This is a genomic window from Azospirillum picis, assembly GCF_017876115.1.
Taxonomy (GTDB): domain Bacteria; phylum Pseudomonadota; class Alphaproteobacteria; order Azospirillales; family Azospirillaceae; genus Azospirillum; species Azospirillum picis.
This window is the reverse complement of record NZ_JAGINO010000001.1, coordinates 113,540-226,723: the sequence shown is the minus strand read 5'-3', so window position 1 is coordinate 226,723 and position 113,184 is coordinate 113,540. Positions and strand designations below refer to the sequence as shown.

Sequence of the window (113,184 nt, the reverse complement as noted above, 5' to 3'; positions counted from 1 at the left end):
AGGGCCGGCCCATGCCCGATCCGCTCCTGACCGCCCTCCCTGACCGCCCAGCCCCCTGACTGCCAGAGACCCGCGTCATGGGCCGTGGCAGGCGGCGGCGGCCGACCTCAGCCCGAGCTGGCTGCGCTCGTCGAGACGGTTGGCGGCGATGGCGTCCCACAGCCCGCTCCGGTCCAGTTCCGCCCGGATACAGTGGCAATTGGCCGTGCAGATCGCCGGCTCCACGCCCGCCTGTTCGCAGCTCGCGATGCACGAGCCGAGGAAATCCCGCACCGCAGGCGGCTGAACCGGCAGGATCTGCGCCGCGGCCCAGGCGACCCCGAACAGCAGCGGCTGGTGCAGCAGGTAGACCGCCAGGCTGTGCCTGCCGGCGAAGGCCAATGCCCGCCCCGCGCGCGTCGCCGTCGCCGCCCCGTCGCCGATTCCGGGCCAGTGCCTGCCGACCGCGATGCCGGCCAGCACGACGCCGATCCAGGGCAGCAGCGGCACGAAGTCGTTGGAGTCCGGCTCGACCGAGACCAGGCCGATCCAGCGCAGCCAGGGGCTGTCGAACAGCGGGAAGGAGAGCGAGAGGCCGGCCAGCAGCGCTCCCGCCGCCACGGCCAGCGTCACCGCCGCCGGCAGGCGGACGAAGGCGAGGCCGATCACGCTGGCCACCGCGATGTGATGCAGCACGCCGAAGAAGATCGGGCTGTCGGGAAACAGGACGTAGGACACCGCCGACACCGCCGCCGCCGCCGCCGACACCCGGCCGAGCCGCCGCAGGAAGCGGCCGCGGTCCAGACCGCCCCTGGCGGCCAGGGCCAGCCCGATCCCCGCCAGCAGCAGGAAGCTCGACAGGATCGTCGTCCGCGCCGCCAGCCAGGCCGGATCCCTCAGCAGGTCGAAGGAGGCGAAGCCGAAATAGGTCGCATCCCAGCTCGCGTGGTAGAGGGCCATCGCGACGAGCGCCAAGCCGCGCGCGATGTCGAGGGCCGGCCGGCGGGCAGTGGGTGCGGCGGAAGCGGGGGCGGAGGCATGGAGGGGGGAGGAATGGAGGGGGGAGGGCATCATCGGGACCGGTCGGGCAGGATGTCGGGCAGGATGTCGGTTGGATGGCGAACGGGTACGGCACCGCCGGCCCGAACGGCGGCCGGTGTGCGGGACGGGATCAGAGCATGTCCGGTCGCTCGCTGAACAGGCCTTCGCGCCGCCGGGGGCCGGCCGCCCCCGGCGGTGCCGGTTCCAACCCGACCCCGAAGATCCAGCCCTCCTGGCGCCGTGCCGTCTCGCCCAGTCCCGGCGGCGCCCAGGCCGCCGGCCATGCGGCGAGCCGGCGCAGCCCGGCCGCCGAGACCAGCGCGTCGCTGTCATGATCGCTCACGGCGCCGCTCCGCTCCAGCGGCCGCGATCCCAGCCGCCGCAGCGCCTCGTCGAGATCGCCGCCGTCGCGGATCTTGCGTTGCCCGAAGCCGGTCCGCTTCAGGAACAGGCGGGGGTAGATCTCGACCGCCGCGCTCATCCCCGCCGCCGGCTCCTCGAAGGGCCAGACCGCCATCCGGCCGGCAAGCGCCGCGCGGAGGGCGCGCAGCACCCTCATGCCGGCCAGCGCACCCTTGCCCACCTGCTTGGAACCGATCAGCTTGTAAGGGCTCTGCGGGTGGCCCAGCCCGTCGGCGCGGCAGGCCATTTCCGTCGCGCGGTGCGGGTCGTCGTACCAGTCCGGCTGGGGACCGCGGTGCCAGAAGCCGGCGCCGTGCAGGGCGTGGGTGGTGAAGGGGGCGCCGCCGAAGTCCGGCTCGCCGGCGCAGACCTCCTCCACCGCGTCCCATAGCTCGAAGACGGTCGGCGCACGGTCGCGGAGGCTGCGCGCTGCCACCGCAAAAGGCAGGGAAAAGGCGCAGTCGATGCCGACCAGTGCCGGCTGCCGTGCCAATTCCGACCGCAGCCAGTCATGCACGGCGGTCCGCGACCACCAGCCTCCCGGTCCGTCGACCAGCCGCGGCGGCGCGTCGCCCGGCCCGCATTCGGCGACGGCGATCCCGGCATAACGCCTGCCGCGGGCGCCGGACCAGTCGATGGCGATGAAGCGCCGGAAGGCGGACGGGGGCCGGAGCGAGGGTGGGGACGGAATCGGGGATGGGGAGGCGGGCATCGGTCCGGCATCGTGCAGAGGATTTTGAACCTATTGTCCCGGAGGGCGGACGGTTCGTGATAGGAGGAACGGGCCGCCCCCGGTGGAAGGTCCCCGCATGTCCCGATGCCGCGTCCCTGCCAGTCCCGCCGCGATGCGATCTGTCCGTCCCCGTCATCGGGAAAGCGGGCTGCCCGCCGGATGGGACGGTGGAACAGGGCCGCGCGGATGTTTCATCCGGTTTCAAATGTTCCATCCGCGGTGCACGGACGGCGGAAATCCGCCACCCGTCCCGCGGGATCGACCATGTCCGGCCCTGCCGCGCGCCCGCTCAGAGTTCCGCCACCTCGATGACGCCCGGCACCGCCTTCAGGGCGGACCGGCTCTGCGCGGTGATGGTGTAGCTCCCCGGCAGCTCGATCTCGACCTCCTTCAACGGGTCGATCTCGACCAGCACGTTGATGCGGCTCCGCCCGCGCGACAGCCGGTCCAGGGTGGCGCGCAGGGGCTCGATCGGGCCGGGGTCGCGCAGCACCACGCGCAGTCCGGCGCTGACCGAGGCGACGGCCTCCTCAAGCGGCTTGATCTCCTGGCAGGTCAGCCGGACCTCTTCGCCGTTGAGCTGGGCGTCCACCGTCATCAGCACCGGGCGGCCGGGTTCCAGCAGCTCGCGGTTGACCGCCAGGACCTCCGAGAACAGCGTCACCTCGTAGCCGCCGGTGGCGTCGGACAGTTCGACGAAGGCGAAGCGGTTGCCCGACTTCGCGGTCTTCTCCTTCTTCGACACCACGATGCCGGCCATCTTGTAGCGGGTGGAGCCGCCCCGCGCGATCGCCGTCTGCAGTTCGGCCGAGCGCACCACCTTCATCCGCCCCAGCGGGCCGGAATAGGCGTCCAGCGGGTGGGCCGACAGGTAGAAGCCGATGGCGCCGAACTCGTGCTTCAGCTTCTCCAGCGGCTCCCAGTCCTTGACCTTGGGCAGCTCCGGTTCCGGCAGCCCGCCGCCGCCGCCGGCGAACAGGTTGCCGATGCCGCTGTCGCGCTCGGCCGCCTCCGCCTGCGCGTAGCGGATGATGGTCTCCAAGGCGGCATGGACCTGGGCGCGGTTGGGGTTCAGCCCGTCGAAGGCGCCGGCGCAGGCGAGGTTCTCCAACTGCCGCTTGTTGATGGTCTTCAGGTCCAGCCGGCGGGCGAAGTCGAACAGGCTCTTGTAGGGGCCGCTCTTCCGCCGCTCCTCCACCACCGCCTTCATGGCGGGCAGGCCGACGCCCTTGACCGCGGCCAGCGCGTAGCGCACCGCCTTGGTCCCGTCCGGCAGCTCCTCCACCCCGAAGATCGAGTCGGAGCGGTTGATGTCCGGCGTCAGCAGCCGGATGCGCAGCCGCGCCAGCTCCTGGCGGAAGACGTTCAGCTTGTCGGTGTTGCCGAGGTCGAGCGTCATCGACGCCGCCATGAACTCCACCGGGTGGTTCGCCTTCAGATAGGCGGTGTGGTAGGCGACCAGCGCGTAGGCGGCGGCGTGGCTCTTGTTGAAGCCGTAGCCGGCAAACTTCATCACCTGGTCGAAGATCAGGCTGGCCAGCTCCGCCTTCACGCCGCGCTGCTCGGCGCCGTCGCAGAAGATCTTGCGCTGGTTGTCCATCTCCTCCTTGATCTTCTTGCCCATGGCGCGGCGCAGGAGATCGGCGCCGCCCAGCGAGTAGCCGGACAGCACCTGGGCAATCTGCATGACCTGTTCCTGGTAGATCATGATCCCGAAGGTCTCCTTCAGGATGCCTTCCAGGCTGTCATGCATGTAGTCGGGCTTCTCGTCCCCGTTCTTGACCCGGATGTATTTCGGGATGTTGTCCATCGGGCCGGGGCGGTAGAGGGACACCAGCGCGATGATGTCCTCCAGCCGGTTGGGCTTCAGCCGGCGCAGCACGTCGCGCATGCCGGAGCTTTCAAGCTGGAACACCCCGGTCGCCTCGGCGCGGCTGAGAAGCTGGTAGCTCTTCTCGTCGTCCAGCGGGACGGTGGTGAGGTCCGGCTTCCCGTCGATCAGGTCGACCGCCGTCTTCAGCACAGTCAGCGTCTTCAGGCCGAGGAAGTCGAACTTCACCAGGCCGGCCTGTTCGACATATTTCATGTTGAACTGGGTGACCGGCATGTCCGAGCGCGGGTCGCGGTAGAGCGGCACCAGCTCGTCCAGCGGCCGGTCGGCGATCACCACGCCGGCGGCGTGGGTCGAGGCGTGGCGGAACAGCCCCTCCAGCTTCAGCGCGATGTCGATCAGGTGGCGCACGGTGTCGTCGCCGTCGCGGGCCTGGCGCAGCATCTCCTCGCTGTCCAGCGCCTGCTGCAGCGTCACCGGGTTGGCCGGGTTGTTCGGCACCATCTTGCAGATCTTGTCGACCTGCCCGTAGGGCATCTGCAGCACGCGGCCGACGTCGCGCAGCACGGCGCGCGCCTGCAGCTTTCCAAAGGTGATGATCTGGGCGACGCGGTCGTAGCCGTACTTGTTCTGGACGTAGCGGATGACCTCTTCGCGGCGGTCCTGGCAGAAGTCGATGTCGAAGTCGGGCATCGACACGCGTTCGGGGTTCAGGAAGCGCTCGAACAGCAGGCCGAAGCGCAGGGGGTCGAGGTCGGTGATGGTCAGCGCCCAGGCGACGACCGAGCCGGCGCCCGAACCGCGGCCCGGGCCGACCGGAATGTCTTGGGCCTTCGCCCATTTGATGAAGTCCGACACGATCAGGAAGTAGCCGGGGAACTTCATCTTGACGATGACGTCCAGCTCGAACTCCAGCCGCTCGAAATAGGTCTTGCGGGTTTCCTCCCGCTGCTCCGGTGTCATGTCCGGGGTGAAGACGACCTTCTCCAGCCGCATCTCCAGGCCGGCGCGCGACTGGGCGCGCAGCTCGTCGTCCTCGGTGCGGCCGCCCTCGCAGGCAAAGGGCGGCAGGATCGGCTTGATCGGCTTCAGCAGGAAGGAGCAGCGCCGGGCGATCGCCACCGTGTTGTCCACCGCCTCCGGCAGGTCGGCGAACAGCAGCCGCATCTCCTCCGCCGACTTGAAGCGGTGGTCGGGCGTCAGGCGGCGGCGCTCCTCCTGGCTCAGGTAGGCGCCCTCGGCGATGCAGAGCAGCGCGTCGTGCGCCTCGTACATGTCGGCGGTGGCGAAGTGGCAGTCGTTGGTGGCGACCAGCGGCAGGCCGTGGGCGTAGGCGAGGTCGATCAGCGCCGGCTCGATGGCGTTCTCGACCGCGGCGAACTGGCCGCGCCCGCCCTCGTGCCGCTGCAGCTCGACATAGAGCCGGCCGGGGAACAGACCCTTCAGCGTCTCCAGCACCTCCAGCGCCAGATCCTTCTGCCCCTCGTGCAGCAGGCGGCCGAGCGAGCCGCCCGGCCCGCCGGTCAGCGCGATCAGGCCGCCGGAATGGCCCTGCAGCGCGTCGAGCGGGACCTGCGGGCCGGCCAGAGGATCGGAGTCCAGGAAGGCTTTCGACACCAGCTTCATCAGGTTGCGATAGCCCTCCTCGTTCTGGCAGAGCAGGACGATCTGGTCCGGGGTGGCCGCCGCCTTGCCGGGCAGGCCAGGCTTGGACTGGGTGGGGCCGACGCGGGTGATGCCCAGCACCGTGCCGATGATCGGCTGCACGCCGACGTCGGACGCCGCCAGCGCGAACTCCAGCGCGCCGAACAGGTTGCCGCTGTCGGTGACCGCGACGGCCGGCATCTGCTGCTTGGCGCAGAGCTTGACCAGTTCCTTCACCTTGATCGCGCCTTCCGACAGCGAATAGGCGGAATGGACGCGCAGGTGGATGAAGTCGGCGTAGGGCATGGCAACCAGTGGTTAGGGCCAACGGCAGGAAGCCGGGGGCGGGGGGTGGCCCGCCTTCCCGTTCCCGCTTCTAGCACAGCCGGGGCGGTTCCCGCGACGGTCGCGCGGATGCATGCGGACGTGGTATGCAGGGCGCCACGACGAGATCAGGGATGGGGAGGACGCCGCGATGGATCGGCAGCACCTTTTGCCCGTCGCCCTGCACCGGACGGGCGTGCGGATGCCTTCTCGGCACCGGCGGACCGTGCGGGCGGCGACGCCTTTGGCCCTGCTGGCCGGGCTCGCGCTGGCACTCTCCGCCTGCGAAACCGTGCCGCCGCCCCCCGCCGCCCCGCCACCGACGGCCGCCTTGCCCGACGGGCCGGCCAAGCCCTTCGGCACCGGCAAGGGCTGGACCGTCACCATCCACACCCCGCCCGGCGCCAAGCCCTTCTGCGTCGCGGAGCGCGCCGCGGCGGCCGGTCAGCCGCCGGGCGGGGAGACGGGGGCGCCGCGCCTGGCCTTCCGCACCGCGACTGCCGAATCGGGCTTCATCCTCTCGGGCTACACGCCGTCCGACGCCGGGGCCGCCGCCAAGCCGGGGGAGCGCTACGACCTCACCGCCAGCCTCGACCAGGGCTCGCGCCTGACCCTGAGCGCCCGGGCGCTGCCCGACGGCACCCTCTATGTCGCCGTGCCGACCGCGCGCTTCCTCGACGAGATGGGGCCGCTGGCCCGCGGCCACCGGGTCGCCTTCCGCAGCAGCGGATTGGGCGACCTCGGGGTGCTTCTGCTGTCCGGCTCGTCCTGGGCGATCAACGCATCGGACGAATGCCGGATCCTGCATGCGGACCAGTGAGGCGCCAGGGGGGAGGCCGGCGCGCAGGCCAGCCACGCGGCGGGCGCACCCTGCGGCGGATTGACCACCCCGGCGGCGCCCGCTTAGCTTGCGGACCATGCGTGCTTCCCACATCCTGCTCGCCGTGGCGGTCGCCGCCGTCTGGGGCTTCAACTTCGTCGCGATCAAGGTCGGCCTGCGCGATTTCCCGCCGCTGCTCTTCTCCTGCCTGCGCTTCGCACTGGCGGCCTTGCCACTGGCCGTCCTCTGGCGGAAGGGGCCGCCGGTGCCATGGCGCTACGTGATCGGCATCGGCGTGATGCTGGGGGTGGTGAAGTTCCCGCTGCTGTTCCTCGGCATCGACGTCGGCATGCCGGCGGGGCTGGCCTCGCTGGTGCTGCAGGCGCAGGCGTTCTTCACCGCCATCTTCGCCGCCGCCGCGCTGGGCGACCGGCCGGGGCCGCGGCAGGTCGCCGGCATGGCGGTCGCCTTCGCCGGCATCGGGCTGATCGCCACCGAGCTGCCGGCCGGCGAGTCGCTGTTCGGCCTCGGCCTGACGCTTGCCGCCGCCGCCGCCTGGGGCGTGGCCAACATCGTGATGAAGCAGGCCAAGGCGCCCGACCTCTTCAGCCTGATGGTCTGGGTCAGCCTGATCCCGCCGCTGCCCCTGCTGGTCCTGTCGGGCGTGCTGGAAGGGCCGGACCGCATCCTGCACGCCTTCGCCTCCCTGACACCGGTCGGTGTGGCCTCGCTGCTCTACATCGCCGGCGGCGCCACGCTGTTCGGCTTCGCGGCCTGGGGCTTCCTGATGCGCCACCATCCCGCCAGCGTCGTCGCTCCCTTCTCGCTGCTGGTGCCGATCTTCGGGATGAGCTCCAGCGCGCTGCTGCTGGGGGAAACCCTGACGGCCGCCAAGCTGGCGGGCGGCCTTCTGGTTTTCGCGGGGCTGGCGCTGTCGGTCCTGAAGGTCCGGGCGCCGGTGCGGGCACGGGCGTGAGGGTCCTATCAGCCTTGACGGCCTTGACGGAGCGCCCCCGTCCCCGGATCATCGCGGCGGGGCGGGACATCATCGATACGGGCGTGACTTGACTTCCTCGGACAGGACCGTGCGCCCGCAAGGCGCACCGCTGACCTCGTTCCCGGCCCGCTGGCTGGCGCACCTGCGTGCCAGCCGGCCGCTGCGCATCCTGCTGTTCATCGGCACGCTGTGCGTCACCATGCTGCTGGTCGCCACCCTCCACTACATCGGCAGCATGCGGGAGCACGAGCTGGAAGGGGCCGAGCGGGAGCTCTCGACCCTGAACCTGTCGCTGTCCGAGCAGACGGCGCGGGCGATGCAGAGCGTCAACCTGGTGCTCGGGACGATCGTCGAGCAGGTGAGGGCCGAGGGCATCGCCACGCCCGAAGCCTATGTCCAGCGCATGTCCAGCCGCGACACCCACGAGATGCTGCGGGCGCGGACCTCCGGCGTGCCGCAGCTCGACGCCGTGACGATGATCGCCGACGACGGCCGGCTGGTCAATTTCTCGCGCTTCTACCCGATCCCGCAGGTCAACGTCTCCGACCGCGACTATTTCTCCTATCTGCGCGACCACGACACGCCCGAACCCTTCATCAGCGAACCGGTGCGCAACCGCGGAACCGGCACCTGGACCATCTATCTGGCCCGCCGCGTCAGCGGCCCCGGCGGCCGCTTCGTCGGGCTGGTGCTGGGCGCGATCGAGCTGAGCTATTTCGAGGGGCTGTACAAGGCGCTGCAGCCCGACGGCGACGGCAGCATCAGCCTGTGGCGGCGCGACGGCATCCTGCTCGCCCGGCATCCGGCCTTGCCCGGCGTCGGCAGCGCGGTCGGGCAGCGCCGTTTCCTGGACGTGCTGTCGCAGTCCGGCGCCGGGGTGTTCGTCGCACCCGACGGTCTCGATGCCGGTCCGCGGCTGGTGGCGACGCGGGCTCTTTCGGACTATCCGTTGATCGTCAACGTCACGCGCACGATCGATGCGGTGCTGGTGGACTGGCGGATGCAGGCATGGTCGATCGGGTTGGCCGGCGGCGTCGGAACCGCGGCGCTGCTGCTGGCGCTCTGGGCGCTCGCCCGCCAGTTCCGCGCCTACGAGACCGCCACGCAGGCGACCGAGGCCGCCCGCCAAGCCTTGGAGGCGCGGGAGGAGGCCGAGCAGGCCTTGCGCCAGAGCCAGAAGATGGAGGCGATCGGCCAATTGACCGGCGGGGTAGCGCACGACTTCAACAACCTGCTCCAGGCGATCGGCATCAACCTGCATGTGATCGAAAGCAGAAGCTGCGACGAACGCATCGTCGGCCCGGCGCGGCTGGCGCTCCAGGCGGTGGAGCGCGGCGCCACCCTTACCCAGCATCTGCTGGCCTTCTCCCGACGCCAGCAGTTGCGGCCGATGCCGGTGGATGTCGGCGGCCTGGTCGAGCGGATCAGCCGGCTGCTCGGCCGCACGATCGGCCAGATGGTGCGGGTGGAGGTGAAGATCGCGCCCGGCCTGTGGCCGGCGATGATCGATCCGACCCAGTTGGAAATGGCCCTGCTGAACCTGGCGCTGAACGCGCGCGACGCCATGCCGGGCGGCGGCACGCTGCGGATCACCGCCGGCAACCGGGTGGCCGACCCGGAAACCGTGCCCGACCTGGCGCCCGGCGACTATGTGTCGGTGGCGGTCAGCGACACCGGGACCGGCATGCCGACGGAGGTGGCCGCCCGCGCCTTCGAGCCGTTCTTCACCACCAAGGAGGTCGGGCGCGGCACCGGCCTCGGCCTCAGCATGGTGCACGGCCTGGCGACCCAGTCCGGCGGCGGCGTCGCGCTGTCCAGCCGACCGGGAGAGGGCACGACCGTGACGCTCTACCTGCCGCGGGCTGCCGGTCCTGCCGTGGCGGAACCGCCGGCCGCCCAGCCGCCGCCGGCCGCCGAGGCGGCTCCGGCCTTGGGCGCCGGCTGTGCCGTCCTGCTGGTTGACGACGAGGAACTGGTCCGCACGGCCACCGCGGAGTATCTGGCTCAGGCCGGCTTTTCCGTGCGCGAGGTGGCCGATGCCGCGGCGGCGCTCAGCCTGCTGGAGTCCGGCTTCCGGCCGGACGTCATCGTCACCGACCACATGATGCCGGGGATGACCGGCCTTGAGATGGCACGCAAGCTGCGCGCCCGCCAGGACGCGACGCCGATCCTGATGGTCACCGGCTATGCCGAGGATCTGACATCGACGGCGGCGGTGCGCGAGGTCGACATGACGGTCTTGTCCAAGCCGGTCGAGCCGGCGCGGCTGGCCCGGTCGATCCGCGACATGGCCTCGGTTCCGGGCTGACCGCGAGCCGCGCATGGCGCTGCGGTGGAACAGAGGGGGCGTTCCGGCGTTGGAAGGGCAGAACGTCCCCAACGCAAACGGAGCCGCCATGAGCGCCCAGTCGACCATTCGTGATGCCTACGACAGCGTTTTCGAAGGCCATGCCAATCTCGGCATGGGCGAGCGCATCGTCTCCACCGGACTCGGCCTCGCCGTTGCGGCCGGTGGCCTGCGCAAGGGGGCGAGCATCCCCGGTGCCATCATGGGGCTGGTCGGCGCCGCTCTCGTCGCCCGTGGCATGAGCGGCCATTGCCCGGTCAAGGACCGCCTGTCGGGTCATCATCCCGATTCCCTGGGGCACGACTCCTCCGGGCACGGCGAGGGCGTGTCGCAGGGCGTGAGCCAGCGCGGGCTGACGCCGACCTACTGAGACGGCGCCTCATTCCTTTACGGCCGCACTCCGTGCGGCCGGCCGGATTGCGTGGGTAACCCTGATGGCTAGGCATTGAGCGGGCCGGCAACGGAAAGAAGACCGGACGTTGCGTCTGTGCGATCCTGTGCGCCCCGGACGGCGTTCCGGATCCGCAGTCCCGCTCAAGAGGTTCGCCCCATGTGGTTGCCCGCCTTACGGCCCCGCTCTTCCGTCGCAGCGCTGGCGGCTCTGTGCGTCGGCTTGCCGATGCTGTTGCCGCCGCCGGCCCTTGCCCAGAAGGCCCCCTCGACCGCGGGTGCTGCGTCCGTCCGCTACGACATCGGCAACGAGATCTTCCACCCGGTGCTCGGACGGAACGGCATGGTGGCCTCGGAACACCGGCTCGCCACCGAGATCGGGGTCGACATCCTCAAGCGCGGTGGCAATGCCGTCGATGCGGCGGTCGCCGTCGGCTTCGCGCTGGCGGTTGTCCTGCCGAACGCCGGCAATGTCGGCGGCGGCGGCTTCATGATCGTCCACGACGCCAAGAGCGGAAAGGACGTCGCCATCGACTTCCGCGAGATGGCGCCGGCCAAGGCGTTCCGCGACATGTACCTGGACGAGCAGGGCAAGGTGGTGCCCGACCGCTCGCTCTACACCCACCTCGCGGTCGGCATCCCCGGCACCGTCGCCGGTCTCGCCCATGCGCTGGAAAAATACGGGACCATGCCGCTTGCCGACGTCCTGGCACCTGCCATCCGCCTGGCACGCGACGGCCACACCGTCACCCCGCAGCTTGCCGGCCTGCTGGAGGTGGAGCGCGACCACCTCGCAAAGTGGGACGCGACCAAGGCGATCTTCTTCAAGGATGGCCGGCCGCTGACCGCCGGCGAGACGCTGGCCAATCCAGACCTCGCAAATTCGCTGGAAATGATCGCGCAGCAGGGGCCGAAGGCCTTCTACGAGGGGCCGATTGCCGACAGGATCGCCGCGGAGATGGCGCAGCACGGCGGCTACCTGACCAAGGAGGATCTCAAGGCGTACAAGGTGGTCGAGCGCGAGCCGGTCGCCGGCAGCTATCGCGGCTATACGGTGAAGTCGATGCCGCCGCCCAGTTCCGGCGGCACCCACATCATCCAGATGCTGAACATCCTGGAACGCTGGCCGCTGAAGGACTACGGCCCCGACAGCGCCCAGGCCATCCATCTCATGGCCGAGGCGATGAAGCTGGCCTATGCCGACCGCTCCGAATATCTGGGCGATCCGGATTTCACCAAGGTTCCGGTCAAGGGGCTTACGTCGCGCAAATATGCGGACGAGCTCGCCGCCAGGATCGATCCGGAGAAGGCGACGCCGGCGGCCGCCATCAAGCCCGGAAATCCGGCGCCCTACGAGAGCGACCAGACCACGCATTTCTCGGTGGCGGACGCCCAGGGCAACGTGGTCAGCACGACCTACACCCTCAACCTCAATTTCGGCAGCGGCATCGTCGCGGCCGGCACCGGCATCCTGCTGAACAACGAGATGGACGATTTCTCCGCCAAGCCGGGCGTGCCCAACGCCTTCGGCCTGATCGGCGGCGACGCCAACGCCGTCCAGCCGTACAAGCGGCCGCTCAGCTCGATGTCGCCGACCATCGTGTTGAAGGACGGGAAGCCCTGGCTGGTCACCGGCAGCCCCGGCGGCAGCCGCATCATCACCACCACGATGGAGACGGTGGTCGACCACATCGATTTCGGCATGAACCCGGCCGAGGCTGCGGCCCTGCCGCGCGTCCATCACCAGTGGACCCCCGACGAACTGCGGGTGGAGAAGGGGCTGAGCCCCGACACCGTCCGGCTGCTGGAGCGGATGGGGCACAAGGTGTCGGTCAAGGCAACGATGGGGCGCACCCAAACCATCCAGATGACGGATGAGGGCATGTCCGGCTACTCCGATCCCCGCAACCCCGACGGCATGACGATCGGCTATTGAGCGACCGAAGTCGGGGCGGCCGGCACCGGCTGCCCCGGTGCGGGCGCCCCGCATCCCCCTGTACGCCACATTCTCGTGTACAAGGAAAAAACGGCGTGCTTTGGTACCCTGCGATCCGCCATGCCGGATGGACGGGGACGGTCCCCGACGGCTCGGCCGAAAGCCCGTCCCCCGAGCCGACCCCGCCCGTTCGTATAGGACAACGGAACAGTTGGCTTAAGGCGGGCTGGTCGGTTAGCCTTTGCAGGAGTGAACCGGAGCATTTGCCGTGGATAAGGCCTTGGTCGAAAAGAACCGCGAGTGGACCTATCATCGTGAGGGGAGGGAGCCCGTCACCATTCGGGTCGCCGACTTCGAGCGCGAAGGAAAACGCATCGTCGCCTTCCTGGAGCAGACGGACATCGCAAAGACGACCGGATCCTCCCGACCGGCCGTGAACGACTGGCCCCGCATTGCCGAGGCTTATGCGCAGGAGCAGGGTGTCTCGCTTGGGGACATCTACTGGTACGAGCTGCATCCGCGCCGTTTCGCCAACGGCCGCCCCAACGTGTCGGAGTACCGGCCCGGCGTCGGCGAGTGGCGTTTCGAGACCAGCATTCCGCTCGCCCGCGCCATCGTCGAGCAGCTCGGCTTCGATCCGGACAACCTTCCGCTCGATATCTGAAGCGGCGGCGGGGCAGCCCCGCCGCCTCCCCCTGTCTCAGCCCGCGGCGGGCGTGTATACTGTGCTGCGTATGCTCGGCCGGGCGATCGTGCCGGCCTTGCCCGGGAGAGGGATGATGAAGACGGGATTGAGGGCGGTTGTGCTTGGGGCCGTGGCGCTTGCGGCGTCCGCCATGCTCCTCGCGGCTCCGGACGGGGCGCAGGCACGGACGTCGGTGTCGATCGGCGTTGGGGTCGGACCTGTCTTCCCGGCCTACGGCTATTATCATCCCTACCGCTATTATGCTCCCCCGCCGGTGGTTTACGCACCGCCGGCCGTGGTGTATTCGCCGCCGCCGGTCGTCTATGCACCGCCGCCCCCGGTGACCTATGCACCACCAGCGGCCTACGCACCGCCAGCGGCGGCGGTCGTGCCGGCAGACCCCGCCGGTCCGGTCTATCTGTCCCGCAGTGGCCAGCAGTGCCGTGAATACCAGAGCCGTGTGGTCGTCGGTGGCCGGTCGCAGCCGGTCTACGGCACCGCCTGCCTTCAACCGGACGGAAGCTGGCGCATCGTCAACTGACGGGCGCCGCCCGCCGCCGTCATGCCGCCGCTGAAACCGCATAGTCTCAGATCCGTCGACCGAGCCTTGGCATCCCTGACTCCAGGCGCCATTTTCCCGTGCAGGTCGCGGATCGAGCGATCCCGCTTGAAACGTGACTCACACGGAAAACCAAGAGCTTAGTGCCTGTCTGGTGATTCAATAAGCACCAGACAGGCTCTAGGTTCCCATCGGGCAAAGCTGTGCCGGATGATCGGCATGGGTACTGTGGATCGAAAGGATGTCGTCCCAGCGCGACAGGAAGGCGTCGAGCAGGGCGGGGTCGAAATGCAGGCCGCGCTGCTCGATCATGAAGGCCCGCGCCTCTGTCAGCGTCCAGGGCCGCTTGTAGGGCCGCGCGGACGTCAGGGCATCGAAGACGTCGGCGATGGCGACGATGCGGCCGCACAGCGGGATGGCGTTGCCGATCCTTCCGGCGGGATAACCGCTGCCGTCGAATTTCTCGTGGTGGGTGAGCGCGATCTCCGCCGCCATGCGAAGCAACGGGATGTCACTGTCGGCCAGGATCCTGTGGCCGATGGTGGTGTGCCGGCGCATGACCCTCGTTTCCTCCGGCGTCAACTGCCCGGGTTTCAGCAGGATCATGTCGGGGATACCGATCTTGCCGATGTCGTGCATCGGAGCCGCCTTCTGCAGATCATGGGCGAAGTCGTCGCCACAGCCGGCCGCTTCCGCGATAAGGCGCGAATAGAGAGCCATGCGCTCGATATGGGCGCCGGTCTCGGGATCGCGGTATTCGGCGGCGCGCGAGAGCCTGTGGACCAGATCCTCTCCCCGCCGTTGGAGCGCCGCGGTCACACGCTCCACCTCGGCGGCGAGCAGGGCGGCGCGGTCGCGAAGCAGGGTGCGCCCATGCCGCAGGGCCAGCAGGTTGCGCAGGCGGACCTGTACCTCCGGGACGACGATCGGCTTGGTCAGGAAGTCGCTGCACCCGAGATCCAGCGCCCGCATGCGGACATCCGCCGCGGTGTTCGCGGTGACCATCACCACCGGCACCTCGTCCAGCCTCGCGTCGCCGCGGATCCGGCGGAGAAGTTCGATGCCGTCCATGTCCGGCATCATCTGGTCCAGCAGGACGAGGTCGGGCTCGTTCTCCCGCATCCAGTCGATGGCTTTCACCGGACTGGTCATCGTCACCGGATCGGCATCGTCCAGGCGTCGGACAATGGCGGCCATGATGAACAGGTTGGTCTGATCGTCGTCGACGACGAGGACTTTCATTTCAGTCCCCCGGTCCTGCGATACGCGATCAGCCTCCCGGCTTCGGCAAGCAGCGCCGGAAGGTTGAGCGGCTTTTCGAAGGCGGCCTCCGCGCCCAGCAGGCGCGCCATGTTCGGCAGTTCCAGGCGCAGGCGCACGCTGCCGCCCGAAACCGCGATCAGCGGCGGGCGCGACGGCGCGTCCTTCAGCCGCAGGATGACTTCGTATCCATCGGCTTCCGGCATGATGATGTCCGTCACCACCAGATCCACCGGCTCTCCGTGCAGGATGGTCAGGGCGGCGTTGCCGTTCTCGGCCTCCCGCACGCTGTATCCGGCGCGAAGAAAAGCAGTGGCGACCATGCCGCGGAAATCCGGGTCGTCATCCACCAGCAGCACGGAACCGGTGGCGGACACCGGCGTCGCTGCCGGTTTGGCAGGCAGCTCGTAATGGGTCGCTTCCATCGTTGCCGATTCCGTCCTGTGCCGCGGCCGGCAGCATCGCCGGCCAAAGGGGGTAGAGACCTCACAATAGCCGGCAGGGACGGTTGTGGTGTGGGGAGACAGGGATAGCGGTGCCGGGAAAGCGGATAGCTGGGATACTATCCTGCACTGGCGCCGTGGCCCGAGCGGCACCTGATCAGATCGCCGCCGTGCAGTGGTCATGGATGCGCGGGGCTGCCGCCACGAAACCTTAAGATTTCGGCGGTCATAAAGGGTATCCCTGATATTATTGGCGCATCGATCTTGAGGGTGGCGGAGGCGGATGATGAGAATCTTGGTGGCTGACGACCATCCCCTCTTTCGGGATGCGCTCGAACTGTCGGTCCGCCAGGCTTGGCCGGATGCCGATGTCGTCTGTATCGGCTCGTTGGAGGAACTGCCGGTCCTGCGCAACGGCGCAGGACCGGCGGAAACCGTGCCCATCCGTTACGACCTGATCGTGCTCGATTGGCGGATGCCCGGAGCGGAGGATGGTGGTCCGCTCGGCGTGCTCCGCCGCCATGGGATTGAAGGGCCCGTCGCGGTCGTGACCGGAGCCGAGGATGCCGTGACCGCGCTGGAGGTGCTGCGTTGCGGGGCCGAGGCGTTCCTGCCGAAAACCACACCACGCCGCGTCCTGGCGCAGGCCCTGCGGCTGGTGGCGGAGGGCGGCAGCTTCGTGCCGAAGGGCGTGGCGCTCGAACTTATGCAGATGACGGACCTGTCGCTCGACATGGACGAGACGGAGGAGGCCGACGGCCCGCTGCCGGAAGCGGAGGGCGCCTTGTCCTCGCCGCTCACGGAGCGGGAACAGCAGGTGCTGTCGATGCTCGCCACCGGAGCGACAAACAAGGAGATCGGGCGCTCGCTCAGCCTCCAGGAGGTGACGGTCAAGCTGCACACCCGCCGCATCCTGCGCAAGCTGGGCGCACGAAACCGTACAGACGCCGTGCGGCGGGCCCAGAAGGCCGGCCTGCTGTCCCGCAGCGTCGGCGAGGCGTCCGTCTGATCGATGGTTCGGGACGCCGAGGTAGGGTGAGATGCAGGCGGCGGTATAGGGCTGGTCCCAGCAGTCCGCGTTTGTGCGTTCTGCTACAGTCCCGGCCAGCCGCTCGCAGCCTTCGTGCCGTCCACGGGGTGAGCGCAACCGGTTGACTTCCGAGTGCCCGATGAGATTGTCCGAACATCCGCTGACCAAGCCGGGCGTCCAGTCCGCCTCCCCGACCAGTGCAAGGGTGCCGGCCGCGGCATGTCCGGCCTTGCTGGCCGCTGCAGCCGTTGCGGCCATCGGTTCGGTGGCGGTGCTGCTGGTTTCAATGACCCCGCTGCAGACCGCCGTGCCCTGGATCGCGGCCGGAACCGCGGTGGCGGCCGGAACCGTGCTGCTGCTTGTGTTCGCCGGGCGCCGCCCTCGGGAGGCTGGCCGACCCGCGGCCCATTCCCCCGCGCCTTCGGCGATCGACGGGACTCGCGACGGCATGGCCGATGATCCGGTCCCAACGGCAGGCGGCCATGCGGACGGCGAGGACGCCACTCCCCTTGTGCTGCAACGACAGCTCGCGGCGGCGGCGGAGCGATTCCGCACCCAGCAGATCGAGGTGATGGACGACAGGGCCGAACTGGCCGGCGCCATCGTGCATGACATGAACAACGCGCTCGGCGCTGTTGCCGGATATGCCGATTTCCTGACCGCCGACCTGCCACCCGGTTCGCCGCAAGCCGACTATGCCGCGCGTATCCTCACAGCCGTCGATCGTGCCCGGCTCGCGCTGCATCGGCTGATGGCCACAGCCCGCCCGGGTCCCGTGGAACTGCGCACGGAACGCGCGTCGCGGGTGCTCGACATGGCCGCGACGCTCCTGCGCGGCGAGCACGCCGCCGGGGGACTGACCGTCTGCGACGAGGCCGGGGCACCGGACCCGCGTTGCGACGCCGGGCTGCTGGCGCGGACGCTGGCGGGTCTGGCGACGGACGTGGCTGTTGGCGTCGGTGGGGAAGGGCGGCATCTTGTCCTCCGCGCATCCGGAAGGACCGTGCGCGAAGGCTCCACCGCGGTCGAGGGCGACGAGGCGGGGGAGGAGGGGTGGCTGGTCCGTACGCCGCTGATGCCGCCTGCAGGGCTTCATGTCGTCTTCGAACTCCGCATTGACGGGCCGCCGCCGCCGCCAGAGGAGCTGTCCGCCCTCACCGACCCCCTGCTCGCGGCCCGTGCCCGGCATCGTCGGCGCCACGGCAAGCGGTCCGAGGGCGAGTCGTCTCCGGAGACCACTCAGGTCGCTGCCCTCCAGGCCGCGCGGCTTCATGGCGGCGGCTTGATCCTGCGCAGCCATCCGTCGGGCGGCACGCTGGTACAGCTCTATGTTCCTGCCGTCGCGTCCGCCCCGCGCCGCCCATCGGCGCCGCCCGAGCGGTGCGTCGCTCCCACCATCCGGGTGCTGGTGGTCGAGAGCGACCATGGCTGCGGCGACCGCTTCCAGACCGGCCTGGAGCAGCACGGCTGCGAAGTCTCGGTCTGCGACGATCCACGGGATGCGCTGGAGGCCGTCGCCGACGAGCCGGCCTTCTTCGACGCGATCGTCATCGGGCCGGGCTTTGGCCTCTCGGGCGGGGCGGCTTCGGCCGGCCGTGCCCTGGCCACACGGCTGAAGGCGCTTCGATCCGACCTGCCCTGCGTGCTCTATGCAGCCGGGAGCGATGCCGGCCGCCCCCTTCCCCTGTCCAGTTCCGCCGTGCCGGCGGACATCGTTCTGCCGCTGCCGGTCGATTTGCCGCGGCTGGCCCGCGGGGTGGCGGCGCTGGCCGCCGGGCGCAGCGACGGGCAACCGGGCACGGATAGGTCGGGCGCGGGCAGGTCGGGCACTGGCAGGCCGGACGACGACCGGGGGCGGCGGTGATGCTGCGCAGGCTTTCCCAGAACGCCTTCATCGCCGTCATCTGGCTGGTAACGCTGGTGATCGCGGCCGGTCTCTGGCTGGCGGCGCTGATGCTCAGCCGCTACGACGATGCCGAAGCCATGGCGCGGGCGGAGCGCGACAGCGGCATTCTCGCCCGCGTGGTCGCGGAGCAGACGACGCGCACCATCTCGGAAATCGACCAGATCCTGCTGTTCCTGATCGACGATTTCCATGACCATGACGATGCCTGGACCCATGGCGCCTCGGGCCTGCTGCGCGCGGCAGTGGATCGGTCGCACATCCTGGTCCAACTGGCGGTGATCGATGCGTCCGGCGACCTCCTGTTCACCAGCAAGGAGGATGCCCCGCGCCGGGTGCCCCTGTCCGACCGCGAGCATTTCCGTGTCCATGCCGACAATCCCAATGTGGGGCTGTATGTTGGCAAGCCTGTGTTCGGGCGGGCTTCGGGTCGATGGCTCCTGCAGTTGACGCGCCGGATCGAGCGCGCGGACGGCAGCTTCGCCGGGGTGCTGGTCGCCTCGGTCGATCCCTTCTTCTTGAGCCGGACGCTGGAAGGCCTCGACGTCAGCCCGAACGGCGCCGTGACGATCATCGGCACCGACGGCATCCTCCGGGCACGGTCGCAGATGGATGACCGGATCCTCGGCCGCGATCTCGGCGACACGCCGACGCTGTCGTTGGCACGTCGGCAATCGACCGGCTTCCTGCGCAGCCCGAGTCCCATCGACGGGGTCGTCCGGATGAGGTCGTTCCGCAAGCTGTCCGACTATCCGCTGGTCGTTACCGTCTCCTTCGACGAGCAGGCGTTCCTGTCCGACACCCGTCAGAGGCAGCGCTTCTACCTGGTGGGGGCGGCGACCTGCAGCATCGTGCTGTGCGGGCTCGCCCTGCTCGTGACGCGGCAGTCGGCGCGGTTGGCGGCAACCGCCCGCCGGCTCGCCCAGAACGAGGAACGGTTTCGCGACCAGGCCGAAACCGCATCCGACTGGTTCTGGGAGATGGATGCCGACCTGCGTTTTACGCGGCTGACCGGGCCGCTGGTGCCTTATACCGGCGACATGGAGCTTCCGATCGGCCTCCGGCGGGAGGATATCGCTCTGCGCGAGGACGGGGACGGCGAGAAGTGGGAGAAACACCGGCAGGCGATGGAGGAGCGGCAGCCCTTCCGCAACTTCCGCTACCGGATCATGACCGCCACGGGGCTGCGCTACATCAGTGTCAGTGGCCGTCCGGTCTTTGACGAACACGGGGTCTTTCACGGCTACCGCGGTTCCGCCGCCGACATCACCGAGCGGGAGCTGTCGGCCGAACGCCTGATATCGAGCGAGGCCCGCTACCGGGCCATGTTCGAGGCGGTGGGGCAGCCGATCGTCACCGTCGACGAGAACGGAACGGTCGATGCCTTCAACCGGGCGGCCGAAGCGCTCTTCGGCTACCGCGCCAGCGAGGTTGTCGGCGGACCGATGTCCAAGCTCATGCCGGCGGTCGCCGGCACCGACTATGACCGGTTGTTGACCGACTACCGCGAGAGCGACCGGGTGGTTCCTCAGTCGGACGTGCGGGAACTGACCGGCCGCCGCAAGGACGGCAGCGAATTCCCTCTTGAGGTGACCCTGGCCGGCTGGCATGCCGACGGGCGCCGCTTCATCACCGGCGCTCTGCGTGACGTCACCGTCCAGCGTGAGATCGAGGCGAGCCTGCGCCGGGCCAAGGAGGCGGCCGATCAGGCGAACCGGGCCAAGGGAGAGTTCCTGGCGACGATGAGCCACGAGATCCGCACGCCGATGAACGGGGTGCTCGGCGCCCTGGCCCTGGTCGACGGCCCCAACCTTGACGATGAGCAGCGCCAGCTCCTCGATGTCGCCAACCGCTCGGGTCTGGCCCTGCTGCAGATCATCGACGACATCCTCGACCTTTCCAAGCTGGAGGCCGGGAAGGCCGAGGTCGAGCCCGTGGACTTCGAACTGCGCTCCATGCTGCGCGACACCCTCGACATCCTGGAGCCGACGGCAGGCGGGCGCGGGCTGTTCCTGACGAGCGAGGTGGCGCCGACGGTGCCGGAGCGCGTGCGGGCCGACCTGCGCCGGGTCCGCCAGATCCTGGTGAACCTGATCGGCAACGCCCTGAAGTTTACCCATCGCGGCGGCGTGAGCGTGCGCGTTACGATGGACGCGGAGCAGAAGGGGGCCGATTGTTTCGAACTGAGGTTCGAGGTCGCCGACACCGGGATCGGCATTCCGCCGGACGTGCTGCCCACCCTCTTCCGCCGCTTCACGCAGGGCGACAGCTCGACGACGCGCCGGTTCGGCGGCACCGGGCTTGGGTTGGCGATCAGCCGTGAACTGGCGAACCTGATGGGGGGCCGGATCGGCGTGACCAGCACCGAAGGCAAGGGCAGCGCCTTCTGGTTCACCGTGCGCTGCCAGGCCGCTGCGGCTCCGGCCGACGACGTGGCGGCGGCGCCTTGCGCGCCCGGCCCTGTGCCTGCCACCGCCGACCGCCGTGGACAGCCCGCCCGCAGGATTGCCCGCGGGCTGCGCGTCCTGGTCGCCGAGGACAATGAGATCAACCGCGACATCGTCGTAACGATGCTGAACCGGGTGGGTCACCATGTGACGGCGGTTGAGGATGGGCTGCAGGCGGTGCGCAAGGTCGAGGAGGAGTCCTTCGACGTCGTGCTGATGGACGTGCAGATGCCGGTGATGGACGGCGTGACCGCCACCCGGCATATCCGCGCCATGCCGGGCGACGTCGCCCGCCTGCCCATCGTTGCCCTGACCGGCAACGTCATGCCCAACCATCGCGGCGAATATCTCGCCGCGGGCATGGATGGATACCTGACCAAGCCAATCATGTCGGCCACACTGTTCGAGACGCTGGCAAGCGTCACCGGTCCCGCCCGGCAGGCGGGCGGAGCCGGTGACGAAGCCCCCGCACAGCGGCCGGAGCGGCTGGAGCCGCCGGTCCCGGCGACCGGCGCGGAAACGGACTCCGGACCGGACGGCTGGCGTGGCGCGCCGTTGCTGGACCATGACCAGGCGGCGGAATTGCGTGCGGCGATCGGCAACCACGCCTGGGAACAGACGATGGCCGCCTTCGGGCGGACGATGCGCGACGGAATGGCCGCCTTCCGGGATGCCGGAAGCCCGTCGGCCGGGTCCGGGACCCAGCCGCTGGCGCGGATCGCCCATACGCTGAAGGGGACCGCAGCCAATGTCGGGGCGGTCCGGTTGAGCCGTCTGGCCGCGCTGCTGGAGCTGCGCGCGCAATCGTCCGGTGGCCATGGTCTCGACGACGCCTTGTACGAGGCGCTCGAGGATACGGCTGCCGCCACCAGCGACGCCTTGGCCGCCCTGACGCAGCCCGTGCCCGACGGTGTCGGGCACGGGGGAGCGTAGGGTTCGTCGGTCGGGGTTCGTCGGTCGCGGGCGCCTATTTCGCGAAGAGCTGCGACATGTCGGCGAATGCCTTGAACTCGAGGGCGTTGCCGGCGGGATCGAGGAAGAACATCGTCGACTGCTCGCCGACCTGGCCCTTGAAGCGGGTATAGGGCTCGATCACGAACTTGATGCCGGCGGCCTTCAGCTTCCCGGCCAGCGCATCCCAATCCGCCGGCTGCAGCACCACGCCGAAGTGCGGAACCGGCACGTCGTGGCCGTCGACGGGGTTGTGGTGGGCCGGGGCCGCATCGGGATCGCGCGGCTTCAGATGGGCGACGATCTGGTGGCCGAACAGGTCGAAATCGATCCATTCGTCGCTGCTGCGCCCCTCCGGGCAGCCCAGCACGGTGCCGTAGAAATGCCGGGCGGCGGCGAGGTCGTCGACGGGAAAGGCAATGTGGAAGGGCGTCAGCGTCGGCATCGGTGCGGGGACCTTTCAGGGACTTTGGCAGGTGGCTGCGGGTGGCCTCAGCAGACCCGATCGTCCCGGGCTTGACAAACGAGTTCTCAGGCGAAGATTTATGAGTTCAACTCATGGATCGGTTTCCGTCATGCCCGACCGCGTCCTGCCGTCGCTCAACGCCGTCCGCAGCTTCGTCGCGGTCGCTCGCCATCTCAGCTTCACCAAGGCGGCCGACGAGTTGGCGGTGACGCAGGGGGCGGTCAGCCGCATGATGCAGACGCTTCAGGCCGACCTCGGCGTCGAACTGATCCGCCGCGTCGGGCGGGGGGTCGAACTGACGCCGACCGGTGCAGCATTCTATGCCGAGGCGTCGGCGGCGCTGGACCGGATCACCGCTGCGGCGCGTGCGGCCCGCGCGCAGGAGGGTGGGGTGCTGAGGGTCAGTGCGCTGCCCACCCTGACCCAGCGCTGGCTGATTCCCCGATTGAAGCGGTTCCAGGCGGACAATCCCGACATCCTGGTCGAGGTCGGCGTCGGGGAACACCGGGTCGATTTTGCCAAGGAGCGGGTCGACGTCGCCATCCGCTATGGCGCCGACGACTGGCCGGGGGCCGAGGTCGCGACGCTGATGCCCGAGACCATGGGGGTCTTCTGCGCGCCGTCGCTGCTGGAGCAAGGCCCGCCGCTGCGGCATCCGGCCGATCTGGCGCAGCACCGACTGCTGCAGCACACCACCCGCCCGGATTCCTGGCGCGGCTTTCTCGCCGCCTTCGGCCTCCCCCTTCCGGAGGCAGCCCTATCGCTGGCCTTCGAGCATTTCTTCATGATCATCGAGGCGGCATCGGCCGGCATGGGCGTGGCGTTGCTGCCGGTCTTCCTGGTCCAGGATGACGTGACGAGCGGGCGGCTGGTGCAGCCGTTCGCCGAGACGCTGCGCCCGCGCGGCCGCTACCTGATCGCCCATGCGCCGGGCGCGGAGCGGGCACGCCGGGTGCGCCGCTTCAAGGAGTGGCTGCTGGCGGAAGCGGGGTAGGGGCTATCCCGGCGTTCCCGCCGCTCTTGCCGGTCCCCCGAGGATGGCGTCGACCGCGATGCGCAGGTCGGCGGTCACCTGGAAACCGCCATCGACGGGGTGCCGGGGTGGCGAGCCGCCTCCCAGGAGGGATTGACGTTCTCGCCGCCGAACGGCTCGACGCCGGCGAGAAGGATTGCCCGGGTCACGCCGGCCGGTCCTGTTCCCAGTCCGGCCTTCCCAGCCGCATGCCGTGGTTTCCGCGGTAGGCGGCCACCTCCGGCGGCGACCACCCCTCCAGCAGGCCGGGATCGAGACCGTGAATCTCGACGCCCAACGGCCGGCAGACCTCCAGCGGGTCGCGGGCATCCGGTCCCCACAACGGCACGCTGAGGTCGCCGCCGGGGCAGGTCGACAAGGCGCAGAGCAGGTCAATCTCGGCGAAGAACTCCAGGAAGTCGCCCTTCTGGGCCGGGCAGGCCTTCATGAAGTACTTGTCCTCGTCGTTCAGCCCGGTGACCTGGAAGACGTTCAGCACATCGTGCACGTCGAATTCGGTCAGGCCATAGGGAGCGACGGCACGGGTCAGGTTGGAGTGGCAGTGATGGTGGAAGTCTTTCCCCGTCAGCATGCGGTTGACGTAGGGATCGCACCGGGTGCCCAGGAGGTCGTGCACCCTGCCGCCATGCTCGTCGACGCCGTAGTCGGCCAGCGTGTCGTGGGTGATGGTCGCCAGCGGCCTCAGGTAGGGCAGCGTCGACCACAGCCGGTCGAAGGTGCTGACATGGGCCTGCTGGAGTTGCCGCGTGCGCGAGGCCCAGAAGCGTTCGCGGGGATTGTGGCGGTTCCAGATGTTGAGGTCGGCGACCTGCGGCCCCTCGATGGTGACGATGCGGAAGACATGGCCTGCCGGGACGGTCCAGGCGCGGCCGGAGCGGATCGGCACCACGAACTGCTCGACCAGGTGCCGCCCGGCGTTCTCTGTGCCGATGCGCCCGTAGAAGGCGCGGTCGACGTCGAGGGCCGAGCCTTCGGTGGCCCGGTAAGCGGCAGGATAGCTGGGCATCGCGGTCTCCCGGGTGAGCAGTCCGGCCCCCACGCCGGCTGGCCATCGATGATGGCCGGGTTCCGATGCCAGAGGCAACAGCTCTTCGGGCCCCGTCGGATGGCCCTCCAGCTCTTTGGCGGGGCGTTCCGGGGGATGGCCGCGGATTCCTCCGCCAAGGACGGCAAAAGCCGCCCCCCGGCGCGGAGGGGCGGCTTCCATCGGTGGACGGGGAGGGGCGTTGGGTGGCCCGTTCAGGCCGCAGCCGCGAGAACGCGGGTCTGGCGGGCGACCTTTTCGAAGGCACGCTCCTCGATCTGGCGGATACGCTCCCGGCTGACGCCATAGCGGACCGACAGATCCTCGAGCGTCAGCGGGGCATCCGACAGCCGGCGGCTGGTCAGGATGTCACGCTCGCGGTCGTTCAGGACCCCCATCGCCTCATGCAGAAGGGCGCTGCGGCGGCTGGCCTCCCCACGCTCCACCAGCGTGTCCTCGACCGTCGGGCGGTCGTCGGCCAGGAGATCCTGCCATTCCGCGGAATCGCCGTCGGCGGTGAGCGGAGCGTTCAGCGACGCCACCGGACCGGACAGGCGCCGGTTCATGGCGACCACATCCTCCTCGGGCACGGAAAGATCGTTGGCGATGCGGGTGACGCTGTCGGGCTGGAGATCGCCGTTGCCGTACTCGCCGAGCTTCCGCTTCAGGCGGCCGAGGCTGAAGAACAGCTTCTTCTGCGCTGCGGTGGTGCCGATCTTCACGAGGCTCCAGGATCGCAGGATGTAATCCTGGATCGACGCCTTGATCCACCACATCGCGTAGGTGGACAGGCGGAACCCGCGCTCGGGCTCGAACTTCTTCACGGCGGTCATCAGGCCGAGGTTGCCTTCGGCGATCAGGTCGGACAGCGGCAGGCCATAGCCACGGTAGCCGCCGGCGATCTTGACGACGAGGCGAAGATGACTGGTGACCAGCTTCTGCGCCGCTTCGACGTCGCCATGCTCGGTCCAGGCCTTGGCCAGCATGTACTCGTCCTCGGCGCCCAGAACGGGATAGCGATGCGTCTCGTTGATGTAGCGCGACAGCGACTCGCTGGAGTCGGGCGAACGGAGGGCAACAGCGGTGCTCATGTCACATCCTCATGCGAAGCGATATGACGGACGCAGGACCCCCGGATACGGCAGGCCCCGGCCTCTCCGGCGGAGCAGGCCGGGATATAGTACGAAATCGGTGCTGAAAGTCAAGCGTGGCGGCCGGACGCATGGGGGACAGCGCATTCCGACGGAGCCGGATCCGCGGTCGATTGACCTCGCTCAGTGCACCGGGGCGCAGGCCATGGCAGGAAGGGCGGGTCGCCGGGCACAACAGCGAAGGACCTGCAGGCCATGATGTTCGCCGTCGGCACCAAGGATTTCAAGACCATCGCCACCCATGGCGGCCGCACCCGCCGCTTCCTGGTCTACCGGGCGGCAGCCGGCGCCGAGCCCGTCGAGACCGGCCGGATCGAGTTGGGAGAAGGGGAGGTCCTCCACCTGTGCGGCGACGGCCGCCCGCACCCGATCGACGTGGCGCAAGTGGTGATCACCGGCTCCTCGGGTGCCGGCTTCCTCGCCCATATGCGCCGCCGCGGCATAGAGCCGGTGACGACCATGGAGTCGGACCCGGTGCAGGCGATCCGGTACTGGTTCGCCGGCGTGGTCAGGCCGGCGCCCGAGCCCGAGCATCCGCACGAGCACCATGACGGGGATGGGCAGCCCTGACCGGGGGGCGGCCGCCGGCAGGCATGGCCGAGCAGAGCGGCCCGTCAGAGCGGGAAGCTGACGCTCGCGGTGGTGCCGGCGGCATCGCTGTCGGTCGACAGCGTATCGCCGAGCTGTCCGGCCAACGCCTCCGCCAGCATCAGCCCGTCTTCCGCCGTGGCGTCGAATCCGGCGGGCAAGGCACGGCCATTGTCCTCCACCGTCAGGCGGGCGCGGTTGTCCTCCGCCTGCTGGCGCACCGAAACACGGATCCAGCCATCCTCGGGAAAGGCATGGTGCAGGCTGTTGGTCACCAGTTCGGCGATGATGAGGCCGAGCGGCATCGCTTCGTAGAGGCCGATCTGGATCGGGTCGGAGTCCACCGAAACCGGCACGCGCGACAGGGCGCCCGGCGTCCCCTCCCGCACGGCCTCGCACAGGGCGGAGATGTAGCGGCCGAGATCGACATGGGTTCCAGCGCCGCTTTCGTGCAACTGGCGGTAGAGGATCGCCAGCGCCTCGATCCGGACCATGGTCTGTTCGTAGGCGGCACGGGCATCGGGGTCGCGGATCCGGCCGGCCTGGAGCTTCAGCAGGCTGATGACGAGTTGCAGGCTGTTCTTGGCGCGATGCTGGAGCTCGCGCAACTCGGACTCCAGTTCCTGGATGCGCGCGGTCAGCCGGCTTTCCGGAGAGTCGCCGGACACCCCGCTCGACGCGACGGCATCACCCGGCTGGTCCGGGGGTGAATGGGCGGCCTGGAACCGCTGAAGCATCGGCATGGGAACGGACTCGGCTCGATCGTCACGGAAAGGCATTCTCGAAATCACTTGTCAATCTAAGCGCTTGTCCCGCCAGCCCCATCGGTTCTCATGGAGTAACCCGGCGCGCCTAGACGGTCGGCCAGGGGCGATTCCACGAGGCGCGATCGTGGCCGTCTGCTGCGCCGGTGGATCGGGTGCCTGTTCGGGCGGCAAAGCCCGCCGAAAGAAAGGTTGTGCCCGCAGGTTGCACCGGCAAGAGTGGATCGATGAAGACGCGCAAGATGCTCCTCTCTGTTCTGCTGTTGTTCACGCTTTCGGGCGGTTGTGTCGCAGTAATCGGTGCCGCCAGTCCCGGATTTGTCACGGCGACGGCGGTGCCGTTGCACCCGGACCGGCCCGCCAAGACCAGCATAGGGCCGCTTCATTTCCTGGGCGCTCTCGACATCCCCGGGAGTGCTTCCACCGGCGGGGAGCCGCTGGGGGGCTTGTCCGGCCTATGGGTCGATCCGGCCGGCCGGCGCTTCGTCGCCATCGGCGACACCGGGCTGGTGGCGGAAGGTGGGCTGGATCATGACGCCACCGGGCGGCTGACCGGCGTGCATGATGTCCGGACCCGCCCCTTGGCGGTGGAAGAGGGAGCGTCGGCAAGCAAGAGCCGCGTCGATGCCGAGGATCTGACACGCCTTCCGGACGGCGGTTGGCTGGTGACGCTGGAGCGCGATCACCGCATCCTGCGCTATCCCTCCGGCGCGGCGGGTCCGGACGGGATACTCGCCGCGATCCCGCTTCCTCCGCAGGTCGCCGCGCAGGCGCCGCGCAACAGCGGGCTGGAAGCACTCACGCGGCTGCCGGACGGCAGGCTCCTGACGATGGAGGAGGGGCGGGACGACGGCGACCGCAGCCGCCGCGCCTGGGTCACGCGGCCCGGCCTCGCCGACGGGCTGCCGCGGGACCCTGCGGATTGGGGCTCCTTCACCTACCTGGCCGCCCCCCGCTACCGCCCCACCGCCGTTGCGCCGCTGCCGGACGGCGGGGCGGTGGTGCTTGAACGCCGGGTATCGCTGCTGGGCGGCTGGTCGTCGCGCCTCGTGCGGCTGGCACCGGCGCAGATCCAGGCCGGCGCGGTGGCGGAAGGCGAAGAGCTCGGACGGTTGGAGGCGCCGCTGCTCAACGACAACTTCGAAGGCATCGCCACGCGGCCCGGGCCGGACGGCGCGACGCTGATCTACCTGGTTTCCGACAACAACTTCAGCATGCTCCAGCGCACCTATCTGGTGCTGTTCGCCCTTGGCGGGCCGGCCTCCTGACCCATTCCCGGCGGCCTTCCGCGACGGCCTGCAACCAAAGTCGAAGCCTCCTTCCAGGCCCGCAGGTTTGACAGGATGTCCATCCGGCGGCTAGCTAGCGGGACCGGCCGCTTGCGAGGGAAACAATCATGGCTGCGGACGAAAAGGTGGCGGGTGGCGCGGGGGCAGGGCGACCGGGAGCGTCCGGCATCCTGCGGCCGCTGCTGCTGACAGCGCTCGCCATGCTGGCGTTCGCCGCCAACTCCGTCCTGTGCCGTCTCGCCCTGACCCAATCCGCCATCGATCCCGCGAGCTTCACCCTGGTGCGCATCGCCTCCGGTGCCGCCAGCCTGTGGCTGATCGCCCGCGCCACCGGGCATGGTGCACCGGGGTGGGGCGGAGGAAGCTGGGCAGGGGCGGCGGCCCTGCTGGCCTATGCCGCCGCTTTTTCCTTCGCCTATGTCACGATGACAGCCGGGACGGGGGCACTGCTGCTGTTCGGCGCGGTGCAGGCCACCATGGTCCTGGCCGGGCTGAAGCGCGGGGAGCGGCTGGTGCCGATGCAATGGGCCGGCCTGACGCTGGCGCTTGCCGGCCTCGCCCTGCTGCTCGCGCCCGGCCTGTCGGCACCCGACCCGCTGGGGGCGCTGCTGATGGTGGTGGCCGGCGTCGCCTGGGGCGCCTACTCGCTGCTTGGACGGACCAGCCGCGACCATCCCGTCGCCACCACGGCCGGCAACTTCCTGCGCGCGGCACCGGCGGCGGCGGCGCTCGCGCTGCTCGCGGCGGCGGCTGGCGGCTTGACCATAGGGACAGGATTGCGGTGGGACGGCACCGGGCTTCTCTATGCCGTCCTGTCGGGTGCGTTCGCGTCGGGCGCCGGCTATTCCATCTGGTATGCGGCCCTGCCTGCGCTGACGGCCGCGCGTGCCGCTTCGGTCCAGTTGAGCGTCCCGGTCATAACCGCCATGGTGGCGATCCTGGCGCTGGGCGAACCGCTGACATTGTCCCTTCTGGTTTCCTCCGCGGCAGTGCTGGGCGGCATCGGGCTGGTCATCGCCGGCCGCCGGACCGGCGGACGCTAGGCTTTTGACGTTCCGCATGTTTCACGGTTCAAGCGGACCCGGCTGAACCGATCGGACCTCAAGCCCGCGCGATGTCGTTCAGCACGTCCTTGGCCAGGCTGCGGATGTGGCTCTCCATCGCCGCGCGGGCCTTGGCGGGATCGCCGTCCGCCAGGGCGTCGATCACTTCCAGATGCTCCAGGCAGTCGGGGCGGATTCGCGACGGCAGCCCGGACAGCTCGAACAGGCGGGTGGTGACCCGCAGATCGCGGATGATCTGGGCCATCACCTCGTTGCCGGAAGCCTCGGCGATCATCGTGTGCAGCACCTCGTCGGCCGCCCAGTGGTCTTCGAAGCGGACCTGCGGTTCGTCGCGCAACCGCAGCATCTCCGCCTTCATGGCCTGCAGCCGGACCGGGTCGATGCGGGCGGCCGCGGTCGCGATCGCCTCCCCCTCCAGGATCTCGCGCAGCCGCATGCTCTGGAAATACTCCCGGCTGGAAACCTCGCGCACCCGGTATGGCCGGTTGAACTCCTTGCGGATCAGCCCCTCGCTGGCCAGCCGCACCAGCGCCTCGCGCAGCGGCGTGCGGGAGATGCTGAGCGCGGTCGCCAGGCGGTCCTCGACGATGAGCTCGCCGCTGCGCAGCCGCCGGTCGAGGATCATCTCCAGGAGGGTGCGGTAGGCCATGTCCGCCAGGTTGACGCCGCCGGTCGCCTTCGCGGCCTCCTTCCCCTGTCTCGCGCTGTCCATGGTCATGCCGTCCTGCCGAATGCGGTTCTGCCCGGGTAGGGGCCGCCTGCCCGGCGGCGCCCCCACCGGGGGCTGCGGTAAAAGAGCAGAGGAAACCCCGCCCTGCAAAGGGTGTGATGGGTCCATCCACCGAAAGTTGCCACGGCTATGGTCGGCGGGATCGCTCAATGCGCCAGGATCTTCGCAAGGAACTGCTGGGCACGGTCGGAACGCGGCGTGTCGAAGAAATCGTCCTTGGGGCAGTCCTCGATGATGCTCCCATGATCCATGAACAGGACGCGGCTGGCGACGTTGCGCGCGAAGCCCATCTCGTGGGTCACGCAGATCATCGTCATGCCTTCCCGTGCCAGACCGACCATCACGTCGAGCACCTCGTTGATCATCTCCGGGTCGAGGGCGGAGGTTGGTTCGTCGAACAGCATGGCGATCGGATCCATCGCCAGCGCCCGTGCGATGGCGACGCGCTGCTGCTGGCCGCCGGAAAGCTGCCCGGGGAACTTCAGGGCATGGGCAGACAGGCCGACGCGGGCCAGCAGCGCCTCGCCCTTGGCTTCCGCCTCGGCGCGGTCGCGGCCCAGCACCTTGCGCTGCGACAGGGTCAGGTTCTGCATGATGGTCAGGTGGGGGAACAGCTCGAAGTTCTGGAACACCATGCCGACGCGGGCGCGCAGCTTGGTCATGTCGGTGCGCGGGTGCCCGACCTCGGTGCCCTCGATGAGGATGCGGCCGGACTGGAAGGGCTCAAGCCCGTTCACGCACTTGATCAGCGTCGACTTGCCCGAGCCGGAGGGGCCGCAGACGACGACGACCTCGCCCTTCTCGACGGTGGTGGAGCAATCCTTCAGGACCTGGAAGGTCCCGTAGTTCTTGCTGAGATTTTCGATGGCGATCATTCGGGCTCTCCCGGCAATGGTGGGCGGCGGTAAGGGGGCGGGGATAGGGGAAAGCGGCGGTGGTCAGCCGAAGCGGTCGATCAGGAACGGCGTCGGGTCGATGTCGCACTGCCCGTCCAGCATCAGGTCGGCGGTCATGCGCGCCACCACCGGGGCCAGCGTGTAGCCGTTGGAGGTGACCGTGTTGAAGAAGCCGGGAAGCCCCGGCACCGGACCCAGGATCGGGGCGCCGTCGATGTTGATGTTCATGGCGGCCCAGGCGCGCACCACATGCAGGCCGGCCATCTGGGGCAGCACGTGGTTGGCGACCCACAGGTTGCCCTCGATGCTGGACCGGGTGACGCTGTTGAAGCGCCGCGCAGGGTCGAAGGCGGCCGTCCAGGCGCCGCCGATGATCAGCCCGCCGGTCTTCGCCTGCTTCAGGCTGAGATGGCGGTCGGCATGGGCCACCAGTTGCCCGACCAGGGGCGGTGCCGGTTCGGTCACGATCATCTGCAGCGGCGCGCTGTGCACCGGCACGTCGATGCCGACCAGCCGTCCGGTCTCGCGCGACCAGGGGCCGCTGGCATTGACGATGCGCCCGGCACGGATGCGGCAGCGCGATGTCTGCACCGTCCAGCCCGCACCCTGGCGCCCGATGCCGGTGACGTTGACCCCGCGCAGGAAGCGGGCACCCTGGCGCCTCGCCTTCTCCAGCACCGCGTAGGTGGCGCGCAGCGGGTTGATCTTGCCTTCCTGCGGCGCGTACTCGGCGCCGACCAGCCGCTCGGACAGGGCGGGAGCGAGGCGGCGCAGCTCGGAGGCGCCGATGATCTCGTTTTCGATGCCGCGGCTGCGCTCCAGCGCCGCCTTGGCACGCAGGAAGGCCATGCCGGCCTCGCTGTCGGCGACCATCAGGCCGCCGGTGACGCCCATCTCGAAGTCGGCCCCACAGGCGCGTTCCAGTTCGCGCCACAGCGCGACCGAGCGGGGGCCGAGCACCAGCGTGTCGGCGGCGGGACCTCCGCCGGCCTCCGCCTTGGCGCCGAAATCGAAGGACAGAAGCTGGACGTGCAGGCTGCCGGCGTTGGCGCCCGAGGCCTGGAGGTTGGTGTCGTCGCGCTCCACCACCATCACGTCCTGCCCGGCCTGCGACAGGTAGTAGGCGAGGCAGGACCCCACCACGCCGCCGCCGATCACCAGGATGTCGGCCTGCTGGTCGGGCAGGGGCTCCACCTCCAGGGGACGCGCGAGGTTGGGGGTGATGGCGCGCTGATGCCCGCCCCACTCCGGCTTCTCGAAGGCGAAGGCCCCGGCCGGCGCCGGCTTGGCCGGCAGGCGGGGAGCCAGCATCTGCTCGGGAGCCGGCCGGCGACCGGTGGTCTCCGCCAGGAGGCGGCTGGCGGTGGCCGAGCAGTAGCGGCCCTGGCAGCGGCCCATGCCGAGCCGGGTGTTGCGCTTGAGCGCGCCTAGGCTGTCATGGCCGGCGGCGATCTCCGCCCGGATGCGGCCGAAGGTGATCTCCTCGCACCGGCAGAGCAGCGTCTCGTCGGGCACCAGATCCAGGCGCGCCGGCGGCGCGTCGTAGATCGCCCAGAGTGCCGACTGGAAGGCTTCCGCCCGCGCCAGATCTGCGCGGGCGCGGTCCGTTTCGCCGGGATCGGTGTCCGCGAGGCCGAGTTGCGTGGCGGCGGCGATGCCGGACAGCCGGCCGCGCGCCAGCGCGACGCGTGATCCGCCGAGATCGACGCCGTCGCCCACGGCGAAGACGCCGGGCACGCTGGTGGCGCCGTCGACCGCGATCTCGGTGGCGAGATAGCCGAGATGGCGGTCGACGACCCGGTGGGCGCAACCCAGCGCGCGGGCGATCTCGGTCGAGGGGATGAAGCCGTAGCCGAGGCAGAGAGCGTCGGCCTCGACAGTGACGGCGCGGGCCATGTCGGGAACGCCGTCGGCGCCCAGCGGCGCGTGGCTCAACCTCTCCAGCCGGCCATCGCCCCGGGCGGCGACCACCACATGCCCCCACAGCACCGGCACGCCGGCACGGCGCAGCCGCAGCAGGTAGCCGGCCCCCGCGCCGACGAGGTCGGGCGCCAGGCGCATGGCCTCCAGCATCCGCCGCCAGCGCCGCGGGGAGGGGCGGGGGGCGCTTTCCAGGACGGCGGCCACCTCGACGCCGGACGCCACCAATTCGTTGGCGAGCTGCAGGTTCAGCGGCCCGTTGCCGGCGACGACCACCCGGCGGCCGGGCGTGACGCGATAGGCGCGTGCCAGCGTCTGCGCCGCCCCGGTGGTCATCACGCCGGGCAGGGTCCAGCCGTCGAAGGGGGCCGGCCGCTCGTAGGCCCCGGCGGCGAGGACCAGCCGCTTCGGCCGGAACACCACCTCGCGCCCGCCGACCACCGCAACCACCTCGTCCGGGGCATGGGCGCCCCACACCGTCACCTCCTGCAGGAGGACGACGCCGGCCCGCCGCGCGGCCTCCACCAGCGTGGCGCCGTCGCGGAACTGGCGGTCGGTCGGCCGGTCGGCGCTGTGCGACGGGGCGAGCGGCTTGAAATACTGTCCGCCGCTCTGCGGGCGTTCGTCCAGCACCACGACGTCCGCGCCGCGCCTCGCCGCCGCCTCCGCCGCCGCGAGGCCCGCCGGCCCGGCGCCGATCACCAGCAGGTCGACCGTGCGTTCCTCCGGACCGGTCGCGTCGGGCAGCGGCACCAGCGGCATCAAGGGATCCTCGGCGGTGCCGGCCGGCACCTGCGAACGGATGCGCTGGCCGTCCGCAACCTTGGTCAGGCAGGCGCGCTGGTTCGCCCGCCCGTCCACCGTCACCAGGCATTCGAAACAGGCGCCCATCCCGCAATACAGCCCGCGCCGCCCGCCGTCGCGGGTGTGGCGGTAGGCGGCGACGCCATGGGCCGCCAGGGCGGCGGCGATGGTCTCGCCGGCATGGGCGGTGATCCGCCGGCCGTCATAGTCGATGTCGATGGCGGGGCCGACGCGGCGGACGCGGGGATGGTCGAGACGCATGGGAAGGCGGCTTTCCGGAGGCGGTTCCAACGATGTGCAGCGGTGCGGCAAAATGCACTGGATCTCTGTATACAGATAGTATACGAGTAGTATTTAGGCAAGATCAAAAAATAGGCAGGAGCTTCGGCATCCCATGACCTCCCCCTCCTCCCCGGCCTCCCGCCCCACGGCGCGGGCGGCGTTCCGCGGCACCTTCACCGTGCTCATCACCCCCTTCACCGCCGACGGTGCCGCCGTGGACGTCCCGGCGCTCCGGCGGCTGGTGAACTGGCAGATCGAGCAGGGAATCCACGGCCTCATCCCGCTCGGCAGCACCGGCGAGTTCCTGTCGATGACTCCGGAGGAGCGGGAGCAGGTGATCGAGATCTGCGTGCAGGAGGCGGCCGGCCGCGTGCCGGTGCTGATCGGCACCGGCGCGGAATGGACCCGCGACGCCGTGGATCTGGCCCGTCAGGCCGAACGCATGGGCGCCGACGGGGTGATGGTCATCCCGCCCTATTACAGCTCCCCGACGCCGGACGAGCTGTTCGAGCATTACCGCCGCATCGGCGAGGCGATCTCCCTGCCGGTGATGATCTACAACAACCCGGCGACCGCGAACGTCGACCTGACGCCGCCGATCGTCTCCCGCCTCAGCGAGATCGACAACGTCCTCTACATCAAGGAATCGACGCTCGAGGTGACGCGGGTCCGCGACATCATCGAGTTGTGCGGCGACCGCATGACGGTGTTCGCCGGCATCCTCGGCTACGAGTCCTTCTGGCTCGGCGCCCAGGGCTGGGTGGCCGTCTGCTCCAACCTGATCCCGCGCGACTCCGCCCGTCTCTTCGAACTGGTGGCCGATCACGGCGACCGCGAGCAGGCGCTGGCCCTCTACCGCAGGATCCTGCCGATCGTCCGCTGGGTCGGCGGCCACCGCTACGTCGCGGCGTCCAAGTCCGGGCTGGGGCTGATGGGCCTGCCGGTCGGCGCCCCGCGCGCGCCGCGCCTGCCGCTGCCCGCCGCCGACCTGGAGGGGCTGCGCGCCGACATGACGGCCCTCGGCCTGATTGGCTCGCTGGCCGCCGACGCCTAACGCCTACGCCTGACCATCGACGCCCGGGCGCCGGATCGCCCCGAACCAGAGAGGGACCATGATGACCATCCGCACGCTGCTGATCGCCGCCGGCCTCACGCTGACCGCCCTGCCGGCGCTTGCCGACACCTGCAAGCCCCTGGTGGGCGACGCCGAGCTGGTCAAGCCCGGCACCCTGGTGATGTCGACCAACCCGACGCTGCCGCCGATGCAGTTCGTCGACAGCAGCGGTGCGCTGAAGGGCATGCGCATCACGCTCGGCGAGGAGATCGCCAAGCGGCTGTGCCTGAAGCCGGAATATGTCCGCATCGAGTTCTCGGCGATGATCCCCGGCCTGCAGGGCGGCCGTTGGGACATGATCAACACCGGCATCTTCTGGAGCGAGGAGCGCGCCAAGATGATGCCGATGATCAACTATGAGTCCCAGGCGATCAGCGTCGCGGTCACCAAGGGCAACCCGCTCAACATCACCAAGCCGGAGGATCTGGCCGGCCGCACCGTGGGCGTGGAACTCGGCGGCTTCGAGGAGCGCAAACTGCGCGAACTCGACAAATCGCTGGTCGCCAAGGGCCTGAAGGCGATCGACATCAAGACCTTCGACAACTTCGCCACCGCCTTCCAGGCGCTGCGCGCCGGGCAGACCGAGGCGTCGGTGTCGATCGACCCGACCGGTGCCGAATATGCCAAGCGCGGCGATTTCGACCGCGCGCTGCACGGCCTGTTCCCCACCCCGGTGGCGCTGGCGATGAAGAGCAAGGTCCTGGCCGACGCCGTCGTCGGCGTGCTGAACGACATGCAGAAGGACGGCTCCTACCGCAAGCTGATGGAAGAGTACGGCCTGCTGGCGAACGAGGGCGCCTTCAAGGTGAACGGCCCCACCCAGCAGTGACGGGAGCGCGACGCGGGCGGCGGTCCCGGGCGCGTCCCGGCGCCGCCGCCCGCGCTGCAACACCGGAAAGAAACGGAAAGGTGACGGGATGAGCGGCGGCTGGAACTGGCAAGGCTTCTTCGAGTATCTCTTCAACGGCTACCTGCTCCAGGGAGCCTTGACCACCCTGTGGCTGACGCTGGCCGGCATCGCCGGCGGCCTCGTCGTCGGCTGCCTGCTGGCCCTGCTGCGGCTGTCGCCCTACCGCTGGGTGGCAATGCTCGCCAAGGGATACATCTGGGTGTTCCGCGGCACGCCGCTGCTGGTCCAGCTCATCATCATCTACACCGGCCTGCCGCAGGTCGGCATCAAGCTGACCGTCACCCAATCGGCTCTCATCGGGCTGATCCTGAACGAGGCGGCCTATCTGGCTGAGATCATCCGCGGCGGCATCCTCGGCGTCTCGCAGGGGCAGGGCAATGCCGGGCGGGCGCTCGGCCTGAACCCGGCGCAGGTGATGGTCTACATCGTGCTGCCCCAGGCCACCCGCATCATCATCCCGGCGCTCGGCAACAGCGTGAACGGCCTGCTGAAGACGACCTCGGTGACCTCGGTCATCTCGATGGAGGAACTGCTGCGCAGCACCCAACTGCTGATCCAGGAGCGCTTCATGGTGCTGGAGCTGTTCACCGTCGCCGCGATCTACTACCTGCTGATGACCTCGCTGTGGGACATCGTGCAGCGACGGATCGAGCGGCACTTCGGCCGGGCCTATCGCCCGCTTGCGCTGGCCGACGGCAAGTAGCCGGCGATGCGCCCGACGCGGCCCCCGCCGCCCGCTTCCCCGCCACCCGCTGCCCAGCCGTCCGCTGCCAAGGCGCCCAACCTGGCCGACCGCACCTACGAGCACCTGCGCGAGCTGATCCTCAGCCGCGAGATCCCCGGCGGCGCCGAGATCCCGGAGGGCCGCCTGGCCGAGCGGCTGCAGCTTTCGCGCACCCCGGTGCGCGAGGCGCTGGTGCGCCTGGTCGGCGAGCGGTTGCTGGAACGCACCGGCGACCGCGCCTACCGCGTCCGCATCGTCACCGCCCGCGAGTTCTTCGACTGCATGCAGATGCGTGAGCTGCTGGAGTGCCACGCCATCGAGGCGGCGGTGCCCAGGATCGCCGACGCCCAGTTGGCCGAACTGCGCGAGGGCCTGCGGGCCCTGGACGACGGTGCCGGCGACGAGCTGCAGCACTGGCAATACGACAACCGCTTCCACAGCGCCTTCGCCCGTGCCGCCGGCAACGAGGCGCTGGAGGAGACCGTCACCCGCATGCGCGTGGTCGCCCGGCTGTTCCGCATCTCCGGCCGCCATCACCGCAAGCAGGAGGTCGACGGCGAGCATCTGGCGATCCTCGATGCGGCGGAGCGGCGCGACCCCGCCGCGGCGCGCGCCGCGATGCTGGCCCACCTGCGCGCCCTCCAGGACGACGTCCGCCGCGCCATCGTCGCCGACGCCAACCCGGCCGGCTACTTCCTCTGACCCTTCCCCCGTCGACGGATCCGTCCGGCGACGCCTCTCTGGACCAAGGGAGACCTTCATGCCCCAGTTCGACACCGTGATCCGCAACGGCACGCTCGCCACCGCATCGGATGTCTTCGCCGCCGACCTCGGCATCACCGGCGGGCGCATCGCCGCCATCGGTGCCGGCCTGGGGTCGGGCGAGCGCGAGATCGACGCCACCGGCCGGCTGGTCCTGCCGGGCGGCGTCGACGCCCACTGCCATCTCGACCAGCCCAGCGGGGACGGATCGCTCTGCGCCGACGACTTCGAGAGCGGCACGCGCGCCGCCGCCTTCGGCGGCACCACCACCGTCATCCCCTTCGCAGCCCAGTTCCGAGGCCAGCCCTTGCGCGACGCGGTCGCCGACTATCACCGGCGGGCCGACGGCAAGGCGCTGATCGACTATGCCTTCCACCTGATCATCAGCGACCCGACCCCGCAGCTCACCGGCCAGGACCTCCCGGCGCTGATCCGCGACGGCTACACGTCGTTCAAGATCTACATGACCTACGACGACATGAAGCTGAACGACCGGCAGGTGCTGGAGCTTCTCGACGTCGGCCGGCGCGAGGGGGCCATGGCGATGATCCATGCCGAGAACGCCGACTTCATCGGCTGGCTGACCGACCGGCTGCTCGCCGCCGGCCACACCCAGCCGCGCTACCATGCCGAGTCCAGGCCGATGCTGGTGGAGCGCGAGGCGACCCACCGCGCCATCGCGATGGCGGAGCTGGCGGACGTGCCGATCCTGATCGTCCACGTCTCCGGCCGCGAGGCGATCGAGCAGATCCATTGGGCCCAGGGGCGCGGCATGCGCATCTACGGCGAGACCTGCCCGCAATACATGGTGCTGACCGAGCACGACCTGCACGCGCACGGCTTCGAGGGCGCCAAGTGCATCTGCAGCCCGCCGCCGCGCGACGAGGCCAACCAAGCGGCGGTGTGGGACGCGCTCGCGGGCGGGATCTTCCACATCGTGTCGTCCGACCACGCTCCGTTCCGCTACCAGGATCCGCGGGGCAAGATGCTGCACGGCCCGGACACTCCCTTCAACTGGGTGCCCAACGGCGTGCCCGGCATCGAGACCCGGCTGCCCATCCTGTTCTCGGAAGGCGTGAAGAAGGGCCGCATCGGGCTGCAGCGCTTCGTGGAGCTGACCTCGACCAATCCGGCCAAGATGTACGGGCTCCACCCGCGCAAGGGCAGCCTCGCCATCGGCGCCGATGCCGACATCGTGATCTACGATCCCGACCGGCGGGTGACCATCACCAACGGCATGCTGCACCACAATGTCGACTACACCCCCTACGAAGGGCTGGAGGTGACCGGCTGGCCGGAAACCGTGCTGTCGCGCGGCGATCTGGTGATCGACCGCGGCACCTGCGTCGCCGCGGCCGGCCGGGGCAGCTTCCTGCGCTGCGATCCCCCGGAACTGGCCAAGCCCAGGCCCGCCATCGCCTGATATCCAGCCATCCCGTCCGGACACCCACATCCAGGCGCCTGCTCCACGGCGCCGGCCGGGCAAGGACCCGAGCCGAGACACAGGATCACATCATGGACAGACTGACCATCACCGCCGGCCCCTTCACCTTCGGCGCCCGGTTCGAGACGTCGGCGGCACCGAGGACCTGCGCGGCGTTCCGCGCCCTGCTGCCCTACAGCTCGAAGATCATCCACGTCCGCTGGAGCGGCGAGGGCGTCTGGATCCCGCTCGACAAGACGGATTTCGGCCTCGACTACGAGAATGCCACCAGCCATCCGGCGCCGGGGCACATCATCCTCTATCCCGGCGGCATCAGCGAGACCGAGATCCTGCTGGCCTATGGCGGTGTCGATTTCTCCAGCAAGGTCGGGCAGCTCGCCGGCAACCACTTCATCACCATCACCGAAGGTCTGGAGGCGCTGCCCGAACTCGGCCGGCTGACCCTGTGGGAAGGCGCGCAGCCGATCCGCTTCTCGGTCGGATAGGATCGCCGCGGCGGCAGGCCCGGGTGATCGTTTCAAGCGATGCCGCTCGAAACGATCACATCCTAGAGGCGGACGGTCGACGCGGAGAAGCGTTGTGCGGTGGAGTGGTCGACGGCGTTCAGCGCCGCCGCCGCTCCCAGCGCGATCAGCACCGCGGCGGCGAACCCGAGCATCATGGCCTTCATCTTTTCACTCCCGGCTGTCCATCCCGTCCCATCCTGCGGCATAAGACCAAAGCGGCAGGGACGACGCAACCGGGCTGTGCCCCGAAACCGCGCACCGTCATATCTGGTCCGGATCGACGATCGTCAGGCTGATCACGTCGGAGTCGATCAGCACCTTTCCCGCATGCTCGAAATTCACGGTGATGCGGTTGCGGACGGCCGACTGCACCTGTCCGAGGCCCCAGTCAGGCTGGCCGGGGTGGCGTACCCAGGCGCCAGGCACCAGCGAATCGTCCATGTTCCGTCCCACCCGTCACGCTGTTGTTCATAGGAAATGCGACCGCCTGTGCGGCGGCGCCCGGAAAGTATAGAGTCACCGGCAGCCCGCCGTCGCCGTTCCTCTTTCCGGAGATCGTCTCGTGACCGATACCCCGCCCATCGCCGTCGACATCCGTGTGCTGGAGCTGCTGGCGTCCAAGCTCTGCCACGACCTGGTCAGCCCGGTCGGCGCCATCCGCAACGGGCTGGAGCTGATCGAGGAGATGCAGGACGACGAGGACGGCGCGGGGAGCGCCATCAGCGGCTTCCTCGGCGAGGCGGTGAAGCTGATCGATCATTCCTCCGGCCAGGCCGACCGGCGGCTGCGGGTGTTCCGTCTCGCCTACGGCCTGGCAGGCCGCGACCAGAAGGGGTTCGGCGATGCCCGCGCGGCCGCGAGCGGCTGGGTGGAGGGCGGGCGGACACGGCTGGATTGGCCGGCCGGCGTGCCGCACGACATGACCGCCCAGCGCCGCGGCGTGGTGAAGCTGCTGCTGAACCTGATCCTGCTGGCCGACGAGGCACTGACCCATGGGGGACTCGTCTCCGTCGCCGCGGAGGGCGGGGAGGAGAGCGGCCGCGTGATCGTGACCGCCGCCGGCCGCCCCGGCACCCTGAACCCGGAGGCCGCCGCGGCGCTGGCCGGCACCGCCACCGCGGACGCCCTGACGCCGCGCACCATCCACGCCTATCTCGCCGGTCGGCTGGCGGAGAGCGACGGCTTCCGCATATCGGTCGCGACGGAAAGCAGCGAAAGGCTGGTCTTCACCGCACAGTGGTGATGGCCGGACCGGAGCGGCGCCTCACAACTGCTTGAAGATTTGCGGCTCCACCACGACCTGCTCGACCCCTCCGGTGGTCTGGTGGGACGTGGTGCGCAGGGTCACGGCCAGATTGTGCCTTGCGGCTTCCGCCAGCGCGAGATTGAGGCGCTCGACGGCCTCGCGCACGGAATGGGCGAGTTCTGTGTCGGTCATCTGTCCTCCTGTGACAACGTTGCTTCCCGGTTCGCGGGCCGGCATTGCGCATCCCCCCTATCGGAAGAGGTAAGGTTCTCTTAATCAGTGTTTGACAGGCTCCCGGCTTACCTGGACTGGAACGCGGACGGCCGATTTCAACGCCGTCCGATCGAGCAGCAGGCCGGCGCGGACCATTAACATTGGGCCTGGGGAATGCGACATGGATGATCTGCTTTCCGAATTTCTGACGGAGACCAACGAAAACCTCTCGGTGCTCGATGTCGAGCTGGTGCGGTTGGAGCAGAATCCCAACAATCCGGAACTGCTGTCGAACATCTTCCGGCTCGTTCATACGATCAAGGGCACTTGCGGCTTCCTCGGCCTGCCCCGCCTGGAAAAGGTGGCGCACGCATCCGAGAACGTGCTGGGCAAGTTCCGCGACGGCGAACTGACGATCAACCCGGAAGCGGTGTCGCTGATCCTGCAGGCGCTGGACACCATCAAGAGCCTTCTGGCCGTCCTCGAGGCGACGGAAGCCGAGCCTCCCGGCGACGACCTGCCGCTGATCGAGCGGCTGAACCTGTGCGCCGAAGGCAAGCTGGGCAACGCCCCGGCAACGGTGGCGGCTGCGGCCCCGCCGCCGCCACCGCCGCCCGCACCCGCGGCGCCCGCCGCCGAGAACCGGCCGATGTCGCTGGAGGAGCTGGAGGCGATCTGGAACTCCACCCCCGGACCGAACGACGTGCCCGCCACCCCGGCGGCACCCGCCGGAACGGCCGTGGCCACCCGCGCGCCTGAGCCGCCCGAAGAGCCGGCGCCGTCGCATGATCTCGTCCTGTCGGACGCCGAGCCTGCGGCCGCCAAGATGCCCGCCCCGGTGGCGCCGGTCGCCGCCGCCGGCGGCGCAGGCGGCACCGACGCCGGGGCCGAGGCCGCGACCAAGGAGTCGGCGGTCGCCGCGCAGACCATCCGCGTCAACGTCGACCTGCTCGAAAACCTGATGACCATGGTGTCGGAGCTGGTGCTGACCCGCAACCAGCTTCTCCAGATCCTGCGGTCGCAGAAGGAGAGCGAGTTCGCAGCGCCGCTGCAGCGCCTGAACCATGTCACGTCGGAACTGCAGGAAGGCGTCATGAAGACGCGCATGCAGCCGATCGGCAACGCCTGGGCCAAGCTGCCGCGCCTGGTGCGCGACCTGGCGCATGAACTGAACAAGAAGATCGACCTCCAGATGCTCGGCGCCGACACCGAGCTGGACCGCCAGGTGCTGGAGCTGATCAAGGACCCGCTGACCCACATGGTGCGCAACAGCGCCGACCATGGCCTGGAGATCCCGGCGGAGCGCCTGAAGGCCGGCAAGACGGAAACCGGCCGCATCACGCTGAACGCCTATCACGAGGGCGGCCACATCATCATCGAGATCCAGGACGACGGCAAGGGACTTGCCATCGACCGGATCAAGCAGAAGGCGATCCAGAACGGGATGGCGTCGGAGATCGAGCTGGCCTCGATGACCGACCAGCAGATCATCCAGTTCATCATGAAGCCCGGCTTCTCGACCGCCGCCAAGGTCACCAACGTGTCGGGCCGCGGCGTCGGCATGGACGTGGTGAAGACCAACATCGAGAAGATCGGCGGCACGATCGAGATCAAGTCGGCCCAGGGCAAGGGCTCGACCTTCGTCATCAAGATCCCGCTGACGCTGGCCATCGTCTCCGCCCTGATCGTCGAGTGTGCCGGCGAGCGCTTCGCCATCCCGCAGATCAGCGTGGTGGAACTGGTGCGCGCCGCCGCCGACAGCGAGCACACCATCGAGCGCCTGAAGGGCACGCCGGTCCTGCGCCTGCGCAACCGCCTGCTGCCGCTGGTGTCGCTGCAGGAGCTGCTGCGGCTGGACGACAACGAGGGTGCCAAGAAGCCGGAGGACGAGACCTTCATCGTCGTCACCCAGGTCGGCACCTACACCTTCGGCATCATGGTCGACCGCGTGTTCGACACCGAGGAAATCGTGGTGAAGCCGGTGGCGCCGATCCTGCGCCACATCGAGATGTTCTCGGGCAACACCATCCTCGGCGACGGCTCGGTCATCATGATCCTCGACCCCAATGGCATCGCGTCGGCCACCGGCGAGATGGCGATGGGCGAGGCGGCCGGCAAGGAGACCACCGCGGTCCAGACCCAGCGCCAGGAGGACAAGATGGCGCTCCTGCTGTTCCGTGCCGGCGAGGGCGCGCCCAAGGCGGTGCCGCTGTCGCTGGTCGCCCGCCTGGAGGATGTCGACCTCGCGACGGTGGAGCTGTCGAACGGCCTGCCGGTCGTCCAGTACCGCGGCAAGCTGATGCCGCTGGTGCCGATCGACCCGCACTTCTCGCTGGCCAACGAAGGCCGCCAGCCGGTGCTGGTCTTCGCCGACGGCGACCGGTCGATGGGCCTGATCGTCGACGAGATCGTCGACATCGTGGAGGAGAAGCTGAACGTCCAGCTCGCCGCGGAGCGTCCCGGCCTGATGGGGTCCGCCATCATCGCCGGCAAGGCGACGGAGGTGATCGACGCCGGCTTCTTCCTGACCCAGGCCTACAAGGACTGGTTCGGCTCCTCCGCCCAGGAAGGCTTCGAGGAGGAGAAGCTGCAGCGCGTGCTGCTGGTCGACGACAGCCCGTTCTTCCGCAACCTGCTGACGCCGCTGCTGTCGGTCGCCGGCTACGACGTGACGGCGGTGGAGAATGCCGGTGACGCGCTGGCGCTCTGCGAGGCGGGCGAGGACTTCGACGTCATCGTGTCGGACATCGAGATGCCGGGCATGAGCGGCTTCGACTTCGCCGAGGCGGTGCGCCACGGCAGCCGCTGGCAGCGCATCCCGATGGTGGCGCTCTCCAGCCACGCCAGCGCCCGTGACCTCGACCGCGGCAGGATCGCCGGTTTCAACGACTATGTTGCCAAGTTCGACCGTGACGCGCTGCTCTTCGCCCTGCAGCAGACGCTGACCGACCAGAAAGGTGCCGCATGAGCAACGCCAACCTGCCGTCCACCGTCCGCAAGTCGAAGGGCGACGACATCGTCGTCTCGGCCAACCTGGACTACGTGACCATGACGATCGCCGACCAGATGTTCGGCATCCCGGTTCTCCAGGTGCAGGACGTGCTCGGGCATCAGCGGATCACCCGCATCCCGCTCGCCCCGCCGGAAGTGGCCGGATCGCTGAACCTGCGCGGGCGCATCGTCACCGCCATCGACGTCCGCCTGCGGCTCGGGCTTCCCGGCAGGCCGAAGGACAAGCCGGGCATGTCGATCGTCGTCGACCTGCGCGGCGAGCTGTACAGCCTGATGGTCGACTCGGTGGGCGAGGTCCTGAGCCTCACCAAGGAGGACTTCGAGCGCAATCCGGCGACCCTGGACCCGCGCTGGCGTGAGGTATCCACCGGAATTTACAGGCTGAACGGCCAGTTGATGGTTGTGCTGGACGTGCCGCGTCTGCTCAACTTCACGACCATCGAGACGGCCTGACGGTCCGCGGCGCCTGCGGGCGCCGCGATCCCCGGCCGGTCCCGCCGACGAACTGATGACCGAGGCCCTGCCGCAATGAAATCCTGCCTGGTGGTCGACGACAGCCGCGTGGTCCGCAAGGTCGCGCGCAAGATCCTGGAAGAGCTGAACTTCGCCTGCTCCGAGGCCGAGGACGGCAAGCAGGCGATGGAAGCCTGCGCGGCGCAGATGCCCGACGCCATCCTGCTGGACTGGAACATGCCGGTGATGACCGGTATCGAGTTCCTGCGCCGGCTGCGCAAGATGAGCGGCGGCGAGACGCCCAAGGTCGTGTTCTGCACCACCGAGAACGATCTCGCCCACATCCAGGAGGCGCTGTCGGCCGGGGCCAACGAGTACATCATGAAACCCTTCGACAGCGACATCATCCAGACCAAGTTCGCGCAGGTCGGGCTGCTGTGATGCTCGGCCGCCGGGCGCGGCATGCGGTCACCGGATGATCGGGCGCGGCGGCCGGACCATCGCTCCGGCACCCTGCCGGCGATGCCACCCGACCGCGTTGAACTTGTCGAGTTGAAAGGCGACTTGCCGTTATGTCGGACAGTTTTGGCAGAGGCCCCCTCACCACCGCGCGACCGGCCAACCCGGATCCCGTACGGGTCATGGTGGTGGACGACTCCGCCGTCATCCGCGGCCTTCTGACCCGTGCGCTGGAAGGGGACGCCGACATCCGTGTCGTCACCTCGGTTGGCGACGGCCAGATGGCGGTCAACTCCCTGCAGCGAAACTCCATCGACGTCATCGTCCTCGACATCGAGATGCCGGTGATGGACGGGTTGACGGCCATCCCCAAGCTGCTGGCGGTGGCGCCGCAGGTGAAGATCATCATGGCCTCGACGCTGACGCTGCGCGGGGCCGACGTCTCCATCCGCTGCCTGTCCGCCGGCGCCGCCGATTACATCCCCAAGCCGACCTCCACCCGCGAGATCGGCGGGGCGGAGGATTTCAAGCGCGAACTGGTGGCGAAGGTCAAGGCGCTGGGCGCCGCCGCAAGGCGCGCCGGGTCGCGCACCCGCGGCGAGATCCGGCCGCTGGTCCCGGCCGCTCCCTTGAGCTTCAAGCGCGAGGTCGGGCCGATCGTCACGCGGCCGGCGGCCGGGGCGATCGCGGTGAGGCCGGACGTCATCGCCATCGGCAGTTCCACCGGCGGTCCGCAGGCGCTGTTCGAGGTGCTGTCGCACATGAAGGCCGGCGTCAGCCAGCCGATCCTGATCACCCAGCATATGCCGGCGACCTTCACGACCATCCTGGCCGAGCACATCACCCGCCAGTGCGGGATCGACGCGCGCGAGGCCAAGGACGGCGAGCCGATCGTGCAGAACCGCTGCTACATCGCTCCCGGCGACTTCCACATGCTGGTGGCGCAGCGCGCCGGCACGAACGTCATCGCGCTGAGCAAGGATCCGCCGGAGAACTTCTGCCGGCCGGCGGTCGACCCGATGATGCGGTCGATCCTCAAGGCTTATGGCGGCCGCAAGATCCTGGCCTGCATCCTGACCGGCATGGGGCAGGACGGGTTGAAGGGCTGCACCGACGTGGTCAACAGCGGCGGCACGCTGATCGCGCAGGACGAAGCGTCCAGCGTCGTCTGGGGCATGCCGGGCGCGGTGGCGCAGGCCGGCATCTGCAACGCCATTCTGCCGCTCAAGGAAATCGGTCCCCACATCCGCAAGCTCGCGACGAGGGCAGCATGAGAGTCGAAGATTTCGACATGTTCTCCACGCTGCTCAAGCAGCGTTCCGGCCTGGTCCTGACCCGGGACAAGGCCTACCTGCTCGAATCCCGGCTGATGCCGGTGGCGCGCAAGTGGAACATGAAAGGGCTGGAGGAGCTCGCCACCACCGTCCGCACCCGCAAGGACGAGGCGCTCCTGCGCGACATCACGGAGGCGATGACGACCAACGAGTCGTCCTTCTTCCGGGACCAGAAGCCGTTCGACCAGTTCCGCCAACTCGTCCTGCCACGCCTGATGGAGGCGCGGGCCACCAAGCGGTCCTTGCGCATCTGGTCGGCCGCCTGCTCCTCGGGGCAGGAAGCCTATTCGCTGTCGATGATCCTGAACGACGAGGCGGCCAGGCTGGCCGGCTGGCGGATCGAGATCGTCGGCACCGACATCTCGGCGGAAATGGTGGAGAGGGCGAAGTCGGGCGTCTACACCCAGTTCGAAGTGCAGCGCGGCCTGCCAATCACCATGCTGGTGAAGCACTTCAAGCAGAACGGCGACAAGTGGCAGATCAACCCGCAGCTCCGCCAGATGGTGTCGTTCCGTGAGTGGAACCTGCTGGGCGACCTGTCGGCCCTGGGGCAGTTCGACATCGTCTTCTGCCGCAACGTGCTCATCTATTTCGACCAGCCGACCAAGGCCAAGGTGCTGGAATCGATCTCCCGCCAGATGCCGCAGGATGGCGTGCTCTATCTGGGCGGTGCCGAGACCGTGCTGGGCATCACCGAACGGTTCAAGCCGGTGGAGGGCCAACGCGGTCTCTACAGCCTGGGCGGCTTTTCCGCCGCCGGCGCCAAGGTGGCGTAAGGGGACACCCGCCGCCGGCTTGACACCCGATCAGGTCGACGGGGTGATCGACTTGATCGGTCCGCGCGGGTTGCCGGACATTTCGGCAATCTTGCGGTCCTGCTCCTCGATGAAGCTGCGGATCGAGTTGTCGCGGTCGAACTGGTCGATGTCGGCGGTCGGCACCTTGCGGTTCGAGGTCCGCGCGCCATCCTGGTAGATCACGTCGAACAGCGCGTAGCCGTTGTCGACGGGTTGCTTCTTTTGACGGGCCATGGCCTGTCCTCCTGCTCAATCGTCAGCGGAAACGTCAGCTCTTGCCGTTTCCGCTTGCGGGGTCGGTATCGGGTTGCGGTTCCATGGACTGCTCGTCCTGGGACTGCTCGTCCTGGAGTTCGCCCCCCTCCTGGTCGGTGGTACGGCGGGCGGCCGACAGCTCTTCACGGCGCTGAAGCTTTTCCTGCTTCTTCTGTTCCTTGGCCCGATTGCGCTCGGCCCGCTGCTGGTTGTAGTTGGGTTTGAACGCCATGCCGGCTCTCCTCTGGAACGGGTGTCTCTTGCCTCAAACCGTCCGGGCAACACGGAAAAAGGGCATCGGTTTCCCGATGCCCCTTTGCGCTGCGGTTGGACGACCAGACGGATCAGACCGCCTTCAGGTTTTCCGCCGAAGTCTTGCCACGCTTGGGATCGCGCTGCTCGTCATAGGAAATCTTCTGGCCGTCGACGAGGCTGCGCAGACCGGCGCGCTCCACCGCGGAGATGTGAACGAACACGTCGGGGCCGCCGTTGTCCGGCTGAATGAAGCCGTAGCCCTTGGTGGAATTGAACCATTTGACGGTACCGACAGACATGGCGGTCTCCCAAAACACGAAAGGGCGCTACACCACCGGTGCAGCGCATCAGACTGGACGTGGGATCGGCTAACCCCGGGAATGGGCGCGGTTGCGCGAATAAGGGGGGAAGCGAAGGGGCGACGAACGCCCCGCAGTCCGAAGCAGAATGACTGGACATAAGTGGGGAGTAATAGGGCGGCCGTCAAGCGCGGCGAGACCTCTCGTCTGCATGGGCGCGCAAGGAGGCCGAAGCGCGGGATCCGGGCTGCTGCTCGCGGCAGCTCATCGGGCATGCAACCTCGGGCTATGCCGGGATGTCCGCGGGACCTCCGTGCAGACACCTTGACGCAGGGTCACTCCCATGGCGGGAGTCGTCAACACTTGCGGCAAATGGTGGCTTTGCCTTGGCGGACCTTATGCTACCTGTAAGAGGGCGGACAGTCCGCGTCACGACCCTTTCCCTCGTGTTCCGGCCCGGGTCGGGAAGCCGCAGCCGACTGGGAAATCGCCGGCCATCCATATCCTCCTCTCGCCGAACAGGAGCCGTATTCCGATGGGTATGCTATCCACGACCGCCTGCGCCATGATGGCCGCCGCCGTCTCGGTCGCCATGACCACCCCGGCGTCGGCCCAATCGGCGCCCGATCTACAGGGATATGCCGCGGCACGCTTCGTGCCCTATGCCGACTCCGGCACCGAGCCGAAGCCCTTCACCGGTCCGGCCAGGCTGTCTTTCCTGGTTCGGATGCCCGGCGGCGGCTCCCCCGGCCGGTTCACCATGACCATGGATACGGGCTCGACCGGAGTGGTGATCTCGGCGGCCGACCTGCCCGGTTATTCCCGGGAGGTCGCCGCCCAATACAAACAGGGCTGGGAATTCCTGTCCAGCAGCAGCCGGCTGTGGATCGGCCGCTGGAGCCCGCACGAGATGGTCTTCCTCGACCCCGCGGGAAACCAGCTCGCCACCGCCAATGTGCCGGTTCTGGCCGTCGAAACCGAGTATCATTGCCCCGGCTGGAACGAAACGCTCGATGAGCCGACCTGCACCGATCCCAGACCCACACCCGAGATGCCCACCGGCGTCGCCCAGATGCCCAAGGGCATCGCCTATCTCGGCGTGGGATTCGGGCGGGAGCATGATGGCCAGTCGCAGGGCAATCCCGACAAGAATCCCCTGTTGAATTTGGTCGCCGTGGACAGCAGGCCGGTCCAGGCCAGCAGCGTCCGATCCGGCTATGTCATCACCCGCGACGGCGTGCATGTGGGGTTGACCCAGGCCAACAGCCAAGGCTTCGCCTGGACCAAGCTCCAGGGTCGCAGCCTGGACGCCAGCGGCAAGGCCGCATCGAACGATCCGCGTGATTGGGCACAGGCCGGCATGGCGGTTTCGGTCAATGGTCAGGCTGCCCAATCCGGTCCGTTGCTGATCGACACGGGCATCGAGCAGATGTACCTGACGGTGTCCGACCCGTCGCAGCTTCCGACCAAGCCGGTGCCGAACCCCAGCCTGCCGGGGCAGACGGCGACCGGCTTGGTGCCCGGCGCCCGGGTGACGGTCTCGTTCCCCGACGCGGTCGCCCCGGTGGCGCAGTATGGCTTCACGGTGGGCGACAACGCCGACCAGACGGCCCCGAGCGTGGTCCTGGTCACGTCCGGCGCCACCCCCGCCTTCGTCAACACCGGCCGGCACCTGCTGCGCGGCTACGACGTGGCGTTCGATGCGGATGGCGGATGGCTGGGACTCCGCAAGTCCACCCCCTGATCTCGCGGGCACATCCTGCCCGGTAAAATCCTGAGGATGTGAATTCCCGCCCGGACCGCGCGCCGCCGTCATGCAACGCGGCGCGCCATCCTCAGGAATGGCGCGTCAGCCGGTGGTGGCCTGCTGAAGCCGCGGCGGCGGCGGAGCGGCGGCCACCATTTCCTCCTGCGGGTCACGCAGCACATAGCCGCGGCCCCAGACCGTCTCGATGTAGTTCTCGCCCTGGGTGGCGGCGGCCAGCTTCTTGCGCAGCTTGCAGACGAAGACGTCGATGATCTTCAGTTCCGGCTCGTCCATGCCGCCATAGAGATGGTTCAGGAACATCTCCTTGGTCAGCGTCGTGCCCTTGCGAAGGCTCAACAGCTCCAGGATGCCGTATTCCTTGCCGGTCAGGTGAAGGGGCGACTGGTCGACCTCGACGGTGCGGGTGTCAAGGTTAACGGTGAGGCGGCCGGTGCGGATGACGCTGTCGGAATGGCCTTTGGACCGGCGTACGATGGCCTGGATGCGGGCGATGAGTTCGCGCTTGTCGAAGGGCTTGGTCAGGTAGTCGTCGGCGCCGAAGCCGAGCCCCTTGATCTTGTTGTCCATCTCGGTCAGACCCGAGAGGATCAGGATCGGGGTTGTCACGCGGGCGGCGCGCAGGCGGCGCAGCACTTCGTACCCGTCGATGTCCGGCAACATCAAATCCAGAATAATGATATCGTAGTCGTAGAGCTTGCCGATCTCCAGCCCGTCTTCACCCAGGTCAGTAGAATCGACGATGAAGCCTTCCGTGTTCAGCATCAGCTCGATGCTTTTGGCGACGGAGGAGTCGTCTTCAACCAGCAGAACCCTCATGGCGATATCCCGACGTTTGATGGCGCGCTTTCGCTACCGGACCTTCGAAAGGGGGTCCGGTCCTTCATGACCGGTTACTCCCATCTCGTTTACACAAGTTAACAGACGATTCAGCTTAACGCCAGTGCCAAGCGCTTACACAACGTTAATCCTTCCATCAGAAGATGCGATCATGGTGGTTAACGGCGCCTCCGTCCACTGCATTACCACTTAATAGGAACGTCTCCCGTCTTGGGAACGTCGATGAAGGGCTCATGCCGCTCGATTTCGACCAGTTGATCCGTGACATCGACTCCATTCCCGACTCCAGCCGCTTCGGCCGTGTGACGGCGGTGTCCGGGTTGATGGTCGAGGTCGGCGGGATCGAAAAGGAGCTGTCCGTCGGCGGCCGTTGCGTGGTGGAGACGCGCGACCGCCGGACCGTGCCTTGCGAAGTGGTGGGGTTCCGCCAGGGCAGGGCGCTCGCCATGCCGTTCGGGGCGCTGGACGGGGTCGGACTGGGATGCCGCGCGCTGGTCGCCGGGGACCAGCCGGCGATCTACCCGACCGACGCGTGGCTCGGCCGCGTGGTCAACGCGCTGGGCCAGCCGGTCGACGGCAAGGGGCCGCTTCCCAAGGGGCCGCGGGGAACGCCGATCCGCAACAGCCCGCCCAACGCCCATGCCCGCGCCCGCGTCGGCCAGAAGCTCGACCTCGGCATCCGTGCCATCAACGCCTTCCTGACCTGCTGCCTGGGCCAGCGCATGGGCATCTTCGCGGGCTCCGGCGTCGGCAAGTCGTCGGTGATGTCGATGCTGGCCCGTTTTTCCGCCGCCGAGATAGCGGTGATCGGCCTGATCGGCGAGCGCGGGCGCGAGCTGCAGGAATTCATCACCGAGGATCTCGGCGAGGAAGGATTGTCCCGAAGCATCGTCGTCTGCGCCACCTCCGACGAGGCGCCATTGATGCGCCGGCAGGCTGCCTACCTGACCCTGGCGGTCGCCGAGCATTTCCGCGACGAGGGCCGCAACGTGCTGTGCATGATGGACAGCGTCACCCGTTTCGCCATGGCGCAGCGCGAGATCGGCCTGTCGGCCGGCGAGCCGCCGACCACCAAGGGCTACCCGCCGACCGTCTTCGCCGAGCTGCCGCGCCTGCTGGAGCGTGCCGGCCCCGGGCTGGTCGGGTCGGGCAGCATCACCGGCCTGTTCACCGTCCTGGTGGACGGCGACGACCACAACGAGCCGATCGCCGATGCCGTCCGCGGCATCCTGGACGGCCACATCGTGCTGGAACGGCAGATCGGCGAGCGCGGGCGCTATCCGGCGATCAACATCCTGCGCAGCGTGTCGCGCACCATGCCGGGCTGCAACAGCGCCAACGAGAACGAGCTGGTCGGCCACGCCCGGCGGCTGCTGTCCTCCTACGACAACATGGCCGAAATGATCCGGCTGGGCGCCTATCGCCGAGGATCGGACCCGCAGGTCGACGAGGCGATCCACTTCCAGCCGGCACTGGAGGCCTTCCTCAAGCAAGGCAAGCGGGAATCCACAGATCTGGAGAGCAGCTACGCCATGCTCGCTGAAATCTTTGGGGTGCAGTGGCCGCAATGAGCCTCAAGACGATCATCCGCTTGCAAAAGCTGCAACTGGACGAGAAGCGCCGGGTTCTGGCGGAACTCCACACGCTCGCCGACCGGCTGCGCAACGAGATCGAGAAGGTCAAGCAGGAGCTGGCGCAGGAGCAGGCGACGGTCCGCGACGACTTCTCGGTTTCCTTCACCTATTCCAACTATGCCCAGGCCGCCATGGAGCGCGGCCGGCGGCTTGGCCAGTCGCTGGGGCAGGTCGAGGCGCAGATCAGCATCGCCACCGACGAGATGGCGGAAGCCTTCCAGGAGCTGAAGCGGTTCGAACTGGCGGAGGAGGAGCGGCTGAAGCGCGAACGCGACAAGCAGAAGCGCAAGGACGCCGCCATGCTCGACGAAACGGCGCTTGTCGGCTTCCGCCGGCGCCAGGCGGAAGAAGAGGCGGCCGGCGGGTAAACGCGGCGACCGGGAAGCCGCCCGGCTGCGGCTCACACCTGCATCGACACGAGGCCGCCCGGCGACCCGCTGAAGCGCCCGCCTGTTGCCGGTGGCGCAAAGGCACCCGACGATGCGGGCGCGCCGCTGCTCCCGGCCGGTCCGGGATGGGCGGCATTGCCGGAGGATGCCGTGGCCGATCCGGACACTGCCGATCCGGACGCACCGTTCCCGACCGCTCCGGGCTCCGGGCTGCCCGCCGTCCGGCTGCCGCCCTTCGGCGCTCCGCTTGTGCGATCCCCTTCCGCCGCGGCGTGACCATCCTGCGCCAACCGGCTGGCGGCGCGGCGATACTCCTCGACGACGCGCTGGGACGGGATCTGGTCCTGGGTTTCACCGGTGTCGAAGTCGCGGAAGTAGAGCACCGCCACCCGTGCGCCCTGATCGTAGCGCAGGAAGGGGCTGATATAGCCTGGACCGCCGGATCGCGCCTCCCCATCCGCGGATGGCGCCCCGTCCGCGACCGCCGCGGCAGCCTGACCGACGGCATCCGCGGGAGCGGGCACGGCGGCGCCGGGCTCCGCCATCTGGGAACCCGTTGGCCGCAAAGCCGCCGTGGTGGAAACGCCACTGATCTCCATCGGTGCCTCCTGCCCCTCCGGCCGCCTCTCCGGCTGCCTGTCTGGCCACTCGACGGCGGCGGCCGGAACAGGCCGTCGCCCCTGTTTTCTTCTCCCCGCCGTTTCGCCTGTCAGGCCCGCCGGTGTGGTTCGTTCGCTATCGGTGTCCGGCTGCGCCGTCAGACGGTGATGTTCAGCCTCTGTCCGCGCGTCGGCGTGGTGTTGCCGCCGGCTGTGCCCTGGGTCGGCGCCTGCGCGTCCTGCTGCCGCCGGGCGCGCTCCGCCTCGTCGTCCTGCGCCGCCTCGACCGGCGACGTGGACCGCTGCGCGGCCTCCGGGCCGTTGCTGAGCGGGGTGGTGTAGGGCTGTGGCTGGTAGTAGCCGCCAACTCCGCCGATGCCGCTGACGCCCATGATGGTTCCTCCGGTCGCTGACGCGACGCCTCTCGGGGAAGCCGGCGAACAACCTGCAGGCCGTGCAAACGGGGACCGGCTTCACTTCCCCGAGTAGGCAAATTTTGCCCGATCCAAAGGGGTAGCGCCAGCAAAATCGACTCCGGAAAGAGCGATCCGTTAAAAACTCCATAATTCCTGCGACAGCCGCCGGCGCGGCTACAACTTTTTCTCGATGGCTTCCCCGGACCCGACAACCATCGGAGCGGCCTGTCCGCCGACGTCCGCGGGCGACTCCGTGCTGCGCCACAGCGCGGCCTCGACCGCCAACGTCCAGAAGCCTTCCGCCGCCTTACTCTGGCGCGCCCGCGGGCGGACCAGCCGGATCTGCACCGGGACGTTCCACTCCTCGCCACCCGCCGCCACCAGCGCACCGCGGGCGAGGTCCTCGGCAATCAGGCTTTCCGGCAGCCAGGCGACCCCGCGGCCGTCGCGCGCCAGCGTGCGCAGCACCGCCGCCAGATGGGACGTGAAGACGGTATCGAGCATCGCCGACGGCGGTTGTGCCGCCCGGACCGCCTCAAGGATGCGCCCCATCCCGGATTCGCGGCTGTAGGACAGGTGCGGCAGCGGCGCTCCCTCCTCGCCCGGCAGGGCATGGCGGGGACGTCCGCCGGCGTCCGCCGCCGCGACCGCCAGCAGCCTGTCGCCTCCCACCACCACCGAGCGGAAGGACTCCGCCTCCAGGCGTCCGGCTGCGGCCGGATGGGCATGGCACAGCAGGAATTGCGCCTGACCCGCCAGCATCAGCCGCTCGCAAGCCTCCATGCTGTCCGACGACAGCGTGATCGCGCCCAGCCGGGACCGGGATTCCAGCGCCCGCAGCCAGGAGGGGAAGAAGGTCAGCGACAGGGCGTGGGTGGCGGCGAAGCGCAAGGTGACCGCTTCGGACTGGGCGGCCAGCCGCGCCTCCTCCCGCCCCTGCAGCAGGCGTCGCACGGTCTCGTCGGCGAAGGGGCGGAAGCGGCGGCCGGCCTCGGTAAGGGTCACCGGCTGGCCGCTGCGGTCGAACAGCGGGGTGCCGGCCCAATCCTCCAGCGCGCGGATGCGGCGGCTGAAGGCCGGCTGGGTCAGATGGCGCGCATCGGCGGCGCGGGAAAAGTTGCCGCTGTCCACCAGTGCCAGGAAATCGTCGAGCCAGGAGAGTTCCATCGCCCAATCTTCACGAAAAGCCGGACCGGCCGTTCCCCCGCCCCTATGCCGAACCCGCATGATGCGTTCCAGCCTTGGCATTGGCCCGGCGGCCCGCACCATCCCTACAGTGGCGCCACGAAACGCGCCACCACGCCGCAAGAGGAGCCGCCATGCGCATCGTCGAGATCCGCGAGCAGACCGCCGGCATCAAGTCGGACATCGCCAACGCCTTCATCGACTTCAGCCAGATGACCTGCAGCGTCGTCGCGGTCGTCACCGACGTGGTGCGCGACGGCAGGCCGGTGATCGGCTACGGCTTCAACTCCAACGGCCGCTATGCCGCCGGCGGGCTGCTGCGCGAGCGCTTCATCCCCCGCCTGATGAGCGCGCCGTCCGACAGCCTGCTCGACGACACGGGCGAGAATCTCGACCCCTTCCGCATCTGGGCCCGGCTGATGACCAACGAGAAGCCCGGCGGCCATGGCGAACGGTCGGTCGCCGTCGGCACCATCGACATGGCGGTGTGGGACGCCGTGGCGAAGATCGCCGGCGTGCCGCTCTACCGGCTGCTGGCCGACCGCTACCGCGGCGGCGTCGCCGACGACAGCGTGTGGGTCTATGCCGCCGGCGGCTACTATTATCCCGGCAAGGACCTGAAGGCGCTCCAGGACGAGATGCGCAGCTACCGCGACCGCGGCTACAAGGTCGTCAAGATGAAGATCGGCGGCGCGCCCCTGGAGGAGGATCTCCGCCGCATCGACGCGGTGCTGGAGATCGTCGGTTCCGGCGGGAACCTGTGCGTCGACGCCAACGGCCGCTTCGATCTCGACACCGCCATCGCCTATGCCGAGGCGCTGAAGCCCTACGGGCTGTTCTGGTACGAGGAGGCCGGCGACCCGCTGGATTATGCCTTGCAGGCGGAACTGGCAACCCACTATGACCGGCCGATGGCGACCGGCGAGAACCTGTTCTCCCACCAGGACGCCCGCAACCTCGTCCGCCATGGCGGCATGCGGGCCGACCGCGACTGGCTGCAGTTCGACTGCGCGCTGAGCTATGGGCTGGTCGAGTACATGCGCACGCTGGACATGCTGACGCAGAACGGCTGGTCGAGCCGCCGGGTGGTGCCGCATGGCGGGCACCAGATGTCGCTGAACATCGCCGCCGGCCTGCACCTGGGCGGCAACGAGTCCTACCCCGACGTCTTCAAGCCCTTCTGCGGCTTCGCCGACGGCATCGCCGTCGAGGACGGCCGGGTGCGCCTTCCGGACCTGCCCGGCGTCGGCTTCGAGGCCAAGTCGGAGCTGTTCGCGACCATGAGCGGCCTGTTGGAAACCCGATAGCCGAACTCTGGTACTGCACCATGGTAAAGTGCCCGGCCCTGTTCCTTTGGGAGACCGTGCTGCGGGCCATTGACCGAGCGCCTGACTGTGGCAAGCTATCCGTGGTCGCAACATTTCAGAAAGGAGGTGATCCAATGTCTCATGGAGCCAGTCCGGTTGTCGCCGCATTGTTCGGTCTCGCCGCTCTCCTGATGGCGGGGATCGCCAACGCGGATTGTTCGTCCTCGCACAGTGCGAGCGCGTCGCCGCCGCCGGCCACCGATACCATCGGTTCGGCCGGAACACCGGCACCGACCAGCACGCGCGGCGGGTGATCGGCGCGCGACCGGAAAAGCCCATGCATCGGGCCGCTCCTCACGGGGCGGCCCGATTTGCGTCGACCGGCCGCCTCCAACCTTCAAGACGCCGGTTCGGTTGCAGGCGGGTCTTGCCGGAAAATATAAAGATACCGGATGTTTGTTGCGTTCCCATCATCCGGAATTCCCCTATATTGAAATTTCCGTCATTGCCTCACTACCATCGCGCGTGGAACCCCGATATGGGTTCGGGGCGTGTTGGGAGAGGCGCGATGAAGCATTCGACCGGTCATCACCATGGCTGCTGCCAGGGCGAGCACGGTTCGCGGCGTGGGTTCCTGAAGCTGGCGACGCTGGGCGTCGGCGTAACGCTAATGGCGCCGATGATGATGAGCCGCCCGGCACGTGCCGGCAGCGTCGACACGCTGCTGCTGTCCTGCATGGATTACCGGCTGATGGGCCATGTCGCCGGCTACATGAACGCCCGCAACATGCAGGCGAACTACGATCACGTCATCCTGGCCGGCGCCAGCCTGGGCGCCCTGACCGACAAGAAGCCGGCCTGGGGCGACGCCTTCTGGGACCATGTCGCGGTGGCCAAGGATCTGCACCATATCAAGCGGCTGATCGTCATGGACCACCGTGACTGCGGCGCCTACAAGGTCTTCCTCGGCATGGACCTCTCCCCCGACCCGACCAGGGAGGCCGAGGTGCATGGCCAGTATCTGGCCAAGCTGAAGACGATGGTCAGGGAACGGCACCCTGATCTGGAGGTGGAACTGTTGCTGATGGGGCTGGACGGCCAGGTCGAGAAGCTGGCGGTCTAAGCTGGTTTCCCGAGGCCGACGGCCCGGCCGCCTCTTCCTCCCGCTCCACCGCAGGCAATTCGTGCGTGGCGAGCGGGAGGCGCTGTCCGCTCCTCACATGTCCAGGCCAAGGTCCAGGGTCGGCGCGCTGTGGGTCAGCCAGCCGCAGGAGATCATGTCGACGCCGCACTCGGCGATGGCGCGAACGGTGGCCGGCGTCACGTTGCCCGACGCCTCGGTCAGCAGGCGGCCATCCACCATCCGCACCGCACGGCGGAGCGTGTCCGGTTCCATGTTGTCGAGCAGCACGACATCGACCGGCAGTCCCAGCAGCTCGTCGAGCTGGTCGAGAGTGTCGACCTCGACCTCCACCTTTACCATGTGGCCGACTGCGGCGCGGACGCGCTCCACCGCCGGGCGGACCCCGCCGGCCACGGCGATGTGGTTGTCCTTGATCAGCACCGCGTCATCCAGCCCGAAGCGGTGGTTGAAGCCGCCACCGAGCCTGACCGCATGCTTTTCCAGCATGCGCAGGCCGGGCGTGGTCTTGCGGGTGCAAACGATGCGGGCCTTGGTGCCCTCCACCTGACGCACCAGGGCACGGGTGGCCGTCGCGATGCCGGACAGCCGCCCCATCAGGTTCAGCGCCGTGCGCTCGGCCGTCAGCAGCGCGCGGGCCCTGCCGTCCAGGACGGCGATGGTATCGCCGGGGGCGACGTCTTCGCCATCCCGCCGCTCCACCGTCACCGACAGGGAAGGATCGAGCAGGCGGAAGGCGATGAGTCCCGCCTCCAGCCCGGCGACGCGGCCGTCCTTGCGCGACGCGATGCGGGCGGTCGCCACGGCCTCGGCCGGGACGATGCTGTCGGTGGTGATGTCGCCGGCCCGGCCGAGATCCTCCGCCAAGGCGGCACGGACGAGGGGTTCGACGGTCAGAGGATGCAGCATGCGGCGTCTCCGGGCAGGGGGCCGGCGGGGCCGGCCAGATCGGTCAAGGTAAGGGTGCGGCGTCCGGGGTCGTGGCCGGTGGGATCGGGACCGGCGCGACCGTGGGCGGAGGCCGGCGCGGGCAGGGGATGATCGCTGCGGCAATGGGCGCCGCGGCTCTCCTCGCGGGCGAGTGCGGCATGGACGACCAGTCGGCCAACCAGCAGGCGGTTGCGGGCCTCTCCCCAACGCCGCACCGCCGACGGCGGTGCGGGCGCCCCGGCGCCGCATTCGCCCTCGCCGCGCAGCATGTCCAGCGCCGCCGCCAGCCGGTCGAGCTTGCGCCGGGCGGCGCGCAGGCCAAAGCCGTCTCGGACCAGTCCGGCACCCCCGTAGAGCGCCGCGCGCGCCTCCGTCCCGACGGCGTCGAACAGGGGGCCGCCGACGTCCGCCGCCACCGCGGGTGGCCGCGGCAGGGCAAAGGGCGGCAACGGCGGCAACGGCCGATCCGCCACGTCGCGGGCGACGCGGGCGCCGAAGACCAGCGCCTCCAGCAGGGAGTTGCTGGCCAGCCGGTTGGCGCCGTGGACACCTGTGCAGGCGACCTCGCCGCAGGCCCACAACCCCTCCAGGCTGGTGCGCCCGTCGGCGTCGGTCGCCACCCCGCCCATGTGGTAATGCGCGGCCGGCGCCACCGGCATCGGTGCGGCGAACGGATCGAGCCCGTGCTCGACGCAAAGCGCCAGCACGGTGGGAAAGCCGCCGGGCTTGGCGGCAAGAGCCGGGCGCAGGTCGAGGAACACCGGCTCCCCCGCCGCGACCCGCCGGCCGATGGCGCGGGCGACCACGTCTCGCGGCGCCAGCTCCGCCAAGGGATGCTCGCCGGCCATGAAGCGTCTGCCGCCGCCGTCGAGCAGGACCGCCCCGGCCCCGCGCAGCGCCTCGGTCAGCAACGGCACCGGGTCGGCGTCCACGGCAAGGGCGGTGGGATGGAACTGCACGAACTCCAGGTCGGCGAGGCGGGCGCCGGCCCTCGCGGCGATGGCGAGCCCGTCGCCGGTCGCCTCCGCCGGGTTGGTGGTGCGGGCATAGGCGGCGCCGATCCCGCCGGTTGCCAGGATCACCCGCGGCGTCCGGTGCAGCACCCAGCCTTCGGGATGGCAGGCCAGCAGGCCGCAGACCCGGCCGTTGCGCATGGCGAGATCGACGGCGAAGGCACCGGCTTCCACCCGCACCGAAGGGGTGGCGCATAACCGCTCCGCCAATGCCGTCACCAGCGTCCGCCCGGTGGCATCGCCTCCGGCATGGACGATGCGGGCAGCGCCATGGGCGGCCTCCCGCCCCAGCAGCGGTGCGCCGTCCGGCCCGCGGTCGAAGGGCAGGCCGTCGGCAAGCAGCCGGCTGACCAGCGCCGCCCCGTCGCGGGTCAGCAGGGACGCCATCGCCGCATCGACCAGGCCGGCTCCGGCGGCAATGGTGTCGGCGGCATGGTCCTCCGGCCGGTCGCCGGGGCCGACCGCGGCGGCGATCCCACCCTGGGCGTGGAGGCTAGAGCCGCCGGCCAGCCCGGCGGTCTTGGTGATGAGGGTGACCGGACGCGGCGCCAGCCGCAGGGCGGCCGTCATGCCGGCCAGACCGGAGCCGACGACGATCACCTCGGCGTCACGGACGTCGTATGGCGTGCTGGAGACCATGGTGGAACTCCTGAGGCTCCCGATACCGTTGCGGGAAAGGGCGTTTCCGGTCGCTCACTTCGGCTTGACCGCCAGCATGCGCTCCACCGCCAGGCGGGCGCGGGCGGCGAGGTCGGGAGCGATCTCGACCCGCGGTTCCAGCGTCCGCAACGCCTCCAGGATCCCCGACAGCGTCACCGTCTTCATGTGTGGGCAGAGGTTGCAGGGGCGCACGAACTCGGTTTCCGGCGAGGCGACGGCGACGTTGTCGCTCATCGAGCATTCGGTCACCATCAGCACCCGTGGCGGCTTCTCGCTGCCGACGAAGTCGATCATGCGGGCGGTCGAGCCGACGAAATCGGCGGCGGCGAGCACATCGGGCGGGCACTCGGGATGGGCGATCACCGTCAGCCGGTCGAAGCGGCTGCGGAACTCGCTGATCTCGGCGCCGGTGAAGCGCTCATGCACCTCGCAATGGCCCGTCCAGGCGATGATCTCGACGCTGGTCCGGGTGGCGACGTATTTCGCCAGATACTCGTCGGGCAGGAAGAGCACCCGCTCCGCGCCGAGCGATTCCACCACCTCGACCGCGTTGCCCGACGTGCAGCAGATGTCGACCTCCGCCTTCACCTCGGCCGACGTGTTGACGTAGGCCACCACCGGCACGCCGGGATGCGCCTCGCGCAAGAGGCGGACGTCGGCGGCGGTGATGCTGTCGGCGAGCGAGCAGCCGGCGTTGCGGCTGGGGATCAGCACCGTCTTCGAGGGATTCAGCAGCTTTGCCGTCTCCGCCATGAAGTGCACGCCGGCCAGGACGATGACATCGGCATCGGTCCGGGTTGCCTGGGCGGCCAGCGCCAGGCTGTCGCCGACGATGTCGGCGACGCCATGGAAGATCTCCGGCGTCTGGTAGTTGTGCGCCAGGACGACGGCGTTGCGCTCGCGCTTCAATTCGTTGATGGCGTGGACCAGCGGCGCATGAAAGGGCCATTCGACAGCCGGAACGACGCGCTTCATCCGCTCGTAGATCGGCGCGGTCGCCGCGGCGACGTCCGCGGTATAGGCGAGTTCGGAAACCTCGGGCATCCTGATGCTCCGCTAAATGCTCGATATGAGAAAAAGGGTATTTTCTCTCATCGAGCATATCAAGAGGAAAATCACGGGCCGGGAAACAATCGGTTTCCTGCGGTGTTGTGGGCCGTGATACGCGCCATCAGCGGCATCGGCCGGAACACGGCTGTCCGCACCGCCCGCCGCTTCCCGGAGCCTGCCGATGAGAGCCTTCCTCGCTGCCCTGTGTGCTGTCGTCCTGTTGGCGGTCGGTGCGCGCGTGGCGCTTCCCGGCCTGTTCAGCCGGTCCGCGGACCAGACGTTCGCCACCACCGGCGCCCGGGTCGGGGAGGAGGCGTCGATCGAACACCGCAACTTCTCGGGCCGCCCGCAGGAGTAGGCTTGGCGAAAGGATAGCCCCCGTCGGGTCACCTCGACGGGCGAGGGCAACTTTTGTTCGTGCTCGGTGTTTCCTGTGTCGAGCGGGACTGGCGCGACGGGAATGTTATGACGGTTCATGATTGGGACGGCGGCACCGGTTTCCGGGCTGCCGACCGGGTTCGGGCGGACGACATGCGCGCCGACGTCTACCGTCTGCTGGCGCTGATGCTGATGGGACCGCCGTCCGGCGGGCTCCTGTCCCTGGTCGGCGGCCTGTCCGGCGACGGAACGCCGCTCGGCCGCGCCTTCGATGACCTCGCTGCACGGGCGCGCGCCGCCGAGCCGCATGCCGCTGAGCGCGAGTTCAACGCGCTGTTCATCGGCGTCGTCCAGGGCGAACTGGTTCCCTACGCCTCCTACTACCGCACCGGCTTCCTCAGCGACAGGCCGCTGGCGGCCCTGCGGTCCGACCTGCAGGCGCTGGGGCTGGAGCGCGCCGACGGCGTGTCCGAGCCGGAGGACCACATCGCCGCGCTGTGCGACGTGATGGCGGTCCTGATCCGCGAGGGTGCCGAGCGCGCCGTGCAGCGTCACATGTTCGACAGCCATCTGGCACCCTGGGCCGGCCGCTTCTTCCGAGACCTGGAGGCCGCGGACTCCGCCGACCTCTACCGGCCGGTGGGCACCATCGGACGGCTGTTCCTGGAGGTCGAGCGGGAAGCCGCCGACCTCGACGACCCCGAACTTGAGGAGGCCGAGGCATGAAGACCGAACCGACGTCCCATCTCCAGCGCCGCGACCTGCTGAAAACGCTCGGGCTCGGGGCGGCCGGGGCGGCGGCGGCCACCGTTCTGCCCGGCGAACAGGCGCGGGCGGAGGAAACGCCCCGGGAGCAGGTGAAGACCCGCTACCGCGAAACCGAACATGTGAAGCGCTTCTACGCGCTGAACCGACTCTAGCGCGCCGGAGGGGTGCCCATGCTGGTCAAACGGTCCTCGGCGACGGCGCCGGGCAGCATTTTGAAACCGGCCGGTCCGAAGCGGACGGGCCTGCTCGGCGCACTCGCCGACAGCCTGGAGGCGGGGGTCAGCCGCCGCGGCTTCCTGCGCCGCTCCGGCCTCGCCGCCGGCGGGATCGCGGCGGTGGGCGCGCTGCCCGGAGCCATGATCCGCAAGGCGGATGCCGGACCGGTCATGCCGAATGTCGAGGTGGTGACGCGCAAGAACGTCTGCACCCATTGTTCGGTCGGCTGCACGGTGATCGCCGAAGTGCAGAACGGCGTCTGGGTCGGACAGGAACCGGGATGGGAGAGCCCGATCAACCAGGGCACCCACTGCGCCAAGGGCGCCTCCGTGCGTGAACTGACCAAGGGCACCCGCCGGGTCAAATATCCGCTCAAGCTGGTGGACGGCGAGTGGCAGCGCATCTCCTGGGACCAGGCCATCGAGGAGATCGGCAACAAGCTGCTCGACATCCGCCGCGCCTCCGGACCCGACGCCGCCTTCTGGCTGGGCTCGGCCAAGTTCTCGAACGAGGGAGCCTACCTCTTCCGCAAGCTGGCGGCCTACTGGGGCACCAACAACGTCGACCATCAGGCGCGCATCTGCCACTCCACCACGGTCGCCGGCGTGGCGAACACGTGGGGCTACGGCGCCATGACCAACAGCTACAACGACATCCAGAACTCCAAGGCGCTCCTCATCGTCGGCGGCAACCCGGCGGAAGCGCACCCGGTGTCGATGCAGCACATGCTGCGCGGCAAGGAGCACAACCGCGCCCCCTTCATCGTCATCGACCCGCGCTTCACCCGCACCGCGGCGCACGCCACCGAATATGTCCGCATCCGCCCCGGCACCGACATCCCCGTCGCCTGGGGCCTGCTGTGGCACATCTTCGAGAATGGCTGGGAAGACAAGGAATACATCCGCCAGCGCGTCTACGGCATGGACGAGATCCGCGCCGAGGTGAAGAAGTGGACCCCGGAGGAGGTCGAACGGGTCACCGGCGCCCCGGGGTCCCAACTGCGCCGGGTGGCGGAGGCACTGGCAAAGAACAAGCCCAGCACCGTCATCTGGTGCATGGGCGTCACCCAGCACACCGTCGGCACCGCCAACGTCCGCGCCCTGTCGATCCTGCAACTGGCCCTCGGCAACATCGGCGTCGCCGGCGGCGGCGCCAACATCTACCGCGGGCACTGCAACGTGCAGGGCGCCACGGACTTCGGCCTCGACGTCAGCACGCTGCCCGCCTATTACGGGCTGGCCGAAGGCGCCTGGAAGCACTTCTGCCGCGTCTGGGACACCGACTACGAGTATATGAAGGGCCGCTTCGGCTCCAAGGACCTGATGGAGGCCAAGGGCATCCCGACCACCCGCTGGTTCGATGCCGTGCTGGCCGAGCCCGGCCAGATCGACCAGCCGAGCCCGCTGCGCGCCATGATATGCTTCGGCCATGGCGGCAACACTGTCACCCGCATGCCCGAGATGGTGAAGGGGCTGGAGAAGCTCAGCCTGCTGGTCATCGCCGACCCGCATCCGACCACCTTCGCCGCGATCAAGGAACGGCGGAACGGCACCTACATCCTGCCGGTCTGCACCCAGTTCGAGACCGACGGGTCGCGCACCTGCTCCAACCGCTCGATGCAGTGGGGCGAGCGGGTGGTGGAGCCGATCTTCGAATCGAAGGACGACTACACCATCATGTACCTGCTGGCCCGCAAGCTGGGCTTCGCCGACGAGATGTTCAAGCACATCACGGTGGAGGACACCCGGCCGGTGCCGGAGGACATCCTGCGCGAGATGAACCGCGGCTGCCTGTCCATCGGCGCCACCGGCCAGTCGCCGGAACGGCTGAAGATGCACATGAAGTATCAGGCCGACTTCGACAAGATCACCATGCGGGCGTCCTCCGGCCCCTGTGCCGGCGATTATTACGGCCTGCCATGGCCGTGCTGGGGCCATCCCGAGATCAAGCATCCGGGGTCGGCGGTGCTCTACGACACCTCTAAGCACGTCATGGATGGCGGCGGCGTCTTCCGCGCCCGCTTCGGGGTGGAGCGCAACGGCGTCTCGCTTCTGGCCGACGGCTCCTATTCCAAGGGGTCGGAGATTGAGGACGGCTATCCCGAATTCACCATGGCCGTGCTGAGGAAGCTGGGCTGGGACAAGGACCTGACGCCCGAGGAGATGCGCGTCATCCAGGCCATCGGCGGTGCGGACATCGACAACGTCAGTTGGCAGACCGACCTGTCGATGGGCATCATCCGCGTGGCGCTGAAGCACGGCTGCGTGCCGCACGGCAATGCCAAGGCGCGTGCCGTCGCCTGGAACCTGCCGGATCCGGTGCCGGTCCACCGCGAGCCGATCTATTCCCCGCGCCCGGAGCTGGTCAAGTCCTTCCCGGCGATCGAGGACCGGCGCGACTTCCGCTTGGTGCAGCTCGCCCGCTCGCTGCAGTTCAAGGTGGCCGACAGCGACCTGCGCCAGCGCTTCCCCATGGTGCTGACCTCCGGCCGCCTGGTCGAGTATGAGGGCGGCGGCGAGGAGACACGCTCCAACCCCTGGCTCGCCGAACTGCAGCAGTCGATGTTCGCCGAGGTCAACACCAAGGACGCCGAGCGGCTGGGCATCAAGGACGGCTCCTGGATCTGGGTCTATGGGCCGGAGGACGGCGGCAAGGCCAAGGTGCGGGCGCTGGTGACGGAGCGGGTGGGCAGCGGCACCGTGTTCATGCCGTTCCACTTCTCCGGCTTCTGGCAGGGCGAGTCCCTGCGCAGCAGCTATCCGCCCAACACCGACCCGATCGTGCTGGGCGAACCGGTGAACGGGGTGACGACCTACGGCTACGACCCGGTCACCTTCATGCAGGAGACCAAGGTTACCCTCTGCCGGGTCGAGCCGGCCTGACGCACGGGAGTTCGAGAGACCATGGCCCGGATGAAATTCCTGTGCGACGCCGAGCGCTGCATCGAGTGCAACGCCTGCGTCACCGCCTGCAAGAACGAGCATGAGGTGCCCTGGGGCATCAACCGCCGCCGCCTCGTCACGCTGAACGACGGGCAGCCGGGTGAGCGGTCGATCTCGATGGCCTGCATGCACTGCAACGACCCGCCCTGCGCCGCGGTGTGCCCGGTGGACTGTTTCCTGCAGACCGAGGACGGCGTGGTGCTGCACAGCAAGGACCTGTGCATCGGCTGCGGCTACTGCTTCTACGCCTGCCCCTTCGGCGCGCCGCAATACCCGCGCACCACCGACTTCGGCAGCCGCGGCAAGATGGACAAGTGCACCTTCTGCGCCGGCGGGCCGGAACCGGACGGCAGCGTCGAGGAATACCAGAAATACGGCGCCAACCGCCTGGCGGAGGGCAAGCTGCCGCTGTGTGCCGAGATGTGCTCCACCCGCGCCCTGATGGCCGGCGACGGCGCGGTGCTGGCCGACATCTACCAGGAACGCTCGCTGCGCCGCGGCTACGGCTCGGGCGCGCCGGGCTGGTCGACCGCCTACGGCCGCAACGACCGCGGTTCCGCCTTCGCCCCCGGCGGGCCGAGCACGGGAGGGGCATGAGCCCCGGCTGGAAGCGCCGCCCCCTTCCCGCCGGGGAGGGGAAGGGTCGGGGAGGGGGCATGAGCCGCCTCTCCCGATCCACAAGGCCGATGCATAAGGCCGATGCACAAGGACGACATTCGGGAGAGACCACCATGCGCCCCCCCCTGCACGCCCTGTTGCTGCTGATCGCCCTGCTGGCCCTTCCGATGGCCGCACAGGCGCAGCTCTATCAGGTCCCCGGCGCCAACTCGCCGACGACGAAGGAGCAGGTGCCGCTCTACGTCCCGCAGGACGACAAGGTGATCGGCCGCGTCAGCATTCCCGACGAGAAGCTGGCCGTGCTGATCCAGCCCGAGGGGCGGGAATGGCGGGAATGGCGCAGCCACACGCTGCGGCTGGCGATCGGCGGGCTTGCGATCGGCATGACGGCGGTGCTGGCGATCTTCTTCCTCTATCGCGGCACCATCCGCATCCATGGCGGCAAGTCGGGGCGGCTGGTCCTGCGCTTCAACTGGCTGGACCGCTTCGCCCATTGGACCACGGCGGTCAGCTTCCTGGCCCTGGCGCTGACCGGGGTGATCGTGACGTTCGGCCGACCCCTGCTGATTCCGCTGATCGGCCACCAGGCCTTCACGCCGCTGGCCGAGGTGTCGAAGTCGATCCACAACTTCGTCAGCGTGCCCTTCGTCGTCGGGCTGCTGATGATCCTCGCGCTGTGGCTGCGCGACAATATCCCGGAGAAGGCCGACTGGCTGTGGATCAGGACGGCGGGCGGGCTCTTCTCCAAGGCCGGCGGCCACCATCCGGAGGCCGGGCGCTTCAATGCCGGCCAGAAGATGGTGTTCTGGAGCATCGTGCTGGGCGGCATGGCCATGGCGGCCACCGGCTACCTGATGATGGTGCCCTTCGCCTTCAGCGGGATCGGCGGGATGCAGATCCTGCACGTCATCCACGGCCTTGTGGCGGCGGGGCTGATCGCCGCGGTGATCGGCCACATCTACATCGGCACCATCGGCATGGAGGGCGCCTTCGACGCCATGGGCTGCGGCGAGGTCGACGAGAACTGGGCGATGGAGCATCACCGCCGCTGGTACCAGGAGCAACTGCGCAAGGGCTATGTCGAGAACCGGCATCCCGCGGAATGAAGGCCGGCGGACGAGGGTCCGCGCCGCGGGGACCGACTGGGTGGTGGACGGACAATTCCCCCACCCCTCCGTCTCCTTCCATAGTACAATTTACCCCCTCCCTCCCGAAGTGGCTCAATGGCGTCGACAAACGCGCCGGACCGGGAACCTGACCGGTTCGCCACCTTGAGAGGAACGGCCCAATGCTCCACCAAGCTCTCGATACGCTCCAGAAGCAGATCGCGCTCCGCCCCCGCTACGACAACTTTATCGGCGGCCAGTGGGTGGCGCCGGTGGACGGCCAATACTTCACGAATCTGACCCCGATTACCGGCAAGGTGCTGTGCGAGGTCGCGCGTTCCCAGGCGGTCGACGTGGAGAAGGCGCTGGATGCCGCGCACAAGGCGAAGGACGCCTGGGGCCGGACCTCGCCGACCGAACGCTCGAACCTGCTGCTGAAGGTCGCGGACCGGATGGAGGAGCGGCTCGAGGTGCTGGCGCTGGCCGAGACGCTGGACAACGGCAAGCCGATCCGAGAGACCCGCGCCGCCGACGTGCCCCTCGCCATCGACCATTTCCGCTACTTCGCCGCCTGCATCCGCGCGCAGGAAGGGTCGATCGGCGAGATCGACCACACCACCTACGCCTATCATTTCCATGAGCCGCTGGGCGTCGTCGGCCAGATCATTCCCTGGAACTTCCCGCTGCTGATGGCGGCCTGGAAGATCGCCCCGGCGCTGGCCGCCGGCAACTGCATCGTGCTGAAGCCGGCCGAACAGACCCCGATGGGCATCCTGGTGCTGATGGACATCATCGGCGACCTGCTGCCCGCCGGTGTGCTGAACGTCGTCAACGGCTTCGGCATCGAGGCAGGCAAGCCGCTCGCCACCTCCAAGCGGATCGCCAAGGTCGCCTTCACCGGCGAGACCTCGACCGGCCGCCTGATCATGCAGTACGCGTCGGAGAACATCATCCCGGTCACGCTGGAGCTGGGCGGCAAGTCGCCGAACATCTTCTTCGCCGACGTGATGGCCGAGGACGACGACTTCTTCGACAAGGCGCTGGAGGGCTTCTCGATGTTCGCCCTGAACCAGGGCGAAGTCTGCACCTGCCCGAGCCGCGTCCTGATCCAGAAGTCGATCTACGACCGCTTCATGGAGCGCGCCGTCGACCGCGTGTCGAAGGTGAAGCAGGGCCATCCGCTCGATCCGGCGACCATGATCGGCGCCCAGGCGTCGCAGGAGCAGCTCGAGAAGATCCTCTCCTACATCGACATCGGCAAGGCCGAAGGCGCCAAGGTGCTGATCGGCGGCGAGCGCGCCCATCTGGGCGGCGAGCTGGAGGGCGGCTACTACGTCACGCCGACCATCCTCGAAGGCCACAACAAGATGCGCGTCTTCCAGGAGGAGATCTTCGGCCCGGTCGTCTCGGTCACCACCTTCGAGACCGAGGAAGAGGCGCTGCAGCTCGCCAACGACACCTCCTTCGGCCTCGGCGCCGGCGTGTGGACCCGCGACGGCAGCCGCTACTTCCGGATGGGCCGGGGCATCCAGGCCGGCCGCGTGTGGACCAACTGCTACCACCTGTATCCGGCGCATGCCGCCTTCGGTGGCTACAAGCAGTCGGGCATCGGCCGCGAGACGCACAAGATGATGCTGGACCACTATCAGCAGACCAAGTGCCTGCTGGTCAGCTACAGCCCGAAAGCGCTCGGCTTCTTCTGAGCGTGCTCCTCCCTATCGGGCGAACCTGGGCCGGGGGTGCGTTCCCCGGCCCTTTTCTTTCTTCCTTCTCGAACCGCGGGAGCGGGCTTGAGGAGAGGCATGACGGAGGACCGACAATGCCCACTGGCCGTGTCGCCGCCACCCCCGAGGCGATGGCCCTGCTGGACCGCCTGTATGTCCGGCACGGCCCCCTGATGCTCCACCTGTCCGGCGGCTGCTGCGACGGTTCGGCACCGCTGTGCCTGCCGCGGGGTGAGTTCCGGATGGGCGGGCGGGACCTGTGCATCGGCCATGTCGGAGGAACGCCCTTCTGCATGGCGGACGACACCTTCGACTGGTGGCGCAACAGCCAGGTCATTCTGGACGTTATCCAGGCGCGCGGCGGCGGTTTCTCCCTGGAAGCGCCGGACGGCGTGCGGTTCACTGCCAAGGCCAGGCTCTTCGCCGACGAGGAACTGCCCGGCCTGCCGGACCCGGTCCCGGCGGAAACAGTCTGAGGAGTCCGTACCGACGATGCCCGCCATCACCGGCCCGCGAATTGGGCTTGCCCGCCGACATCCCTGGAGTACCCTTGCCGTATCGCATCCGCGGACGGAGGGAGACGCCATGTCCGCAACAATCCCGGCGAAAGACCGGGGGCAGGCGGGGGAGACGTTCGAGACGGCGGAGAGCGGGGCCTCGGGTGACGGCCTTCCGCGCGCGGTTTCGCATGCGGAACAGCCGGACGCTGCCGCGCGGGAGCTGCGGGAAAGGCTCGGCGACACCGCCCTGGAGCTGGTCGTCGTCTTCTGCGCACCGAGTTATGATCGGATCGCTCTGGCCGCCGCGCTGGCGGACCGCTTCGGCACCGTCCCGATCATCGGCTGCACCACGGCGGGCGAGATCGGTCCCGGCGGCTACACCACCGGTGCGGTGGTCGCCGTCGGCTTCCCGGCCGAGGATTTTTCCATCGTCACCGCACTGGTCGACCATGTCGACCGTTTCGAGATCGCCGACAGCACCGAGATCGCCCAGACCCTGCTGTCGGCCCGCGACCGTGCGATGACGGCGCGGCCGGTGCCGCTCGGCGAGACGGCCCGCAGCTTCGCCATGCTGCTGATCGACGGGCTGGCGATGAGCGAGGAAACGGTGGTCAGCGCCCTGCACAATGCGCTGATCGACATCCCTCTGTTCGGGGCCTCGGCCGGGGACGACCTTCATTTCGAACGCACCTTCGTCCTGCATGACGGCGCGTTCCATCCCAATGCCGCCGTGGTGGCGCTGTTCACCACGACCCGCCCCTTCACCGTCTTCCGGACCCAGCATTTCGTCAGCTCGGACCGCAAGATGGTCGTCACCGGGGCGGATCCGCAGCATCGCATCGTCACCGAGATCAACGCCGAGCCGGCCGGACGCGAATATGCCCGGCTGGTCGGGCTGGAAGGCGAGCCGCTGACCCCGATGATCTTCGCCGCTCATCCGGTCGTCGTGCGGGTGGGAGGGCAGTATCATGTCCGTTCGATCCAGAAGGTGAACGACGACGAGAGCCTCACCTTCTTCTGCGCCATCGACGAGGGCATCGTGCTGACTGTGGCCGAAGGGGTGGATCCGGTCGCCAATTTCGACGGGCTGATCAACAGCATCGAGGCGGAGGTCGGCGCCCCCGACCTGATCCTGGGCTGCGACTGCATCCTGCGCCGCCTCGAAATGGAACAGCGGCAATTGAATGCGGTGATGTCGGAACGGCTGGCCCGCCATCGGGTTGTCGGATTCTGCGCATACGGCGAGCAGGTCAACGGCATGCATGTCAACCAGACCTTCACGGGCGTCGCCATCGGAGGGCGCTGAAAGCCATGTCCGGCATTCCCCCCCACCATCATCCCACCCGCAGCCCGCCGCCCCGGACCCCGGTCACGGCAAGCCCCGCCGACCGTATCGCCGAGCTCGAGAGGGAGAACGCCAAGCTCCAGCGCATCAACAAGGTGCTGATGGACCGCGTCGAGCGGTCGATGGACTTCCAGGGCGGTGCCTTCTCGCTGTTCCAGACGGCCATCGTGCTGGAGCAGAAGATCCGGGAGCGCACCCTGGAGCTGGAGCGCGCGCTGCACAAGCTGGAGGACAGCAACCGCGACCACGCCCGCGCCAAGGAGCTGGCGGAAACGATGCGAACCCGCCTGTTCGAGGCGATCGAGTCGGTGAACGAGGGATTCGCCCTGTTCGACTCCGCCGACCGGCTGGTGCTGTGCAACCGCAAATACCTGTCCTATTGGCCGGCGGTGGCGGGCCGCATCCAGGCCGGCATCCGCTTCAACGACCTGGTCGCCATGGTCGCAGCGGCCGGTGCCGTCAGCGAGCCGCCGCCGGACGTCTGGCTGCGCGAGCGGATGGAACACCGACACGACCTGAAGGGCGTCTTCCTCAACCGGCTTGCCGACGGCCGCTGGATCCAGGTGAACGAGCGGCGCACCCGCGACGGCGGCATCGTCGGGGTCTATACCGACATCACCGTGATCAAGCGGGAGGAGGAGCGGCGGCGCGAGTCCGAGCAGGCGGAGAAATCCGCCCTGATGCTGCTGAACGACCAGTTGCAGCAGGCCAAGGCCGAGGCCGACCGCGCCAACCTGTCCAAGACCCGCTTCATCGCCGCCGCCAGCCACGACCTGCTGCAGCCGTTGAACGCCGCCCGCCTGTTCGTCTCGGCGCTCGCCGACCTGGAGCAGCCCGACGCCAATGCCGAGCTGGTGGAGAACATCGACGTCGCCCTGGCGTCGGTCGAGGATCTGCTGTCGGCGCTGCTGGACATCTCCAAGCTGGATGCGGGGGCGGTGACGCCCGAAGTGACCGATTTCCCGCTGCGCGGCATCCTGGCGCCGCTCGCCACCGAGTATGCCGCCGTGGCGGCGGAGCGCGGCATCGACCTGAAGGTGGTGGGGTCGGGGGCGGTGGTCCGCAGCGACATGCGGCTGCTGCGCCGGATCGTGCAGAACTTCCTCTCCAATGCGCTGCGCTACGTCCAGGGCGGCCGGGTGGTCGTCGGCTGCCGCCGGGTCGGCGACGGCATCCGCATCGAGGTGTGGGACAACGGCCCCGGCATCCCGCGCGACAAGATCGCCGAGATCTTCCAGGAATTCCGCCGGCTCGACACCCCGGTCACCAAGGGTCGGGACCGCGGCATGGGGCTTGGCCTCGCCATCGTCGACCGCGTCGCCCGCATGCTTGACCATCCGATCACCGTGCGGTCGGAGCCGGGGCGGGGGTCGGTCTTCGCCGTCACCGTGCCGCGCGGCACCGAGCGCCGCGCCGCACGTCCGGCCAGCGTCGCTTCCCGGCCGATGGCCAACCGGCTGGCCGGCACCTCGGTGCTGGTGCTGGACAACGAGCCGGCCGTGGTGGCGGGAATGGAGGCGTTGCTGCGCGGCTGGGCCTGCGACGTGGTGTCGGCCACCAGCGGCGACCAGGCGCTTGCCCTCCTCTCCGGCATGCCGCAGCCGCCGGACCTGCTGATCGCCGACTACCATCTCGACGACGGCGCGCTGGGCGTCAACGAGGTGGCGCGGCTGCGCGCCGCCTGCGGCCGCATCCTTCCCGCCGTGATCGTCACCGCCAACCGCACCCCGGAACTGGCCGACGAGGCGAAGGCCGCGGGCTGCCTGGTGCTGAACAAGCCGGTGAAGCCGGCGCAGCTCCGTGCGGTGATGTCGGGACTGGTGGGGTAAGACGATGGCGGCGACGATTTACCGGTAACGCCTGGACCGCCGCCCTGTTGTCGGCTCCATGACCGACCCCGCGGCACTGCGCGACAAGGCGCTCGAAATCCACCGGCTGCTGTGCACCGTCCACGGCTGCCCGGTCGCCTATTTCCACAGCCTCGACCCGCTGAGCGAGCTGGTGTCGTCGCTGCTGTCGCACCGCACCCGCAACGCCGCCTCCGGTGCCGCCTTCAAGGCGCTGCGGCGGCGCTGGCCGGACTGGGAAGCGGTGCGCGACGCCCCGGTGGCTGAGGTGGAGGAAACCATCGCCGGCGTCACCTGGCCGGAGCAGAAGGCCCCGCGCATCCAGGCGGTGCTGCGCCGGATCACCGAGCGGGTCGGCACCCTGTCGCTCGACCTGCTGACCGGCATGCCTGTGCCGGAGGCGCGTGCCTGGCTGGAGGAGCTTCCGGGGGTGGGGCCGAAGACCAGCGCGGCGGTGCTGAGCTTCTCCACCCTGCGGCAGGCGGCATTGCCGGTCGACAGCCATCATCACCGGGTGGCCGTGCGCACCGGGCTGATCCCCGCCAGCCTTGCCGTCGGGCCTTCGCATGCCGTGCTGGCGGCGCAACTTCCCGCCGACTGGGACGCCCAGCAGCTCTACGACAACCACGAGGTCATGATGCTGCATGGCCAGCGCTGCTGCTACCACCACGCACCGGCCTGCGACCGGTGCGTCCTGCTGCGCCTGTGTCCCACCGGGCAGGTCCTGCGGCCGCCCGAAGCGGAGCGGGAAAGCGCGTGAAGCGGGGAAATCCGGATACGGCACCGACAGTTTTGTGCATTGCAACACACAGCCATTCCCAGATTGCACGGCCACTCACCATCACCTGGGCCATATAAGAATGCACGGGCGACGAAAACGCCGCCACGGTTTGTAAAAGACGAGGCCCGAGGTGATACACAAGATTTTGGACGCGATCGATAACATCGTCGCGGAGAAACGCAACAGCGGACAGCTTGAGGAATGGCTCAAAAGCGGTTCTGCTCGTCGTTTCTGCGAGAAGATCTCGTCCGGTCGAAAGCACTATTTTCCGGCTCTTCTTCTATACTTGGAAAGGGCCGGTGGTCAGCACGGGTGATGCGGGATAGCTGACACGAGTGGGCCGCGGCACTCCGCGGCCCACCTGCTTTCAACCACCCGGCGCCGGCCCCCTATCCGGCGATACCGTCACCGGCCATCATGCTGCCGGTCTGCTGGTAGCGGACATGCCAGGCGAACGCCTCCTCCAGCAGGTGCGGCGTGTGGCCCCCGCGCTGGAGGGCCCGGCGGTGATAGTCGGCCGCCAGCTCGCGATAGGCGGGATGGACGCAGTTGCGGATGATCGTCTCCGCCCGCTCCCGCGGCGCCAGCCCGCGCAGATCCGCCAGACCGGTTTCCGTCACCAGCACGTCGACGTCATGCTCGTTGTGGTCGACGTGGCTGACCATCGGCACGATGCTGGAGATCGCCCCGCCCTTGGCCAGGGACTTCGTGACGAAGATGGCGAGATGGCCATTGCGCGCGAAATCGCCGGACCCGCCGATGCCGTTCATCATCTGCGTGCCGTTGACGTGGGTGGAGTTGACGTTGCCGTAGATGTCGCACTCCAGCGCGGTGTTGATGCCGATGACGCCCAGCCGGCGGATGACCTCGGGATGGTTGGAGATCTCCTGCGGGCGCAGCAGCAGCCGTCCCTTGTAGCTGCCGATCTTCGGCAGGACCTCGGCATATTTTCCGGCGCTGAGTGTGATCGAGGACCCCGAGGCGAACGTCAGCCTGCCGGCGTCGAACAGCTCGAAGGTGCTGTCCTGCAGCACCTCGCTGTACATGGTCAGGTCGTGGAACGGCCCGTCGGCCAGCCCATGCAGCACGGCGTTGGCGATGGTGCCGATCCCGGCCTGCAGCGGCGCCAGCGAGCGGCCGAGGCGCCCCTGACGGACCTCGCGGTCGAGGAATTCGATCAGGTGCCCGGCGATCGCCTTGGTCTCGTCGTCCGGCGGCAGGATGCTGGCCGAACTGTCCTGCTTGCGGGTCACCACGATGGCCGCGATCTTCGACGGGTCGATCGGGATGTAGGGCAGCCCGGCCCGGCTTTCCGCCGTGACCACCGGGATCGGCTCGCGAAAGGGCCGCCGGGTCGGGATATAGACGTCGTGCATCCCCTCCAGTTCGAGCGGCTGGGTCAGGTTCAGCTCGATGATGATCTTCTCGGCCAGAATGGCGAAGGTCGCGGAGTTGCCGATCGAGGTGGTCGGCACGATGCCGCCGGTTTCGGTGATGGCGCAGGCCTCGATCACCGCGACATCGACCGGTCCCATCTGGCGCGACCGCAGCAGTTCCACCGTTTCGGACAGGTGCTGGTCGACGAACATGACCTCGCCGCGGTTGATCGCCTTGCGCAGGACCGGGTCGGCCTGGAAGGGCAGGCGGCGCGACAGCACCCCGGCTTCCGTCAGGATCTTGTCCACGTCGTTGCCCAGCGAGGCGCCGGTCATCAGCGTGATCTTCAGGTTTTCGGAGGCGGCGCGCTCGGCCAGGGCCAGCGGCACGGCCTTGGCATCGCCGGCGCGGGTGAAGCCGCTCATGCCGACGGTCATGCCATCCCTGATCAGGAGGGCCGCTTCTTCCGGCGGCACCACCTTACCCCACAGCGACTTCAATCGAATGCGGTCTCGGTACATCGGGCGTTCCTTGCTTGTGCTTCCAGGCGCTTATTGTTGCGAATGCCTGACTGTCCGCACCTTGAGCAGTCATTTTCATGCATTCGCAAACAGTCATAAAGAGACGCTTTGGATAGCGGCAATTGCACGTCCGGAATGTCAGGGCGTCACAATGTGAATGGATGTGCGAATATCGGCGGCTTGGTGCGAAACACGCCAGGGATATTTCGCGAGGCGTGAGGGCGGAATAGAATTCCACTCCGGTTTCGACACGACTACGGTCGGCCCTGCCGCACTCCCAAGCAGGACTTTGGTCAATATTGCGGTATGTCGGATAAGGCGAGGATCCGGAAGTCCGGGTCATCGGCGACGTAATCGGAGGGCGCGGTCGAGCGGCATGGTGGGGGCGCCGAAGGAACCCGATGCCCCCAGCAGTTGCCGTTCCACCAGAGCAGCTTGACCTTGTGGCCGTCACCGCTGGCGCGGGACCGGCAGCCTCGCTAATTTCCACCGCGTGCTCAATCGGAACCGCTGGTCGGGTCGCGCTGTCGCCCAGCGTCTGTTCACGCTCCCGATCGCCACCTTCATGCTGCAGGGCCCGGTGGCCATCCCAGTGGCAATCCCGGTGGCCACCCCGGTGGCCATCGGCATCGACGAGACCATCGAGCGGGGATCGCAAGATCAAGGCCAATGCGCCAAGTCCAGCTCGGAGCCGTCTTCACGATACAGTGCCAATGAAGGAGCGCAGATCGGCCAACATCATCTCCGGCTGCTCCCAGGCGGCGAAGTGGCCGCCCGACGCCATGTCGCTCCAGTGCACGATGTCGTAGGTCTTCTCGGCGAAGCTGCGCGGCGTCGGCAGGAACACGGGGTCGGGAAACGCCGCGATGCCCATCGGAGCCCGGATGCGCGTTCCGGCGGGAAATCGATCCGATCCTTCCAGACGCTTGCCGTGGTAGATCCACGTTGCGGTCACCACCGCCGATGGCGCGACATAGAGCATGATGTTGGTGAGCAGTTCCTCTTCGGAGAATTTGTTCCAGATGTCCGGGCTGCCATCTGCGGTCGACGGAAGATCGGCCCATTTGCCGAATTTTTCGAGGATCCAGCCAGCCGCGCCCACCGGACTGTCGGCCATCGCAACCCCCAGCGTCTGCGGGCGCGTTTCCTGCTGGTGGTTGTAGCCGGTTTCCCAGTCGAGAATGGCCGCACGGCGGGATAGCAGATCCTTTTCCTCCGGGGTGGTGGGAACGGCATCCGCGGCGTAAATGCTCACCATGTTGATGTGGAAGCCGAGCAGCGCGTCGGGATTCGTGAAAGCCATCCAGCTTGCGATGTGCGCACCCCAGTCGCCACCCTGGACGACATAGCGTGTCCGGCCGAACAGCCGAACCATGAGCCCGTGCATCAGTTCGGCCGCCCGGCGCGGGCCGATGATGCCGGGGATCGGATTGGAGAAAGCGAAGCCCGGCAGCGAGGGAACGACAACGTCATGCCCGTCGGTAGCCAGCGGTTCCAGCAGCCGCTCAAACTCAAGAAAGGAGCCTGGCCAGCCGTGAAGGAGAAGAACCGGCGGCCTGGACCCGTTCCCCTTCACCTCCTTTCCCTTCACATGGACGAAATGAAGCGGCACGCCGTCGATGTCGGTCAGGAAATGGGGGAGTTGATTGAGCCGTCGTTCGGCCGCCCGCCAGTCGTAACTGTTTTGCCAATAGGCAACGAGCCTCTTGAGGTCGCCGATCCCGACGCCTGACCTCCACCCACCGGTGTCCGGAAGCTGGCTCCAGTCATAGGCATCAACTTTCGCCATGATCGTCGCGAGCCGTTCGTCCGGGATGGCGATCGTATAAGGCGAAACCATGTCCTTCTCCTCGTTGTACCGCCCTTCGTGACAGCCGGCGCTGGGGGCATTCCGGATGCCTGCCTCATGCCGGTCATCTCACTAGACCGTCATGCGTGACCGTAGTTCCACGCCCCGGAAGCGCCGAACGCCGCCGTGAAGGCCTTTCGCCTGCTTCCTGCCAGCCACCGGACGGACAGCAGGCTGGGAGTGATCTCCCGCAGGGCCGCGAGATCCGCATTACCCGAGAGCCGCGCCGCCACAAGACCCCGAAGGCCCGGTACCGTGTGGAGAACGGGGCGGACGGGCCGCCTCGATCAGCCGGCAACCCGCTTCACCAACCGCCCTTCTCGCTTGGTCCATCTGGCGGAGACGACATCGACAAAGGGCGCGAAAAGCTTATTGGAAAGGACGGGCTCAAGCCGATAAGGACCGATTGTGGTGCTAGGCGGTCATCGGCAGGACGTCATTGTGGGCGAAGGCCGTCATCACCAGCGCTTCGGCGGCGTCGGCGGACAGCGGTCGCGAGATCAGATAACCCTGAAGGCAGTCGCAGCCGGCCTCGGCCAGCCATCGGCGCTGTTCATCGGTCTCCACCCCTTCGGCGACGGTCGTCAGGAGTAGCCGCTGGGCGAGCGCGATGACGGTGGAGGCGATGTCGGGCGCATGCGGCAGATCGTTGACGAAGCTGCGGTCGATCTTCAGCACGTCCACCGGCAACCGGCGCAGATAGGCCAGCGAGGAGTAGCCGGTCCCGAAATCGTCGATGGCGATGCGGACGCCGCGGTCACGCAGCCGGCTCAGCGCCGGCAGGTGATGCTCGACATCCTTCATGATGACGGTTTCGGTGATCTCCAGCTCCAGCAGGTCCGGCGGCGTCGCATGGCGCCGCAGAACCTGCTCGACCAGATCGGCGAAGCCGGGATCGGCAAGCTGACGGGCGGACACGTTGACCGCCACCCTCACCGGGCCGTGGTCCAGCGACCAGCGCGTGGCCGTGCGGCATGCCTCATCCAGCACCCAGCGGCCGATCTCCACGATCATTCCGGTGTCCTCCGCGACCGGAATGAAGTCGGCGGGGGAAACCGGCACCCCGTCGTGCCGCCAGCGGATCAGCGCCTCGAATCCGGTCAGACGCCCGCCCGCCGCCTGGATCTTCGGCTGGTAGACCAGTTCGAAGGACCTGGAGGCGAGGGCATCGCGAAGGCCGCCTTCCAGCCGCAGCCGGGCCTGGGCGCGTTCGGTCATGTCGCGGCTGTAGAAGACGAAGCGGTTGCCCCCTGCCGCCTTGGCCGCCTGCATCGCGGCGTCGGCCATCCGCATCAGCCCGATGCCGTCAGCGGGCTTCTCACCGGGTTGGCCGGCCGGATGCATGGCGATGCCGACGCTGGCGGCGATATGGATGCGGTGTTCGGCGACATCGGCGGGGCGGGACACCACCTCCAGCAGGCGCCGGGCCACCATGGCCGCCTCGGCGGCGTCGGCGACCCGCTCCAGCACCACCAGGAACTCGTCACCGCCGAGCCGGCCGACCGTGTCGGACCGGCGCACGCTCGCGCCCAGGCGCTCTGCCACAACGCAGAGCAGCAGGTCACCGACCCCATGCCCGAGGCTGTCGTTGATGCGCTTGAACCGGTCGAGGTCGACATAGAGGACGGCCAGGCGGCCGGCGCCGGGATCCTTGGACCGCTCCGCCAAATCGATCGCGTGTTCGAGCCGGTCGAGCAGCAGCGCGCGGTTGGCAAGCCCGGTCAGGGGGCAACGGGTCGCCGCCCGGCGCAGTTCATTATGCTCGCGCTCAAGCCGGGTCAGCGTCTGGTTGAAACGCGCGATGACGAAGCCCAGCTCGTCGTCGGCATGCCCGGCCGGAACCGTCAGCGGCTGGCCATAGGGCTTGTCAGGATCGATGCGAGCCACGGCATGGCCGATCTGTAGCAGCGGGCGGGTCAGCAGCCGGTGGAAGACCACCGTCATCGCCAGTCCGATCAGCAGGTTGCGCAGGGCGCCGGCGACCAGGGCGCCCGCGGCATCGGACAGGAGTCCGGCAGCCGCCCGGCCGGTGTCGGCGCTCACGACCAGCCGGCCAACGACCAGCCGCCCCACGGCCGGGCTCGTTGCTGCCGTGTGCTCGTCCGAGGAGGCTGCGTCTCCGCCAGGCCCGGCCGGGGCATACAGGTCATGGGCTGTGACCGGGTCACCGGGAAACAGCAGCGGCGCGGCCAAACGGACCAGCGGCGCGGCCGGCATGGCGGTGGCGGCGCTGCGGGCCAGCAGGCGGCCGTCGCCCAGCCTGATTTCCGCCCAGGCGGCGCCGGCAGGAGGCATCCCGGCAAGCACCTGCTCCGCCAGCGGACCATCGACCAGCCAAGCTGCCGTTGCCGCCGGTCCGCCGGCCAACGCCACGGCATCCTCCGCCCGCGCCAGCACCGTCGTCCGTTCGCGCGCGATGATCCAGGCGATTTCCGTCCCGGTCAGAAGGAGGCCGATCATGGATGCCGCGAGCACCGCGTGGAGCGCCTGCTTCAGCGTCAAGCTGCGCAGGACAGGGATCGCCATCGCACCGTACCTCGGCCCTTTGTTTCGCATGGCCATACGGTCCCTTTGGAACTCTGTCCGAAAGGGGTACGGCGACACGCCCATAGTAGGGAGGGGCATGACTCCGGCGCGGCGCTTTCGTGAAATTTTTGTAACCGAACGGCAGGCACTATTGCTGACAACGCATATTGCTGCATAGGGCCATGTATGAAGCGCATGGCTACCATTCAGCATTGGTAATACCACTTGGTGTGCGGCGCAGCATATCCTGCCCTTGCCCATTCTCGGGGCGTTTCCTCCCTAAACTGCAAAGGCCGCGCAATGCGCGGCCTTTTTTTCTGCCTGCCTCTGGCTGGGAACCCGCTCAAACGGCCCGGGTCAGGCCGCCGTCGACGCGGATGTTCTGGCCGGTGATGTAGCCGCCGCCGGGCGAGGCGAGGAACGCCACGGTGGCCGCGATCTCCTCGGCGGTGCCATAGCGCTGCATCGGGACCGCAAGGCGGCGCTCTTCGGCCTGCGGCAGGCTGTCGATCCAGCCCGGCAGCACGTTGTTCATGCGCACGTTGTGGCGGGCGTAGTCATCGGCGAAGATCTTGGTGTAGGCAGCGAGCCCGGCCCGCGCGACGGCCGAAGTCGGGAACATGGCGCTCGGTTCGAAGGCCCAGGCGGTGGAGATGTTGATGATCGCCCCCGCCTTCTGGCGCACCATGACCGGCGCCACCAACCGCGTCGCGCGGGCGACGTTCAGGAAGTAGACCTCCATCCCGCGGTGCCAGTCCTCGTCGGTCAACTCCAGCAACGGCGCCCGCGGACCATGTCCGGCGCTGTTGACCAGGACGTCGATCCGGCCCCACTCGGCCATCGTCCGGTCGACCAGCCGGGCCAGGTCGGCGCCCGACTGGTTCGATCCGGTCACGCCGATGCCGCCCAGCTCCCTGGCCAGGGCTTCGCCCTTGCCCGAAGAGGACAGAACCGCCACCTTGAAGCCGTCCTGGGCCAATCGGCGCACGACGGCGGCGCCCATGCCGCTGCCGCCTGCCGTGATCACCGCCACCTTGTCCATGGCCACGTCATCCGCTGACATCACGGTATCTCCCAAAGGAAGGATGCAGGAGGGGCCCGCCGGAACCGCCGCCGTCCGGCGGCGTCACACCCGGCGGGCGAGCGCCAGCAGGCCGCCAGCGCCGATCATCAGGCCGCCGGTCAGCCGGTTCAGCGACTTCGCGGCCGTCACCGTCGTCAGCTTGGCGGCCAAGCGGTCGCCGCCGGTGGCATAGGCCATGATCCAGCCGAACTCGATCACCACCATGGTGGCGACCAGCGCCGTCAATTGCGGCGCCAGCGAGGCGTGGGCGTCGATGAACTGCGGGAACAGGGCGCCCATGAAAACCAGGGCCTTGGGGTTGCTGAAGGCGACCAGCATGCCGCGCAGGAACAGGCGGCCGGGCGTGCCGCCGGTCGCCGGGGCCGCGGTGTCGCGCTCGCCGGCCGTCTCGACGGGAGACCTCCAGGCGGCAATGCCGAGCCAGGTCAGGTAGGCCACGCCGGCCCAGCGCACGACCTCGAAGGCAAGCACGGAGGTCGAGAGCAGGGCCCCCAGCCCGAAGGCCGACAGCGCCGCCATCACCGCCAGCGCCGCGCACATGCCGATGCCGCCCCAGGCGGCACGGCGTGCCCCGAAACGCAGCCCGAGGCTCATCGCCAGCAGCATGTTCGGCCCAGGCGTCATCGAGATCACGAAGGCTGTGGCGAAGAAGAAGGCGAGCGTCTGCCACGTCATGGTCGGAGCACCCCGGAAACTGTTGGAAGCACCAAAGGACCATGCGCCCATGACCTCCGCAAGCATCGCTCGACGAAGTGCAGCCATGCTCGTCCATAGGGTGGCCTATCCGGATGGACCAAAGCCGGATTGTTTGAACGCGAAAGGCTAGGGCGGGGCCATCACCATGGACAGGCGTGCACGCCGCACCAATCCTCAAGGACTTCTCCTCAAGGAATTCGCGATGCCTGCCCAATTCCACTGATGCCGAAAAGGGGGTGCGGAATGCGCGCGTGCCGTCTGCTGGCCTGGATTCTGACCGTTTCCCCCTTGACGGTGTCCCTCTTATCGGCGGCGCCGGCCGCCGCCGACACGCCGGTCGACCTCGAACTCGTGCTGGCGGTCGACGTCTCCGGCAGCGTCGACCCGGAGGAGGCCAAGCTCCAGCGCAACGGCTACGTCCAGGCGCTGATGAACTCCAAGGTGCAGGGCGCGATCCACGGCGGTCCTCTGGGCCGCATCGCCGCCACCTATGTGGAATGGGCGGGGGAGGGCTACCAGCATGTGATCGTCGCCTGGACCGAGCTGAGCGATGCCGCCAGCGTCGAGCAGTTCGCCGCGGCGGTGGCGGAGGCGCCGATGGTCACCGAGCAATGGACGTCGATCAGCTCGGCCATCGACTTCGCCGTTCCGCTGTTCGACGGCAACGGCTTCGAGGGGACGCGGCGGGTGATCGACGTCTCGGGCGACGGCGAGAACAACCGCGGCCGTCCGGTGGAGCAGGCGCGCGACGCGGCGGTCGCCCGCGGCATCACCATCAATGGATTGCCGATCCTGAACGACCGGCCCAATCCCTGGGGCGGGGCCGCGGCGAACGACTTGGCCGACTATTATCGCGACCATGTGATCGGCGGCCCCGGCGCCTTCCTGGTGCCGGCCCGCGACTTCGCGGCCTTCGCCGACGCGATCCTCAGCAAGCTGCTTCTGGAGGTGGCGGGCGGCGAGCCGTCCGGCGCCCCGGCCCCGGCTTATGCGGCGGCGAACGGCCTATCGGGCGGGGCGGTGGGCGGCATGGTGGGCGGCACGGCCGTCATGGGCCGCGCCGCCGCAGCCAGGTGATCAATTGACGGCCTTGTCGACGGCGCGCCCGGCCTTCTCAGCCGGACCCGGCGGATCGATGGCGTCCTTGATGTTCTGGCCGGCATTGTCGATGGACTTGCCGGCCCGTTCCGCCGGACCTTCCTGGTGGCAGGCAGCCACGGCGACCAGCGGCAGAACCAGGACGGCGGTGCGCAACAGCGTCAGCATGGGAAACTCTCCTTCTTGCATGGCACGCCGCGTTCCATGGGACCGGCGCGCTGCGGTGCGGAAGGAACGCCGGAAGGCCGGGGACGGTTCGGCCGCCTAGCCGATTGCCCCGCTTCCGCTATCTTTCGGGCGCGGCCGATCAAAGGGCCTATGCCACGGCCTCCTCCTTCGTCTCCTGCTGGCATTTTGTGTTCTACGGTCAACTGCCCATGGGCGCATCCGTGCCATCCTTCCCGCGGATCCAGAGCAGCGGGAGGCTGGCATGGCGGGATATCACCGCGATCTCGGCGATGGTTCGCGGCGCCACAGGCACCGCTTCGACGACCTGAGGGCGCTGATGGCCTGCGCGTCGCCAAGGCGGTCGGGGGACGAGCTGGCCGGGATCGCCGCCGACAGCGACGAGCGGCGGGTGGCGGCACGCATGGCGCTGGCCGACCTGCCGTTGAAGACGTTCCTGAACGAGGCGCTGGTCCCCTACGAGACCGACGAGGTGACGCGCCTGATCATCGACCGCCACGATGCCGAGGCCTTCCGGCCGGTGGCCCACATGACGGTCGGGCAGTTCCGCGACTGGCTGCTGTCCTACGAAGCCGACGGCGCGGCGCTGGCTGCCCTCGCCCCCGGCCTGACGCCGGAGATGGCGGCGGCGGTGTCCAAGCTGATGCGCAACCACGACCTGGTCTGCGCCGCCGCCAAATGCTCGGTCGTCACCCGCTTCCGCACCACCATCGGACTGCCCGGCCGACTGTCGAGCCGGCTGCAGCCCAACCATCCGACCGACGACCCGACCGGCATCGCCGCCTCGACGCTGGACGGCCTGCTCTACGGCATCGGCGACGCGGTGGTCGGCATCAACCCGGCGACCGACAACGTCCCGGCCTGCATAGCGCTGCTGGAGATGCTGGACGCGGTGCGCACCCGCTTCGACCTGCCCATCCAATCCTGCGTGCTGGCCCATGTCACCACCACGATCCAGGCGATCGAACGCGGCGCGCCCGTCGATCTGGTCTTCCAGTCGATCGCCGGGACCGAGAAGGCCAATGCCGGCTTCGGGGTCAGCCTGTCGCTGCTGGCCGAGGCGCAGGAGGCGGCCAAGGCGCTGAAGCGCGGCACCGTCGGCGACAACGTCATGTATTTCGAAACCGGGCAGGGATCGGCACTGTCGGCCGACGCCCATTTCGGCGTCGACCAGCAGACCGTGGAGGCGCGGGCCTATGCCGTCGCCCGTGCCTTCGACCCGCTGCTGGTCAACACGGTGGTCGGCTTCATCGGCCCCGAATACCTGTACGACGCCAAGCAGATCACCCGGGCCGGGCTGGAGGACCATTTCTGCGCCAAGCTGCTCGGCGTGCCGATGGGGTGCGACGTCTGCTACACCAACCATGCCGAGGCCGATCAGGATGACATGGATGTCCTGATGACGATGCTGGCGACGGCCGGCGTCAACTTCCTGATCGCAGTGCCCGGTGCCGACGACGTCATGCTGAACTACCAGAGCCTGTCGTACCACGACGTGCTCGGCCTCCGGCACCTGCTGAAGCGCCCGCCGGCGCCCGAGTTCGAGGCGTGGCTCGACAAGGCCGGCTGGCTCGACGGGCAGCGCCGCCTGCCGCCCTGGCCGGGAGGAAGCGACGTCGTCGCCGCGCTGCTGGCGAGTGCCGCGGCATGAGCGGCGAACGTAACGACCCCTGGGCACGTTTCCGCGGCGCCACCCGCGCCCGCATCGCGCTCGGCCGCAGCGGCGACGCCCTGCCGACGACGGCGCTGCTGGAATTCCAGCTTGCCCATGCCCGCGCCCGTGACGCCGTGCATGGCGCGGTCGACTTTGGGCGCCTCGCCGCCGACCTGGCGCCGCTGGAAACCGTCCGCGTCCGCAGCGCCGCGGCCGACCGCGCCACCTACCTGCGCCGCCCGGATCTCGGGCGCCGGCTGGACCCGGCAAGCGCAGCCTCCTTGCCCGCCGGGGACTGGGACCTGCTGTTCGTGATCGCCGACGGCCTGTCGGCGGCGGCTGTGCAGGCCAACGCCGCGCCGCTCGTCCAGGCCTGCCTGACGCGGCTCGGCGGCCTGCGCATCGGTCCGGTGGTACTGGCCGAGCAGGCGCGGGTGGCGCTCGGCGACGAGGCGGCCTCGCGCATGGGGGCGCGGCTGGTGGCCCTGCTGGTCGGCGAACGGCCCGGCCTGTCGGCCGCGGAATCGCTGGGCGTCTACCTGACCTGGGACCCGAAGCCCGGCCGCGCCGATTCCGAACGAAACTGCATCTCCAACATCCATTCCGACGGCCTGTCCATCGCGGCGGCCGCGGACAAGCTGTGCTGGCTCGCCACCGAGGCGGCGCGGCTGAAACTGACCGGGGTCGCCCTGAAGGAGGACGCCCCGTCGCTGTCCGGTCACGACAACCACAACAATCCGCGGATCGGACGGCCCTGAAGAGAGCACCATCGACACCAACGCCTTTGAACAGGGGCAGGAGGCTTCATGTCTGGGACCACGAAACCCGAATTGAGCAAGAGCCTGAGCGGCCTTCATCTGTGGGGGATCGCCGTGGGGCTGGTGATCTCCGGCGAGTATTTCGGCTGGAGCTACGGCTGGGCGGCGGCGGGGACGCTGGGCTTCCTCGTCACCACGATCCTGATCGCGGCGATGTACACCACCTTCATCTTCAGCTTCACCGAGCTGACCACCGCCATCCCGCATGCCGGCGGCCCGTTCGCCTACAGCTACCGCGCGTTCGGCCCGACGGGGGGCTTCATCGCCGGTTTCGCCACCTTGATCGAGTTCGTGTTCGCGCCGCCGGCCATCGCGCTCGCCATCGGCGCCTACCTCAACGTGCAGTTCCCCGGGCTCGACCCGAAGATGGCCGCCGTCGGCGCCTACCTCGTCTTCATGGGGCTGAACATCGCCGGCGTCTCGATCGCCGCCACCTTCGAGCTGTTCGTGACGCTGCTGGCGATCTTCGAGCTGCTGGTGTTCATGGGGGTGGTTCTCCCCGGATTCACCTGGACCAACTTCATCGCCAACGGCTGGTCGGGGTCGGCCGATTTCACGATCGGCAGCCTCGGCGGCATCTTCGCCGCGATTCCCTTCGCCATCTGGTTCTTCCTGGCGATCGAGGGGGCGGCGATGGCGGCGGAGGAGACCAAGGACCCGACACGCACGGTGCCGCGCGCCTACATCGGCGGTATCCTGACGCTCGTCGTGCTCGCCTTCGGCACCATGATCTTCGCCGGCGGCGTCGGCGACTGGAACGCGCTGTCCAACATCAACGACCCGCTGCCGCAGGCAATGAAGGCGGTGGTCGGCGAGTCCAGCGGCTGGCTGCACATGTTGGTGTGGATCGGCCTGTTCGGGCTGATCGCCTCCTTCCACGGCATCATCATGGGCTATTCGCGCCAGATCTTCGCGCTGTCGCGCGCCGGCTTCCTGCCGCCGATGCTGTCCCGCCTGCACCCGAGCCGCAAGACCCCGCACTGGGCGATCCTGGCCGGCGGGGTCGTCGGCATCGCCGCCATCTTCTCCGACGAGCTGATCCAGATCGGCGGCCAGCCGCTGACCGCCAACATCGTCACCATGTCGGTCTTCGGCGCCATCGTCATGTACATCATGAGCATGGCGGCGCTGTTCCGCCTGCGGGCCAGCGAACCGGCGCTGGAGCGTCCGTACCGCGCGCCCTTCTATCCGGTCTTCCCGGCGATCTCGCTCGGGTTGGCGGTCCTCGCCCTGGTGACGATGGTCTACTACAACGCCCTGGTGTTCGGCCTGTTCGTGGCGCTGTTCGCCCTCGGCTATCTCTTCTACCTGGCAACCGCCGGCATGCGGGCGAAGGCCGGTGCCGCGGGCGGGCTGGGGCCGATCGACGCCTTCACCGAAGCCCGGTCGATGGTGGACTGACCGGGCGGACGGGAGGGGGCAGACGGGAGGGGGGCTTCGCCCAGCCGCCGCCCCCTTTCCCGCCCGTGGTCACAATCCCGCGGTCCCCGGTCCGCCAAAGGCGGAGGAGGGGGCCGTCCCGCCCGCACTCCTCACGCTCCCGCCGTCACGCGCCACCATCACTCACTGTCGTGGCTGCGGATGAAGCTGCGGACTTCCGGCAGGATGCTCTCGCGCCAGCGGCGCCCGTTGAAGATGCCGTAATGGCCGACCCCCTGCTGGAAATGCGTCTTGCGCATCCCGTCCGGCAGCGACGAGCACAGGCGGTGCGCCGCGATGGTCTGGCCGGGAGCGGAGATGTCGTCCAGTTCGCCCTCGACCGTCATCACCGCGGTCTTGCGGACCGCCGCCGGCTCCACCTTGCGGCCGCGCGACACCATGGTGCCGTTGGGCAGCGCGTGCTTCTGGAACACCGTCTCGATGGTCTGCAGGTAGAAGTCCGCCGACAGGTCCATCACCGACAGGTATTCGTCATAGAAGCGGCGATGCTGCTCGGCCGAATCGCCGTCGCCGCGGACGAGATGGCGGAACAGGCCGACATGCTCGTTGATGTGGCGGTCCAGGTTCATCGACATGAAGCCGGACAACTGGATGAAGCCCGGATAGACCCGGCGGAATGCGCCCGGGTAATAGACCGGGACCGTGGTGATCACGCTGCGCTCGAACCAGGACAGCGGGTGTTCGACCGCCAGCTTGACCGGCACCGTCGGGTTGGCCATCGGGTCGATCGGGCCGCCCATCAGCGTCATGGTGCGGGCCTGCACCGGCTCGTCGGCCGCAGCCATCAGCGAGACCGCCGCCATCACCGGCACCGCCGGCTGGCACACCGCGATGACGTGGGTGTTCGGACCCAGGAAGCGGATCATCGCCGCCACGGTGTCGATGTAGTCGTCCAGGTCGAAGCGCCCGGCCGACAGCGGGACCAGCCTTGCATCGATCCAATCGGTGATGAACACGTCATGGTCGCGCATCAGCGCCTCGGCCGTTCCGCGCAGCAGCGTGGCATGGTGGCCCGACATCGGAGCGACCAGCAACACGCGCGGCTGGCGCGGCGTGCCTTCCGGCTTGGCGAAGTTCAGCAGGTTGCAGAAGGGCGACTGCCAGACGAAGCGTTCGGTGACCGGCACCGTCTGCCCGTCGACCACCGTCTCGCCCAAGCCAAAGGCCGGCTTCCCGAAGCGCCGCGTCGTCCTTTCCAGCAGCTCGGCCCCGGCGGCGACCGCCCGGCCCAGCTTGGTGTAGGACAAGGGCATCAGCGGGTTCTGGAAGGTCTGCTGGGCGGCCTCGGCCCAAAAGCGCATCGGCCGCATGGCGGCGTGCTGCATGTCGTAAAGGTGGTACAGCAATTCAAATCCTCACGTCGCGGCCAGCCCCCGGTCGGCCAGGTTCATTATTCCTTCGATCGGATATTGATCGTATTACCAACCATATCCTTTGACAGAGTTGGCGTATAGGGCAGGAGCCTCCCCGCATTTGCAACGCTCTGTTGTCAAAAGAACATTGCGCTGCACAAAGAATTATCAAGTGCAACAATCCCGCTATGACCTCGGAGGGGGGCCGGGCTGCGGCTCTGACCTTCGGAGCGCCCCCGACCTGTCCCCCAGACCTTCAGGGCACCGCGAGCGTGGCGCGCACCGGCAGATGGTCGGAAGCCCGGCGCGTCAGGACGCTGCGGACCACCTCGAAGGCGGGGATCTGCAGGCCGCCCGTCACATAGATGCGGTCGAGCCGCAGGGTCGGCATGCGGGCATGGAAGCTGCGCGGGTTGGCGACATCGACGAAGGACGCCGCCAGATGGCGCAGCCGGGGGGAGCTGGGCGTCCATTCGTTGAGGTCGCCCATGAACAGCGTCGGCAGTTCCGGCTGCTTCGCCACCCGCTCGACGATGTCGCCGACCTGCTTGGCCCGCTCCCACGGGTCGAGGCCGAGATGGGCGACGATCACCCGCACGGCCCGCCCTTCGATCTCCAGGACCGCGTCGATGGCCCCGCGCGGTTCGCGCTTGCCGACCGAGATGTCCATCGTCTCCATCGACCGCACCGGCAGGCGGGTCAGCAGGGCGTTGCCGTAATGCGCGCGTTCGCTGTGCTTGGTCGGCCCGGCATAGGCCTTCAAGCCGGTGTTGCGTTCAAGAAAGGCGAACTGGTCCATACCGGCCTCGCCGCGGTGGTGCCAGCCGACCTCCTGGAGACCGATCAGGTCGACGTCGAGGTCGCGGATGACCTGCGCCACCCGGTCGGGAGCGAACCGGGCGTCGAGGCCGACGCAACTGTGAACATTCCACGTCGCGACCCGCAGCGGGACCATCCCGTCCGGGACCGGAGCGTTGCGGCGGTCAACGCCGCGGCGGGGACGGCGGGCACGGGCGGCGCGCAGGGCGGCTGCGATGCGCTGGACGCGGTCACGGCTGAAACGGATCACGGTTCTTCAGTCCTTTCTTCTTGCTGGCGCTTCTTCCGTCCCCCGGCCCGGCCGAGCAGCCGGCTGGCCAGCGACCCGAGGCCGATGGCCAGGACCGCCATCACCGCCAGGAGGGCGATGTCGCCGGCCCCGGGATCGCTGATGGTGCGTTCAAGCTGGTGCCCCAACAGGTTGAAGGCAAGGATGCCGGGCGCCAAGCCGATCATGGTGCCGATCACATAATCGCCGAAGCGCAGCTTCGACGCACCTGCCGCGAGATTGACCACGGTATAGGGCGCAACCGGAACGGCGCGCACGCCGGCCACCGCGGCGATGCCGCTGTCAGCCAGCATCTCGTTCAGGCGGCCGATCACCGGTCCGCCGCGCCGCTCCAGCAGGTCGCGGCCCGCCAGGCGCCCGGTCCAGAACAGCGCCACGGCCGATGCCAGCGCGCCGGCCATGGCGGTGGGGAAGCCCCACCAGGGACCCATGACGATGGCGGTGGCGGCGATCAGCAGTGTCAGCGGGAACATGACGTAGCCGCCGGCGACATAGGCCAGCGTCAGCCACAGCGCGGCCAGCGGACTCCGGCTCAAATCCTGGAAGACGGCAAGCACGGCGTCGAGCGTCGCCCAGTCCCGAAGCGCGGTGTAGCGCCACATCCCCCACAGCCCTGCCACGACAAGCACCCCCAGCAGCATCAGCCAATGGCGGGTCCGCGGAATGCGCGAAGGCAGGACGCGGCGCACGATCTCCACCGCCCCGACCGGATATTCCGGATCGAAGACGCTGACGTCGGCGACAGCGGCGGCGAGCCCGTCGGGCTCCGGATCATGCAGCGGCTCCAGGGTGCGGCCGCCGGCCCGCCGCAGCGTATCGATCGCGGCGATCAGCGAGCCGCCGTTCCGCCGCCGCTCCGCCGCCACCGCCGCCGCCGTGGTGCCGAGATGCTCGGCGATCAGATCGTCACGGGTGTGGGCGATGGCTTGGCGGACCTCGGCGTCCGCCGCATCGGGCCCGGCTTCCAGCGCGAGATCGCACTCGGTGTCGAGCCCCATGGACCTGTTGTTCAGGTTGGCCGAGCCGATGCGCAGCAGCCGGTCGTCCACGACCATGACCTTTGCATGCACGGTGATGCAGGTTCCGCCGTCGGTCAGCGCCGCATAGAGACGGAAGCGGCCGTGCCGGTCGGCCTCGCGCAGGTCGCGCGACAGCCGGGCGCGGGCGCCCAGCATCACGGTGTTCTCCAGCCAGCTCGTGGTCCGCACCGGATTGACGACGACCACCTCCGGACCGTTCTCCTCGGCCAGCTTGGCCTTCAGTGCCTCGGCCACCGCGGTCGAGGCGAAATACTGGCTTTCCAGATAGATCACCTCGCGGGCCGCGGCGATGGCGTCCACATAGAGCGCCTCGACCTCGCGCACGGCGTCGCGGCCGTTGCAGGCGGGATCGGTGCGGGCGATGCCGACGCGGACGTCGCGCAGCATCGGCTGGAAGCCCGGCGGCCAGGGATCGGCGGCCATGGGGTGGCGCCGGGCCGGCCGGCCGGGAAGGGGGGAGGGCGGCGACAGCACCTCGCCAGTCGCCCGCGCCCAGCGCTGGCGGAACATCTCGCCCAGCGCCCGGGCCGCGGCGCCGTCCACCGCCATCATCACGTCGTGGAAAGGTTCGTAGGGCTTGCCGTCCGGCTGGCGCCGCCGCGGGTCGTGCGCATGGTGGGCACGGGTGTCCCAGCGGTTTGCGGTGATGTCCAGCCCGCCGCAGAAGGCGACGGCATCATCGATGACCAGCAGCTTCTGGTGATGGCAGGCGCCGGTCGGATGGTCGCTGTCCAGGCGGTACTGCAGGCGCCGGTGGGTCAGCCAGTTGCGCAGCATGAAGGGATGCGACCAGCGGGCGAGGTCGAACAGTTCGGCATAGTCCCACTTCAGCACATGGATATGCAGGTCGGGACGGGTGGTCGCCAGCCAGTTCAGCAGGTTGCCCAGCCTGTCGGGGCGGCGCGGGCGCCGGGTCTGCGGCATCATGCGGATGCGGGCGTCGAAATCCCAGGCGGTCAGGTAGATGCTGCGGCGGGCCCGGCGCATCGCCTGCTTGGCCAGGGCGAAATAGTCCTCCGCATCGACGATCACCCCCAGCCGGGCCGTCTCCTCCACCCGCCAGCAGGTCCGCCCCGGCTCCAGGATCGGCCGGAAGGCCGGCCCGGCGTCCGGTTGCTGCACCGCTGCCGACGCGGCAGCCGGACCGGCAGGACGGAGCGGATGGGGCGAGTGGGCGTACATGGGGACCGTTCGGGCGTGGGTTCCGGAGCATAACATCTGGGAACGCCGATCCCTCCCCACCCTCCGCCATTTGGTGAAGGACGGTGGGAATTGCAGCCAAGCGGCGGCGCTCGGCGGTGATGGCGACCGATGACCGAAGTCGGCGACCGAAGCCGGCGACCGGGGCCGGCGATCTCATGGCAAACGGCTTCCTGCCGCCGGCAGGCACCCCGTGCCGCCTCCGCCGTCCGCAAGAGCGGTTATTCTGTTGCCGGATGGGGCCGCGGGCGCTTACGGTCCCATGTCGGCCGCGCCAGCCCCGTCCGCGCCAGCCCCGTCCCCAGCCAGCCCGCCACTCCGCCGTCCGATGCAGCGTTCCCTGATCCGCCGCCTGATCGATGCCGTTCCGACCGCCTTCCTGCCGATGGCGGCGGCGGTCGCCCTGGCCGCCGCCATCGCGCCGCAGCCCGGCGCCTCGCTGACGCTGCTGCGCGGCTTGGCGGTCACGCTGCTGCTGACCCTGCCGTCGCTCGCCGTCGGCACCACCCTGGGCACGCTGGCCGGATCCTGGGCGGCGGTGGCGCCACGCTCGGCCGGCGGACTGTTCGGACGGCTTTTGGCCGGAGCGGGGCCGCTGGTGCCCGGGTTCCTGCTGGCCGCCGTCGCGGCGTTGGCGGTGCGGGCCGGCGCGTCGCCGGCGCCCCTCGGCTGGACGGCACTCGCCATTCCCGCCGCCTGCCAAGCTGCAAGGCTGGCACGGCCGGCGATGGCCCGCGCACTCGGACCGGGAAGCGAGGGCGGCGCGGTGCGCATGGCCCGCGGGCTCGGGCTCGACGAGCGCACGATCCTGCGCCATCACGCCCTGCCGCAGGCTGTCGTCCCGGTGATGACCGGCCTGCGCAGCGCGGTGATGGCCGCGATGGTGGGTGCCGTGGCGCTGGAAAGCCTGCTCGACCTGCCGGGCGCCGGGTCGCTGATGATCGACGGAGCGCGTGCCGGTTCGGCGGCAGGGGTGATCCCGCCCCTGGTGGCGCTCGCCGGGCTGACCGCCCTGCTGGTGGCGCTGGGAGCCGCCGTCCGCGATTGGATCGACCCGGCCAACCGCAGCGCCATGCCCTATGGCGGGGCATGAAGGACGGGGACCCGATGGCCGACTTCGAACAACCGCCGCTTTCCCCCGTGAGGCAGCCGCCGCAGGGCGGGCCGTCGACGGTGCCTCAGGCACCGCGCGGCTTCGCGCGCGGCCTCTCGGGGGCAGCCGTTCTGGCGGCCCTGACCCTCGCCTGCGCGGCGGCGCCGCTGATGGCGGACGGATCGACCATCCGCCGTCTCGATGCCGACCCGGTGGCCGCAGCCCTGCTCGACGGGCGGGGCAGCCTGTCCTTCGCCCTGCTCGCCGCGGTGCTGGGCGGACTGGCCGGCATCGTCTGGGCGCTGCTGGCCTTCCTGCTCGGCGCGCTGCGCGGCGATCCGGCCCGGCGGCGGTCGATCGCCGCCGCCGAGCGGCTGGCGGGCCTGCCGCTCGCCCTTCTCGTGCCGGCGGCGGGCGGCCTGTTCGGCGGGTTGTGGCCGCTCGCCCTGGTCACCGCCGCGACCGCCGCGCCCGCGGTGGCGGTCCTCGCCCATGCCGAGATCTCGGCGCTGACGCGGGCGGAATTCCTGAACGCCGCCCGCGCCGCCGCCCTGCCCGAGCCGGCCGTGATGCGCCGCCATCTGGTTCCCAACGCCTTGCGGCCCCTCCTGGCGGCCGCAACGCTGGCGCTGCCGCGCGTGCTCGCGGCTGAGAGCTTCGCCAGCCTGCTGGGTCTCGGCCTGCCGCCGACACTGGGAAGCTGGGGTGCCTCGGTCGGGCTGGCGGCACGGCTGGGCGACCCGCTGGGGCTGGCGCCGCCGGCTTTGCTGCTGGCCCTGGCCCTGTGGAGCGCCTGCGCCGTCGCCGATGCCGCGGTCGCGGGGAGCCGCAAGCCATGAATCTGATCACCGCGCGTGCCGCACCGTTGGAAACCGACGCGCTGACGCTGATGGTCGAGGACCATGTCCTGCTCGACCGCGCCACGCTGCAGGTGGAGCGGGGAGAGGTGCTGGCGGTCACCGGCGGCGCCGGCGCGGGCAAGACCGCGCTGCTGGGGGTGCTCGCCGACCAGCCGCTGCCGGGGGTGGACGCCGCTGGGCGTGCCCGTGTCGACGGGCGCCGCCTGCTGATCGCCCAGGGTGGACAACTCGCACCGCGCCGGCCGCTGGCGCTGCAGGTGGCGGAAGTGGTCGGCCACCATCTCGGGATCGACCTGCGCAGCGCGCTCCGCCGCATGGCCGACGGGCTCGACCGCATGGGCGTCCCCGCCGCCGCCCGCCGCTTCGACCTGCCGCCGGAACAGATCTCGCAATCGCTGCGCTGGGCCTGCCTGTTCGCCATGGCCGCCGCGGTGGGGCCGGCGGTGCTGCTGGCCGACTCGCCGTGCGCCGGGCTCGACCCGACGGTGCGCCTGCGGCTGCTGCACCGGCTGGCCGACTGGGCGCGCGCCGAAGGGGTGGCGCTGCTGCTCGCTGGCCGGCCCGAGGACCGCGTGGACGGCCCGGCCGACCGCGTGCTGCGCCTGCGCCACGGCCGTCTGGTCCCGGACAGCGCAGTGCCTCCGGAGCGCTCGGCGCCGGCATCGCCGCCGGTCGGGCATGAGATGCCCGGATCGGCGCTGCTGCGCGCCAGGACCGTCGGCATGGCCTATCCGCTCAGCCCCGGTCCCAAGGGCGAGCCGCGCGAGCTGACCGTGCTCCACGGCGTCGACCTCGACCTGCGGGCGGGCGAGACGGTCGCGTTGCTGGGCGAAACCGGCAGCGCCAAGGCCACGCTGGCCCGCGCCCTGCTGTGCCTGCCGCCGCCGACCGCCGGCAGCGTCGCCTGGATGGGCCGCGACATGGTGCCGGCCGCAGTGCCGGCAGCCTCGGCGGCGGAGGCGGACCAAGCCGGCCTGCGCCGCACGCGGCGTGACCTGCAGCCGCTGTTCCCCGACCCGGCGGCGTCCTTCGACCCCTCGATGACCATCGCCGCCCAGTTCGCGGTGGCGCTGGAAAGCCTTCGTCCGGACATCCCGGCGTCCCAGCGCGCGCTCCGGATCGCCGAGGCGCTTGCGGCGGCGGGGCTGCCCGACGGCACCGCGGAGCGCTGGCCCGCCGGCCTGACCGCGGCGGAAGCCGCCCGTGCCGGCTTGGCCCGTGCCCTGCTCTCCGGCCCGCGGGCGCTGGTCGCCGACGAGCCTGCCGCCACCCTGTCGGCGGAGGAGCGCAGCGGCTTCCTCGACACGCTGCGGGTCGTGCGCGACCATCACCGCCTGTCGCTGGTCGTGGCGACCGAGCAGTTCGCCGAAGGGCTGCGCGATGCCGACCGCGGCATCGTCCTGCTGGCCGGACATGTGGTTGAGAGCGCCGCCGCCGGAATCCTTCTCACAGCGCCGCTGCACCCCTACAGCCGGGCGATGCTGGCGGCGTCCAGGGGCGAGCGGCCGGCCTTGGAGGGCGACGCGCCTTCCGGCTTGGCCCAGCCGGCCGGCTGCCCGCTGCGCCGGCGCTGCCCGCTGGCGCGAGATTTCTGCGCCCAGGCGATGCCGCCGCTGGAGGAGGTTTCCCCCGGCCACCGGGTTGCCTGCCATTACTGGGACGCGCCCGAGGGCGGCGCAGCCGACGGAGCGTGACCGGAAGGCCGGGACGTGACCGATGGCCAATGAAAAGGCCCCCGCTCCGGTGGAGCGGGGGCCTTTTCACATCACAACGACCGATGAGAGATCAGGCCATCTCGATGCGCTGCGCCTCGGGACCCTTGGCGCCCTGGCGGATGGTCACGCGGACCTGCGCGCCGTCGTCCAGTCCGCTGATGCCGGAACGCTCCAGCGCACGGATGTGGACGAAGATGTCCTTGCCGCCGGTGGACGGGGCGATGAAGCCGAAGCCCTTCGACACGTTGAACCACTTCACCGTGCCGTCGACGGTTTCGCCGCTGTCCGAATCGTCGTAACCGCCGCGGCTGTAGCCGCCGCCGCCACCGTAGCTGCCGCCGCCGTAGCCGCCGTCGTTGCCCCAGGAATCACGCTCGCGCGGGGCGCGCGGGCGGCTCGGAGCGGCGGTCGAGGTGTCGACCGCATGGATGGTGGCAACCTGCGGACCCTTCGGACCACGGGAAAGGTCGCAGGTGATGGTGGCGCCTTCGGGCAGGCTGTCATGTCCGCAGAACTGCAGAACCGTGGAATGGAGGAAGGCATCCGGGGTGCCGTCGTCGGGCGTGACGAAGCCGAAGCCCTTGGTGGCGTTGAACCACTTGACGGTGGCGCGGATGTCGCGCTGGGTGATCTCGGGAGCGCGGAAGGAGGAGCGCTGCGGACGGTCGAACATCAGTATGGTCTCATCTGTCGTGTTAAACCCGGTTCCTGGCGTTACCCAAAGAGGGAGGGCCGGAACCGGGCGAGCGAAGGATGATCTGTTCCGCCCCATAATTCAATCGGGATTGCGCAATTCCCCCATACGCGCACAACAAAAACACCGCCTCCGCCCGTTCGACGGGCGGAGCGGAGCGAAATCCCCGGATTTGTGCAGGTGCAGCGTCGCCGCCGGCCGGTGATTCAGGCGCCGACTCAGGGCGACCCTCGATCCTTTCCGGCGTCAGACGTCACGGCTCATGCCGCCGCGCCGTGGCACTTCTTGTACTTCTTGCCGCTGCCGCAGGGGCAGGGATCGTTCCGGCCGACCTTGGGGCCGCTGCGCGGACGGGTGCCGAGAAAGCCTTCGACATAGTACCAGCGCCCGTCCTGGTGGGTGAAGCGGCTGGTCTCATGGTGGGTCATCGGCTTGCCGTTCATCGTGAAGCGGGCGACGAACTCCACCACGCCCTCGCCGTCCCCCGGCTGGCCCGCCTCCGTCGAGCGGATCTCGACCCCGGTCCACACGCTGTTGTTGGCCCACGCCTCGATCTCCTCGCGATTGAAGTCGTCGCGGGTGCTGGGCAGCAGCGTGTCGTGCAGGTAGTCGATATTGCCGGTGGCGAAGGCGGTATAGCGCGACCGCATCAGCGCTTCCGCCGTCGGGGCGGGCATGCCGGCCAGGTACGGGCCGCAGCAGGCGTCCAGCGGCCTGCCGGAGCGGCAGGGGCATTCGGCGGCGGTCTGGGTCGTGCTGTCGGTCATGGCCTGATCCTATGGTGGCGGGACGCCGGGCTTGCGACCGGCCCAATGGCCGGCGCGGCGGCCGGTGCGGCGGCCGGCTCCGGCGGGAGCGTCGCGGGGCGCATGCATAGCGCAGCCGCATGGCCGTTCTCAAGAGGCGGTTTCAGCGCAGGGCGGCGGTCTTGTGCAGCGGGCGCGGCACCGCTATGAACCCTCCCCTCGCCATCCCCCGTTCCCGCACCCCTTGCCGCGAGCCGCCCATGCCCCGCCAAGCCGCCGCCCCCCGGATCCGTCCCGACCTGTCCCTGGAGGCCGCCTTCGGCCCCGGCCGCCGCGTCTGCGGGATCGACGAGGTCGGGCGCGGTCCCCTCTGCGGGCCGGTGGTCGCCGCCGCCGTGGTGCTGCCGCCCGAGGGGCTGCCGCCGGACATCGCCTCGCGGATCGACGACAGCAAGGCGGTGACCCGCCGCCTGCGGGAAGAGATCGAACCGGCGATCCGGGCGCATGCGCTCGCCTTCGCGGTCGCCGAGGCGTCGGCCGCCGAGATCGACGCGCTGAACATCCACAAGGCGACGCTGCTGGCGATGAAGCGGGCCTACAAGGCGCTGCCTGGGCTGCCTCCCGACGCCGCGCTCGTCGACGGCCGCTTCACCCCGGACGTGCCGTGCGAAGCGGTGGCGGTGGTGAAGGGCGACAGCCGCAGCCAATCGATCGCGGCCGCATCAATTCTCGCCAAAGTGGCGCGCGACAGCGAGATGTTGCGGTTGTCATCCCTGTTTCCCCACTATGGCTGGGAACGGAACGCAGGCTATCCGACACCGGAACATCTGGAGGCGTTGAGCCGCCATGGTGTCACGCCGCACCACCGAGTCAGTTTTGCACCAGTGAAACGCCAATCGGCATTGGACGGCTGACCCGCCGTCACTTCGGAAAGAAAGCTGTTGACGGCGACTCGGCCGCGACTCATTGTCCGGCCGAGTCTCAGTTCTTTGTCGGTCGCATCATGCTCCCTGAAAACCGTATCCTGGTCGGCGATTGCATCGCTCTCATGAACGATCTGCCGCCTGAATCGGTCGATCTCGTCTTCGCCGACCCGCCCTACAACCTGCAGTTGGGCGGCGAACTGCTGCGGCCGAACCACACCCGCGTCGCCGGGGTGGATGACGAGTGGGACAAGTTCGACGATTTCGAGGCCTACGACCGCTTCACCCGCGACTGGATGGCGGCGGCCCGCCGCATCCTGAAGCCGGAAGGCTCGCTGTGGGTGATCGGCAGCTACCACAATATCTTCCGTGTCGGCGCCACGCTGCAGAATCTCGGCTTCTGGATTCTGAACGACATCGTCTGGCGCAAGACCAATCCGATGCCCAACTTCCGCGGCACCCGCTTCGCCAACGCCCATGAAACCATGATCTGGGCCGCCCGCGACAAGGACGCGCGCTATCGCTTCAACTACGAGGCGATGAAGAACCTGAACGAGGATCTGCAGATGCGCAGCGACTGGCTGCTGCCGATCTGCAGCGGCTCGGAGCGGCTGCGCGACGGCGACGGCAAGAAGACCCATCCGACCCAGAAGCCGGAGGCGCTGCTCTATCGGGTCATCCTGTCCTCCACCCGTCCGGGCGACGTGGTGCTCGACCCCTTCTTCGGCACCGGGACCACCGGCGCGGTCGCCAAGAGGCTGGGCCGGCGCTGGATCGGTCTGGAGCGTGACGACACCTACGTCAAAGCGGCGCAGGCCCGCATCGAGGCGGTGGAGGAGGCGCCGGAGGCGGCGATCCTCGACACGCCGCCCAAGCGCAGTGCGCCGCGCATCCCCTTCGGCTGGGTGGTCGAGCGCGGGCTTCTGCGGCCGGGCTCCACGCTGTTCGACCAGCGCCGCCGCGTCGCCGCCCGGGTGCGCGCCGACGGCACGCTGATCGGCTCCGGACCGCGCGGCGACCATCGCGGCTCCATCCACCAGGTGGGGGCCGCCATGGCGGGTCTGCCGGCCTGCAACGGCTGGACCTTCTGGCATTACGAGGAGGGCGAGGACCTGCGCCCGATCGACGTGCTGCGCGAACGCATCCGCTCGGAGATGCACTGAGCGGCGATGCGCTGGCTCCACCCCAGCCCTGTCCCTCCGGCATGCGGCGGGCGGGGCGGTGGCTTGGCAGCGGCGGCGTCGCCGTGTTAGGCGTTTGGTCCATGAACAAGCTCTTCGCCACCGTCACCGCCCCGGTGCCGCGTTCGGCCCCGGCGGCGCTGTCCACCCGTTGTTTCGTCCGCGACCTGGTGATGGACGCGCTGATCGGCGTCTATGCCCACGAGCGGCTGAAGCCCCAGCGCATCCGCCTGAACCTCGACCTCGAGGTGATCGCCCCCGGCGTCACCGGCGAGGACATGGCCACCGTGGTCAAGGGCGTGGTGGACCAGGGCCACGTCACGCTGGTGGAGACGCTGGCCGAGCGCATCGCCGCCCGCTGCCTCGCCGACGCGCGGGTGACGATGGCCAAGGTGCGGGTGGAAAAGCTGGACGTCTTCCCGGACGCCGCCAGCGTCGGGGTGGAGATCGAGCGCGCCCGCGCCTGATCCCTTGCAGGATTTTCCCGTCCCAGATCGTTTGGCCCAGATCGTTTGGCCCAGATCGTTTGGCCCGACCGAAGCCCGAAGCCGCAGGGGATTTGCCGTGATGCCGCCCGCAGTCCTGACCGCCGAGCAGACCGCCGCCCGCCTTCCGTTCCCGGCGCTGTGCGACATGGTGGACGCCGCCGCCCGCGATTATGCCGCCGGGCGCATCACCAGCCCGGAGCGCCAGGTACTGCCGCTCCCCGAGGGCGGCGTCCTGCTGTCGATGCCCGCCGCCGCGGCCGACATCGCCATCCACAAGCTGGTCAACGTCAATCCGGCCAACGGTTCCCGCGGGCTGCCGACGATCCATGGCGTGGTCAGCGTCTTCGACGCGCCCACCGGCGCCCCGCGTCTGATCCTCGACGGCCCGACCGTCACGGCGCGCCGCACCGCCGCGGTGTCGATGCTGGCCATCCGCACGCTGCTGGAGGCGCCACCGCGCCATGTCGCGCTGCTCGGCACCGGCACGCAGTCCGCCGGGCACGTCGCGGCACTCGCCTCGCTGTTTCCCGGCATCCGCATCGACATGCACAGCCGCAGCCGGGACACCGCAGCGGCCTTTTGCAGCGGACAGGCGGGGCAGGGGGTCGATCTGCGGCCGATGAGCGGTCCGGTCGACCCGGCGGCCGAGGTCGTGATCGCGCTGACCACCAGCCTGGTGCCGATCTATGACGAGGCGCCGCGGCCCGGCCGCCTGCTGGTCGGCGTCGGCGCCTTCAAGCCGGAGATGGCGGAATTCGGGCCGGGCGCCGTCCATGGCAGCGACCTGTTCGTCGACGACCCGGCCGGCGCCCGCCACGAGGCCGGCGACCTGATCCAGGCCGGGGTGGACTGGTCTGCGGTGCGGTCGCTGGTCGATGCGCTCGACGGCAAGGCGCAAGCGGGGCGCCCGCGCCTGTTCAAGAGCGTCGGCTGCGCCGCCTGGGACCTCGCGGCGGCCCGTTGCGCGCTGGGGCAGGGGTGACCGCCACCCGTGCCTGAGGCGGTGGGGCGTGAGGCAGCAAGAGCGAAGGCCTCACTCTCCGGTCTGCAGCAGCGCGCCGCGCACCCGCGCCTGGCGGAAGGCGAGCAGGAACACCGCGATGCCGAGCGCCATGTAGACGGCGTTCAGGCCGAACGCCCAGGCCAGATGGTCCCAGCGGAGCGTGCCTTCGAAGAGCAGCGCCCGCATGCCCTCGAAGACATGGGATGAGGGAAGCGCCCGCGACAGCGGCTGGAGCCAGGCGGGCAGGACCGACACCGGATAATAGACGGCGCTGACCGGGGCCAGCATGAAGACGACGATCCAGGCCAGCCCCTCCGCCCCCATGCCGTAGCGCAGGATCAGGGCGACGACCAGCAGGCCCAGCGACCAGCCGAGCACGATCAGGTTGACGAAGAAGGCGGCCAGCGGCAGGCCCAGGGCGAAGACGGAATAGCCGAAGAAGGGGATCGCCAGCAGCGCCGCCGGCAACACGCCGATCAGCGTGCGCAGCAGGCTCATCGTCATCAGCGCCGTCACCCATTCGCCGGGGCGCAGCGGGCTGACGAACAGGTGGCCGAGGTTGCGCGACCACATCTCCTCCAGGAAGGACACCGAGACGCCGAGCTGGCCGCGGAACAGCACATCCCACAGCAGCACAGCGCTGACCAGAACCCCCGCCCCCTGCGCCACCCAGCCGCTGGCCCCGCCGGTGCCCGAGGCCATGAACTGGTTGATGTAGCCCCACAGGATCATCTGCATGGTCGGCCAGTAGGCCAGTTCCAGGATGCGCGGCCAGGAACCGCGCAGCAGATACCAGTAGCGCAGCACCATCGCGCCGATCCGGCGCAGCGAGAATCCGGCACGCGGGACTGGCGGTCGCGGTGCGGGCCGCCGGGGAATGGCAGCGTCACTCGGCAGCATCGGCGGCCTCCCCGGCGGGCACGGCGTCGCCGTCGGCGCGGGCGATGTCGAGGAAGACCTCCTCCAGCGTCTTGCGGCCATAGCGGGCGAGCAGGGCCGCGGGCGCGCCACGGTCGACGATCCGGCCCTGGCGCATCATCAGCACGCCGTCGCACAGCCGCTCCACCTCCAGCATGTTGTGGGAGGCCAGAAGGATGGTGGCGCCGGTGCGCGTCCGGTAGCGCTCGAGATAGGTCCGGATCCAGTCGGCGGTGTCCGGGTCGAGCGAAGCCGTCGGCTCGTCGAGCAGCAGCAGCTCCGGCTCGTTCAGCAGCGCCTTGGCCAGCGCCACGCGCGTTTTCTGCCCGGCCGACAGGCCTCCCGACGGGCGATCGAGAAACCGCGTCAGGTCAAGATGCTCGGCCAAGTCCCGGACGCGCTTTTTGACGCATGTCAAACCGTAGAGATGGGCATAGACGGTAAGGTTCTCCCGCACCGTCAGCCGATGGGGCAGCTCGACGTACGGGGAGGAGAAGTTCATGCGCGGAAGCACGGCATGCCGATGGCGCGCCATGTCGACGCCCAGGATCTCCACCGTCCCGGCCGTCGGCAGCAGCAGCCCGAGCAGCATGGAGATGGTGGTGGTCTTGCCGGCTCCGTTACCGCCCAGCAGGCCGGTCACGCCTCCGCGCGGCACGGTGAACCCGATGCCGTCGACCGCCGTCACCGAACTGCGGTCCGGCGTCGGAAACCGCTTGGTCAGGCCCTCCACCCGGATGGCGGGCGGCACGGTCGCCGGATTTGCATCGGGAGAGGGACGGGCTGTCATGGTCGGGGGCGCGATGGTCGGGTGCGTCATGGGGACAGAATATGGCGGCGCCCGCCGCAACCGCCAGGGGCGACCGGCCAAGTCCGCCCAGGGGGAGTGCGCGGCATGGTGACGCTCACCGACGCCTTGCCGGGAGCCCTGCCGGCTCCGCCGCAATGGTCGCAGCCCGACGGCCGCATCACGCTGCGCACCCTGATCCTGATCCGTTGGGTCGCGGTGCTCGGGCAGTTCGCCGCCGTCGCCTTCGTCAATTTCGGCCTGGAATTCCCGCTGCCGCTGGGGCCGGCCCTTGCCGCCATCAGCGCGTCCGCGTTGCTCAACGTCGTCGCCATGGCCCAACGCGGCGGCCGGCTGCGGCTGGCCGACCGTGATGCCGCGCTCTATCTCAGCTACGACATGCTGCAGCTCACGCTGCTGCTGTACCTGACCGGCGGCCTGAGCAACCCCTTCGCCATCCTGCTGCTGGCGCCGATGACCGTCGGCGCCGCCATCCTGTCGCGCTACAGCACGGTGCTGCTCACCGGCCTGAACCTGATCTGCCTGACCGCCCTGGCGCTGTGGCACTTCCCGCTGCCGTGGGAGGAGCCGGTGCGCTCGATGGCGCCGCTCTATGCCTTCGGCGTGTGGCTGTCGCTCTCAGTCTCGTCGGTCTTCATCGCCGGCTACGTCTTCCGCGTCGCCGCCGAAGCGCGGCGCTTCGCCGACGCGCTCGCCGCCTCGCAGGTGGCGCTGGCGCGCGAACAGCGCCTGGGGGCGCTCGGCGCGCTGGCCGCGGCCGCCGCGCACGAGCTGGGATCGCCGCTCGGCACCATCGCCGTGGTGGCGAAGGAACTGGCCCGCGACCTGCCGGCCGGCAGCCCGTATTGCGAGGATGTCGAGCTGCTGCAGAGCCAGGTGATGCGCTGCCGCGAGATCCTGGCCGACCTCGCCCGCAAGCCGGAGGCCGACGGCGGCGACCCCTTCGAGCGGCTGCCGCTGACGACGTTGATCGAGGCCGCCGCCGCTCCGCACCGGCTGGGCCACATCGCCTTCGCGGTGGAGCCGCATCCCGTGGGCGAAGCCGAGGAGCCGTTCCTGCGGCGCAGCCCGGAGATCATCCACGGCCTGGGCAACTTCATCCAGAACGCCCACCAGTTCGCCCGCGGCAAGGTCACGGTCGCCGCCGCCTGGGACGGCCGCGGCATCACCGTGACCGTGATGGACGACGGCCCCGGCTTTCCTCCCCACCTGCTCGGCCGCATCGGCGAGCCCTACCTGTCGGTGCGCGGCGAGCGCACCGGCCCCAAGGGCCAGACCGGCGGCGGGCACATGGGGCTTGGCATCTTCATCGCGCAGACGCTGCTGGAGAAGACCGGCGCGTCGGTGCAGTACGCCAACAATCCGCCGGCCGACCCGCCCGCCGGCGGACAGCAGATGCAGGGCGGCAGCGGTGCGCGGATCTCCGTGCGCTGGAAGACGATCAACGCCAGAAAATGAGGTCTTGCGGTGGACACCATCAAAACAACCGATGAACTGCTGACGGGTGATTCCATCAAACTCACCTTCACCGGTGACGTGACCCGCAGCCTCCTGATCGTCGACGACGACGCCCCCTTCCGCACGCGGCTGGCCCGCGCCATGGAGAAGCGCGGCTTCAACGTCGTGGCGGTCGACAGCGTCCAGCTCGGCATCGAGGTTGCCCAGGAATCCGCACCCGCCTTCGCGGTGGTCGACCTGCGGCTGGGCGACGGCAACGGCCTGGACGTGGTGGCCGCCCTGCGCGATGCCCGTCCCGACGCCCGCATCGTCATGATGACCGGATACGGCAACATCGCCACGGCGGTGGCCGCGGTGAAGGCGGGGGCCGTCGACTACCTGCCGAAGCCCGCCGACGCCGACGCGGTCGAGGCCGCCCTGCTCGCCGACGGCCGGCCGCTGCCGCAGCCGCCGGAAAACCCGATGTCGGCCGACCGCGTCCGCTGGGAGCATATCCAGCGCGTCTTCGAGCAGTGCGACCGCAACGTCTCGGAAACCGCGCGCCGCCTGAAGATGCACCGCCGGACCCTGCAGCGCATCCTGAACAAGCACGCCCCGCGGGCCTGACCCCTTACAAAGCCCAGCCCCACCGGGCCGACCGAGGCGACGGACGCGCTGCGTCCGGATGCCGGGCTCCCTGTCGACACGGACGAAGCGGCCCGCCTCCCCCGAGGAGCGGGCCGCTTCGTCTTTCCGCACGACCTACGCCGCCCTTGCGCCGTCCGCACGCCACTCCCCGGCAACTGGAGGCACGGCTTGCGCCATTGAGCCTCCACCTATCCGACCGGCGCCGCGATCCCGTCCGTCCCACGCCCGCCGCAAACCTGTCCTGACGACAGACAGTCCATCCGGGTGGGCAATTGTTTGCGTTCTCCAGGGTATTGGCAGCTTTCCGGTGACGGGCGCGATCGAATGTCGAAGGCCCGTCCTTTTGGGGGAACCCCTTATCCCCAACTCGCGACCGGCCGTCTATCCCGCACCGCAGCATGGCCAGGAAGGCTACCCAATGCGCGCCCCTTGCTCGCCGCATGCACTGGGTGGCCGATGCAACGCCTGGACTAACACTGCGTTTCAGCCAATCGGACGAACCGCCGACCCTACCGCTGCCTCCACCAACTGGAAGAGGCAGAGCGGACGAGAATGGGATCGGGCGAATGGTTGGTCCTATGGCCGCGCTTCTGGTCGTTACGCGAGGAGGACCCTTTGGCCACCCAGGAACTTCAGGAACAGTCCCGCCACTCAAGCCCGGATTCACGGCGGGTCCCAGGTTCCGTTTCCTACGATCTGTCGGCCAGCGCCGCGAGCGCGGTGCGCCGGACCACCGGCCTGCTGAGGCGGCACAAGCTGCTGATCGGAACGGTGATCGTGATCGGTACCGGGCTGGCGGCGTTCGTCGCCTTCCGCATGACGCCGCTCTACACGGCCGAAACCCTGATCATGGTCGAGCACCGCAAGAACACCGTCCTCAACTTCGAAGGCGTGGTGTCCGACATGACCCCGGACATCAGCGCCCTGCAGAGCGAGGTGGCGATCCTGAAGTCGCCGGCCTTCGCCGAGAAGGTGGTGCGGAAGCTGGGCCTGATGAACGATCCCGAGTTCAATGCGGCGCTGCGTCCGGAACAACCGGCATGGCTGACCGCGCTGAACCCGCGCAACTGGATCCCGGCCTCCTGGCGGCAGACCAGCGACGTCGCGCTGTCGCCGGAGGAGGTGGAGCGCAACCGGATGACGGCGGTGATCAACGCGGTGCTCGACAACACCTCGGTGCGGCCGCAGGGACGCTCCTACGTCATCGCCGTCAGCTTCGACAGCGAGGACCCGCGGAAATCCTCCCTGATCGCCAACACCATGGCGGACCTCTATCTGGTCGACCAGCTCGACACCAAGTTCACGGCGTCCAAGCGCGCCACCCAGTGGCTGGAGGAGCGGCTCACCGACCTGCGCAAGGAGGCGCAGACCACCGGCGACGCCGTCGAGAAATACCGCACCGAACACGGCCTGACCACGGCGTCGAACGAGAACACCGTCGTCAGCCAGCAGTTGAGCGCGCTAAACGCCGACTACATCCTGGCCCGCTCCAAGCGGCAGGAGGCGGAGACGAAGCTGCGCGAGGTGACGACGCTCGCCAACTCGCCGCGCGGCGTGTCGGCGGTCGGCGACGTCCTGGGATCGCCCCTGATCCAGGCGCTGCGCGAGCGTGAGGTCGACCTGCAGCGGCAGATCGCCGACGCCACCAACCGGTACGGCAGCAAGCACCCCGTGCTGCAGGCCATGCAGAGCCAGTTGCGCGACCTGCAGGGCCAGATCAAGTCGGATGTCGCCAAGATCGTCGCCAATCTCGGCAACGAGGTGGATCTGGCGAAGGGACGCGAACAGGCGCTGAAGACCAGCCTCGACCAGTTGGAGGCCAAGCAGAACCAGCAGCAGGAGGCGACGGTCGGCCTGCGCACGCTGGAACGCGACGCCAGCACGGCGCAGTCGATGTACGAGGCGCTCCTGACACGCTCGCAGCAGATCGCGGCGCAGACCGACATGCGCCAGCCGGATGCCCGCGTGGTGTCCGAGGCGGCGATCCCGCTCGACCCGTCGCAGCCCAACCGCAAGCTCATGATCCTGCTGGCGCTGGTGGCGTCGGGGACGCTGGGCGTGCTGCTGGCGATGCTGCGTGAGCGGGCCGAGAGCGGCTTCCGCAGCCCGCACCAGTTCGAACTGGCGACCGGCGTGCGCAGCCTGGGCATCGTGCCGCGCATTCCGCGCTTCGGCGGCGCCCCCGCCAGCTACATCGTCGACAAGCCGGTCTCCGCCTTCGCCGAATCGATGCAAAACCTGCGCACGTCGCTGCTGCTGGCCAATCCGGACGGGCGGCACCGGGTGATCCTGTTCAGCTCGTCGGTGCCGGGCGAAGGAAAGAGCTCCGTCGCCGCCGCCTTCGCCCGCACCTGCGCGAATGCCGGCCAGCGGACGATCCTCGTCGACTGCGACCTGCGGCGCAAATGCCTGCACGACATGCTGGGCCTCGCCAACAACCGCGGCCTGTCGGAGGTCCTGGCCGGGACGGCGGCGCTGGAGGACGTGATCCAGGTCGATCCCCGCACCGGGCTGCACGTCATCTCCGCCGGCCATGGCCGGACCCTGCCGCAGGACACCCTGGGATCGTCCGGCATGCACCAGTTGCTGTCCCGCCTGTCGGTCAACTACGACCGGGTGGTGCTCGACTCGCCGCCGGTGCTGGCGGTGTCGGAGGGCAAGCTGCTGGCGGCGCTGGCCGATCAGACCGTCTTCATCGTCCGCTGGGGCCAGACCAAGCGCGGCACCGCCATGGCCGGCCTGAAAGAGGTGATCGAGGCCGGGGGCGAGGTGGTCGGCGTCCTGTTCAGCCAGGTCGATACCCGCCGCCATGCCCAGTACGAGTTCCCGGACAGCGGCCGCTACCACGGCTACCGGCGCTACTACGCGAACTGAGCGCATCCAACCTGCCCCTCTCCCTGTGCGGGGGAGGGCCATCACCTGTGCCGTTCCTCCGTGCGCCTATCACGTTTCCACCACAGAAGAGCCCGTGAATGACCGCTGGCCACCGCATCTTCCGGAACATCCGTGCCCTTGCCGCCGCCAAAGCGGCGACCATGGCGAGCGGGCTGGTAACCGCCGCCTGGACCGCCCGGGTGCTGGGACCGGACAGCTTCGGCGTGCTGGGGTTCGGCACCTCGCTGATGGCTTATGCCGCGCTGTTCGTGAACATGGGGCTGTCCACCTACGCGATCCGCGAGATCGCGCGGGACCGTCATCAGGCGGCCGAACTGTCGGAGCATGTGCTGACGCTGCGTACCGTTCTGGCGCTGGTGGTGGGGGCGCTCTATGCCGCTTTCGTGCTGTCGCTGGACAAGCCTATGGCGGTAAAGGCTGTGCTTCTGGTGCAGGCCGTGCAGTTGCTCGGGAACGCCCTGGTGCTCGACTTTGTTTATCAGGCGACCGAGCGCATGGGGGTGATCGCCACGCGGGAGATCGGGACCTCTATCGGCTCGATGCTGCTGGTATTCCTGCTGGTGCGTGGCCCTGACGACGCCATCACTGCCGCCGCCATCACCGGCGGGTCGATCACCGTCAACGCGCTGGTGATGATCGGCCGGTTCCGGCGCGATTTCGGTTCGCTGCGTCCACGCGTCGACCTGAAGGTCTGGCGGGAGATCCTGACGGCGGCCACGCCGATGGCGGTCGGCGTGTTCGCCTGGGCGATCTTCACCCACCTCGACGTGGTGATGCTGGGCTTCCTCGCTCCCCACACCGAGGTCGGCTGGTACAGCGCCGCGGTGAAGATCCAGACGCTGGCCAATCTGGTCGGCAACATCGTGATGAATGCCTTCCTGCCCCAGCTCGCCGCCGCCTACGGCGAACTTGGACCGATGCGCGAGCGGATGCGCGCCTACGCCACCGTGATGCTCGCGGTCGGCGGGCTGGTGGTCGCCGGCGGCTTCGCGCTGGCACCGTCGATCCTGGGCACGCTGTTCGGTGACGCCTACGCACCGGCGACCCTGGCGCTCCGGCTGCTGATGCTGGCCTCGGCCGTCGTCTACGCCAATATGATCCTCGGCAACCCGCTGCTCGTCTGGCATCGCCAGACCGGCTACATGGTCGCCATGCTGTGCGGCGGCGCCCTGAACGCCATCCTGAACATCTGGTGGATCCCGCGCTACGGCATCGAGGGGGCCGCCATGGCCACCTTTACCGCCGAGCTCGCCGCCACCGTCGCCATCGCCTGGATCCACCGGCAGGCGGTCGGCGAGCTCTATGCCGGCATCACGGCGCGGGCGCTGCTGTGCGCGGGCGCCGCCATCGCCGCGGCGGTGGCATTGGACCGCATCGCCGCTCCGCTGTTCGACGCAACACCGGCAATCGTCCATTTCCTTCTGGGAAGCGTGGTGATGGTCGCCGTCTACGCGGGGTGTTCGGTGCTGACCGGTCTGGTGCGCCCGAAGCGGCTGCGCCGCCTGACCAGCGCGACCGCGTGACGGACACGGGCGCTCAGCCGTGGCCAGCATGGACGAGAGAGGTGACAGTTTTGTGGCATGAGAATGCCCCCCTTGTAACACTTCCGAACGTCTCTGTTGGTGCCTCCAAGCATTCATTCGATAGCGGCGGGGGTTAGTACCATTAATACCGCCGTAACCGGCAATCATAGTCTTTTCATAGGACCATGATTTCTGAAACACTTCGCGCTGCACAACGCCCGGATCGGAGTAATTCGGCATTTCGGCGAAGTGACAAAAAGAAAACAATTTCAAATTTCGAGCTTTCCCGTCTGCGCGATCCGCAAGGCGGGAGTGACCCGAAGGCGTCTTCCAAAACCAAGCGGCCCTCCGGACGGGAGGCCCTTCAGCAAACGGCAGGAGCGATGATGCTTCCCAAGACTTTTTCCGATCGTAACGTCTGCGTTCTCGGCCTCGGCTATGTCGGGCTGACGCTGGCGGTGGCGATGGCGGACGCCGGCTTCCAGGTGCACGGGGTCGAGGTGCGGCAGGACGTGCTCGACAAGCTCGGCCAGGGCAACCCACACTTCCACGAGCCGGGCCTGACGGAGAAGCTGCGCCACGTGATGGCACGCGGCCGCTTCACCTTCAGCCGCAGCCACGACGGTTGCGAAAAGGCCAGCGTCTTCATCATCACGGTGGGCACGCCGCTGGACAAGACCGGCCGGGTCCGCACCGACATGATCGAGGCCGCCACCCGTCAGGTCGCGGAGTGCCTGCACGACGGCGACCTCGTCATCCTGCGGTCCACCGTGAAGCTGGGCACCACCCGCAACGTCGTGGCGCCGATCCTGCGGGCGACCGGCAAGCAGTTCGACATCGCCTTCTGCCCGGAGCGCACGCTGGAAGGCCAGGCGCTGATCGAGCTGAACCAGCTTCCGCAGATCATCGGCGCCGAAAGCATGGACGTGGCGACGCGCGCCGCGCAGATCTTCGGCTTCCTGACCCCGACCACGGTCAAGGTCTCCACCCTGGAGACGGCGGAGCTGATCAAGCTCGTCGACAACACCTATCGCGACGTCACCTTCGCCTTCTCCAACGAGATCGCCAAGCTGTGCAACGCCATGGAGATCTCGGCGGTCGAGGTGGCGCGCGCCGGCAAGCTCGGCTATCCGCGCACCAACCTGCCGCTGCCCGGCCCGGTCGGCGGTCCCTGCCTGGAGAAGGACCCGCACATCCTGATCGAGGCGGCCCGCGAGGCCGGCGTCGAGATGGCGATCACCGCCGCCGGACGCCGGGTCAACGAGAGCCAGCCGGTCGAGGTCGCCGATTTCCTCGGCAAGCTCGCCCACTCCATGCAGGGCTTCCCCTCGGCTCCGACCATCAGCCTGATGGGCCTGGCCTTCAAGGGCCGGCCGGCGACCGACGACCTGCGCGGCACCATGGCCAAGCCGGTGCTCGACGAGCTCCGCCAGCGCTTCCCCACCGCCCGCCTGCGCGGCTTCGACGCGGTGGTCCGGCCGGACGACATCCGCTCCTTCGGGCTTGAGCCGGCGGCCAACATGGCCGAGGCGGTGTCCGGCGCCAACCTGGCGGTCATCCTGAACAACCACCCGGTCTTCACCTCCATGCCGCTGCCCGACCTCGCCCAGCGCATGGACCGCCCGGGGGTCATCTACGACTTCTGGAACAACTTCAACAGCCGCGACGTCGACCTGCCGGACGGCACCGCGTATGTGGCGCTCGGCAGCCACGGCGCCGCCCGCTACGCCCACGTCGCCTGACCGGCGGTCTTCAACCACTGCCCTCCAGGGGAATCCTCGACATGAAACACTATCTCGTCACCGGCGGCAGCGGCTTCATCGGCGCGGCATTGGTCCAGCGGCTGGTCCGCGACGGCCACCGGGTCCGCGTCCTCGACGACAACTCCCGCGGCCACACCGGACGGCTGAGCGGGGTCCTCGACGACGTGGAGTTCGTCCAGGGCGACATCCGCGACGCCGCCGCCGTTCGCGGGGCGGTGCGCGGCGTGGACGGCGTGCTGCATCTGGCGGCGGTCAACGGCACCCGGCACTTCTACGAGAAGCCGGAAGTGGTGCTGGACGTCGGCGTGCGCGGCATGCTGAACGTGCTGGACGCCTGCCGTGCCGACGGCGTCGGCGACCTCGTCGTCGCCTCGTCGTCGGAGGCCTACCAGACGCCGCCGCAGGTGCCGACGCCGGAAGACGTGCCCCTGGTGGTCCCGGACGTGCTGAACCCGCGCTACAGCTACGGCGGCTCCAAGCTGATCTCCGAGCTGCTGGCGGTGAACTGGGGCCGCAGCGGCTTCGACCGGGTGGCGATCTTCCGGCCGCACAACGTCTACGGCCCGGACATGGGATGGGAGCACGTCATCCCCGAATTCTCCCGCCGCGCGGTCGGCGCCATCACCGGCCATCCGGCCGGCCCTGTGCCGTTCCCGATCCAGGGCGACGGCCGCCAGACCCGGGCCTTCGTCCACATCGACGACGCCGTCGACGGCATCGTCACGGTGATCGACCGCGGCGAGCATCTCGGCATCTACCACATCGGCAACCCCGAGGAGGTCTCGATCGCCGACCTCGCCCGCCGGACGGTGGCCTGCCTTGGCCGCGAGGCGCAGGTCATTCCGGGGCCGGCCGCCCCGGGCGGCACCGACCGCCGCAGCCCGGACATCTCGCGGCTGACGGCCCTGGGCTATGCCCCCCGCATCCCGCTGTCGGCCGGCCTGCCGGGCGTGGTCGAGTGGTACGCCGAGCGGGCACGGGCCGACGCCGCACGCATCGGACAGGCGGCGGAGTAGGAGCGCCGCCTGTCCTCCCCATTCCCGTCCGGCAGGATCACGGCAGGCGGGGATGGGGAGGGGGCCGGCGAGGCCCCCCAGCAGCGCTTGCACACCACACCACCAGGAGACCGGCCCGCATGGACCGCAACAGTCGAATCTTCGTCGCCGGCCACCGCGGCCTTGTCGGTTCCGCCATTGTGCGGCGGCTGACCGAGGCCGGGTACGGCAACCTCATCACCCGCGACCGGTCGCAGCTCGACCTGACCAATCAGGCCGAGGTGCGGACCTTCTTCGAACGGGAGAGGATCGACCTGGTCTATCTCGCCGCGGCGAAGGTGGGCGGGATTCTCGCCAACGACCGCTTCGGCGGCGACTTCATCCGCGACAACCTGCTGATCCAGACCAACGTCATCGATTCCGCCTGGCGGGCCGGCGTGCGGAAGCTGCTCTTCCTCGGCTCGTCCTGCCTCTATCCCAAGCATGCGGAACAGCCGATCCGCGAGGACGCGCTGCTGTCCGGTCCGATGGAGCCGAGCAACAAACCCTACGCCATCGCCAAGATCGCCGGCATCACCATGTGCCAGGCCTACCGGCGCCAGTTCGGCTTCAACGCCATCAGCGCGATGCCGTCGAACCTCTACGGTCCCGGCGACCATTTCGATCCGGAAACGTCGCACGCACTGCCGGGCATGATCCGCCGCTTCCACGACGCGAAGATGGCGGAGGATCCGACGGTGACCCTGTGGGGCACCGGCACGCCGCGGCGCGAATTCCTCTATTCCGACGATATGGCGGATGCCTGCGTGCACCTGATGGAGCATTACGACGACGAGGAGATCATCAATGTCGGCCCCGGCGACGACATCGCCATCGCCGATCTCGCCGCACTGATCCGCGACACCGTGGGCTACCCCGGCACGCTGACCCACGACCTGAGCAAGCCCGACGGCCACCCGCGCAAGCTGATGGACGTGCAGCGCCTGTTCGCCACCGGCTGGCGCCCGAAGGTGCCGCTGGAGGAAGGGCTGCGCCGCACATACGCATGGTTCCTGGAGCATGCCGCTCCGGAACGCATCCGTCAGGCTGCGGAGTAACGCGCGATGCCGGACGATTCCCTGCAACTGCGGCGGTCCGCCTTCGACCTGCCATCCGGCCCCTCGTCCCTGGCGGCGGTGCCCGTCCCGGAGGAGCTGCTGCTGGTGGCGCAGAGCTATTGGCCGGAGCCGGCCGGCAGCGCGCCGATGATGACCGATCTCGCCACCGCCTTCGCCGCCGCCGGGGCGGAGACCACGGTGCTGACCGCACGTCCCAACTATCCCGGCAACCGGGTCTATGACGGCTATGCCGACGGATCGCAGGACAGCAAGACCGTCGACGGCGTGCTGATCGAGCGGCTGCCGACCATCCCCCCGGCCGGGGGCGGACTGAAGGCGCGGCTGATCCATGAGGGGGTCCTGCATGCCGGCTTCGCGGCGGCGCTTGCCCGCGGGCGGGTCGGCCGCCACGACGCGGTGTTGTCGCTCTGCCCCTCGATCCTGTCGGTGGCGTTGGCGGACCGGCTCACCACGCCCGGAGGGCGGCACGTCGCCATCGTCCACGACATCCAGTCGGGCCTGGCGGGGGCGCTCGGCATGGGCGGCAAGGCGGCGGTGAAGGCGATCCGCGCCATGGAGCGCCGCGCCCTGAACCGCGCCGACGCCATCGTCGTGCTGTCGGAACCGATGCGCGGCGTTCTGGAGGAACTGGGCGTCACCAAGCCCATCGCGGTGATCCCGCCCCATGTCGACGCCGACGCCGTTCATCCGCTGCCGCGTCCCGACCAGCCGCCGACCGCGCTGTACAGCGGCGCCTTCGCCCGCAAGCAGGGGCTGGAGCAGGTGCTGGAGATGGCTGGCCATCTCGGCGGGCTGATGCCGCAGGCACGCGTGCTGCTGCGCGGGCAGGGTGGCCTCGAGGAGGAGCTGAAGGCCCAGGCCCGCGCCATGGGCCTCTCCAACGTCACGTTCGAGCCGCTCGCCCCGAAGGACCGCCTGAACGAGGCGATGGCGGAGGGCGACGTCCATCTGGTGCCGCAGCGGCCGGAAGGGGCGGCCTTCGCCATGCCGGGCAAGGCGGTGACCATCCTCGCCGCCGGCCGTCCCTTCGTCGCGACCTGCCTGCCGGGGTCGGCGCTCGCCGCCCTCGAAAGCCAAGTCGGCGCCTTCCTGTGCACGCCGCCGGAACAGCCGCTCGCCATGGCCCAGGCGGTGGCGGCGCTGCTGTCCGACCCCTCCCGCGCGACCGCCATGGGCCGCCGCGGCCGCGCCTGGGTGGAATCGAATGCCACGCGCGCCGTCGCGCTCGATCGCTACGCCCGCCTGCTGCTGGGAAACACGGGAATGGGAGAAGGGCCATGAAGAAGCCAGCTCTGGTCTTCAGTTGGGAGATGTTCGGCCCCTATCACATGGACCGGCTGGAAGCCGTCGGGCGGCGGCTCGGCCATGTCTATGACGTGATCGGGCTCGAAGTCGGGTCGAAGTCGCACACCTACGCCTGGGATTCGACCGGAACCGGGCAGAACTTCCGCAAGATCACCCTGTTCCCCGGACAGTCGAAGGCGGACCTGTCGAAGGCCCAGGTGTACCGCGCGCTGCTGCGCGAATGCCGCAAGGCCGACGCCCGCTACGTCTTCCTGTGCCACTACGAGGATCCCGACGTGTTCGCGCTGGCGCTGACCATGCGGTTGAGCGGGCGCAAAGTCATCAACATGAACGCCTCGAAATACGACGACAAGCCGCGCATCCTGTGGCGGGAGATGATCAAAAGCATCTTCTACTCCCCCTATCAGGCGGGAATCGGCGGCAGCCGGCGCACGCTGGATTATTTCCGGCTG

Annotated in this window: 101 protein-coding genes (1 of these 101 running past the window's edge); 62 read left to right on the top strand and 39 right to left on the bottom strand. The window is 69.1% G+C overall.

Annotation, left to right across the window (positions count from 1 at the left end):
- Positions 1 to 75: 75 nt before the first annotated feature.
- The 3 genes from J2850_RS01020 to dnaE form a co-directional block, all read right to left on the bottom strand.
- Positions 76 to 1,053 (bottom strand): acetyltransferase domain-containing protein, encoded by a 978-nt coding sequence (locus J2850_RS01020; protein WP_246512677.1) that lies wholly within the window; start codon positions 1,051 to 1,053, stop codon positions 76 to 78.
- A 97-nt stretch (positions 1,054 to 1,150) separates the two neighbouring features.
- Positions 1,151 to 2,134, bottom strand: a complete 984-nt coding sequence (locus tag J2850_RS01015; RefSeq protein ID WP_246512675.1) for a hypothetical protein — start codon at positions 2,132 to 2,134, stop codon at positions 1,151 to 1,153.
- Positions 2,135 to 2,444: 310 nt separating this feature from the next.
- Entirely contained in the window at positions 2,445 to 5,936 is a 3,492-nt protein-coding gene (gene dnaE, locus J2850_RS01010) for a DNA polymerase III subunit alpha (RefSeq protein ID WP_209977854.1), read from the bottom strand.
- Positions 5,937 to 6,105: 169 nt separating this feature from the next.
- On the opposite strand from dnaE, the gene J2850_RS01005 reads away from it, so the two are divergent.
- The 7 genes from J2850_RS01005 (at position 6,106) to J2850_RS00975 (ending at position 13,670) form a co-directional block, all read left to right on the top strand.
- Complete coding sequence (locus J2850_RS01005) at positions 6,106 to 6,774, top strand: hypothetical protein (protein WP_246512673.1); 669 nt, start codon at positions 6,106 to 6,108, stop codon at positions 6,772 to 6,774.
- A 97-nt stretch (positions 6,775 to 6,871) separates the two neighbouring features.
- Positions 6,872 to 7,750: an EamA family transporter gene (locus tag J2850_RS01000; protein WP_209977852.1), complete on the top strand. Its 879-nt coding sequence runs from the start codon at positions 6,872 to 6,874 to the stop codon at positions 7,748 to 7,750.
- A 109-nt stretch (positions 7,751 to 7,859) separates the two neighbouring features.
- A complete protein-coding gene (locus J2850_RS00995) occupies positions 7,860 to 10,079 on the top strand; it encodes a hybrid sensor histidine kinase/response regulator (protein ID WP_307353701.1) in 2,220 nt (739 codons plus the stop codon).
- Positions 10,080 to 10,167: 88 nt separating this feature from the next.
- Positions 10,168 to 10,488: a YgaP family membrane protein gene (locus J2850_RS00990; protein ID WP_246512671.1), complete on the top strand. Its 321-nt coding sequence runs from the start codon at positions 10,168 to 10,170 to the stop codon at positions 10,486 to 10,488.
- 180 nt (positions 10,489 to 10,668) lie between these two features.
- Positions 10,669 to 12,444, top strand: a complete 1,776-nt coding sequence (ggt, locus tag J2850_RS00985; RefSeq protein ID WP_209977850.1) for a gamma-glutamyltransferase — start codon at positions 10,669 to 10,671, stop codon at positions 12,442 to 12,444.
- Between the two features lie 280 nt (positions 12,445 to 12,724).
- Positions 12,725 to 13,108, top strand: coding sequence for a hypothetical protein (locus J2850_RS00980; protein ID WP_211113724.1), 384 nt, complete (start codon positions 12,725 to 12,727; stop codon positions 13,106 to 13,108).
- 172 nt (positions 13,109 to 13,280) lie between these two features.
- Entirely contained in the window at positions 13,281 to 13,670 is a 390-nt protein-coding gene (locus tag J2850_RS00975; protein WP_246512669.1) for a hypothetical protein, read from the top strand.
- 198 nt (positions 13,671 to 13,868) lie between these two features.
- On the opposite strand, the gene J2850_RS00970 is transcribed toward J2850_RS00975, so the two are convergent.
- A complete protein-coding gene (locus J2850_RS00970) occupies positions 13,869 to 14,930 on the bottom strand; it encodes an HD domain-containing phosphohydrolase (protein ID WP_209977845.1) in 1,062 nt (353 codons plus the stop codon).
- Positions 14,927 to 15,373, bottom strand: a complete 447-nt coding sequence (locus J2850_RS00965) for a response regulator (RefSeq protein WP_209977843.1) — start codon at positions 15,371 to 15,373, stop codon at positions 14,927 to 14,929. Before J2850_RS00965 ends, J2850_RS00970 begins: the two co-directional genes overlap by 4 nt.
- A gap of 316 nt (positions 15,374 to 15,689) precedes the next feature.
- Here J2850_RS00965 and J2850_RS00960 point away from each other — a divergent pair, with 316 nt between their 5' ends.
- The 3 genes from J2850_RS00960 to J2850_RS00950 all read left to right on the top strand — a co-directional run bounded on the left by J2850_RS00960 (position 15,690) and on the right by J2850_RS00950 (position 21,704).
- Positions 15,690 to 16,400 carry a response regulator transcription factor gene (locus tag J2850_RS00960; RefSeq protein ID WP_307353705.1) on the top strand — a complete coding sequence of 237 codons (711 nt, stop codon included), beginning with the start codon at positions 15,690 to 15,692 and terminating at the stop codon, positions 16,398 to 16,400.
- A gap of 160 nt (positions 16,401 to 16,560) precedes the next feature.
- Positions 16,561 to 18,285 (top strand): hypothetical protein, encoded by a 1,725-nt coding sequence (locus J2850_RS00955; RefSeq protein ID WP_209977841.1) that lies wholly within the window; start codon positions 16,561 to 16,563, stop codon positions 18,283 to 18,285.
- On the top strand, positions 18,285 to 21,704 hold the full coding sequence (locus tag J2850_RS00950) for a PAS domain S-box protein (RefSeq protein WP_209977839.1): 3,420 nt from the start codon (positions 18,285 to 18,287) through the stop codon (positions 21,702 to 21,704). Before J2850_RS00955 ends, J2850_RS00950 begins: the two co-directional genes overlap by 1 nt.
- Before the next feature lie 34 nt (positions 21,705 to 21,738).
- Here the strand turns inward: J2850_RS00950 and J2850_RS00945 are convergent, their stop codons facing one another.
- Positions 21,739 to 22,167 (bottom strand): VOC family protein, encoded by a 429-nt coding sequence (locus J2850_RS00945; RefSeq protein ID WP_209977837.1) that lies wholly within the window; start codon positions 22,165 to 22,167, stop codon positions 21,739 to 21,741.
- Between the two features lie 130 nt (positions 22,168 to 22,297).
- On the opposite strand from J2850_RS00945, the gene gcvA reads away from it, so the two are divergent.
- Positions 22,298 to 23,182, top strand: a complete 885-nt coding sequence (gene gcvA, locus J2850_RS00940; protein WP_209977835.1) for a transcriptional regulator GcvA — start codon at positions 22,298 to 22,300, stop codon at positions 23,180 to 23,182.
- 184 nt (positions 23,183 to 23,366) lie between these two features.
- Here gcvA and J2850_RS00935 read toward each other — a convergent pair whose 3' ends face one another.
- Together J2850_RS00935 and rpoH are read right to left on the bottom strand one after the other, a co-directional pair.
- Positions 23,367 to 24,227: an urea carboxylase-associated family protein gene (locus tag J2850_RS00935; RefSeq protein WP_209977834.1), complete on the bottom strand. Its 861-nt coding sequence runs from the start codon at positions 24,225 to 24,227 to the stop codon at positions 23,367 to 23,369.
- 233 nt (positions 24,228 to 24,460) lie between these two features.
- Positions 24,461 to 25,336 carry an RNA polymerase sigma factor RpoH gene (gene rpoH, locus J2850_RS00930; RefSeq protein WP_209977832.1) on the bottom strand — a complete coding sequence of 292 codons (876 nt, stop codon included), beginning with the start codon at positions 25,334 to 25,336 and terminating at the stop codon, positions 24,461 to 24,463.
- A 255-nt stretch (positions 25,337 to 25,591) separates the two neighbouring features.
- On the opposite strand from rpoH, the gene J2850_RS00925 reads away from it, so the two are divergent.
- Positions 25,592 to 25,966, top strand: a complete 375-nt coding sequence (locus tag J2850_RS00925) for a NifB/NifX family molybdenum-iron cluster-binding protein (RefSeq protein WP_209977830.1) — start codon at positions 25,592 to 25,594, stop codon at positions 25,964 to 25,966.
- 44 nt (positions 25,967 to 26,010) lie between these two features.
- On the opposite strand, the gene J2850_RS00920 is transcribed toward J2850_RS00925, so the two are convergent.
- Positions 26,011 to 26,727 (bottom strand): sensor histidine kinase, encoded by a 717-nt coding sequence (locus J2850_RS00920; protein ID WP_246512667.1) that lies wholly within the window; start codon positions 26,725 to 26,727, stop codon positions 26,011 to 26,013.
- Positions 26,728 to 26,975: 248 nt separating this feature from the next.
- Between J2850_RS00920 and J2850_RS00915 the strand changes: the two genes are divergently transcribed.
- Positions 26,976 to 28,016, top strand: coding sequence for an esterase-like activity of phytase family protein (locus tag J2850_RS00915; RefSeq protein ID WP_209977825.1), 1,041 nt, complete (start codon positions 26,976 to 26,978; stop codon positions 28,014 to 28,016).
- A 128-nt stretch (positions 28,017 to 28,144) separates the two neighbouring features.
- Positions 28,145 to 29,080, top strand: a complete 936-nt coding sequence (locus J2850_RS00910; protein WP_209977823.1) for a DMT family transporter — start codon at positions 28,145 to 28,147, stop codon at positions 29,078 to 29,080.
- Between the two features lie 58 nt (positions 29,081 to 29,138).
- Here J2850_RS00910 and J2850_RS00905 read toward each other — a convergent pair whose 3' ends face one another.
- The 3 genes from J2850_RS00905 to J2850_RS00895 all read right to left on the bottom strand — a co-directional run bounded on the left by J2850_RS00905 (position 29,139) and on the right by J2850_RS00895 (position 33,712).
- Complete coding sequence (locus J2850_RS00905; RefSeq protein WP_246512664.1) at positions 29,139 to 29,813, bottom strand: GntR family transcriptional regulator; 675 nt, start codon at positions 29,811 to 29,813, stop codon at positions 29,139 to 29,141.
- A 164-nt stretch (positions 29,814 to 29,977) separates the two neighbouring features.
- The gene (locus J2850_RS00900; RefSeq protein WP_209977819.1) at positions 29,978 to 30,706 is read right to left on the bottom strand and encodes an amino acid ABC transporter ATP-binding protein; all 729 of its coding nucleotides are present in this window, start codon (positions 30,704 to 30,706) and stop codon (positions 29,978 to 29,980) included.
- Between the two features lie 63 nt (positions 30,707 to 30,769).
- Positions 30,770 to 33,712 (bottom strand): FAD-dependent oxidoreductase, encoded by a 2,943-nt coding sequence (locus J2850_RS00895; protein WP_209977817.1) that lies wholly within the window; start codon positions 33,710 to 33,712, stop codon positions 30,770 to 30,772.
- A gap of 133 nt (positions 33,713 to 33,845) precedes the next feature.
- Here J2850_RS00895 and J2850_RS00890 point away from each other — a divergent pair, with 133 nt between their 5' ends.
- The 6 genes from J2850_RS00890 (at position 33,846) to J2850_RS00865 (ending at position 39,172) form a co-directional block, all read left to right on the top strand.
- Entirely contained in the window at positions 33,846 to 34,787 is a 942-nt protein-coding gene (locus J2850_RS00890) for a dihydrodipicolinate synthase family protein (RefSeq protein ID WP_209977815.1), read from the top strand.
- Between the two features lie 58 nt (positions 34,788 to 34,845).
- Positions 34,846 to 35,676 carry an ABC transporter substrate-binding protein gene (locus J2850_RS00885; protein WP_246512663.1) on the top strand — a complete coding sequence of 277 codons (831 nt, stop codon included), beginning with the start codon at positions 34,846 to 34,848 and terminating at the stop codon, positions 35,674 to 35,676.
- 88 nt (positions 35,677 to 35,764) lie between these two features.
- The gene (locus J2850_RS00880) at positions 35,765 to 36,460 is read left to right on the top strand and encodes an amino acid ABC transporter permease (protein ID WP_209977813.1); all 696 of its coding nucleotides are present in this window, start codon (positions 35,765 to 35,767) and stop codon (positions 36,458 to 36,460) included.
- A 6-nt stretch (positions 36,461 to 36,466) separates the two neighbouring features.
- Positions 36,467 to 37,183, top strand: coding sequence for a GntR family transcriptional regulator (locus tag J2850_RS00875; RefSeq protein ID WP_209977811.1), 717 nt, complete (start codon positions 36,467 to 36,469; stop codon positions 37,181 to 37,183).
- 58 nt (positions 37,184 to 37,241) lie between these two features.
- A complete protein-coding gene (gene hydA / locus J2850_RS00870) occupies positions 37,242 to 38,666 on the top strand; it encodes a dihydropyrimidinase (protein ID WP_209977809.1) in 1,425 nt (474 codons plus the stop codon).
- A gap of 92 nt (positions 38,667 to 38,758) precedes the next feature.
- Complete coding sequence (locus tag J2850_RS00865; protein ID WP_209977807.1) at positions 38,759 to 39,172, top strand: DUF3830 family protein; 414 nt, start codon at positions 38,759 to 38,761, stop codon at positions 39,170 to 39,172.
- A gap of 62 nt (positions 39,173 to 39,234) precedes the next feature.
- On the opposite strand, the gene J2850_RS32005 is transcribed toward J2850_RS00865, so the two are convergent.
- Positions 39,235 to 39,357 carry a hypothetical protein gene (locus tag J2850_RS32005; RefSeq protein ID WP_281414942.1) on the bottom strand — a complete coding sequence of 41 codons (123 nt, stop codon included), beginning with the start codon at positions 39,355 to 39,357 and terminating at the stop codon, positions 39,235 to 39,237.
- A gap of 97 nt (positions 39,358 to 39,454) precedes the next feature.
- Complete coding sequence (locus tag J2850_RS00860) at positions 39,455 to 39,634, bottom strand: DUF3553 domain-containing protein (RefSeq protein ID WP_209977805.1); 180 nt, start codon at positions 39,632 to 39,634, stop codon at positions 39,455 to 39,457.
- Between the two features lie 121 nt (positions 39,635 to 39,755).
- Here J2850_RS00860 and J2850_RS00855 point away from each other — a divergent pair, with 121 nt between their 5' ends.
- The gene (locus tag J2850_RS00855; protein ID WP_209977803.1) at positions 39,756 to 40,436 is read left to right on the top strand and encodes a histidine phosphotransferase family protein; all 681 of its coding nucleotides are present in this window, start codon (positions 39,756 to 39,758) and stop codon (positions 40,434 to 40,436) included.
- A gap of 21 nt (positions 40,437 to 40,457) precedes the next feature.
- Here the strand turns inward: J2850_RS00855 and J2850_RS00850 are convergent, their stop codons facing one another.
- The gene (locus J2850_RS00850) at positions 40,458 to 40,631 is read right to left on the bottom strand and encodes a hypothetical protein (protein ID WP_209977801.1); all 174 of its coding nucleotides are present in this window, start codon (positions 40,629 to 40,631) and stop codon (positions 40,458 to 40,460) included.
- 202 nt (positions 40,632 to 40,833) lie between these two features.
- Here J2850_RS00850 and J2850_RS00845 point away from each other — a divergent pair, with 202 nt between their 5' ends.
- From J2850_RS00845 to J2850_RS00825, 5 genes are all read left to right on the top strand, one after another.
- Positions 40,834 to 43,620 carry a hybrid sensor histidine kinase/response regulator gene (locus J2850_RS00845; protein WP_209977800.1) on the top strand — a complete coding sequence of 929 codons (2,787 nt, stop codon included), beginning with the start codon at positions 40,834 to 40,836 and terminating at the stop codon, positions 43,618 to 43,620.
- Positions 43,617 to 44,117 carry a chemotaxis protein CheW gene (locus J2850_RS00840; RefSeq protein WP_209977798.1) on the top strand — a complete coding sequence of 167 codons (501 nt, stop codon included), beginning with the start codon at positions 43,617 to 43,619 and terminating at the stop codon, positions 44,115 to 44,117. The genes J2850_RS00845 and J2850_RS00840 overlap by 4 nt, the downstream gene beginning before the upstream one ends.
- A 75-nt stretch (positions 44,118 to 44,192) precedes the next feature.
- The gene (locus J2850_RS00835; protein ID WP_209977796.1) at positions 44,193 to 44,558 is read left to right on the top strand and encodes a response regulator; all 366 of its coding nucleotides are present in this window, start codon (positions 44,193 to 44,195) and stop codon (positions 44,556 to 44,558) included.
- A gap of 131 nt (positions 44,559 to 44,689) precedes the next feature.
- Complete coding sequence (locus J2850_RS00830; RefSeq protein WP_209977794.1) at positions 44,690 to 45,850, top strand: protein-glutamate methylesterase/protein-glutamine glutaminase; 1,161 nt, start codon at positions 44,690 to 44,692, stop codon at positions 45,848 to 45,850.
- Positions 45,847 to 46,686 carry a CheR family methyltransferase gene (locus J2850_RS00825; protein ID WP_209977792.1) on the top strand — a complete coding sequence of 280 codons (840 nt, stop codon included), beginning with the start codon at positions 45,847 to 45,849 and terminating at the stop codon, positions 46,684 to 46,686. The genes J2850_RS00830 and J2850_RS00825 overlap by 4 nt, the downstream gene beginning before the upstream one ends.
- A 30-nt stretch (positions 46,687 to 46,716) precedes the next feature.
- On the opposite strand, the gene J2850_RS00820 is transcribed toward J2850_RS00825, so the two are convergent.
- From J2850_RS00820 to J2850_RS00810, 3 genes are all read right to left on the bottom strand, one after another.
- Positions 46,717 to 46,941: a hypothetical protein gene (locus J2850_RS00820; protein WP_209977790.1), complete on the bottom strand. Its 225-nt coding sequence runs from the start codon at positions 46,939 to 46,941 to the stop codon at positions 46,717 to 46,719.
- 34 nt (positions 46,942 to 46,975) lie between these two features.
- The gene (locus J2850_RS00815) at positions 46,976 to 47,194 is read right to left on the bottom strand and encodes a hypothetical protein (RefSeq protein WP_209977788.1); all 219 of its coding nucleotides are present in this window, start codon (positions 47,192 to 47,194) and stop codon (positions 46,976 to 46,978) included.
- Positions 47,195 to 47,306: 112 nt separating this feature from the next.
- Positions 47,307 to 47,516: a cold-shock protein gene (locus J2850_RS00810; protein WP_209977787.1), complete on the bottom strand. Its 210-nt coding sequence runs from the start codon at positions 47,514 to 47,516 to the stop codon at positions 47,307 to 47,309.
- 535 nt (positions 47,517 to 48,051) lie between these two features.
- Between J2850_RS00810 and J2850_RS00805 the strand changes: the two genes are divergently transcribed.
- Entirely contained in the window at positions 48,052 to 49,260 is a 1,209-nt protein-coding gene (locus tag J2850_RS00805) for a hypothetical protein (RefSeq protein ID WP_209977785.1), read from the top strand.
- Positions 49,261 to 49,365: 105 nt separating this feature from the next.
- Here the strand turns inward: J2850_RS00805 and ctrA are convergent, their stop codons facing one another.
- A complete protein-coding gene (gene ctrA, locus J2850_RS00800) occupies positions 49,366 to 50,100 on the bottom strand; it encodes a response regulator transcription factor CtrA (RefSeq protein WP_209977783.1) in 735 nt (244 codons plus the stop codon).
- Between the two features lie 254 nt (positions 50,101 to 50,354).
- Here ctrA and fliI point away from each other — a divergent pair, with 254 nt between their 5' ends.
- Both fliI and J2850_RS00790 read left to right on the top strand, forming a co-directional pair.
- Complete coding sequence (gene fliI, locus J2850_RS00795) at positions 50,355 to 51,692, top strand: flagellar protein export ATPase FliI (RefSeq protein WP_209977781.1); 1,338 nt, start codon at positions 50,355 to 50,357, stop codon at positions 51,690 to 51,692.
- The gene (locus J2850_RS00790) at positions 51,689 to 52,123 is read left to right on the top strand and encodes a flagellar export protein FliJ (RefSeq protein WP_209977780.1); all 435 of its coding nucleotides are present in this window, start codon (positions 51,689 to 51,691) and stop codon (positions 52,121 to 52,123) included. The genes fliI and J2850_RS00790 overlap by 4 nt, the downstream gene beginning before the upstream one ends.
- A 32-nt stretch (positions 52,124 to 52,155) precedes the next feature.
- Here the strand turns inward: J2850_RS00790 and J2850_RS00785 are convergent, their stop codons facing one another.
- From J2850_RS00785 to J2850_RS00775, 3 genes are all read right to left on the bottom strand, one after another.
- On the bottom strand, positions 52,156 to 52,743 hold the full coding sequence (locus J2850_RS00785) for a hypothetical protein (protein WP_209977778.1): 588 nt from the start codon (positions 52,741 to 52,743) through the stop codon (positions 52,156 to 52,158).
- A gap of 158 nt (positions 52,744 to 52,901) precedes the next feature.
- On the bottom strand, positions 52,902 to 53,135 hold the full coding sequence (locus J2850_RS00780) for a hypothetical protein (protein ID WP_209977776.1): 234 nt from the start codon (positions 53,133 to 53,135) through the stop codon (positions 52,902 to 52,904).
- Between the two features lie 198 nt (positions 53,136 to 53,333).
- Positions 53,334 to 54,326, bottom strand: a complete 993-nt coding sequence (locus J2850_RS00775) for a LysR substrate-binding domain-containing protein (protein ID WP_209977775.1) — start codon at positions 54,324 to 54,326, stop codon at positions 53,334 to 53,336.
- Between the two features lie 152 nt (positions 54,327 to 54,478).
- On the opposite strand from J2850_RS00775, the gene J2850_RS00770 reads away from it, so the two are divergent.
- Positions 54,479 to 55,651: a mandelate racemase/muconate lactonizing enzyme family protein gene (locus J2850_RS00770; RefSeq protein ID WP_209977773.1), complete on the top strand. Its 1,173-nt coding sequence runs from the start codon at positions 54,479 to 54,481 to the stop codon at positions 55,649 to 55,651.
- Between the two features lie 139 nt (positions 55,652 to 55,790).
- On the opposite strand, the gene J2850_RS00765 is transcribed toward J2850_RS00770, so the two are convergent.
- Positions 55,791 to 55,994: a hypothetical protein gene (locus J2850_RS00765; protein ID WP_209978455.1), complete on the bottom strand. Its 204-nt coding sequence runs from the start codon at positions 55,992 to 55,994 to the stop codon at positions 55,791 to 55,793.
- Positions 55,995 to 56,219: 225 nt separating this feature from the next.
- On the opposite strand from J2850_RS00765, the gene J2850_RS00760 reads away from it, so the two are divergent.
- Positions 56,220 to 56,774, top strand: coding sequence for a carbonic anhydrase (locus tag J2850_RS00760; protein ID WP_209977771.1), 555 nt, complete (start codon positions 56,220 to 56,222; stop codon positions 56,772 to 56,774).
- A gap of 93 nt (positions 56,775 to 56,867) precedes the next feature.
- On the opposite strand, the gene nadC is transcribed toward J2850_RS00760, so the two are convergent.
- Genes nadC through nadA form a run of 3 tightly spaced genes read right to left on the bottom strand, consistent with a single transcriptional unit; the run spans position 56,868 to position 60,439 of the window.
- Complete coding sequence (gene nadC, locus J2850_RS00755) at positions 56,868 to 57,701, bottom strand: carboxylating nicotinate-nucleotide diphosphorylase (RefSeq protein ID WP_209977768.1); 834 nt, start codon at positions 57,699 to 57,701, stop codon at positions 56,868 to 56,870.
- Positions 57,686 to 59,374, bottom strand: coding sequence for an L-aspartate oxidase (locus tag J2850_RS00750; RefSeq protein ID WP_209977766.1), 1,689 nt, complete (start codon positions 59,372 to 59,374; stop codon positions 57,686 to 57,688). The genes nadC and J2850_RS00750 overlap by 16 nt, the downstream gene beginning before the upstream one ends.
- 54 nt (positions 59,375 to 59,428) lie before the next feature.
- Positions 59,429 to 60,439 carry a quinolinate synthase NadA gene (gene nadA, locus J2850_RS00745; protein WP_209977763.1) on the bottom strand — a complete coding sequence of 337 codons (1,011 nt, stop codon included), beginning with the start codon at positions 60,437 to 60,439 and terminating at the stop codon, positions 59,429 to 59,431.
- A gap of 187 nt (positions 60,440 to 60,626) precedes the next feature.
- Here nadA and J2850_RS00740 point away from each other — a divergent pair, with 187 nt between their 5' ends.
- The 11 genes from J2850_RS00740 to J2850_RS00690 all read left to right on the top strand — a co-directional run bounded on the left by J2850_RS00740 (position 60,627) and on the right by J2850_RS00690 (position 72,649).
- Entirely contained in the window at positions 60,627 to 60,803 is a 177-nt protein-coding gene (locus J2850_RS00740; RefSeq protein WP_209977761.1) for a hypothetical protein, read from the top strand.
- 107 nt (positions 60,804 to 60,910) lie between these two features.
- Positions 60,911 to 61,549 carry a TorD/DmsD family molecular chaperone gene (locus tag J2850_RS00735; RefSeq protein ID WP_209977760.1) on the top strand — a complete coding sequence of 213 codons (639 nt, stop codon included), beginning with the start codon at positions 60,911 to 60,913 and terminating at the stop codon, positions 61,547 to 61,549.
- A complete protein-coding gene (locus J2850_RS00730) occupies positions 61,546 to 61,743 on the top strand; it encodes a twin-arginine translocation signal domain-containing protein (protein ID WP_209977758.1) in 198 nt (65 codons plus the stop codon). Before J2850_RS00735 ends, J2850_RS00730 begins: the two co-directional genes overlap by 4 nt.
- Before the next feature lie 18 nt (positions 61,744 to 61,761).
- Positions 61,762 to 64,689 (top strand): formate dehydrogenase subunit alpha, encoded by a 2,928-nt coding sequence (locus J2850_RS00725; RefSeq protein ID WP_209977756.1) that lies wholly within the window; start codon positions 61,762 to 61,764, stop codon positions 64,687 to 64,689.
- 21 nt (positions 64,690 to 64,710) lie between these two features.
- Positions 64,711 to 65,346 carry a formate dehydrogenase FDH3 subunit beta gene (gene fdh3B, locus J2850_RS00720; protein WP_209977755.1) on the top strand — a complete coding sequence of 212 codons (636 nt, stop codon included), beginning with the start codon at positions 64,711 to 64,713 and terminating at the stop codon, positions 65,344 to 65,346.
- Between the two features lie 134 nt (positions 65,347 to 65,480).
- The gene (locus J2850_RS00715) at positions 65,481 to 66,473 is read left to right on the top strand and encodes a formate dehydrogenase subunit gamma (RefSeq protein ID WP_209977753.1); all 993 of its coding nucleotides are present in this window, start codon (positions 65,481 to 65,483) and stop codon (positions 66,471 to 66,473) included.
- A 182-nt stretch (positions 66,474 to 66,655) separates the two neighbouring features.
- Positions 66,656 to 68,176: an aldehyde dehydrogenase gene (gene adh, locus J2850_RS00710; RefSeq protein ID WP_209977751.1), complete on the top strand. Its 1,521-nt coding sequence runs from the start codon at positions 66,656 to 66,658 to the stop codon at positions 68,174 to 68,176.
- Positions 68,177 to 68,292: 116 nt separating this feature from the next.
- Complete coding sequence (locus J2850_RS00705) at positions 68,293 to 68,673, top strand: DUF779 domain-containing protein (protein ID WP_209977749.1); 381 nt, start codon at positions 68,293 to 68,295, stop codon at positions 68,671 to 68,673.
- A 16-nt stretch (positions 68,674 to 68,689) separates the two neighbouring features.
- Positions 68,690 to 70,003 (top strand): nitric oxide-sensing protein NosP, encoded by a 1,314-nt coding sequence (gene nosP / locus J2850_RS00700; RefSeq protein WP_209977747.1) that lies wholly within the window; start codon positions 68,690 to 68,692, stop codon positions 70,001 to 70,003.
- Positions 70,004 to 70,008: 5 nt separating this feature from the next.
- Complete coding sequence (locus J2850_RS00695) at positions 70,009 to 71,871, top strand: NahK/ErcS family hybrid sensor histidine kinase/response regulator (RefSeq protein WP_246512658.1); 1,863 nt, start codon at positions 70,009 to 70,011, stop codon at positions 71,869 to 71,871.
- Between the two features lie 58 nt (positions 71,872 to 71,929).
- The gene (locus tag J2850_RS00690) at positions 71,930 to 72,649 is read left to right on the top strand and encodes an endonuclease III domain-containing protein (RefSeq protein WP_209977746.1); all 720 of its coding nucleotides are present in this window, start codon (positions 71,930 to 71,932) and stop codon (positions 72,647 to 72,649) included.
- A gap of 410 nt (positions 72,650 to 73,059) precedes the next feature.
- Here J2850_RS00690 and scpC read toward each other — a convergent pair whose 3' ends face one another.
- The 5 genes from scpC to J2850_RS00665 all read right to left on the bottom strand — a co-directional run bounded on the left by scpC (position 73,060) and on the right by J2850_RS00665 (position 80,702).
- Positions 73,060 to 74,568, bottom strand: coding sequence for a succinyl-CoA:acetate CoA-transferase ScpC (scpC, locus tag J2850_RS00685; protein WP_209977744.1), 1,509 nt, complete (start codon positions 74,566 to 74,568; stop codon positions 73,060 to 73,062).
- 697 nt (positions 74,569 to 75,265) lie between these two features.
- On the bottom strand, positions 75,266 to 76,408 hold the full coding sequence (locus J2850_RS00680) for an epoxide hydrolase family protein (protein ID WP_209977742.1): 1,143 nt from the start codon (positions 76,406 to 76,408) through the stop codon (positions 75,266 to 75,268).
- A 423-nt stretch (positions 76,409 to 76,831) separates the two neighbouring features.
- Complete coding sequence (locus J2850_RS00675) at positions 76,832 to 78,943, bottom strand: putative bifunctional diguanylate cyclase/phosphodiesterase (protein WP_209977740.1); 2,112 nt, start codon at positions 78,941 to 78,943, stop codon at positions 76,832 to 76,834.
- Positions 78,944 to 79,286: 343 nt separating this feature from the next.
- Entirely contained in the window at positions 79,287 to 80,006 is a 720-nt protein-coding gene (locus J2850_RS00670) for an SDR family oxidoreductase (protein WP_211113723.1), read from the bottom strand.
- Between the two features lie 63 nt (positions 80,007 to 80,069).
- Positions 80,070 to 80,702, bottom strand: a complete 633-nt coding sequence (locus J2850_RS00665; protein WP_209977738.1) for a LysE family translocator — start codon at positions 80,700 to 80,702, stop codon at positions 80,070 to 80,072.
- 264 nt (positions 80,703 to 80,966) lie between these two features.
- Between J2850_RS00665 and J2850_RS00660 the strand changes: the two genes are divergently transcribed.
- Complete coding sequence (locus J2850_RS00660) at positions 80,967 to 81,800, top strand: DUF1194 domain-containing protein (protein ID WP_209977735.1); 834 nt, start codon at positions 80,967 to 80,969, stop codon at positions 81,798 to 81,800.
- Here the strand turns inward: J2850_RS00660 and J2850_RS00655 are convergent, their stop codons facing one another.
- Positions 81,801 to 81,989 carry a hypothetical protein gene (locus tag J2850_RS00655; protein WP_209977734.1) on the bottom strand — a complete coding sequence of 63 codons (189 nt, stop codon included), beginning with the start codon at positions 81,987 to 81,989 and terminating at the stop codon, positions 81,801 to 81,803.
- 262 nt (positions 81,990 to 82,251) lie between these two features.
- On the opposite strand from J2850_RS00655, the gene J2850_RS00650 reads away from it, so the two are divergent.
- Genes J2850_RS00650 through eat form a run of 3 tightly spaced genes read left to right on the top strand, consistent with a single transcriptional unit; the run spans position 82,252 to position 85,880 of the window.
- Positions 82,252 to 83,658 (top strand): ethanolamine ammonia-lyase subunit EutB, encoded by a 1,407-nt coding sequence (locus J2850_RS00650; protein WP_209977732.1) that lies wholly within the window; start codon positions 82,252 to 82,254, stop codon positions 83,656 to 83,658.
- Entirely contained in the window at positions 83,655 to 84,419 is a 765-nt protein-coding gene (gene eutC, locus J2850_RS00645) for an ethanolamine ammonia-lyase subunit EutC (RefSeq protein WP_209977729.1), read from the top strand. The genes J2850_RS00650 and eutC overlap by 4 nt, the downstream gene beginning before the upstream one ends.
- Before the next feature lie 48 nt (positions 84,420 to 84,467).
- Positions 84,468 to 85,880, top strand: a complete 1,413-nt coding sequence (gene eat / locus J2850_RS00640) for an ethanolamine permease (RefSeq protein ID WP_209977728.1) — start codon at positions 84,468 to 84,470, stop codon at positions 85,878 to 85,880.
- Positions 85,881 to 86,038: 158 nt separating this feature from the next.
- Here the strand turns inward: eat and J2850_RS00635 are convergent, their stop codons facing one another.
- The 3 genes from J2850_RS00635 to J2850_RS00625 all read right to left on the bottom strand — a co-directional run bounded on the left by J2850_RS00635 (position 86,039) and on the right by J2850_RS00625 (position 90,601).
- On the bottom strand, positions 86,039 to 87,265 hold the full coding sequence (locus J2850_RS00635; protein ID WP_209977726.1) for a polyhydroxyalkanoate depolymerase: 1,227 nt from the start codon (positions 87,263 to 87,265) through the stop codon (positions 86,039 to 86,041).
- Between the two features lie 262 nt (positions 87,266 to 87,527).
- Complete coding sequence (locus tag J2850_RS00630) at positions 87,528 to 88,340, bottom strand: endonuclease/exonuclease/phosphatase family protein (RefSeq protein ID WP_209977724.1); 813 nt, start codon at positions 88,338 to 88,340, stop codon at positions 87,528 to 87,530.
- Positions 88,337 to 90,601 carry a VTT domain-containing protein gene (locus tag J2850_RS00625; RefSeq protein WP_209977722.1) on the bottom strand — a complete coding sequence of 755 codons (2,265 nt, stop codon included), beginning with the start codon at positions 90,599 to 90,601 and terminating at the stop codon, positions 88,337 to 88,339. Before J2850_RS00625 ends, J2850_RS00630 begins: the two co-directional genes overlap by 4 nt.
- A 346-nt stretch (positions 90,602 to 90,947) precedes the next feature.
- Here J2850_RS00625 and J2850_RS00620 point away from each other — a divergent pair, with 346 nt between their 5' ends.
- The 3 genes from J2850_RS00620 to J2850_RS00610 are packed head-to-tail and all read left to right on the top strand — an operon-like array spanning position 90,948 to position 94,266.
- Entirely contained in the window at positions 90,948 to 91,712 is a 765-nt protein-coding gene (locus tag J2850_RS00620; RefSeq protein WP_209977720.1) for an ABC transporter permease subunit, read from the top strand.
- Between the two features lie 14 nt (positions 91,713 to 91,726).
- Positions 91,727 to 92,551 (top strand): ABC transporter permease subunit, encoded by an 825-nt coding sequence (locus tag J2850_RS00615; RefSeq protein ID WP_209977717.1) that lies wholly within the window; start codon positions 91,727 to 91,729, stop codon positions 92,549 to 92,551.
- A complete protein-coding gene (locus tag J2850_RS00610; protein ID WP_209977715.1) occupies positions 92,548 to 94,266 on the top strand; it encodes an oligopeptide/dipeptide ABC transporter ATP-binding protein in 1,719 nt (572 codons plus the stop codon). The genes J2850_RS00615 and J2850_RS00610 overlap by 4 nt, the downstream gene beginning before the upstream one ends.
- Before the next feature lie 91 nt (positions 94,267 to 94,357).
- On the opposite strand, the gene J2850_RS00605 is transcribed toward J2850_RS00610, so the two are convergent.
- Positions 94,358 to 94,960, bottom strand: coding sequence for a cold-shock protein (locus J2850_RS00605; RefSeq protein WP_209977713.1), 603 nt, complete (start codon positions 94,958 to 94,960; stop codon positions 94,358 to 94,360).
- 281 nt (positions 94,961 to 95,241) lie between these two features.
- Positions 95,242 to 95,748 carry a YchJ family protein gene (locus J2850_RS00600; RefSeq protein ID WP_209977711.1) on the bottom strand — a complete coding sequence of 169 codons (507 nt, stop codon included), beginning with the start codon at positions 95,746 to 95,748 and terminating at the stop codon, positions 95,242 to 95,244.
- Positions 95,749 to 95,987: 239 nt separating this feature from the next.
- Here J2850_RS00600 and J2850_RS00595 point away from each other — a divergent pair, with 239 nt between their 5' ends.
- The 4 genes from J2850_RS00595 (at position 95,988) to lhpI (ending at position 99,301) form a co-directional block, all read left to right on the top strand.
- Positions 95,988 to 96,641, top strand: coding sequence for a ribonuclease HII (locus J2850_RS00595; protein WP_209977710.1), 654 nt, complete (start codon positions 95,988 to 95,990; stop codon positions 96,639 to 96,641).
- 89 nt (positions 96,642 to 96,730) lie between these two features.
- Positions 96,731 to 97,813 carry a site-specific DNA-methyltransferase gene (locus J2850_RS00590; RefSeq protein WP_209977708.1) on the top strand — a complete coding sequence of 361 codons (1,083 nt, stop codon included), beginning with the start codon at positions 96,731 to 96,733 and terminating at the stop codon, positions 97,811 to 97,813.
- A 101-nt stretch (positions 97,814 to 97,914) separates the two neighbouring features.
- Complete coding sequence (locus J2850_RS00585) at positions 97,915 to 98,298, top strand: dihydroneopterin aldolase (protein ID WP_209977706.1); 384 nt, start codon at positions 97,915 to 97,917, stop codon at positions 98,296 to 98,298.
- Positions 98,299 to 98,398: 100 nt separating this feature from the next.
- Positions 98,399 to 99,301, top strand: a complete 903-nt coding sequence (gene lhpI / locus J2850_RS00580) for a bifunctional Delta(1)-pyrroline-2-carboxylate/Delta(1)-piperideine-2-carboxylate reductase (RefSeq protein WP_211113722.1) — start codon at positions 98,399 to 98,401, stop codon at positions 99,299 to 99,301.
- A 51-nt stretch (positions 99,302 to 99,352) separates the two neighbouring features.
- Here the strand turns inward: lhpI and J2850_RS00575 are convergent, their stop codons facing one another.
- Entirely contained in the window at positions 99,353 to 100,222 is an 870-nt protein-coding gene (locus J2850_RS00575; RefSeq protein WP_209977702.1) for an ABC transporter permease, read from the bottom strand.
- The gene (locus tag J2850_RS00570) at positions 100,209 to 101,030 is read right to left on the bottom strand and encodes an ABC transporter ATP-binding protein (protein WP_209977699.1); all 822 of its coding nucleotides are present in this window, start codon (positions 101,028 to 101,030) and stop codon (positions 100,209 to 100,211) included. The genes J2850_RS00575 and J2850_RS00570 overlap by 14 nt, the downstream gene beginning before the upstream one ends.
- Positions 101,031 to 101,135: 105 nt before the next feature.
- Here J2850_RS00570 and J2850_RS00565 point away from each other — a divergent pair, with 105 nt between their 5' ends.
- The 9 genes from J2850_RS00565 to J2850_RS00525 form a co-directional block, all read left to right on the top strand.
- A complete protein-coding gene (locus J2850_RS00565) occupies positions 101,136 to 102,506 on the top strand; it encodes an ActS/PrrB/RegB family redox-sensitive histidine kinase (protein ID WP_209977696.1) in 1,371 nt (456 codons plus the stop codon).
- A gap of 9 nt (positions 102,507 to 102,515) precedes the next feature.
- The gene (locus J2850_RS00560; protein ID WP_425514120.1) at positions 102,516 to 103,112 is read left to right on the top strand and encodes an ActR/PrrA/RegA family redox response regulator transcription factor; all 597 of its coding nucleotides are present in this window, start codon (positions 102,516 to 102,518) and stop codon (positions 103,110 to 103,112) included.
- A gap of 636 nt (positions 103,113 to 103,748) precedes the next feature.
- Positions 103,749 to 106,007, top strand: a complete 2,259-nt coding sequence (locus J2850_RS00555; RefSeq protein ID WP_209977694.1) for a GumC family protein — start codon at positions 103,749 to 103,751, stop codon at positions 106,005 to 106,007.
- 98 nt (positions 106,008 to 106,105) lie between these two features.
- On the top strand, positions 106,106 to 107,551 hold the full coding sequence (locus J2850_RS00550) for a flippase (RefSeq protein ID WP_209977692.1): 1,446 nt from the start codon (positions 106,106 to 106,108) through the stop codon (positions 107,549 to 107,551).
- Between the two features lie 383 nt (positions 107,552 to 107,934).
- On the top strand, positions 107,935 to 109,293 hold the full coding sequence (locus J2850_RS00545) for a nucleotide sugar dehydrogenase (protein WP_246512656.1): 1,359 nt from the start codon (positions 107,935 to 107,937) through the stop codon (positions 109,291 to 109,293).
- 41 nt (positions 109,294 to 109,334) lie between these two features.
- Positions 109,335 to 110,330 carry an NAD-dependent epimerase/dehydratase family protein gene (locus J2850_RS00540; protein ID WP_209977690.1) on the top strand — a complete coding sequence of 332 codons (996 nt, stop codon included), beginning with the start codon at positions 109,335 to 109,337 and terminating at the stop codon, positions 110,328 to 110,330.
- Positions 110,331 to 110,449: 119 nt separating this feature from the next.
- Complete coding sequence (locus J2850_RS00535) at positions 110,450 to 111,406, top strand: GDP-L-fucose synthase family protein (RefSeq protein ID WP_209977688.1); 957 nt, start codon at positions 110,450 to 110,452, stop codon at positions 111,404 to 111,406.
- 6 nt (positions 111,407 to 111,412) lie between these two features.
- The gene (locus J2850_RS00530; protein ID WP_209977686.1) at positions 111,413 to 112,708 is read left to right on the top strand and encodes a glycosyltransferase family 4 protein; all 1,296 of its coding nucleotides are present in this window, start codon (positions 111,413 to 111,415) and stop codon (positions 112,706 to 112,708) included.
- On the top strand, positions 112,705 to 113,184 hold the start of the coding sequence (locus J2850_RS00525) for a glycosyltransferase family 4 protein (RefSeq protein WP_209977684.1). The gene runs 774 nt beyond the window's last position; only the first 480 of its 1,254 coding nucleotides appear in the window; the start codon lies at positions 112,705 to 112,707; its stop codon lies beyond the right edge, outside the window. Before J2850_RS00530 ends, J2850_RS00525 begins: the two co-directional genes overlap by 4 nt.

Bases quoted from the DNA above. Each gene is read 5' to 3' on its own strand.
- J2850_RS01015 (WP_246512675.1), bottom strand. From the start codon at position 2,134: ATGCCCGCCTCCCCATCCCCGATTCCGTCCCCACCCTCGCTCCGGCCC.
- J2850_RS00890 (WP_209977815.1), top strand. From the start codon at position 33,846: ATGACCTCCCCCTCCTCCCCGGCCTCCCGCCCCACGGCGCGGGCGGCG.
- J2850_RS00835 (WP_209977796.1), top strand. From the start codon at position 44,193: ATGAAATCCTGCCTGGTGGTCGACGACAGCCGCGTGGTCCGCAAGGTC.
- ctrA (WP_209977783.1), bottom strand. From the start codon at position 50,100: ATGAGGGTTCTGCTGGTTGAAGACGACTCCTCCGTCGCCAAAAGCATC.
- gcvA (WP_209977835.1), top strand. From the start codon at position 22,298: ATGCCCGACCGCGTCCTGCCGTCGCTCAACGCCGTCCGCAGCTTCGTC.
- J2850_RS00620 (WP_209977720.1), top strand. From the start codon at position 90,948: ATGCAGCGTTCCCTGATCCGCCGCCTGATCGATGCCGTTCCGACCGCC.
- J2850_RS00920 (WP_246512667.1), bottom strand. From the start codon at position 26,727: ATGCCGATGCTTCAGCGGTTCCAGGCCGCCCATTCACCCCCGGACCAG.
- J2850_RS00665 (WP_209977738.1), bottom strand. From the start codon at position 80,702: ATGACGTGGCAGACGCTCGCCTTCTTCTTCGCCACAGCCTTCGTGATC.
- J2850_RS01005 (WP_246512673.1), top strand. From the start codon at position 6,106: ATGGATCGGCAGCACCTTTTGCCCGTCGCCCTGCACCGGACGGGCGTG.
- J2850_RS00825 (WP_209977792.1), top strand. From the start codon at position 45,847: ATGAGAGTCGAAGATTTCGACATGTTCTCCACGCTGCTCAAGCAGCGT.
- J2850_RS00750 (WP_209977766.1), bottom strand. From the start codon at position 59,374: ATGGTCTCCAGCACGCCATACGACGTCCGTGACGCCGAGGTGATCGTC.
- J2850_RS00690 (WP_209977746.1), top strand. From the start codon at position 71,930: ATGACCGACCCCGCGGCACTGCGCGACAAGGCGCTCGAAATCCACCGG.
- J2850_RS00775 (WP_209977775.1), bottom strand. From the start codon at position 54,326: ATGGAACTCTCCTGGCTCGACGATTTCCTGGCACTGGTGGACAGCGGC.
- J2850_RS00830 (WP_209977794.1), top strand. From the start codon at position 44,690: ATGTCGGACAGTTTTGGCAGAGGCCCCCTCACCACCGCGCGACCGGCC.
- J2850_RS00625 (WP_209977722.1), bottom strand. From the start codon at position 90,601: ATGTACGCCCACTCGCCCCATCCGCTCCGTCCTGCCGGTCCGGCTGCC.
- J2850_RS00805 (WP_209977785.1), top strand. From the start codon at position 48,052: ATGGGTATGCTATCCACGACCGCCTGCGCCATGATGGCCGCCGCCGTC.
- J2850_RS00715 (WP_209977753.1), top strand. From the start codon at position 65,481: ATGCGCCCCCCCCTGCACGCCCTGTTGCTGCTGATCGCCCTGCTGGCC.
- J2850_RS00770 (WP_209977773.1), top strand. From the start codon at position 54,479: ATGCGCATCGTCGAGATCCGCGAGCAGACCGCCGGCATCAAGTCGGAC.
- J2850_RS00530 (WP_209977686.1), top strand. From the start codon at position 111,413: ATGCCGGACGATTCCCTGCAACTGCGGCGGTCCGCCTTCGACCTGCCA.
- J2850_RS00695 (WP_246512658.1), top strand. From the start codon at position 70,009: ATGTCCGGCATTCCCCCCCACCATCATCCCACCCGCAGCCCGCCGCCC.
- J2850_RS00780 (WP_209977776.1), bottom strand. From the start codon at position 53,135: ATGGGCGTCAGCGGCATCGGCGGAGTTGGCGGCTACTACCAGCCACAG.
- J2850_RS00935 (WP_209977834.1), bottom strand. From the start codon at position 24,227: ATGCCCAGCTATCCTGCCGCTTACCGGGCCACCGAAGGCTCGGCCCTC.
- J2850_RS00730 (WP_209977758.1), top strand. From the start codon at position 61,546: ATGAAGACCGAACCGACGTCCCATCTCCAGCGCCGCGACCTGCTGAAA.
- J2850_RS00790 (WP_209977780.1), top strand. From the start codon at position 51,689: ATGAGCCTCAAGACGATCATCCGCTTGCAAAAGCTGCAACTGGACGAG.
- J2850_RS00550 (WP_209977692.1), top strand. From the start codon at position 106,106: ATGACCGCTGGCCACCGCATCTTCCGGAACATCCGTGCCCTTGCCGCC.
- J2850_RS00565 (WP_209977696.1), top strand. From the start codon at position 101,136: ATGGTGACGCTCACCGACGCCTTGCCGGGAGCCCTGCCGGCTCCGCCG.
- fdh3B (WP_209977755.1), top strand. From the start codon at position 64,711: ATGGCCCGGATGAAATTCCTGTGCGACGCCGAGCGCTGCATCGAGTGC.
- eat (WP_209977728.1), top strand. From the start codon at position 84,468: ATGTCTGGGACCACGAAACCCGAATTGAGCAAGAGCCTGAGCGGCCTT.
- J2850_RS00955 (WP_209977841.1), top strand. From the start codon at position 16,561: ATGAGATTGTCCGAACATCCGCTGACCAAGCCGGGCGTCCAGTCCGCC.
- J2850_RS00845 (WP_209977800.1), top strand. From the start codon at position 40,834: ATGGATGATCTGCTTTCCGAATTTCTGACGGAGACCAACGAAAACCTC.
- J2850_RS00905 (WP_246512664.1), bottom strand. From the start codon at position 29,813: ATGGACAGCGCGAGACAGGGGAAGGAGGCCGCGAAGGCGACCGGCGGC.
- J2850_RS00660 (WP_209977735.1), top strand. From the start codon at position 80,967: ATGCGCGCGTGCCGTCTGCTGGCCTGGATTCTGACCGTTTCCCCCTTG.
- J2850_RS00880 (WP_209977813.1), top strand. From the start codon at position 35,765: ATGAGCGGCGGCTGGAACTGGCAAGGCTTCTTCGAGTATCTCTTCAAC.
- J2850_RS00585 (WP_209977706.1), top strand. From the start codon at position 97,915: ATGAACAAGCTCTTCGCCACCGTCACCGCCCCGGTGCCGCGTTCGGCC.
- J2850_RS32005 (WP_281414942.1), bottom strand. From the start codon at position 39,357: ATGAAGGCCATGATGCTCGGGTTCGCCGCCGCGGTGCTGATCGCGCTG.
- J2850_RS00785 (WP_209977778.1), bottom strand. From the start codon at position 52,743: ATGGAGATCAGTGGCGTTTCCACCACGGCGGCTTTGCGGCCAACGGGT.
- J2850_RS00600 (WP_209977711.1), bottom strand. From the start codon at position 95,748: ATGACCGACAGCACGACCCAGACCGCCGCCGAATGCCCCTGCCGCTCC.
- J2850_RS00860 (WP_209977805.1), bottom strand. From the start codon at position 39,634: ATGGACGATTCGCTGGTGCCTGGCGCCTGGGTACGCCACCCCGGCCAG.
- J2850_RS00680 (WP_209977742.1), bottom strand. From the start codon at position 76,408: ATGGTTTCGCCTTATACGATCGCCATCCCGGACGAACGGCTCGCGACG.
- J2850_RS00535 (WP_209977688.1), top strand. From the start codon at position 110,450: ATGGACCGCAACAGTCGAATCTTCGTCGCCGGCCACCGCGGCCTTGTC.
- J2850_RS00725 (WP_209977756.1), top strand. From the start codon at position 61,762: ATGCTGGTCAAACGGTCCTCGGCGACGGCGCCGGGCAGCATTTTGAAA.
- J2850_RS00815 (WP_209977788.1), bottom strand. From the start codon at position 47,194: ATGGCGTTCAAACCCAACTACAACCAGCAGCGGGCCGAGCGCAATCGG.
- J2850_RS00925 (WP_209977830.1), top strand. From the start codon at position 25,592: ATGATGTTCGCCGTCGGCACCAAGGATTTCAAGACCATCGCCACCCAT.
- J2850_RS00570 (WP_209977699.1), bottom strand. From the start codon at position 101,030: ATGACAGCCCGTCCCTCTCCCGATGCAAATCCGGCGACCGTGCCGCCC.
- nosP (WP_209977747.1), top strand. From the start codon at position 68,690: ATGCCCGCCATCACCGGCCCGCGAATTGGGCTTGCCCGCCGACATCCC.
- hydA (WP_209977809.1), top strand. From the start codon at position 37,242: ATGCCCCAGTTCGACACCGTGATCCGCAACGGCACGCTCGCCACCGCA.
- J2850_RS00850 (WP_209977801.1), bottom strand. From the start codon at position 40,631: ATGACCGACACAGAACTCGCCCATTCCGTGCGCGAGGCCGTCGAGCGC.
- adh (WP_209977751.1), top strand. From the start codon at position 66,656: ATGCTCCACCAAGCTCTCGATACGCTCCAGAAGCAGATCGCGCTCCGC.
- J2850_RS00990 (WP_246512671.1), top strand. From the start codon at position 10,168: ATGAGCGCCCAGTCGACCATTCGTGATGCCTACGACAGCGTTTTCGAA.
- J2850_RS00820 (WP_209977790.1), bottom strand. From the start codon at position 46,941: ATGGCCCGTCAAAAGAAGCAACCCGTCGACAACGGCTACGCGCTGTTC.
- nadC (WP_209977768.1), bottom strand. From the start codon at position 57,701: ATGCTGCATCCTCTGACCGTCGAACCCCTCGTCCGTGCCGCCTTGGCG.
- J2850_RS00950 (WP_209977839.1), top strand. From the start codon at position 18,285: ATGCTGCGCAGGCTTTCCCAGAACGCCTTCATCGCCGTCATCTGGCTG.
- J2850_RS00705 (WP_209977749.1), top strand. From the start codon at position 68,293: ATGCCCACTGGCCGTGTCGCCGCCACCCCCGAGGCGATGGCCCTGCTG.
- J2850_RS00610 (WP_209977715.1), top strand. From the start codon at position 92,548: ATGAATCTGATCACCGCGCGTGCCGCACCGTTGGAAACCGACGCGCTG.
- J2850_RS00865 (WP_209977807.1), top strand. From the start codon at position 38,759: ATGGACAGACTGACCATCACCGCCGGCCCCTTCACCTTCGGCGCCCGG.
- J2850_RS00615 (WP_209977717.1), top strand. From the start codon at position 91,727: ATGGCCGACTTCGAACAACCGCCGCTTTCCCCCGTGAGGCAGCCGCCG.
- scpC (WP_209977744.1), bottom strand. From the start codon at position 74,568: ATGTACCGAGACCGCATTCGATTGAAGTCGCTGTGGGGTAAGGTGGTG.
- rpoH (WP_209977832.1), bottom strand. From the start codon at position 25,336: ATGAGCACCGCTGTTGCCCTCCGTTCGCCCGACTCCAGCGAGTCGCTG.
- J2850_RS00545 (WP_246512656.1), top strand. From the start codon at position 107,935: ATGATGCTTCCCAAGACTTTTTCCGATCGTAACGTCTGCGTTCTCGGC.
- J2850_RS00965 (WP_209977843.1), bottom strand. From the start codon at position 15,373: ATGGAAGCGACCCATTACGAGCTGCCTGCCAAACCGGCAGCGACGCCG.
- J2850_RS01000 (WP_209977852.1), top strand. From the start codon at position 6,872: ATGCGTGCTTCCCACATCCTGCTCGCCGTGGCGGTCGCCGCCGTCTGG.
- J2850_RS01020 (WP_246512677.1), bottom strand. From the start codon at position 1,053: ATGATGCCCTCCCCCCTCCATTCCTCCCCCCTCCATGCCTCCGCCCCC.
- J2850_RS00540 (WP_209977690.1), top strand. From the start codon at position 109,335: ATGAAACACTATCTCGTCACCGGCGGCAGCGGCTTCATCGGCGCGGCA.
- eutC (WP_209977729.1), top strand. From the start codon at position 83,655: ATGAGCGGCGAACGTAACGACCCCTGGGCACGTTTCCGCGGCGCCACC.
- J2850_RS00875 (WP_209977811.1), top strand. From the start codon at position 36,467: ATGCGCCCGACGCGGCCCCCGCCGCCCGCTTCCCCGCCACCCGCTGCC.
- J2850_RS00740 (WP_209977761.1), top strand. From the start codon at position 60,627: ATGAGAGCCTTCCTCGCTGCCCTGTGTGCTGTCGTCCTGTTGGCGGTC.
- J2850_RS00810 (WP_209977787.1), bottom strand. From the start codon at position 47,516: ATGTCTGTCGGTACCGTCAAATGGTTCAATTCCACCAAGGGCTACGGC.
- J2850_RS00655 (WP_209977734.1), bottom strand. From the start codon at position 81,989: ATGCTGACGCTGTTGCGCACCGCCGTCCTGGTTCTGCCGCTGGTCGCC.
- fliI (WP_209977781.1), top strand. From the start codon at position 50,355: ATGCCGCTCGATTTCGACCAGTTGATCCGTGACATCGACTCCATTCCC.
- J2850_RS00885 (WP_246512663.1), top strand. From the start codon at position 34,846: ATGATGACCATCCGCACGCTGCTGATCGCCGCCGGCCTCACGCTGACC.
- J2850_RS00650 (WP_209977732.1), top strand. From the start codon at position 82,252: ATGGCGGGATATCACCGCGATCTCGGCGATGGTTCGCGGCGCCACAGG.
- J2850_RS00760 (WP_209977771.1), top strand. From the start codon at position 56,220: ATGAAGCATTCGACCGGTCATCACCATGGCTGCTGCCAGGGCGAGCAC.
- J2850_RS00675 (WP_209977740.1), bottom strand. From the start codon at position 78,943: ATGGCGATCCCTGTCCTGCGCAGCTTGACGCTGAAGCAGGCGCTCCAC.
- J2850_RS00735 (WP_209977760.1), top strand. From the start codon at position 60,911: ATGACGGTTCATGATTGGGACGGCGGCACCGGTTTCCGGGCTGCCGAC.
- J2850_RS00590 (WP_209977708.1), top strand. From the start codon at position 96,731: ATGCTCCCTGAAAACCGTATCCTGGTCGGCGATTGCATCGCTCTCATG.
- J2850_RS00915 (WP_209977825.1), top strand. From the start codon at position 26,976: ATGAAGACGCGCAAGATGCTCCTCTCTGTTCTGCTGTTGTTCACGCTT.
- J2850_RS00575 (WP_209977702.1), bottom strand. From the start codon at position 100,222: ATGCTGCCGAGTGACGCTGCCATTCCCCGGCGGCCCGCACCGCGACCG.
- J2850_RS00970 (WP_209977845.1), bottom strand. From the start codon at position 14,930: ATGAAAGTCCTCGTCGTCGACGACGATCAGACCAACCTGTTCATCATG.
- J2850_RS00900 (WP_209977819.1), bottom strand. From the start codon at position 30,706: ATGATCGCCATCGAAAATCTCAGCAAGAACTACGGGACCTTCCAGGTC.
- J2850_RS00895 (WP_209977817.1), bottom strand. From the start codon at position 33,712: ATGCGTCTCGACCATCCCCGCGTCCGCCGCGTCGGCCCCGCCATCGAC.
- J2850_RS00605 (WP_209977713.1), bottom strand. From the start codon at position 94,960: ATGTTCGACCGTCCGCAGCGCTCCTCCTTCCGCGCTCCCGAGATCACC.
- lhpI (WP_211113722.1), top strand. From the start codon at position 98,399: ATGCCGCCCGCAGTCCTGACCGCCGAGCAGACCGCCGCCCGCCTTCCG.
- ggt (WP_209977850.1), top strand. From the start codon at position 10,669: ATGTGGTTGCCCGCCTTACGGCCCCGCTCTTCCGTCGCAGCGCTGGCG.
- J2850_RS00975 (WP_246512669.1), top strand. From the start codon at position 13,281: ATGCTCCTCGCGGCTCCGGACGGGGCGCAGGCACGGACGTCGGTGTCG.
- J2850_RS00595 (WP_209977710.1), top strand. From the start codon at position 95,988: ATGCCCCGCCAAGCCGCCGCCCCCCGGATCCGTCCCGACCTGTCCCTG.
- J2850_RS00670 (WP_211113723.1), bottom strand. From the start codon at position 80,006: ATGTCAGCGGATGACGTGGCCATGGACAAGGTGGCGGTGATCACGGCA.
- dnaE (WP_209977854.1), bottom strand. From the start codon at position 5,936: ATGCCCTACGCCGACTTCATCCACCTGCGCGTCCATTCCGCCTATTCG.
- J2850_RS00945 (WP_209977837.1), bottom strand. From the start codon at position 22,167: ATGCCGACGCTGACGCCCTTCCACATTGCCTTTCCCGTCGACGACCTC.
- J2850_RS00910 (WP_209977823.1), top strand. From the start codon at position 28,145: ATGGCTGCGGACGAAAAGGTGGCGGGTGGCGCGGGGGCAGGGCGACCG.
- J2850_RS00765 (WP_209978455.1), bottom strand. From the start codon at position 55,994: ATGCATGGGCTTTTCCGGTCGCGCGCCGATCACCCGCCGCGCGTGCTG.
- J2850_RS00840 (WP_209977798.1), top strand. From the start codon at position 43,617: ATGAGCAACGCCAACCTGCCGTCCACCGTCCGCAAGTCGAAGGGCGAC.
- nadA (WP_209977763.1), bottom strand. From the start codon at position 60,439: ATGCCCGAGGTTTCCGAACTCGCCTATACCGCGGACGTCGCCGCGGCG.